112 protein-coding genes, 2 tRNA genes and 1 riboswitch (2 of these 115 running past the window's edge) are annotated in these 113,107 nt (G+C 65.3%); of the genes, 60 read left to right on the top strand and 54 right to left on the bottom strand.

The features are described 5' to 3' along the window. The 12 genes from eno to C450_RS10320 all read right to left on the bottom strand — a co-directional run. Positions 1-588, bottom strand: partial view of a phosphopyruvate hydratase gene (eno, locus tag C450_RS10265; RefSeq protein ID WP_005043253.1) — the 5' portion only. The gene continues 615 nt to the left of window position 1, outside the view; 588 of the gene's 1,203 nt are visible here — the first part of the coding sequence; it begins with the start codon at positions 586-588; the stop codon falls past the left edge of the window. Further along, on the bottom strand, positions 585-761 hold the full coding sequence (locus C450_RS10270; protein ID WP_005043254.1) for a DNA-directed RNA polymerase subunit K: 177 nt from the start codon (positions 759-761) through the stop codon (positions 585-587). Before C450_RS10270 ends, eno begins: the two co-directional genes overlap by 4 nt. Then, positions 761-952, bottom strand: a complete 192-nt coding sequence (locus C450_RS10275; protein WP_005043256.1) for a DNA-directed RNA polymerase subunit N — start codon at positions 950-952, stop codon at positions 761-763. The genes C450_RS10270 and C450_RS10275 overlap by 1 nt, the downstream gene beginning before the upstream one ends. Before the next feature lie 36 nt (positions 953-988). Then, positions 989-1,384, bottom strand: a complete 396-nt coding sequence (locus C450_RS10280) for a 30S ribosomal protein S9 (protein ID WP_005043257.1) — start codon at positions 1,382-1,384, stop codon at positions 989-991. After that, positions 1,378-1,815 (bottom strand): 50S ribosomal protein L13, encoded by a 438-nt coding sequence (locus C450_RS10285; protein ID WP_005043258.1) that lies wholly within the window; start codon positions 1,813-1,815, stop codon positions 1,378-1,380. The genes C450_RS10280 and C450_RS10285 overlap by 7 nt, the downstream gene beginning before the upstream one ends. Next, positions 1,812-2,162: a 50S ribosomal protein L18e gene (locus tag C450_RS10290; RefSeq protein WP_005043259.1), complete on the bottom strand. Its 351-nt coding sequence runs from the start codon at positions 2,160-2,162 to the stop codon at positions 1,812-1,814. Before C450_RS10290 ends, C450_RS10285 begins: the two co-directional genes overlap by 4 nt. Positions 2,163-2,183: 21 nt before the next feature. Continuing rightward, a tRNA-Leu gene (locus C450_RS10295) sits at positions 2,184-2,268 on the bottom strand. A gap of 186 nt (positions 2,269-2,454) precedes the next feature. Continuing rightward, the gene (locus C450_RS10300; RefSeq protein WP_005043260.1) at positions 2,455-3,201 is read right to left on the bottom strand and encodes a DNA-directed RNA polymerase subunit D; all 747 of its coding nucleotides are present in this window, start codon (positions 3,199-3,201) and stop codon (positions 2,455-2,457) included. 3 nt (positions 3,202-3,204) lie between these two features. Then, positions 3,205-3,594 (bottom strand): 30S ribosomal protein S11, encoded by a 390-nt coding sequence (locus C450_RS10305; protein WP_005043261.1) that lies wholly within the window; start codon positions 3,592-3,594, stop codon positions 3,205-3,207. Next, on the bottom strand, positions 3,591-4,118 hold the full coding sequence (locus C450_RS10310; RefSeq protein ID WP_005043263.1) for a 30S ribosomal protein S4: 528 nt from the start codon (positions 4,116-4,118) through the stop codon (positions 3,591-3,593). The genes C450_RS10305 and C450_RS10310 overlap by 4 nt, the downstream gene beginning before the upstream one ends. Then, positions 4,119-4,637, bottom strand: coding sequence for a 30S ribosomal protein S13 (locus C450_RS10315; RefSeq protein WP_005043264.1), 519 nt, complete (start codon positions 4,635-4,637; stop codon positions 4,119-4,121). 16 nt (positions 4,638-4,653) lie between these two features. Then, positions 4,654-4,738, bottom strand: a tRNA-Ser gene (locus C450_RS10320). 250 nt (positions 4,739-4,988) lie between these two features. Between C450_RS10320 and C450_RS10325 the strand changes: the two genes are divergently transcribed. Beyond that, entirely contained in the window at positions 4,989-6,056 is a 1,068-nt protein-coding gene (locus tag C450_RS10325) for an Mrp/NBP35 family ATP-binding protein (RefSeq protein WP_005043266.1), read from the top strand. 341 nt (positions 6,057-6,397) lie between these two features. Here C450_RS10325 and C450_RS10330 read toward each other — a convergent pair whose 3' ends face one another. Continuing rightward, entirely contained in the window at positions 6,398-7,549 is a 1,152-nt protein-coding gene (locus tag C450_RS10330; protein ID WP_005043267.1) for a hypothetical protein, read from the bottom strand. A gap of 80 nt (positions 7,550-7,629) precedes the next feature. Then, positions 7,630-8,475, bottom strand: a complete 846-nt coding sequence (locus C450_RS10335) for an SDR family NAD(P)-dependent oxidoreductase (RefSeq protein ID WP_005043268.1) — start codon at positions 8,473-8,475, stop codon at positions 7,630-7,632. A 229-nt stretch (positions 8,476-8,704) separates the two neighbouring features. Between C450_RS10335 and C450_RS10340 the strand changes: the two genes are divergently transcribed. From C450_RS10340 to C450_RS10350, 3 genes are read left to right on the top strand one after another with little or no spacing between them, the layout of a single operon-like run. Continuing rightward, positions 8,705-10,033, top strand: coding sequence for an ABC transporter substrate-binding protein (locus C450_RS10340; protein WP_049910066.1), 1,329 nt, complete (start codon positions 8,705-8,707; stop codon positions 10,031-10,033). Between the two features lie 10 nt (positions 10,034-10,043). Next, on the top strand, positions 10,044-10,982 hold the full coding sequence (locus C450_RS10345; protein WP_005043270.1) for a carbohydrate ABC transporter permease: 939 nt from the start codon (positions 10,044-10,046) through the stop codon (positions 10,980-10,982). Beyond that, complete coding sequence (locus C450_RS10350) at positions 10,979-11,824, top strand: carbohydrate ABC transporter permease (protein WP_005043271.1); 846 nt, start codon at positions 10,979-10,981, stop codon at positions 11,822-11,824. Before C450_RS10345 ends, C450_RS10350 begins: the two co-directional genes overlap by 4 nt. 27 nt (positions 11,825-11,851) lie before the next feature. Here the strand turns inward: C450_RS10350 and C450_RS10355 are convergent, their stop codons facing one another. Further along, positions 11,852-12,952 carry an ABC transporter ATP-binding protein gene (locus C450_RS10355; protein WP_005043272.1) on the bottom strand — a complete coding sequence of 367 codons (1,101 nt, stop codon included), beginning with the start codon at positions 12,950-12,952 and terminating at the stop codon, positions 11,852-11,854. A 192-nt stretch (positions 12,953-13,144) separates the two neighbouring features. Between C450_RS10355 and C450_RS10360 the strand changes: the two genes are divergently transcribed. Beyond that, positions 13,145-14,146 (top strand): hypothetical protein, encoded by a 1,002-nt coding sequence (locus C450_RS10360; RefSeq protein ID WP_005043273.1) that lies wholly within the window; start codon positions 13,145-13,147, stop codon positions 14,144-14,146. A gap of 65 nt (positions 14,147-14,211) precedes the next feature. Here C450_RS10360 and C450_RS10365 read toward each other — a convergent pair whose 3' ends face one another. From C450_RS10365 to C450_RS10405, 8 genes are all read right to left on the bottom strand, one after another. After that, a complete protein-coding gene (locus C450_RS10365) occupies positions 14,212-15,837 on the bottom strand; it encodes a PKD domain-containing protein (RefSeq protein ID WP_005043274.1) in 1,626 nt (541 codons plus the stop codon). Between the two features lie 157 nt (positions 15,838-15,994). Further along, positions 15,995-17,104, bottom strand: a complete 1,110-nt coding sequence (locus tag C450_RS10370; protein ID WP_169317818.1) for a carbohydrate-binding protein — start codon at positions 17,102-17,104, stop codon at positions 15,995-15,997. Positions 17,105-17,350: 246 nt separating this feature from the next. Then, positions 17,351-19,501, bottom strand: coding sequence for a glycosyl hydrolase family 18 protein (locus tag C450_RS10380; RefSeq protein WP_005043277.1), 2,151 nt, complete (start codon positions 19,499-19,501; stop codon positions 17,351-17,353). 49 nt (positions 19,502-19,550) lie between these two features. Next, positions 19,551-20,990 (bottom strand): PKD domain-containing protein, encoded by a 1,440-nt coding sequence (locus C450_RS10385; RefSeq protein ID WP_005043278.1) that lies wholly within the window; start codon positions 20,988-20,990, stop codon positions 19,551-19,553. Positions 20,991-21,087: 97 nt separating this feature from the next. After that, positions 21,088-23,142 (bottom strand): glycosyl hydrolase family 18 protein, encoded by a 2,055-nt coding sequence (locus C450_RS10390; protein WP_005043279.1) that lies wholly within the window; start codon positions 23,140-23,142, stop codon positions 21,088-21,090. Positions 23,143-23,772: 630 nt separating this feature from the next. Continuing rightward, positions 23,773-24,768 carry a GNAT family N-acetyltransferase gene (locus C450_RS10395; protein ID WP_005043280.1) on the bottom strand — a complete coding sequence of 332 codons (996 nt, stop codon included), beginning with the start codon at positions 24,766-24,768 and terminating at the stop codon, positions 23,773-23,775. A 111-nt stretch (positions 24,769-24,879) separates the two neighbouring features. Beyond that, on the bottom strand, positions 24,880-25,950 hold the full coding sequence (locus C450_RS10400) for a glucose 1-dehydrogenase (protein WP_005043281.1): 1,071 nt from the start codon (positions 25,948-25,950) through the stop codon (positions 24,880-24,882). Positions 25,951-26,284: 334 nt separating this feature from the next. Then, positions 26,285-27,046 carry an IclR family transcriptional regulator gene (locus C450_RS10405; protein WP_005043282.1) on the bottom strand — a complete coding sequence of 254 codons (762 nt, stop codon included), beginning with the start codon at positions 27,044-27,046 and terminating at the stop codon, positions 26,285-26,287. 103 nt (positions 27,047-27,149) lie between these two features. On the opposite strand from C450_RS10405, the gene C450_RS10410 reads away from it, so the two are divergent. From C450_RS10410 to dgoD, 6 genes are all read left to right on the top strand, one after another. After that, on the top strand, positions 27,150-28,343 hold the full coding sequence (locus tag C450_RS10410) for an AGE family epimerase/isomerase (protein WP_049910069.1): 1,194 nt from the start codon (positions 27,150-27,152) through the stop codon (positions 28,341-28,343). A 422-nt stretch (positions 28,344-28,765) separates the two neighbouring features. Further along, the gene (locus C450_RS10415; protein ID WP_005043284.1) at positions 28,766-28,990 is read left to right on the top strand and encodes a hypothetical protein; all 225 of its coding nucleotides are present in this window, start codon (positions 28,766-28,768) and stop codon (positions 28,988-28,990) included. A gap of 36 nt (positions 28,991-29,026) precedes the next feature. Continuing rightward, entirely contained in the window at positions 29,027-30,235 is a 1,209-nt protein-coding gene (locus C450_RS10420; protein WP_005043285.1) for an aminotransferase class V-fold PLP-dependent enzyme, read from the top strand. Between the two features lie 80 nt (positions 30,236-30,315). After that, positions 30,316-31,020 carry a PIG-L deacetylase family protein gene (locus C450_RS10425; RefSeq protein ID WP_005043286.1) on the top strand — a complete coding sequence of 235 codons (705 nt, stop codon included), beginning with the start codon at positions 30,316-30,318 and terminating at the stop codon, positions 31,018-31,020. Between the two features lie 147 nt (positions 31,021-31,167). Continuing rightward, entirely contained in the window at positions 31,168-31,563 is a 396-nt protein-coding gene (locus C450_RS10430; RefSeq protein WP_005043287.1) for a Rid family detoxifying hydrolase, read from the top strand. A gap of 174 nt (positions 31,564-31,737) precedes the next feature. Beyond that, the gene (dgoD, locus tag C450_RS10435) at positions 31,738-32,889 is read left to right on the top strand and encodes a galactonate dehydratase (protein WP_005043288.1); all 1,152 of its coding nucleotides are present in this window, start codon (positions 31,738-31,740) and stop codon (positions 32,887-32,889) included. Between the two features lie 109 nt (positions 32,890-32,998). On the opposite strand, the gene C450_RS10440 is transcribed toward dgoD, so the two are convergent. From C450_RS10440 to C450_RS10450, 3 genes are all read right to left on the bottom strand, one after another. Then, positions 32,999-33,781 (bottom strand): IclR family transcriptional regulator, encoded by a 783-nt coding sequence (locus C450_RS10440; protein ID WP_005043289.1) that lies wholly within the window; start codon positions 33,779-33,781, stop codon positions 32,999-33,001. A 54-nt stretch (positions 33,782-33,835) separates the two neighbouring features. After that, complete coding sequence (locus tag C450_RS10445; RefSeq protein WP_005043291.1) at positions 33,836-34,900, bottom strand: Gfo/Idh/MocA family protein; 1,065 nt, start codon at positions 34,898-34,900, stop codon at positions 33,836-33,838. Between the two features lie 131 nt (positions 34,901-35,031). After that, positions 35,032-35,862, bottom strand: a complete 831-nt coding sequence (locus C450_RS10450) for an IS5 family transposase (RefSeq protein WP_005043292.1) — start codon at positions 35,860-35,862, stop codon at positions 35,032-35,034. Positions 35,863-36,063: 201 nt separating this feature from the next. On the opposite strand from C450_RS10450, the gene C450_RS10455 reads away from it, so the two are divergent. From C450_RS10455 to C450_RS10465, 3 genes are all read left to right on the top strand, one after another. Then, complete coding sequence (locus C450_RS10455) at positions 36,064-37,494, top strand: aldehyde dehydrogenase family protein (protein ID WP_005043293.1); 1,431 nt, start codon at positions 36,064-36,066, stop codon at positions 37,492-37,494. Positions 37,495-37,501: 7 nt separating this feature from the next. After that, complete coding sequence (ppc, locus tag C450_RS10460) at positions 37,502-40,189, top strand: phosphoenolpyruvate carboxylase (RefSeq protein ID WP_005043294.1); 2,688 nt, start codon at positions 37,502-37,504, stop codon at positions 40,187-40,189. Between the two features lie 70 nt (positions 40,190-40,259). Next, positions 40,260-40,991: a sugar phosphate isomerase/epimerase family protein gene (locus tag C450_RS10465; protein WP_005043295.1), complete on the top strand. Its 732-nt coding sequence runs from the start codon at positions 40,260-40,262 to the stop codon at positions 40,989-40,991. Between the two features lie 59 nt (positions 40,992-41,050). Here the strand turns inward: C450_RS10465 and C450_RS10470 are convergent, their stop codons facing one another. Further along, positions 41,051-42,067, bottom strand: coding sequence for an NAD-dependent epimerase/dehydratase family protein (locus C450_RS10470; RefSeq protein WP_049910095.1), 1,017 nt, complete (start codon positions 42,065-42,067; stop codon positions 41,051-41,053). A gap of 139 nt (positions 42,068-42,206) precedes the next feature. Here C450_RS10470 and C450_RS10475 point away from each other — a divergent pair, with 139 nt between their 5' ends. Next, entirely contained in the window at positions 42,207-43,307 is a 1,101-nt protein-coding gene (locus C450_RS10475; protein ID WP_005043297.1) for a Gfo/Idh/MocA family protein, read from the top strand. Between the two features lie 96 nt (positions 43,308-43,403). Then, positions 43,404-44,318, top strand: a complete 915-nt coding sequence (locus tag C450_RS10480; protein ID WP_005043298.1) for a HEAT repeat domain-containing protein — start codon at positions 43,404-43,406, stop codon at positions 44,316-44,318. A 2-nt stretch (positions 44,319-44,320) separates the two neighbouring features. Here C450_RS10480 and C450_RS10485 read toward each other — a convergent pair whose 3' ends face one another. The 6 genes from C450_RS10485 to C450_RS10510 form a co-directional block, all read right to left on the bottom strand. Beyond that, a complete protein-coding gene (locus C450_RS10485; protein ID WP_005043299.1) occupies positions 44,321-44,554 on the bottom strand; it encodes a hypothetical protein in 234 nt (77 codons plus the stop codon). A gap of 70 nt (positions 44,555-44,624) precedes the next feature. Then, positions 44,625-45,698: an oligopeptide/dipeptide ABC transporter ATP-binding protein gene (locus C450_RS10490; protein ID WP_005043300.1), complete on the bottom strand. Its 1,074-nt coding sequence runs from the start codon at positions 45,696-45,698 to the stop codon at positions 44,625-44,627. Then, on the bottom strand, positions 45,688-46,776 hold the full coding sequence (locus C450_RS10495) for an ABC transporter ATP-binding protein (RefSeq protein ID WP_005043301.1): 1,089 nt from the start codon (positions 46,774-46,776) through the stop codon (positions 45,688-45,690). Before C450_RS10495 ends, C450_RS10490 begins: the two co-directional genes overlap by 11 nt. Then, positions 46,776-47,804 carry an ABC transporter permease gene (locus tag C450_RS10500; RefSeq protein WP_005043302.1) on the bottom strand — a complete coding sequence of 343 codons (1,029 nt, stop codon included), beginning with the start codon at positions 47,802-47,804 and terminating at the stop codon, positions 46,776-46,778. The genes C450_RS10495 and C450_RS10500 overlap by 1 nt, the downstream gene beginning before the upstream one ends. Continuing rightward, on the bottom strand, positions 47,791-48,792 hold the full coding sequence (locus C450_RS10505) for an ABC transporter permease (RefSeq protein ID WP_005043303.1): 1,002 nt from the start codon (positions 48,790-48,792) through the stop codon (positions 47,791-47,793). The genes C450_RS10500 and C450_RS10505 overlap by 14 nt, the downstream gene beginning before the upstream one ends. A 157-nt stretch (positions 48,793-48,949) precedes the next feature. Further along, positions 48,950-50,860, bottom strand: coding sequence for an ABC transporter substrate-binding protein (locus tag C450_RS10510; RefSeq protein WP_005043305.1), 1,911 nt, complete (start codon positions 50,858-50,860; stop codon positions 48,950-48,952). 229 nt (positions 50,861-51,089) lie between these two features. Here C450_RS10510 and C450_RS10515 point away from each other — a divergent pair, with 229 nt between their 5' ends. Beyond that, positions 51,090-51,467 (top strand): hypothetical protein, encoded by a 378-nt coding sequence (locus tag C450_RS10515; protein WP_005043306.1) that lies wholly within the window; start codon positions 51,090-51,092, stop codon positions 51,465-51,467. A 74-nt stretch (positions 51,468-51,541) separates the two neighbouring features. Here C450_RS10515 and C450_RS10520 read toward each other — a convergent pair whose 3' ends face one another. Continuing rightward, positions 51,542-51,997, bottom strand: a complete 456-nt coding sequence (locus C450_RS10520; protein WP_005043307.1) for a universal stress protein — start codon at positions 51,995-51,997, stop codon at positions 51,542-51,544. 136 nt (positions 51,998-52,133) lie between these two features. Here C450_RS10520 and C450_RS10525 point away from each other — a divergent pair, with 136 nt between their 5' ends. Continuing rightward, positions 52,134-54,365, top strand: a complete 2,232-nt coding sequence (locus C450_RS10525; RefSeq protein WP_005043309.1) for a glycoside hydrolase family 3 N-terminal domain-containing protein — start codon at positions 52,134-52,136, stop codon at positions 54,363-54,365. Positions 54,366-54,819: 454 nt separating this feature from the next. Beyond that, a complete protein-coding gene (locus C450_RS10530) occupies positions 54,820-55,854 on the top strand; it encodes a tyrosine--tRNA ligase (protein WP_005043310.1) in 1,035 nt (344 codons plus the stop codon). Between the two features lie 12 nt (positions 55,855-55,866). Here C450_RS10530 and C450_RS10535 read toward each other — a convergent pair whose 3' ends face one another. Beyond that, positions 55,867-56,205: a winged helix-turn-helix transcriptional regulator gene (locus C450_RS10535; protein WP_005043311.1), complete on the bottom strand. Its 339-nt coding sequence runs from the start codon at positions 56,203-56,205 to the stop codon at positions 55,867-55,869. A gap of 148 nt (positions 56,206-56,353) precedes the next feature. On the opposite strand from C450_RS10535, the gene C450_RS10540 reads away from it, so the two are divergent. The 4 genes from C450_RS10540 (at position 56,354) to C450_RS10555 (ending at position 58,465) form a co-directional block, all read left to right on the top strand. Beyond that, positions 56,354-56,791 carry a DoxX family protein gene (locus tag C450_RS10540; RefSeq protein WP_085945728.1) on the top strand — a complete coding sequence of 146 codons (438 nt, stop codon included), beginning with the start codon at positions 56,354-56,356 and terminating at the stop codon, positions 56,789-56,791. Positions 56,792-56,979: 188 nt separating this feature from the next. Continuing rightward, positions 56,980-57,351, top strand: coding sequence for a DoxX family protein (locus C450_RS10545; RefSeq protein ID WP_005043314.1), 372 nt, complete (start codon positions 56,980-56,982; stop codon positions 57,349-57,351). 29 nt (positions 57,352-57,380) lie between these two features. Continuing rightward, positions 57,381-57,869 (top strand): VOC family protein, encoded by a 489-nt coding sequence (locus tag C450_RS10550; protein WP_005043316.1) that lies wholly within the window; start codon positions 57,381-57,383, stop codon positions 57,867-57,869. Then, positions 57,866-58,465, top strand: a complete 600-nt coding sequence (locus C450_RS10555) for a flavin reductase family protein (protein WP_005043317.1) — start codon at positions 57,866-57,868, stop codon at positions 58,463-58,465. Before C450_RS10550 ends, C450_RS10555 begins: the two co-directional genes overlap by 4 nt. 531 nt (positions 58,466-58,996) lie before the next feature. On the opposite strand, the gene C450_RS10560 is transcribed toward C450_RS10555, so the two are convergent. Both C450_RS10560 and C450_RS10565 read right to left on the bottom strand, forming a co-directional pair. Further along, complete coding sequence (locus C450_RS10560; RefSeq protein WP_005043319.1) at positions 58,997-59,275, bottom strand: UPF0058 family protein; 279 nt, start codon at positions 59,273-59,275, stop codon at positions 58,997-58,999. Between the two features lie 68 nt (positions 59,276-59,343). Continuing rightward, complete coding sequence (locus tag C450_RS10565) at positions 59,344-59,559, bottom strand: DUF7120 family protein (RefSeq protein ID WP_005043322.1); 216 nt, start codon at positions 59,557-59,559, stop codon at positions 59,344-59,346. A gap of 254 nt (positions 59,560-59,813) precedes the next feature. Between C450_RS10565 and C450_RS10570 the strand changes: the two genes are divergently transcribed. The 5 genes from C450_RS10570 to C450_RS10590 all read left to right on the top strand — a co-directional run bounded on the left by C450_RS10570 (position 59,814) and on the right by C450_RS10590 (position 66,859). Then, positions 59,814-61,262 carry an isochorismate synthase gene (locus tag C450_RS10570; RefSeq protein ID WP_005043325.1) on the top strand — a complete coding sequence of 483 codons (1,449 nt, stop codon included), beginning with the start codon at positions 59,814-59,816 and terminating at the stop codon, positions 61,260-61,262. Further along, on the top strand, positions 61,259-63,082 hold the full coding sequence (gene menD, locus C450_RS10575) for a 2-succinyl-5-enolpyruvyl-6-hydroxy-3-cyclohexene-1-carboxylic-acid synthase (protein ID WP_005043326.1): 1,824 nt from the start codon (positions 61,259-61,261) through the stop codon (positions 63,080-63,082). Before C450_RS10570 ends, menD begins: the two co-directional genes overlap by 4 nt. Positions 63,083-63,477: 395 nt before the next feature. Further along, complete coding sequence (locus C450_RS10580) at positions 63,478-64,404, top strand: 1,4-dihydroxy-2-naphthoyl-CoA synthase (protein WP_005043328.1); 927 nt, start codon at positions 63,478-63,480, stop codon at positions 64,402-64,404. 99 nt (positions 64,405-64,503) lie between these two features. Further along, on the top strand, positions 64,504-65,133 hold the full coding sequence (locus tag C450_RS10585) for a TetR/AcrR family transcriptional regulator (RefSeq protein ID WP_005043330.1): 630 nt from the start codon (positions 64,504-64,506) through the stop codon (positions 65,131-65,133). 571 nt (positions 65,134-65,704) lie between these two features. Continuing rightward, positions 65,705-66,859, top strand: coding sequence for an AI-2E family transporter (locus C450_RS10590; protein ID WP_005043331.1), 1,155 nt, complete (start codon positions 65,705-65,707; stop codon positions 66,857-66,859). A gap of 53 nt (positions 66,860-66,912) precedes the next feature. Here C450_RS10590 and C450_RS10595 read toward each other — a convergent pair whose 3' ends face one another. From C450_RS10595 to C450_RS10605, 3 genes are all read right to left on the bottom strand, one after another. Beyond that, complete coding sequence (locus C450_RS10595) at positions 66,913-67,479, bottom strand: nucleoside deaminase (RefSeq protein ID WP_005043333.1); 567 nt, start codon at positions 67,477-67,479, stop codon at positions 66,913-66,915. Next, positions 67,463-68,803, bottom strand: a complete 1,341-nt coding sequence (locus C450_RS10600) for an OFA family MFS transporter (RefSeq protein WP_049910100.1) — start codon at positions 68,801-68,803, stop codon at positions 67,463-67,465. Before C450_RS10600 ends, C450_RS10595 begins: the two co-directional genes overlap by 17 nt. Positions 68,804-68,905: 102 nt before the next feature. Further along, positions 68,906-70,114, bottom strand: a complete 1,209-nt coding sequence (locus tag C450_RS10605) for an MFS transporter (RefSeq protein WP_005043337.1) — start codon at positions 70,112-70,114, stop codon at positions 68,906-68,908. Positions 70,115-70,267: 153 nt separating this feature from the next. Between C450_RS10605 and C450_RS10610 the strand changes: the two genes are divergently transcribed. From C450_RS10610 to C450_RS10635, 6 genes are all read left to right on the top strand, one after another. Next, complete coding sequence (locus C450_RS10610; protein WP_049910102.1) at positions 70,268-71,212, top strand: 1,4-dihydroxy-2-naphthoate polyprenyltransferase; 945 nt, start codon at positions 70,268-70,270, stop codon at positions 71,210-71,212. Beyond that, positions 71,209-72,249: an o-succinylbenzoate synthase gene (gene menC, locus C450_RS10615; RefSeq protein WP_005043340.1), complete on the top strand. Its 1,041-nt coding sequence runs from the start codon at positions 71,209-71,211 to the stop codon at positions 72,247-72,249. Before C450_RS10610 ends, menC begins: the two co-directional genes overlap by 4 nt. Further along, positions 72,246-73,736: a class I adenylate-forming enzyme family protein gene (locus C450_RS10620; RefSeq protein WP_005043342.1), complete on the top strand. Its 1,491-nt coding sequence runs from the start codon at positions 72,246-72,248 to the stop codon at positions 73,734-73,736. The genes menC and C450_RS10620 overlap by 4 nt, the downstream gene beginning before the upstream one ends. A gap of 256 nt (positions 73,737-73,992) precedes the next feature. Next, complete coding sequence (locus C450_RS10625; RefSeq protein WP_005043344.1) at positions 73,993-74,742, top strand: NRDE family protein; 750 nt, start codon at positions 73,993-73,995, stop codon at positions 74,740-74,742. Positions 74,743-74,766: 24 nt separating this feature from the next. Beyond that, positions 74,767-75,114 (top strand): helix-turn-helix transcriptional regulator, encoded by a 348-nt coding sequence (locus C450_RS10630; protein WP_005043346.1) that lies wholly within the window; start codon positions 74,767-74,769, stop codon positions 75,112-75,114. Between the two features lie 177 nt (positions 75,115-75,291). Further along, positions 75,292-76,299, top strand: a complete 1,008-nt coding sequence (locus C450_RS10635; protein ID WP_005043348.1) for a transcription initiation factor IIB — start codon at positions 75,292-75,294, stop codon at positions 76,297-76,299. Positions 76,300-76,308: 9 nt separating this feature from the next. Here C450_RS10635 and C450_RS10640 read toward each other — a convergent pair whose 3' ends face one another. After that, complete coding sequence (locus tag C450_RS10640; RefSeq protein ID WP_005043350.1) at positions 76,309-77,907, bottom strand: long-chain-fatty-acid--CoA ligase; 1,599 nt, start codon at positions 77,905-77,907, stop codon at positions 76,309-76,311. A gap of 566 nt (positions 77,908-78,473) precedes the next feature. Here C450_RS10640 and C450_RS10645 point away from each other — a divergent pair. The 9 genes from C450_RS10645 (at position 78,474) to C450_RS10685 (ending at position 88,415) form a co-directional block, all read left to right on the top strand. Next, positions 78,474-79,823, top strand: a complete 1,350-nt coding sequence (locus tag C450_RS10645) for a hypothetical protein (protein WP_005043352.1) — start codon at positions 78,474-78,476, stop codon at positions 79,821-79,823. A gap of 57 nt (positions 79,824-79,880) precedes the next feature. Next, positions 79,881-81,596, top strand: coding sequence for a glutamate--tRNA ligase (locus C450_RS10650; protein WP_005043354.1), 1,716 nt, complete (start codon positions 79,881-79,883; stop codon positions 81,594-81,596). Between the two features lie 56 nt (positions 81,597-81,652). Then, positions 81,653-82,084, top strand: a complete 432-nt coding sequence (locus tag C450_RS10655) for a hypothetical protein (protein WP_005043357.1) — start codon at positions 81,653-81,655, stop codon at positions 82,082-82,084. 122 nt (positions 82,085-82,206) lie between these two features. Then, positions 82,207-82,536 (top strand): 4Fe-4S dicluster domain-containing protein, encoded by a 330-nt coding sequence (locus tag C450_RS10660; protein WP_005043359.1) that lies wholly within the window; start codon positions 82,207-82,209, stop codon positions 82,534-82,536. A gap of 118 nt (positions 82,537-82,654) precedes the next feature. Then, positions 82,655-83,527: an electron transfer flavoprotein subunit beta/FixA family protein gene (locus C450_RS10665; protein WP_005043361.1), complete on the top strand. Its 873-nt coding sequence runs from the start codon at positions 82,655-82,657 to the stop codon at positions 83,525-83,527. 3 nt (positions 83,528-83,530) lie between these two features. Beyond that, positions 83,531-85,474 (top strand): electron transfer flavoprotein subunit alpha/FixB family protein, encoded by a 1,944-nt coding sequence (locus C450_RS10670; protein WP_005043364.1) that lies wholly within the window; start codon positions 83,531-83,533, stop codon positions 85,472-85,474. Beyond that, on the top strand, positions 85,467-87,140 hold the full coding sequence (locus C450_RS10675) for an FAD-dependent monooxygenase (RefSeq protein WP_005043366.1): 1,674 nt from the start codon (positions 85,467-85,469) through the stop codon (positions 87,138-87,140). Before C450_RS10670 ends, C450_RS10675 begins: the two co-directional genes overlap by 8 nt. 7 nt (positions 87,141-87,147) lie before the next feature. Next, positions 87,148-87,549 carry a hypothetical protein gene (locus tag C450_RS10680; RefSeq protein WP_337958922.1) on the top strand — a complete coding sequence of 134 codons (402 nt, stop codon included), beginning with the start codon at positions 87,148-87,150 and terminating at the stop codon, positions 87,547-87,549. A 122-nt stretch (positions 87,550-87,671) separates the two neighbouring features. Beyond that, positions 87,672-88,415 carry a GNAT family N-acetyltransferase gene (locus C450_RS10685; RefSeq protein WP_005043370.1) on the top strand — a complete coding sequence of 248 codons (744 nt, stop codon included), beginning with the start codon at positions 87,672-87,674 and terminating at the stop codon, positions 88,413-88,415. 33 nt (positions 88,416-88,448) lie between these two features. On the opposite strand, the gene C450_RS22420 is transcribed toward C450_RS10685, so the two are convergent. Together C450_RS22420 and C450_RS10690 are read right to left on the bottom strand one after the other, a co-directional pair. Next, complete coding sequence (locus C450_RS22420; RefSeq protein WP_005043371.1) at positions 88,449-88,613, bottom strand: hypothetical protein; 165 nt, start codon at positions 88,611-88,613, stop codon at positions 88,449-88,451. 54 nt (positions 88,614-88,667) lie between these two features. Further along, positions 88,668-89,150 carry a DUF456 domain-containing protein gene (locus C450_RS10690; RefSeq protein ID WP_005043373.1) on the bottom strand — a complete coding sequence of 161 codons (483 nt, stop codon included), beginning with the start codon at positions 89,148-89,150 and terminating at the stop codon, positions 88,668-88,670. A 104-nt stretch (positions 89,151-89,254) separates the two neighbouring features. Beyond that, a riboswitch (Fluoride riboswitch) is annotated at positions 89,255-89,322 on the top strand. A gap of 6 nt (positions 89,323-89,328) precedes the next feature. Between C450_RS10690 and C450_RS10695 the strand changes: the two genes are divergently transcribed. Both C450_RS10695 and crcB read left to right on the top strand, forming a co-directional pair. Further along, positions 89,329-89,721, top strand: a complete 393-nt coding sequence (locus C450_RS10695) for a fluoride efflux transporter FluC (RefSeq protein WP_005043374.1) — start codon at positions 89,329-89,331, stop codon at positions 89,719-89,721. Further along, positions 89,718-90,083 carry a fluoride efflux transporter CrcB gene (gene crcB / locus C450_RS10700; RefSeq protein WP_005043376.1) on the top strand — a complete coding sequence of 122 codons (366 nt, stop codon included), beginning with the start codon at positions 89,718-89,720 and terminating at the stop codon, positions 90,081-90,083. The genes C450_RS10695 and crcB overlap by 4 nt, the downstream gene beginning before the upstream one ends. 32 nt (positions 90,084-90,115) lie before the next feature. Here crcB and tmcA read toward each other — a convergent pair whose 3' ends face one another. After that, positions 90,116-92,380, bottom strand: a complete 2,265-nt coding sequence (gene tmcA / locus C450_RS10705) for a tRNA(Met) cytidine acetyltransferase TmcA (RefSeq protein WP_005043377.1) — start codon at positions 92,378-92,380, stop codon at positions 90,116-90,118. Between the two features lie 89 nt (positions 92,381-92,469). Here tmcA and C450_RS10710 point away from each other — a divergent pair, with 89 nt between their 5' ends. Then, positions 92,470-92,826 carry a hypothetical protein gene (locus tag C450_RS10710; RefSeq protein ID WP_005043379.1) on the top strand — a complete coding sequence of 119 codons (357 nt, stop codon included), beginning with the start codon at positions 92,470-92,472 and terminating at the stop codon, positions 92,824-92,826. 254 nt (positions 92,827-93,080) lie between these two features. On the opposite strand, the gene C450_RS10715 is transcribed toward C450_RS10710, so the two are convergent. From C450_RS10715 to C450_RS10725, 3 genes are all read right to left on the bottom strand, one after another. Beyond that, positions 93,081-93,836 (bottom strand): CPBP family intramembrane glutamic endopeptidase, encoded by a 756-nt coding sequence (locus C450_RS10715; RefSeq protein WP_080510294.1) that lies wholly within the window; start codon positions 93,834-93,836, stop codon positions 93,081-93,083. A gap of 147 nt (positions 93,837-93,983) precedes the next feature. Beyond that, positions 93,984-94,241, bottom strand: a complete 258-nt coding sequence (locus C450_RS10720) for a hypothetical protein (RefSeq protein ID WP_005043383.1) — start codon at positions 94,239-94,241, stop codon at positions 93,984-93,986. 258 nt (positions 94,242-94,499) lie between these two features. After that, entirely contained in the window at positions 94,500-94,973 is a 474-nt protein-coding gene (locus C450_RS10725; protein ID WP_005043384.1) for a hypothetical protein, read from the bottom strand. 250 nt (positions 94,974-95,223) lie between these two features. On the opposite strand from C450_RS10725, the gene rpl7ae reads away from it, so the two are divergent. The 6 genes from rpl7ae (at position 95,224) to C450_RS10755 (ending at position 99,840) form a co-directional block, all read left to right on the top strand. Then, on the top strand, positions 95,224-95,586 hold the full coding sequence (rpl7ae, locus tag C450_RS10730; RefSeq protein WP_005043386.1) for a 50S ribosomal protein L7Ae: 363 nt from the start codon (positions 95,224-95,226) through the stop codon (positions 95,584-95,586). A gap of 4 nt (positions 95,587-95,590) precedes the next feature. After that, entirely contained in the window at positions 95,591-95,812 is a 222-nt protein-coding gene (locus tag C450_RS10735) for a 30S ribosomal protein S28e (RefSeq protein ID WP_005043389.1), read from the top strand. Beyond that, positions 95,812-96,339, top strand: coding sequence for a 50S ribosomal protein L24e (locus tag C450_RS10740; protein ID WP_005043390.1), 528 nt, complete (start codon positions 95,812-95,814; stop codon positions 96,337-96,339). The genes C450_RS10735 and C450_RS10740 overlap by 1 nt, the downstream gene beginning before the upstream one ends. Continuing rightward, complete coding sequence (ndk, locus tag C450_RS10745) at positions 96,336-96,818, top strand: nucleoside-diphosphate kinase (protein ID WP_005043391.1); 483 nt, start codon at positions 96,336-96,338, stop codon at positions 96,816-96,818. Before C450_RS10740 ends, ndk begins: the two co-directional genes overlap by 4 nt. Before the next feature lie 305 nt (positions 96,819-97,123). Next, a complete protein-coding gene (locus C450_RS10750) occupies positions 97,124-99,505 on the top strand; it encodes a penicillin acylase family protein (RefSeq protein ID WP_005043392.1) in 2,382 nt (793 codons plus the stop codon). Continuing rightward, on the top strand, positions 99,502-99,840 hold the full coding sequence (locus C450_RS10755) for a hypothetical protein (protein ID WP_005043394.1): 339 nt from the start codon (positions 99,502-99,504) through the stop codon (positions 99,838-99,840). Before C450_RS10750 ends, C450_RS10755 begins: the two co-directional genes overlap by 4 nt. A gap of 6 nt (positions 99,841-99,846) precedes the next feature. Here the strand turns inward: C450_RS10755 and C450_RS10760 are convergent, their stop codons facing one another. Beyond that, positions 99,847-101,259, bottom strand: coding sequence for an MFS transporter (locus tag C450_RS10760; RefSeq protein ID WP_005043396.1), 1,413 nt, complete (start codon positions 101,257-101,259; stop codon positions 99,847-99,849). A 223-nt stretch (positions 101,260-101,482) separates the two neighbouring features. On the opposite strand from C450_RS10760, the gene C450_RS10765 reads away from it, so the two are divergent. Together C450_RS10765 and C450_RS10770 are read left to right on the top strand one after the other, a co-directional pair. Beyond that, positions 101,483-101,710 (top strand): hypothetical protein, encoded by a 228-nt coding sequence (locus C450_RS10765; RefSeq protein WP_005043397.1) that lies wholly within the window; start codon positions 101,483-101,485, stop codon positions 101,708-101,710. A gap of 89 nt (positions 101,711-101,799) precedes the next feature. Beyond that, on the top strand, positions 101,800-102,816 hold the full coding sequence (locus C450_RS10770) for an ornithine cyclodeaminase family protein (protein WP_005043398.1): 1,017 nt from the start codon (positions 101,800-101,802) through the stop codon (positions 102,814-102,816). 27 nt (positions 102,817-102,843) lie between these two features. On the opposite strand, the gene C450_RS10775 is transcribed toward C450_RS10770, so the two are convergent. Next, complete coding sequence (locus C450_RS10775) at positions 102,844-103,893, bottom strand: presenilin family intramembrane aspartyl protease PSH (protein ID WP_005043399.1); 1,050 nt, start codon at positions 103,891-103,893, stop codon at positions 102,844-102,846. Between the two features lie 127 nt (positions 103,894-104,020). Between C450_RS10775 and C450_RS10780 the strand changes: the two genes are divergently transcribed. Then, positions 104,021-104,887 (top strand): YihY/virulence factor BrkB family protein, encoded by an 867-nt coding sequence (locus C450_RS10780; protein WP_005043400.1) that lies wholly within the window; start codon positions 104,021-104,023, stop codon positions 104,885-104,887. Between the two features lie 59 nt (positions 104,888-104,946). On the opposite strand, the gene C450_RS10785 is transcribed toward C450_RS10780, so the two are convergent. Both C450_RS10785 and srp19 read right to left on the bottom strand, forming a co-directional pair. After that, positions 104,947-105,168, bottom strand: coding sequence for an H/ACA ribonucleoprotein complex subunit GAR1 (locus tag C450_RS10785; protein WP_005043401.1), 222 nt, complete (start codon positions 105,166-105,168; stop codon positions 104,947-104,949). Next, positions 105,165-105,443: a signal recognition particle subunit SRP19 gene (srp19, locus tag C450_RS10790; protein ID WP_005043402.1), complete on the bottom strand. Its 279-nt coding sequence runs from the start codon at positions 105,441-105,443 to the stop codon at positions 105,165-105,167. Before srp19 ends, C450_RS10785 begins: the two co-directional genes overlap by 4 nt. Positions 105,444-105,663: 220 nt before the next feature. Here srp19 and C450_RS10795 point away from each other — a divergent pair, with 220 nt between their 5' ends. Genes C450_RS10795 through C450_RS10805 form a run of 3 tightly spaced genes read left to right on the top strand, consistent with a single transcriptional unit; the run spans position 105,664 to position 108,591 of the window. Next, positions 105,664-107,484, top strand: a complete 1,821-nt coding sequence (locus tag C450_RS10795) for a cbb3-type cytochrome c oxidase subunit I (RefSeq protein ID WP_005043403.1) — start codon at positions 105,664-105,666, stop codon at positions 107,482-107,484. Then, positions 107,481-108,074, top strand: coding sequence for a FecR/PupR family sigma factor regulator (locus tag C450_RS10800; RefSeq protein ID WP_005043405.1), 594 nt, complete (start codon positions 107,481-107,483; stop codon positions 108,072-108,074). The genes C450_RS10795 and C450_RS10800 overlap by 4 nt, the downstream gene beginning before the upstream one ends. Beyond that, positions 108,067-108,591, top strand: a complete 525-nt coding sequence (locus C450_RS10805; RefSeq protein ID WP_005043406.1) for a hypothetical protein — start codon at positions 108,067-108,069, stop codon at positions 108,589-108,591. Before C450_RS10800 ends, C450_RS10805 begins: the two co-directional genes overlap by 8 nt. A 24-nt stretch (positions 108,592-108,615) precedes the next feature. On the opposite strand, the gene C450_RS10810 is transcribed toward C450_RS10805, so the two are convergent. Then, entirely contained in the window at positions 108,616-109,155 is a 540-nt protein-coding gene (locus tag C450_RS10810; protein WP_005043407.1) for a DUF6789 family protein, read from the bottom strand. Positions 109,156-109,268: 113 nt separating this feature from the next. On the opposite strand from C450_RS10810, the gene coxB reads away from it, so the two are divergent. Beyond that, positions 109,269-110,090 carry a cytochrome c oxidase subunit II gene (coxB, locus tag C450_RS10815; RefSeq protein WP_049910076.1) on the top strand — a complete coding sequence of 274 codons (822 nt, stop codon included), beginning with the start codon at positions 109,269-109,271 and terminating at the stop codon, positions 110,088-110,090. An 85-nt stretch (positions 110,091-110,175) separates the two neighbouring features. Here the strand turns inward: coxB and C450_RS10820 are convergent, their stop codons facing one another. Next, positions 110,176-111,855, bottom strand: coding sequence for a gamma-glutamyltransferase family protein (locus C450_RS10820; RefSeq protein ID WP_005043409.1), 1,680 nt, complete (start codon positions 111,853-111,855; stop codon positions 110,176-110,178). An 87-nt stretch (positions 111,856-111,942) separates the two neighbouring features. Here C450_RS10820 and C450_RS10825 point away from each other — a divergent pair, with 87 nt between their 5' ends. Continuing rightward, positions 111,943-112,599 carry a DUF1028 domain-containing protein gene (locus C450_RS10825; protein WP_005043410.1) on the top strand — a complete coding sequence of 219 codons (657 nt, stop codon included), beginning with the start codon at positions 111,943-111,945 and terminating at the stop codon, positions 112,597-112,599. Here the strand turns inward: C450_RS10825 and arsN2 are convergent. Then, positions 112,565-113,107: the 3' portion of an arsenic resistance N-acetyltransferase ArsN2 gene (gene arsN2 / locus C450_RS10830; RefSeq protein WP_005043411.1), read on the bottom strand. The gene runs 69 nt beyond the window's last position; the window shows 543 of its 612 coding nt (coding positions 70-612); the start codon falls outside the window, past its right edge — the gene reads right to left on this strand; its stop codon occupies positions 112,565-112,567. The two genes, C450_RS10825 and arsN2, sit on opposite strands and share 35 nt — an antisense overlap.

Genomic DNA, 113,107 nt, shown 5'->3' on the forward strand with positions numbered 1-113,107 from the left:
CTCGTCCCCTTTCGCTGCGGGGACGTCACGCTCGGCGAGGATCTCGCCGACTGCGGCGTGGACCTGTGCGTTCGCGAACACCGCGTCCGCGACGCTGGGTGCGCCCACCGGTGCGGCGAGGAACTCCTGGATGTGGGTCGCCTCATTCGCGTGCTCGCCGCCGCCGATCACGTTGCCGAGCGGCGTCGGGAACTCGTTCCCGCGGAACGCCCCACCCAAATGCTGGTACAGCGGCGCACCGAGTGCGTCGGCCGCGGCGGTTGCAGTAGCCATCGAGATCGCGACTGCACTGTTTGCGCCGATCTCACCGAAGTCGTCGGTGCCGTCGGCTGCACGCAGCGCGGCGTCGACCGAGCGCTGATCGCCGGCGTACACCTGGCCCTCGATCCGCGGGACGGCGTGTTCGCGAGCGCTCGCGATCGCCTCGCTCGCGGGCAGCGATGTCGCCTCGTGCGCGCCGGTGCTCGCGCCGCTCGGTGCGGCCGCCCGACCGAACCCGCCCGATTCGGTGGTGACTTCGGCCTCCACGGTCGGATTCCCGCGCGAGTCGAGCACTCGTCGGAGCCGGACCTCGGTGATCAGCGTCACTGTTTCCCCCGATTGACGGTGAAGGGCAGCACGCCGGCGTCGTACTCTTCGGCCGCGATCAGGATCGGCTCTGTACTATCGGTCCCGACCAACACGGGCGCGCCGTACGCGATCTGGAGCGCCCGTGCGCCGATGATCCGTGCCTTCTCGTACCGATTGTAGCGCTGCGCCATCACTGATAGGGGGCCACGATGTCGACGAGGTCGGAGTGTGACACCAGCATTCGGCGACAGCAGTGCCGGTCCACGCCGAGGTCGTCGAGCACCTCGGCCGGGTCCTCGCCGTCCTCGACCCGAGCCTCGAACGGCTCCCAGTGCTCACCGACGACCTTCCCGCAGGTGAAACACCGCACGGGAACCATCATGGCCGTCGTCCTCCCGAAACTGGTGTCCCGATCATGTTAACGGTAGGACTTCTGGTAGCGCGCCCGTGCACCCGGGCCGCCCCATTTCTTCGATTCGGACTGGCGGACGTCGTTCACGAGCAGCGACCGATCGAACTCCATGTACGCGTCGCGGAGTTCGGCGTCGTTCGCGTGCTCGACGAGTCCGCGCGCGATCGCGGTCCGCACCGCGTCGGCCTGACCGACCGTGCCGCCGCCGCTCACGTCGACCGAAATATCGACGCTCTCGCGGCGCTCTTCGGCGATACGGAACGGCTCGACCATCTTCAGCCGCGCTAGTTCCGGTTCGATCAGTTCGACTGGTTTCGCGTTCACGCGGACGCGGCCCTCGCCTTCCGAGACGGTGGCCCGCGCGATCGCGGTCTTCTTCTTGCCTGAGGTGTTCGTTACCATGTGACGTTGGCTCCGAGGTTCTCGCTCACGTCGCCCAGTTGGACGAACTTGGTGTTCGACAGCCGATTCAGTGATGTTCCCTCCAGAACGTCCGCATCGTCCTCGAAGGGATCACCGACGTAGACACGAAGGCGCTCGAACGCCTCGCGCCCGCGCGGGCGCTTGTACGGGATCATCCCGCGGATCGAGCGCTTCATGATCCGGTCGGGGCGCTTCGGGTAGTACGGCCCGCTGTCCGAGCCGAGCTCGGCGCGGTCCTCGAAGACGCCCATCACGTCGTCGGTCCCGCCCGTGATGACTGCTTCTTCGGCGTTGACCACGGCGACGCGCTCGCCATCGAGGGCGCGTTCGGCGACCTGGCTCGCGACCCGCCCCAGGATGCAGTCCCGGGCGTCGACCACGATATCGGGGTCGAACTCCGCGGCGTTCATCGGATCACCCGGACGTCCGACCCCTCGGGGTTCTGCTCGATGCACTCTTCGAGTGCGAGCGACTCCCCGACCTGGTCGATCTTCGTTTCGGCCGTACCGGAGAAGTCGACTGCCGCCACGGTGACGGGCTTTTCGAGCACGCCGCTGCCCAGGACCTTGCCTGGCACGACGACGGTTTCCTCCTCCTTGGCGTAGCGTTCGATCCGACCGAGGTTGACCTCGGCGTGGGTGCGCCGGGGCTTCTCCAGACGGTCGGCGACCGCCCGCCAGACGGGACTGTCCGACTCGCGGGCCGTCGACTTCAGTTCAGTGATGAGACTCGTGAGCCTCGGATTGGTCTTGCTCATAACTTGTCTCCCAAAAGAGCATGCAGGGAGCAGGATTCGAACCTGCGAACTCCTACGAGACAGCGCCCTGAACGCTGCGCCGTTGACCTGACTTGGCTATCCCTGCACGCGAACTGCACTCGTTTCCGTCCCCACAAACCAGTTTCGATCGACGGCACGTCACTCAGGGGTCGCACGCGTGGCGTCCGCTCGTCGTGCCGACGCGTCCGCGCGATGGAGTCGTGCCGGTGCATGCCTACTGCCGTGACTCGGCGGCGGGCACGCGACCGTCCGTGGTTTGTGGGGCGATACATTACAACTGGACCGCTTCTTTGAGTTCGTTCGCGCGCGTTTCCAGCGAGTCGACTGCCGCCGTCACCAGCTCCTCGACGGTCAGCGAGCCATCGGTCTCGACGTGGAAGACGAACGCGTTCGGCACGTCCTCGACGCTGACCTCCTTGCCGGGATACCGGTTCGTGAGGTCGTTGTCGAACTCTTCGGTGAGGACGAGCTCGTCGTCCTCCTCGATGACGCCTCGCAGGATGTTCGGCTCCTCGTCGGCGAACTCCTCGCGGTCACCGACGACCTCCACCTTCTGAAGGTGGCGGTAGCCGACCGCCACGCCGCCCTGATGTTTGGCGTGGGTCTTCCCGGTGTCGAGCACGGCCTCGGCCTCGGCTTCGAGGCGCTGGTCCTCTTTGAGATCGATGATCGGGACGTTGTCCTCGGCGGGCTCGACGACCGAATCGCTACTGACGAGATCGCCCGAGTACGCTGTGTCGGGGCCCGAAACGTCGATCCCCAGCGTGACGCCCTCGCCCGACTCGAACTCGTTCGGCGGCGCGTTCAAGGGTATCATTCCGAGCCGATGGCCGATCTGCTCGTCGAACATCACCGACGAGTTCTCGACCACGCGCACGGTGTCGATCGACAGGGTGGGAACGTCGGCCACCATCGCCCGCCGGATGCCGTTGGCGAACGCTGGCGTGATCCCTCTGACGAGGAAGCGAGCGTCGCGGTCGTCGCGGTCGATGAACGCGACGTCGTACGCGGCGCTCACTGGTTAGAACCCGCTCGATTTGGGGGCACGCGTGCCGTCGTGCGGGATCGGCGTCACGTCCTCGATCCGGCCGATCTCCAGTCCGGCGCGCGCGAGCGCCCGGATGGTCGCCTGTGCGCCCGGTCCCGGACTCTGCTGGAGGTTCCCGCCGGGGCCGCGGACCTTGACGTGGACGCCCTCGATCCCCTGGGCGAGCACCTCTTCGGCGACGCCTTCGGCCATCTGCATCGCAGCATACGGCGACGCCTCGTCGCGGTTCTGCTTCACGGCGGTCCCGCCGCTCGATTTGGCGAGGGTCTCCGCCCCGGTCTGGTCGGTGATCGTGATGATCGTGTTGTTGAAGGAGGCGTGGACGTGTGCGACCGCCCACCGTTCCTCGTCTTCGGCGCTCATTCTTGTTCCTCCGCTCGTTCGGGATGCAGTTCGTCCGCGATCGGACTCGTCTCGTCGAATCCCACGAGATCCTCCTCGCTCACGTCGACTTTCCGCGAGGGCGTCGTTACCCGCGCGCCGTCGACGACGATGTGTCCATGAGAAACGAACTGACGGGCCTGCTGGACCGTGTTCGCGAGGCCTGTGCGGTAGACGATGGTCTGGAGCCGGCGTTCGAGCACGTCCGTGACTTCGAGGCTCAACACGTCGTCGAGCCCGTCGGTTTCGTCGAGAATGCCGAGCCGTCGGAGCCGCGCGAGGAACGGTTCGCCCTCGCGTTCGGCAGCGTCGACATCGCCCTGAGCGTCGCCGAGTAGTCGTCGCGCCTCGCGGCGGAACCCGCGAAGTTCGGACTGCGCTCTCCACAGCTCCTCTTTGTTCTTCAGGCCGTAGCGCCCGACGAGGTTCGACTCCTCAGAAATGCGCTCGCCCTGGTACGGATGATTCGGCGTCTCGTAGGCCTTGGTGTTGGATCCGAGTGCCATCTATTCGCCCTCCGCTTCCTCTTCCATCTCTTCCTGGATGGCTTCGACGTTCACGCCGATCGTCCCTTCCGAGCGGCCGGTGGACTTGGTGCGCTGGCCACGGACCTTCTGGCCGCGCTCGTGGCGGACGCCCTTGTACGAACTGATCATCTGCATGCGGTTGATGTCCTGCTGACGAGTCAGCGAGAGGTCGTTGCCGACCTCGTGGGTGGTCTCGCCGGTGAAGTAATCGGCCGGGCGGTTGGTGAGCCACGCCGGCACGTCCTCGGCGAACCCTTCGACGTGCTCGATGATCGAATCGACTGCGTCGTCGTCGAGTCGACCGAGCGTCGCCGATCGGTCGACCTCCGCCTCCGCCGCGATGATGCGAGCGGCCCGCCGTCCGACACCGTTCATGCCGGTCAGCGCCCGCTCGACGCTTTTCGTCCCGTCGAGGTCGGTCTGGCCGATTCGGACGAAGTAGCGGATGTCCTCCTCCTCTTCGTCCTCGGCCGGTGTGTCTGGGTCTTCTGCGCTCATATGCTGTGGTTCGGAGCGTCGTGGCTGGGATTCGAACCCAGGAGGCTGTGCGCCACAGAGTTAGCAACCCTGCGCCTTGGGCCAGGCTTGGCTACCACGACCCACGCTGTTAGTCTCGCTCTCTCGAACTCGGGGCCGACCCCCTGCAGTACGTGTTTCGGACTAATTCGACGCGGGTATTTAACCCCAACGAAACCCGGGTCGGGATCGGGAACCGGCGCTGCGGCGGGTGCCCAACCATCCACCGACGCTCCACCAGCGGCCAGCCATCCACCACGCACCGTCGAGCCGCCGTCTTCGATCGATCGGCGGGTTCCCAACCCTTATCGCTCGGGCGGAGCTACCCTGGCCATGAACGAGGACGACGTGCGATCGCTGCTTCGCGGCGTCGAGGACCCCGATCTCGGTGACAATATCGTTTCGCTCGGCCTGGTCAACGACATCGAAATGCGGGAAGGAGTCGCCCACGTCTCGCTCGCGCTCGGCGCGCCCTACTCCCCGAACGAGACCGCGATCGCGGCCGAGGTGCGCGAGGTGCTGAGCGAGGAGGGGATCGAGTGTGAACTCACCGCGAACGTCGACCGGCCGGCCGAGGGAGATGTCCTTCCCGACGTCAAGAACGTCATCGCGGTCGCCTCGGGCAAGGGCGGAGTTGGGAAATCCACTGTCGCCGTGAATCTCGCCGCCGGCCTCTCGCAACTGGGCGCGCGCGTGGGACTGTTCGATGCCGACGTGTACGGCCCGAACGTCCCGCGGATGGTCGACGCCGACGAGCGGCCCCAGGCCACCGCCGAAGAGCAAATCATCCCGCCGGAGAAGTACGGCATGAAGCTGATGAGCATGGACTTTCTGACTGGTGAGGACGATCCCGTGATCTGGCGCGGTCCGATGGTCCACAAGCTCATCACCCAACTGTTCGAGGACGTCGAGTGGGGATCGCTCGATTACATGGTGATCGACCTTCCGCCGGGAACGGGCGACACCCAGCTCACCCTCCTCCAGACCGTGCCGATCGCGGGCGCAGTGATCGTGACCACACCCCAGGAGGTCGCCGTCGACGACGCCAAGAAGGGCCTGGAGATGTTCGGCAAACACGAGACGCCCGTGTTGGGGATCGTCGAGAACATGAGCGGCTTTCGGTGTCCCGACTGCGGCTCCGAGCACGCGCTCTTCGGGGAGGGTGGCGGCGAGGCGTTCGCCGACGAGGTCGAGATGCCGTTCCTCGGCGAACTCCCGCTCGATCCACGCGTCAGGGAAGGTGGCGACGATGGCGCACCGATCGTGCTCGACGACGGCGAGACTGGCGACGCGTTCCGACAGTTCACTGAACGGACCGCGAACAACGTCGGAATCGTCCACCGCCAGCGGCTGAGCAACGGCCGCCAGGGCGAGGAACCGGCACCGGATCCTTCGTCGTAGTACAAAACGACTGATACTCAGAAGTCGTTGTACAAAACTCTGCCCGAAATCTGCTAGAAACTGTGACGGAGTTTTCCTACGTCGCTTGACCCCGTTCAGACACCACAGTTGATTTGACCGGCTTGTTGTGTCTCGATGATGAATACGAATTATTCTGTCTACCTCCTCCCCGAAAGTCCATCTATCGTCGTTCCACGGTCGATCCCATCGCCGTCCGCGAGTGACAGAGCTCAGTCGCGACACAGCCAAGCACGAGCAGGAGCTGGGCTAAATACAACCTTTTCTGTTCAAGAGAGTCTATCCGTAGCGGACCGCTTCGACGTTCGCCGATCCCGTAGCGGCTACCGATACGACTCGGTCGCCGCGTCGATCCAGTCGAGGCTGTGTTCCGGGAGCAGCCCGTCGTTATAAAAGGAGACACGCTCGACGCCGGCGTCGGCGAGGCCGTCCACGACGTCGACGAGCGCCGCTCGGTTCTCGATCGCTGGATGGCCCGCGAGGACGCCGGCGTGAACCGGCGTGTCAGTGAGTGATCGGGCTGTACGAACGCAATCGGTGATCTCTGCTCGATCCGATCCGTATGCGAGGGCTACGTGGTGATCGAGATCGGCCGCGAGTCGGTCGGGATCGGCCCCGTACTTCCACGCGTTCTCCGGTGCGAGGTTCGGGAGGTAGTACCCGAGATCCGCGTTGGCTTCCTGGCGAAGATCGGCGAACACGTCTGCAAGGGTTTCGCAGCGAACCGCCACGTACGACCGGACTGCCTGGTGGTGCATGAGCCAGGCGGCGACGTCGATGTCCGATGAGCGCTTCCCTGCTGCAATGGCGTCGAGGGTCTCGACACACTGCTCCCGCGCTCGCTCGACGTCGACACCGGCGTCGGCCGCGTTCGCTCGACACGCATCACAGAAACAGAGTCCGAACAGGAACTCGCCGAGATCTCCGAGGTCGACGTGGATCTTCTGGTGGTGCCAGCCGAACCCGGTTCCATAGAAGTAATCGAACTGTTCGAGCTCGATCCGTTCGAACGGGGCTCGTGTGTCGAGGTCCGCAACGAGCGTCGTGAGATACCGCTGCACCGCCAGCTTCGACGGACAGAGCCCGAAGACGAGTCGATCCCCGTACGGGTTTTCGATCGCAAGGTCGCGGTTTGCCATCCCGAGCCGTGAGTTGTGACAGCCGACGGTCCACGAGTTGAGTGCGAGCGAGGTGTCGGCGATCCCGTCGACGATCTCGGCCAGCCAATCGTCCTCACTCATCTGCTCGTTCGGTACGGGTTCGAGCCGGCCGTACTCCCCGTCCGGCTGGAAGTACGCACTCGCCTGCGCGAAGAACGTGCTGCGGCCCGGCTGGCGGGGGTGGTACGTCTGGACTGCGTGGTAGTTCGTCGCGAGCGTGATCTCGTCGATCCCGATGCGTTCCAATCGCCTCGCAGCCCGTTCGACACCCTCGTCCACGAGGCTCCACGGGTACGCCCAGATCGCGAACTCCATACTCGACCGACCACCGGGGCGTACATAGATGCTCGGTGTGGTGTCGCCGGAGATCGATCGTCCACTACACCGGAGCCGGGCTACTCCCGTGTCGGTGCCTCGTCCGCATCGTAGACGCGCTCGTGGAACGATTGATCGAGACCGGCGGTGAGACCGCCGTCGACCACGAGGTTCGACCCGGTGACGAACGACGATCGTTCCGATGCGAGAAACAGGGTCGCGTCAGCAACTTCGTCGGGCCGTCCGAACCGGCCGAGCGGGTACTGGTCGAGCCACTCCTCGCGCGCACTCCGCTCGTCGTCCCGATCGCCCACGTCCATCTCGTCAGCACGAGCCTCGGTCTCGATCGTACCGGGAGAAACGACGTTCGCCCGGATGCCGTGTCGACCGTACTGGGCGGCGATCAGCCGACAGAGCGAGAGGATCCCGCCCTTGGCCGCCGTGTAGCCAGTCAAGCCGATACCGGTGAGCGCGTTCGCGGTGCCCATGAACACGATCGAGCCACCGCCGCCGTCGACCATGACCGGCAGCGCCGCCTTGACCGTCCGGAACTGACCTGTGAGATTCACATCCAGGTTCGCCTCGAAGACGTCCTCGTCGATGCGATGGAGAGCATCGTCGTCGATCATCCCGCCGGCGTTCGGCACGAGGACATCGATGCCGCCGAACCGTTCCACGGCCGCCTCGATGAGCGAGTCCACGTCCCCGGAATCGGTGACATCACAGACGACGCCGTGTGCGCGGCCGGGCGTGTCGGCGTCGGTGATCGCGTTGGCGACCGCCTGAATTTCCGTGTTCGAGCGCGAACAGAGGACGAGGTTTGCGCCGGCCTCGGCCAACCGCTCGGCGATCGCTCGGCCGATCCCCGACGATGCGCCGGTGACGACGGCCGTCTCGTTCGAAAGCACGCCTTCGATGTCGGTCATTGGTCGATACCGAGAGCGCCACCCGGCAGAATCTTAACTGTACCGCCGACGGGTCGCGATAGTACTGTTCGTCGACGGCCCGGCACTATCATCGAGTCGAAACGAAACGACTCGGTAGTGCACGCTACTGACGATCGGCCGGACAGATGGTCCGTTCTCCCGCCGACAAACGTTACGCGGGCTACAGTATAACCAAGTTTTATATGCGTGGGTGAGTTTCACAGCCGTGATGTCTGATAGAACAGCGGGTAGAGCCGAACGTAGCATCGACCGGCGGGAGATGCTTGGCGCTCTCGGCGCCGGCGGTGCGGTGGTCATCACTGGCTGCCTCGGTGACATCGGTGGCGGTGGCAACGGTAGTGACGGGAACGGTAGTGGTGGAGGCGATGGCAGCAACTCGCTCCAGTTCCTCACGATGGGTGTCGGCGAGAACATCAAGCAGTTCTTCACGGAGAACAACAAGAAATTCGAGGAGGAAAACGACGTCTCGCTCGAGTTCACGAGCGTGACGTGGGATAACGCCCAGCAGACGGTCAACAACCGCGTCGACGGCGACAAGGCACCGGACGTCGGTCGCTGGCCGGCTCGGTGGATCCCACAGCTCGTAGGCAAGGAGGCGTTGGTCCCGCTCGACGACATGATGGGTGGCGACTTCGGCGGGAAGTTCTACGAGGGAATGGCGGAGGGCTGTAAGTACGAGGGATCGTACTACGGGGCCCCGTGGGCCGCCTCGAACAAGTGTTTCTACTACAACAAGGACGTCTTCGAGTCGGCAGGTCTCGATCCAGAGAACCCCTCGCTCGACACGTGGGACGACATGCTTGCGGCGGCCCAGACGGTCACCGAGAAGACCGACACGCCGGCGCTCGGCCTCGCGGGTGCCGACGCGATCGAGACCGGCTCCCAGTACTACCACTACCACTGGTCGCACGGTGCCGACCTCGTCGACGATGATGGGAAACCCGTGGTCAACTCCGACGCGGGCGTCGAGGCGCTGACGTTCTTCTCGGATCTGCATCTCGAGCACGGCGTGACCCAGTCCTCGCCGCTGTCCTCGACCCGTCAGGACATCCGTCAGCTGTTCGAGGGTGGCGATCTCGGGATGGTGATCGCTCACGTCTACACGGGGATCAACATCGACGATAGCGATACGGACTTCGGCTACGGCATCGTTCAGGTGCCGAAGGGGCCAACAGGCCGCTTCAGCCTGAACACCATCGACGCCGTATCGGTGTTCGCCCAGACGGAGGTCGAGGACGCTGCGAAGGACCTCCTCCGGTTTTACTTCGACGAGGATCGTCATTTCCAGTACGCGAAAAACAAGGGGTTCATGCCCACGATCGAGGCGGTCGGCGAGCGCGATTACTTCCAAGACTCGAAGAACTGGGCTCCGTACATCGAGGCGGGACAGTACGCACGTGCCCGGCCGAAGCTCACGAACTTCAACGAGTTCAACAGCCGGGTGGTCCAGGCGATTCAGGAGGCGCTGGGCGACCAGAAATCGCCGCAGAAGGCGCTCGACGACGCCCAGAGCGATCTCGAAGAACTGACCGGGTGAGGACGATCACATGGGATTCGCCGAAGACTACACCGAACCTACGTCGGATTCGCGTCTCGAACGGGGGCTCGATCACCTCCAGCAGAACAGTCGCGCGTATCTGCTGATCGCGCCGACGATCGTGTTCTTGCTGGCGGTCATCGGCTATCCGATCCTGGAGACGTTCCGGCTGTCGCTGTTCCGCGCTCCCTCCGAGACCAGCATCGAGACGTTCGTCGGTCTCCAGAACTACGTCGAGATTCTCAACAGCGATGTCTTCTATCAGCTACTCTGGCAGACCGGCCGGTGGGTGGTCGTCGGAGTCGCGGCCAAGACGCTGCTCGGCCTCCTCATTGCCGTCCATCTCAACGGCGATATCGCCGGCCGGAAGTTCTTCCGGACTGCCTTCCTCGTCCCGTGGGGGATCCCCTACGCGATTTCGGCGGTGGTGTTCACGTGGATCGAACATCCACAGTACGGCTACTTCAACGCCATCCTGATCAAACTGGGCGTGATCGAGGAAGGGATCGGCATCCTCGGAAGCCCGGAAATCGCGTGGATCGGGACGGTCGCCGCGGACGTCTGGATCGGGACGCCGTTCATGGCGATCATCCTGCTCGCCGGCCTCCAGTCGATCCCGGAGGACCTCTACGAGGCCGCCGCGGTCGACGGGGCCGAGCGGTGGCACCAGTTCCGCCACATCACGCTGCCCCAGCTCAAAGGCGTGATCCTGATCGCCACGTTGCTCTCGACGATCTGGACGTTCGTCTCGTTCGACGTGATCTGGACGATGACCGGCGGTGGGCCGATCGACACGACCCACACCCTCGTGACGTGGATCTACCAGACCGGGCTCGAAAACGGCAATCTCGGGATGGGTGCCGCCTACAGCGTCATCGGCTTTCTCCTCCTGATGGCGTTCGCCGTCGTCTATCTCCGGGTCTACACCAGCGGGGGTGAGGAGCTGTGACGATGGCCGGCCAGGACCGAGGACGACTGCGGAAAGTGCGTCTCTACGGCGTGTTGCTCGTGCTGTTCGGGGTCATGATGTTCCCGTTCTACACGATGTTTTCGAGTACGCTCAAGCCCGAGTCGGGGCTGTTCGCCTCCCCTGCAACCCTCGTCCCGACCGAGCCCACGATCCAGAGCTATCTCGCAGTGTGGGGCCAGACCGACGTGCTGCTCTGGATCGCGAACAGCTTCCTGATCTCGGGCGGGACCGTCGTCCTGACGCTGCTGCTCGCGATCCCGGCCGCGTACTCGTGTGCGCGCAACGACTTCGTGGGCAAGCGGACGTTCCTGCTGGCCGTGCTGGTGGGGCAGATGTTCGCACCGGTGGTGTTGATCGTCGGGCTGTTCGATGTCGTCACCGGCTTCGGGCTGTTCAACAGCTATCTCGCGGTCATCATCCCGGCCGCGGCGTTCACGCTTCCGTTCAACGTCTGGATGCTGTACGGCTACTTCGGGACGATCCCGGTCTCCCTGGAGGAGTCGGCGCGGATCGACGGTGCGAGCCAACTCCAGATCCTGACGAAGATCGTGTTGCCGCTGACGAAGCCGGCGCTCGTCGCCAGCATCACCTACACGTTCCTCTACGCGTGGAATCGCCTGCTGTTCGTACTGACCTTCCTCACCGACGCGGGCAAGTACAACGTCCCACGGGGCGTGTTCTCGATGGTCGGCGCGCTCCAGACCGACTGGCGGATGATGCTCACGGTGTCGGTCATCGGCATCGTCCCTCTCCTGATCCTGTTCGCCTTCCTCGAAGAGTACATCGTCGCTGGGATGACCAGCGGTGCGGTGAAGGACTGATCCACGTCGATCGTCGGCGAGGGCGTTTCAGGCCGTCGTCACCGTCTTCGGTTCGTCGTCGAGCGGGACACGTTCGCCGTCCTCGCCGAAGAAATGCACGTCGGCCGGATCGAAACCGAGCGAGATCGTGCTGCCCGGCTCGGGGTGGTACTCGCTGTCGACGCGTGCGGTGATCTCGCCGCTGCCCTCGGCGGGCTGGAGATAGATGAAGTTGTCAGCTCCCATCGGTTCCACGACATCGACCACGGTATCGATATGGCCGTCACCGGTGGCGATGGCGAGGTCTTCCGGGCGGACACCGAGCGTGTATTCGCCGGCCGGGAGGTCGATCGGAAGGTTCGTCTCGAACCCCGTTCCCGCGAGCGCTACGCCGTCGTCGGTCGGTGTCGCGGTCACGTCGAAGAAGTTCATGCTCGGCGAGCCGATGAAGCCGGCGACGAACTCGTTGTTCGGCCTGTCGTAGCACGTCTTGGGTGCGGCCACTTGCTGGAGTTCGCCGTCGTCGAGGATGGCGATCCGGTCGCCCATCGTCATCGCTTCGGTCTGGTCGTGCGTGACGTAGATCGTCGTCACGCCCAGCTCTTCCTGGATGCGCTGGAGCTCGGTCCGCATCTGGGTTCGCAGCTTCGCGTCGAGATTGCTGAGTGGTTCGTCCATCAGGAACACGTCGGGATCGCGGACGATCGCGCGGCCGAGCGCGACGCGCTGTTGCTGGCCGCCAGAGAGCTGTTTGGGCAACTGATCGAGCAGCTCCGGGATCTCGAGGAGCTCGGCCGCTTCCTCGACACGCGATTCGATCTCGCCGTCGTCGTGCTCGGCGAGGCGGAGCCCGAAGCTCATGTTCTCCCGCACGGTCATGTGGGGGTACAGCGCGTAGTTCTGGAACACCATCGCGATGTCGCGGTCCTGAGGCCGGACGTCGTTGACGACCCGATCCCCGATCTCGATCTCGCCCGCGGTGGCGGTTTCGAGACCGGCGATCATCCGTAGCGTCGTCGACTTGCCGCAGCCCGAGGGGCCGACCATGACGAGGAACTCCCCGTCCTCGACCGCGAGATCGACGTCCTCGACCGCGAGGAGATCGTCGTCGTACACCTTTGCGACCCCCGAGAGATCGACATTACTCATGACAGGTCGTCTCACCCTGCGGAGTTGGGCAGCAAAAAACTATCGGCGGACGAGACTCCCTCGTGACAGTTTGCTTCACTCGGTCGAGCGTCGTTCGTGCTGACGCCTTCACGTTCGTTGGACCGAAACCCCTCGTTCCACCGGGATTGCCGCTACCTCGTGGTTTTTGCCCCTCCCCTCGGTGGGAGTGGTATGGAGACCGGAACGAGCTACTTCGGCGTCCGCGACGTAGATCACGTCACGAGCGATCTCGATCGATTCGCCGACGAGGGTCTCGATGCGATCCTCCACACGTTCAGTGAGCGCGATCGGGAGTATTATACCGGGACGATGGGAGACATCATCGAGGCGAGCCACGACCGTGGGTTCGAGACCTACGTCAATCCGTGGTCGGTCGGCCGGGTGTTCGGTGGCGAAGCGCTCTCGGCGTTCATCGGCAAGCATCCCGATGCGTGCCAGGTGCTCTCGACGGGCGAGCGCATCCCCGCAGCCTGCTTCAACGCGCCCGAGTTCCGGGAGTATATGCGGGGCTGGACTCGTGACGCCGCCGGAATCGGAGCCGACGTGCTGTTCTGGGACGAACCCCACTGGTTCATCGCGAGCTGGCACGAGGAGGAGTACCCCGAGGACGCGTGGGCCTGCCGATGCGAGCACTGCCAGGCCGCCTACGAGGAGGAGTACGGCGAGTCGATGCCTGACGAACAGACCGACCGGGTCACTGCGTTCCGCGAGGACGCCTTACTCGACTTCCTCGACGAGATGATGACGCTCACCCACAAGGAGGGCGCAGAGAACGCGGTCTGTCTCCTGCCGAGCGAAGATGCAGATCACGGGCTCTCCGACTGGGAACGCCTCGCCGCGAACGATGCGCTCGACGTGCTGGCGACCGATCCCTACTGGGCGATCCACGCTCCCGACGAGGCGGGGGAGTTCGTCGGTTACTTCACCGATCTCGTGGAGTCGCTCGCCGAGGAGTACGACAAGCGCAGCCAGATCTGGATCCAGGGGTTCCGGCTCGACGGCAGCGACGCCACCATCGAGGACGTCCACACCGCGACCCGGACCGTCGCCGACAGCGACGTCGACAGCGTGTTCATGTGGGGCTACGACGCCTGCCGGATCATCTCCGATATCGCGTGCGAGGACCCCGAGGCGGTCTGGAACGCGTACATCGACGAGCTTCCGGCGGAGTAACCGTTCGTCGTCGCGCTGCTTGCGAATCGGGATCGACGCTTCAAAAAACGTCCGCCGACGGGCCGCTAGTTCCCGTAGCGATTCTTCATATCGAGCGTGGCGACCAGCTCGGTGTTCTGGTCGATGCTGGACATCTGTTCACGGAACTCGACGTGGCAGGTGTCGAGCATCACGTCGACCAGGTCGGTGAGCGGCCAGTCGTACTGGCCGGGGCCCGTGACGTTGTGGTAGGTCATCGAGAACTTCTGATTGGGGTAGCACGTCCTGTACATGTACGGGTTGTTGTGCTGTGCGATACGGACCCCGTACGCCGAGAGCGGTGCGTCGGTTCCCTGGAACGGACCTGGTTTGTCCGCTGGCGGTAGGTTTACCTCGATGACGTCGCGCTGTGGGTGGCCCACCGAGAAGTTCTTCCGTTGTGCGTTGTCGTAGGAGAACTGATCCAGACCCCGTCCGTCTTTCGACGCACCGACCCACCAGACGACCGCGCCATCGATCAGCAGCGGCACGTTGGTGGTGTTTTCGAATACCAGCGACTGGTCGAAGATCCAGCCATCGCCGTGGAGTTCGGCAGTTCCCTTTAACGGCGCGTTCGCGGTGAATCCACTCCCGAGCGACGCACCCGTGACCGGATGGTTCTTCTTCGTAGTGGCGTCGACGATCGGATTGCCGGCGTTTTCGTACTGGCTGTCGCTGACACCGCTGCTCCAGTCGGACCGCTGGGACTGGTGGTAGACGTCGTCGAACTGTGATCCACTCGGCCACGCGTCCTGCACGAACACCGGTGGATCGTTCGTTGCCGAAACTGGTCCCGTGTCGGCCGTGAGGCCACCATCCCGTCCGCTCCCGTCGTTGAACGGGATCGGTTCGGTCTTCTCGGGCAGCGACGTCAGCCACGGCATGAGCCGCGCGGTGGTCTCCCGTGGCACCCCGTCGGCGGTGAACCGCTTGACCAACCCGAGCCCCCGGCCACCGAGCGCAGCGAGTTGCATCGAACCGTCGTCAGCGTTGTTCTGGATCGCCTTGAGATCCACGCCGTGCTCGCTGGCGTCGGCGGGCAGCTCGTTTTTGAGCAGCCCGGGAACGCCGCCTTCGGTCTCCTTCGGGTAGAAGTCCTTGTCGTACGCCGAGTAGAACTCCGAGAGGGTGGTGTTGGCAGAGACGTTGCCTCCGCCGCTGGTACCGCCGACGCTGACCGTCGTCGATGTGGCGGCGCTCGCACCGGCGTCGTCGGTCACCGTCAGCGTCACGGTGTAGCTCCCGTTCGACGAGTACGCGTGCGTGGCGGTCTTGCCTGTCGCGCTTGCGCCGTCGCCGAAAGTCCACTCGTAGGACGCGATCGAACCGTCCGCATCCGACGAGCCCGATGCGTCGAACGTGACCGACGCACCCGGGTCGGGCGCGGACGGACTCGCCGTGAACGAGGCCGTCGGCCCTCCGTTCACGGGTCCACACGCGCCCTCACGGGTCCAGACGTTTTGGCTGGCGGCGGGTGCGGTGCCTTTGGTCCACCATTCGGCGGTCCAGAGCGCCCCCTCGTGGGTTACCCGATCACCGCCCGAATAGGCGGTCCCCGAGTCGTACGCCGGGACGCCGCTGCAGTCGGCCGCCGCTGCGATTCCACTGAGGCCGTACGCCGCGATGGGTACTGTCGATACCTTCTGGAGCAGGCTTCGTCGTGTGTGTTTCATCGTTGTTTCGTCGTGTCGTCTTTCGTTTCGTGTGCGATCCGGCGGCAAGTGATGGGATCGGGGATCGTCGTGGCGACTTCCTCGGCGAGCCATCGGGAGCCAACCGGGGAAATCGAGGTCGTCCTCGATCCCGTTCGAGCGGCTCAGTCCCCGTCAGTTACCCGAACTGCGTGAAGATGTCCGAGAACTTGCCGTTGGTATCCTTGTTCAGTGCCCACGGCGCGATGCTGTACATGCCCTTTCGCTCGGCGTAATCGACCAGTTGCGTCGCGTCCTGGGTCGATATCTGGCTGAGCAGGGGCGTCACGCCCACCATCGACCAGATCGCGCTCCGGGACTTCCCGGTGTAGACCGTCTCCAGGAAGTCCACAGTACCTTCGAGCGACTGGGAGATCGAACCGAAGTTCTCGTCGCCCTGGAAGTACATCGTCATCGGCTGGACGTAATCGAGGCCGACGCCTTTCTTTTCGGCGTCCTTGATCCACGTCTTGCCACGCGAGTGGCCGTAACTCACGATGCCATCCGCGGTCGCAGAGACCGTGAAGCCGACCGTGACGTTCGGTCGCTCCGCTTTGAGCATCGCCAGCGCCTCGTTGCGCATCCCGTAGAGCGTCTCGGAGCGCTGGTCGGCGTTCTCGTCGTCGATGTCGAGCGTGCTGACGCCGAGCGTGTCGAGGATGTTGGCGTAGGCGTTTTTGAGTTCGGTGGCGCTGCTCGCGTCCCGAGCCACGACACGCCCGTCCGCGCCGCCGATCGAGACTCGCACCTCGACGCCGTTGTTCTGAAGCGCTTGGATCGTGTCGGTCTGTGTCGAGAGTGGCTTCTGGCTGCACGAGCCCGTGTTGCAGCCCGAGAGCCACCCGGCGTTCACCTTGCCGTCGTCCGTGGCGTCGCCGAGGACCGTCAGGTAGACGTGATCGAGGTTCCGGCTCGTCACACCGTCGACCGGATTCATCCACGTACCCGCGTAGAGGGAGTAAATCCCACCGGCGCTCCCGCCACCGCCGCCTCCGCCTCCGCCGCGGCACGTCCCCTCGCGGGTCCAGACGCTCTTGCTTTCGGCGGGCGTGCTCCCACGAGTCCACCACTCGGCGGTCCAGAGTGATCCGTCGTGGACCACCTGATCGCCGCCCGAGTAGGCGGTATCGGCGTTCCACTGTGGCACGCCGCTACAGTCAGTCGCCGCCGAAACGGTTCCGCTCGCGCCGATCGCCAGCGCCGAGAGTCCCGCTGCCTTGCGCAGTACGTTCCGTCGTGTATGGTTCATGGTTCGTGTTCGTGGTGTCGTCTTCCGCATCGTTCGTCGAATGCTGTGCGCCGAGCACACGCCCGTCGCGACGAGTCCGTTGGATCGAAACGCCGCTCGAATCGGCAATCCCGATCCTCGATCGTCCGTCGTTCGTCACGGGTGGTGGCACACCCCGCTGGATCGGCGGGCACGTCGACCGCCGATCGGGCGTGTCGCGTCGTGTGTGGTTCATCGGTGGATCGATCGACGACCGCCGGCCAGCGATCAGATCGTGGCGAGGATCGCGTCGAGCAGCGTCTCGTTCCAGTCCTGGGAGAGCTCCCAGAACATCACGCCCTGCATGCCGCGCTTCTTCGCGAACTTGACCTTCTCCTCGATCGCCTGCTCGTCGTCGTAGCTGATGATCGTGTTCTCGGCTTCGTTGACGAGGTACGGCACCGAGCCGGGCTGGTGACGGTACTTCGTCCATCCACTCGTGTTCTGATAGTTCGCTTCCAGATCGCCGAAGTCGAACGCGCCCGTCGGATCCGCACCCTTTTCGAGCTGGTCGTGCCACGTCCCCTTCGGCAGTCCGCTGTAGCTGCCGTAGAGTTCGGTGCCGTTGAACCCGCGTCCGTAGAACGGCAGCCCGAGCACGAGCTCGTTGTGGGCGGCGGGCTCGGCGGGCGGGTACTTCCACTGGCCGGGCCAGTAGCCCGTCTCGCCGTGATTGCCTGCGTACAGCTTGTCCACGGAGTACTCGACGTAGTACTGAGCGGTGTAGGTCTCGCCGTACTGGGAGTTCTCGGTCGGATGGCCCGAGCCGTACAGCGGCGCGTTCAGTCCGGCGACGTCCATCCACGATCCGGTGAAGTCGTACGCCATGATCATGGTGTAGTCACAGATCTCGCCGATCTTGCCGTGACGGAGCCCACCCGCGTTCCAGTCCGAGCCACCGTTGGCGACCGAGAGGTAGTACTTCTGACCGTCTTCCTTCCCGGCGGCGTCGAGCGCGTCGCGCAGCGCCTGCAGCAGCTTGATGTGGTTCTCGTAGTCCGCGTTGCGACCACACTGGCACTTGCCCTGGGAGCTACCGGGATGCTCCCAGTCGATGTCGACGCCGTCGAGGTCGTACTTCCGGACGATCTCGACGCTCCGGTCGGCGAACGTCTGGCGCTTGCTCTGGCTCGCCGCGATGTCGCTGAACCCCTCCGAGTCGGCCCACCCGCCGATCGAGACCTTCACGCGAGTGTCCGACGCCGGACCCGATTTGAGCTTCTTGAACCGCTTCAGGTTCTTCCGATCCTGTTCGCTCATGATCGTGGGGACGGCCTTCTTCGCGTCGACGCCGAGGAAGGCGTACTGCACGTCCGTGACCTTGCTCCACGGGATGTCCTTGGGGTAGTAGTCGTACTCCGGCGTGGCCTTCCAGCCGGGGTAGTAACCGATGACTTTGAACTCGTCCGAGGGACCGGTCCCGACCGTCACATCGCTCGTGGTGGTCGCACTCGCACCCGCGCCGTCCGTGACGGTCAGCGAGACCGTGTAGGTCCCCTTCGAGCTGTAGGTGTGACTCACAGTCTTCCCCGAGCCCGTCGACCCGTCGCCGAAATCCCATTCGTAGCTGCTGATCGAGCCGTCGGGGTCCGACGAGCCCGACGCGTCGAACGTGGCCGCCTTTCCGGGCGCGGGCATCGATGGATCGACCGCAAACGACGCAGTCGGCACCTCGTTGGGATCGCCCACCGTGAGCGTCGAAGTCGTGGATGCGGTCTTGCCGCCATCGTCGGTCACCGTCAGTTCGACGGTGTACTTCCCGACGGCGTCGTAGGTGTGGCTCGCGGTCTTTCCGGTCCCCGAGGTGCCGTCGCCGAAGGTCCACTCGTAGGACGCGATCGAGCCGTCGTCCGAGGAGCCCGACGCGTCGAACGTGACCGACGCGCCCGGGCCGGGTGCGGATGGACTCACCGTGAACGAGACGATCGGCATTTCGTTGGCGGGCCCGCAGTCGCCCTGTTTGGTCCAGACGTTCTCGCTGGCGGCGGGTGCAGTCCCTTTGGTCCACCATTCGGCGCTCCAAAGTGACCCCTCGTAGGTCACCTGATCGCCGCCCGAGTAGGCAGTGTTCGCATCGTACGCCGAAACGCCGCTGCAGTCAGTGGCGCTCGCCTCACTGCCGGAGCCACCGTTGGCGCTACAGTCGCCCTGTTTGGTCCAGGCGTTCTCACTCGCGGCGGGTGCGGTACCCTTGGTCCACCATTCGGCGGTCCAGAGCGATCCGTCGTAGGTCACCTGATCACCACCCGAATAGGCGGTCCCCGAGTCGTACGCCGGGATGCCGCTGCAGTCGGCCGCCGCTGCGATCCCACTGAGGCCGTATGCCGCGATGGGAACTGTCGATACTTTTCGCAACAGATCGCGTCGTGAATCGTTCATGATTCGTGGTTCGTGTTTTGTGGTTGTCGTGGTTGGTTGGCGAGCGATACTATTTCGAGACGCCGTTGTAGATCCCCGAGAACGCGTAGGGGTTCTGGGAGATCCCGCTACAGGTCGCCGAAACCGAGCCGTCCGCACAGCCGCCGTTGTCCCGATCGAGCGACCAGAACGACACGAGACCGATCCCCTTTTTCTGCACGAACGACGCTACCTCGCGCGCGTCGTCGAGGTGGTGGGTGCCGCCCGCGTTGTTCACCCCGATCATCGGGGTGATGCCCACCATGCTCCAGGCCGCCGCCGACGAGAGGCCGGGGAAGATGGACATGAGATCGTCGTGGGTGCCGTTCGCGGTGTCCTTGACGGTGCTCGCGGTCGGCGCGACCCAGCCGTAGTTCATCGTCATCACGTTGACGAACTCCAGATCGACCCCGTGGCTCTTGGCGTTCTCGACGATGTACGTGCCGTGGCTGGTCAGTCCCGTCGTGCGAGCCCGGAGTGTGTAGGACACCTTCAGATCGGGGTTGGTTTTCTGAAGTTCGGCGAGCGCCTGGTTGCGCCGATCCACGGCGGCCTCGTTGACCGACTCCACGTCGAAGTCGAGGTGAGTCACGCCGTAGGTGTCGATCACCGTCTGGTACTCGGCCTTGATAGCGCCCACGCTCGTGATACTCTGTGCGATCGGCGTGCCGACCGCGCCGCCGAAGGAGATGATCACTGTGCCGCCGGTGTCCTGGTAGGCCTGGATCTCGCTTTTCATGCCTGCCTCGCCGACCAGCATGTCGGGCGCGCCGTCCCACGCCGCGTTCCCGTTGCCGTCCGACAGCACGAACGCCGCCGTCACAGCGTCGTTTCCGGCCTGTTTCGCGTGGTCAACCAGGCTCGTGCCCGGCTGGGTCGTCATGTGCCCGTACGGCGCGAACACGGTCTTGCCGGTCGGCTCGCTGCCGCCACCACCGCCCGCGGTCTCGACCGTGACCGTCGACGAGGACGACGCACTCGCGCCGGCGTCGTCGGTGACCGTCAGCGTGACGGTGTAGTTACCGCTTGACGCGTACGCGTGCGAAACCGTCTGGCCGGTCGCGGTCGCGCCGTCGCCAAACGCCCACTCGTAGGACGTGATCGAGCCGTCCGCATCCGACGAGCCGGCCGCATCGAACGTGACCGACTCGTTGGGCGTCACCGTCGCCGACGAGGTGGTGAACGCGGCGGTGGGAGCCTGATTACCGTTGCCACCACCACCGCTACCGCTACAGTCGCCGACCTTCGTCCAGACGTTCTTGCTCACCGCCGGCTCCCGACCTCTTGTCCACCATTCGGCCTCCCACAGCGCGCCGTCGTGAACGACTCTGTTACCCCCGTTGTAGGTCGCCCCCGACTCCCACTGTGGATAGCTGGCGCAGTCGGCCGCCGAGGCCACGCCACTGGTACCGACCGCCAGCGCCGACAGCCCCGCTACCTTGCGTAGCACGTTTCGTCGTGTCTGTGTCATGGTCGTTGTCTCCTGCCGTCGTGTCGTTTGTCGGGTGATACGTCGTCCATTGGCCGGCCGCCGTCACGCCGACGACGGCAGGCCCGGCCGGGTTCGATTACCTGTTGAGCGTGTTCCAGAGCGTCGTGATGAGTTTCCCGTCCTTGGTGTCCCCACCGATGGCCCACAGCATCGTGCCGCCGTAGCTCGAACTGCTGAGCCACTCCATCTTCTTCCGGATGGATTTCTGAGTCGGATGCGAGATCATCAGCCCCTTGCTCGGGTTGTAGCTCCACGACGAGACCGCCACGTCGTCGTAGTAGGTCGTCCAGTCGCTGCTGCCGAGGTCGACCGGATTGCTCCCGGTCCGCCCGTTGCCGATCAGATCGAACGCCTCCCAGATCCCGCCGAGGTTCGTCCCGCCGTCGCCGAACGTGGGGTACGAACCGTCGCCGCTGGCGTCCTTGCCCTCGCCGGTGTACTCCTGGAACAGCCCGTCGTCCGTCCCGTTCCCGAAGTCACCCTTGGGTGGTTTGACGCCCGACCAGCTCCGCCCGTAGAACGGCACAGCCATGTTGAGCTGGGCCGGATTCCAGCCCTGGGCCTCGTACCAACTGAGCGCGGACGAGGCGTTGAACTCGCTGGGGTTCTTGTTCGGACTGTTGGGATTTGCCTTGAGGGGCGACTGGTGGCCCGTGTACTGGCTGAAGATGCCCCGGTAGTCGAACGTCATCACGCTGGTGTAGTCGAGCAGGTTCGAGAGCTTCCCGTGCTCGAGCCCCTTCACGATCTCTGGGTTCGCGCTCATCGCCGCCGAGAGCACGTAGGGCTCGCTCCGGTTGGGATCGTTGGCCGCGGCCTCGTCGAGTGCGTCCCGAACCGCCTTCACCAGCTTCGTGAACGCCTTCTGATCGCCGGGCTGGGAGACGTTATCGATGTCACACACCGGTGACGCCGAGGTGCAGCCACCTCCGCCGGGGTACTCCCAGTCGAGGTCGATACCGTCGAGACCGTAGCTCTCCACGAGCTCGACGCAGTCTTGAGCGAATATCTTGCGCTTGTCGGGGTCCTGGGCTACGTAGGAGAAGTACTCCGAGTCACCCCACCCGCCCACCGACGCGATGAAGTTGGTGTTGTCGCGCATCTGGGCCTGGGCGCTGAACGCCTTGTCACCGACGTTCTGCCAGTCCTCGACCGCTCCCTGCTTCAGGAAGCTCCCTTCGTTGCCGTTGTGCATGAACCGCGAGCCGTAGAAGTCCTGGCCGCCGTTGGCGTGCAGGAACTCCAGCGACCCGTCCTTCTCGGGACGCAAGAATGCGTACTGCACGTCGGTGACCTTGTCGTACGGGATCATGTCCGGCGTGTACTCGCGCTGGTACTGCGCCCACTGCCGCCAGTACGCGATCACGCGCTTCTTGCCGCTACCGCCGCTGTTCGATTGGACGTTGACCGTCCTCGTGAACGTCGCGCTCGCGCCCGCGTCGTCGGTGACCGTGAGCGTCACCGTGTACTCACCCGCGGAGTTGTAGGTGTGACTCACGGACTGACCGGTAGCGGTCGCGCCGTCACCGAACTTCCACTCGTAGCTGCCGATCGAGCCGTCCGCATCCGACGAACCCGACGCGTCGAACGTGACCGACGTCCCTGGCGTGGGGAACGACTCGGATGCGGTGAACGTAGCGCTCGGCGCGGTGTTGCCGCCACCGCCACCACCGCCACCGCCGCCGCCGCCGGACCCACAGTCGCCCTGTTTGGTCCAGACGTTTTCGCTCGTGGCAGGTGCGGTACCTTTCGTCCACCACTCGGCGCTCCAGAGTGACCCCTCGTAGGTCACCTGATCGCCGCCGGAGTAGGCAGTCCCCGAGTCGTACGCCGAGACGCTGCTGCAGTCCGTGGTCCCGCTGCTTTCGTTCCCTCCACCGCTGGCGGGATCGGTTTTCGTCCACGCGTCCGCGCTCTCGGCCGGTTCGGTACCTTTGGTCCACCACTCCGCCTCCCAGACGGAGCCGTTGTGGGTAACGCGATCTCCGCCGCTGTACGCAGTGCTCGCGTCCCATGCGGGGTACTGCGACTGTGCGGCGACCGTCGCACCTGTGCCGGCAGCCGCGGCGAGCAGCGCCGACGTCGTCCGAAGGATGTTGCGCCTGGTTCGTTCGATTGGTTGTCGTGACATGGTTGTGGTCGATCGAGACGGCGGCATCGGATCGGTCGTCGTCCGATTCACGATCGCCGAACTCGCATCCGGTCCGCTTGCTTGCCCCCGTCATCCTTCGTACACGGCCAGGTAATAAATAGTTTTTCTAGCTATAGAATCAATTTTTTCTTGTCCTATATCTTCGTTCAGCGGTCACAGGACGAACAACTACGGTGGCTCGATTCCGGTTCCGACAGTAGCTCGTGGCGGTCAGTGGTGCTTCCGAAGCTTTACACCGGCGAACCGCACTGATCGTGCGGCCAGTGACCACGAGCACAGACATGCTAACACAGTACGATATACCACCGACTAGTATATAATCGTTTCCATGGATAGATAGATAGTTTATCGCTGTACTGGCTGCATTTTTGAGGGAGAGACGGCCACTGCTGTCACTGCTGTCACTGCTGTGCTTACGGCCGAACGATTGTCGATCGTTGTCGTTTCGATGGAGCGGAGAAGACACCCCCTCTCTCAGCCGTACACCACGGAGAGATACGGTGACTGGTATCGTGTGGTGCCCACCGTCAGCAGTCGCTGCTTCGTGTTCCGAGCATGCGTGTGTAGTGGTTCGCCCCGGGCAGGATACAGTCGAGATGACGTGTGCGATCAGACGGAGTTCGTGCCGGACAGTTCGCGAACGGCGGAATCGTAGGCGATCCACCGCTCGAAACCGAACTGTTCGTAGTAGCCGGGGAGATCGGTCCAGTCGATCACCGCGGCCTCGTAGCCCGCGTCCCGCAGCCGACAGACGATCTCGCTGATCATGTACAGTCCCCACCCGCGACCGCGGTAGTCCGCGTGAACCCCGAGTGGGCCGACACCGCAGTGCGCGTCGGCGAGTCGCCACCCCCAGTTCACGTTCGCGCCGCGATACGCGCCGTCGTGGCGGTTCGAGCGGGCGAAACCGACCACGCCGCCCTCGTACAGCAGCACCCAGTAGTCCTCGGGGCCACCTGGAACCCGACAGATGTTCCCTGCTTCGTAGTGCCATCGACCAGGAAACTGATCGGCGAGGAAGGACTGCAGCGCCGACTCGTGATCGGTCGCCCGTTCGACCCCCAGTCCGGGCCACTCGCGGCCGGTCGCCAGAGCGGCGTCCGGCGGCGTGAATTCGGTGATGGTCCGCTGGAGGTCGTACACGACGTCGTCGGTGTCGATCGCGAACCCGGCCGCCGTCAGCACGTCGCGATACGTCGGATTGGCGGTGTTCGGCACACCCGCGACGAAGTTCTGTGGATCGCCGCCGAAGCGGAGTCGTGCCGCGCCACTCTCGATCGCCGTCTCGCCGATCGTGGTCAGCAGCTCCTCGGCGATCGGTCGACCACGATCGGCATCAGCGTCGAACGCGAACAGCGAGAGCCACGCGGTATCGGTCACGTCGTAGCCGTCGACCGAGCGAGTGAGCCGTTTCAGCACGCCGAACGCGACCAGTTCCTCACCGGCGTATCCTCCATAACACCGGACATCGAGCCCGGAAAACGGCGCGAAAACGTTAGCCGTGAGACGATCGCTGATCCGGAGGTCCGGGTGCTGGTCGTTCCAGAGCGAGATGCCATCGCGGATCGCCGCACGATCCGTGAGTCGCTCGACGGTAGCCGTCATACCACGTCTCCGGCGATCGCTCGTATAACGTTGGTGCTTACGGTACTGTCGCCGAATTTCCGTTCGTGCTTTCCGATCATCCTGTGGGCCACCGAAATTGCGGTCTGCCGTTCAGACCGTGTCGAACTCGACGACGGTCTTGATCGTCTCGTCGCTGGTTTCGAAGGCGGCCGGGGCTGCTGCCGGTTCGTGGACGCCGGTAATGAGATCATCCACGAGCCAGTCGGGAAACGCCGAAAGCGAGTCGATCGCGGCCTCGTAATGGCGCACGTTCGAGTTGACGCTGCCGAACAGGGCCTTGTTCTGGAGCACTATTTCGCGGTGGAATGCACCCCCATCGATCTCGAACGTCCAGTCGTCGGGAATCCCGAGCAGCGCGCCCACACCGTTGGAACGGAGCGCGTGGACGGTTTCGAAGGCGTGTTTCGCATAACCGGTCGCCTCGTACACGAAATCCATCGGTTCGTGGGCGTCGGGGATCGCCGCCACCGGCGTCTCGCGCGAATCGACGTAGGTCGCGCCGAGCCGTTCGATGATGTCGATCGTGGGGTCCGGACGATCCCGCCGTCCCAGACAGTACGTCCGGGAGAAATCCGTCGGTTCACTCGCCAACATTGCGAGGGTCAGCAGTCCGAGCGGGCCGTTCCCGAGCACGAGGCCGGTTTCCGGCGTCCACTCGAACGCCGACCGCGTCGCGTGGGCGTGTTCGAGCGCTTTCTCGGTGTTACTGATCGGTTCGACGAGAAAACCCGATTCGGCGAACGCATCCGGCACCGGAACCAGATATCGTGGTGCGCTCGTGAAGAGCTCGGTCATGTAGCCGTGCGCGCCCACGATCCCGCGCTCGACGTACTGGCCGTCGGGAGCCATATCGGGCTCGCCACGTTCGAAGTACTCGTTGCCATCTTCGCGGGGACGGCGGACCGTCGGGACCACGAGCTGCCCCTCGTCGAGATCGGTGCCGTTCGCGTCCGCCACGACCGCAACCGCCTCGTGGCCGAGGATCTGATACTCGTCGCCGTCGGGGAACCCCCCGTGGTTGCCCTCGATGACCTCGTGATCGGTCCCGTCGATGCCGACCCGCAGCGTCCGAAGCAGCGCTTCCCCCGGCTCGGGCGTCGGCTCGTCGACCTCGATGACCGTGGGTTCGGTTTCGCCCTGCCGGACGACGACGGCCTTCATCCGTCGTCACCGTTCCTCGCACACTCTTGACCCCACACTGCTCGGTACATCGCATGCGTGATACCATCCATCGTGCCCAGTTCCGCGTACCGACAAATAAATCCTCTGACGATGGCGGGATGAACGGATCACGTCCGACTCTCCCATCGAACGGATGCGGAACGTCGTGTTCACCGCGTCTGTTTCGACAGGGTGAACGGGTCCGATGGCGGCTTCCCCGACCACCGCCGCTGCTTCCTCGCTCGACGAACACGTACTTCGTCAACCGGTCCCGTTCACAACTGCCTCGGCGTTTCGGCCGCCTGTCGATCGGTTGTTCACTATGAGTGGACAACTACTCCGCGGCGAGAAAGCGCTTCGTCACCTCGTTGGCCGCGCTCAGGAGAATCCCGGGGATGTCCTCCTCGATACGCTTGCTCGAGAGTCGCTCGGCACTGCCTGCGACGTAGATCGCCACGTTCGGGGTGAGATCGGTGAGCGGTACGGCGACGCTGTTGACGCCCTCGTACTGTTCTTCGCGTTCGATGGCGACGCCACGCTCGCTGACGCGTCGGACGGCGTTCATGAGGTGTTCCACATCGGTGATCGTGTTCTGGGTCCGCGGCGGAAGGCCGAGCTCCGCGACGATCGACTCGGCGTATGAATCCGAGCACTGCGAGAGTATCGCCTTCCCAGGAGCGCTGCAGTGTGGGTGTTTCGAGGTGCCGGCCGCGCTGATCGCGCTATCGCTGCGCGAATCCCAGTAGAGGTCCGCCACGCGACCCCGACTCTCGACCGCGATACCGGCCGTTTCGTCGGTTAGCTCCGCCAATCGTTCGATCTGTGGCTTCGCCGCGGGGTAGAGGTCGGTCCGTGCGAGCGAGTGCTGCCCGAGATCCACCATCCGGGCTCCCAGTGCGTACGTTCCGTCGTCACGCTCCAAATATCCGAGCTCCACGAGCGTGTTGAGATGTTTGTACACGGTGCTTTTCGGCATCTCACACGCAGTTGCCACCTCCGTCACGCCGGCGGTGCCGCCGCGTTCGGCGACCGTCGCCAGCAGCGAAAACGCTGTCCGCACCGCACCGACCGTGTTTGGCGACCCGTTCGATTCCATACCGTGGTTTCTCGTCCGGACGCATAACGTTCACGAAGAGTGGACGGCCGTCCGCGCTTCCCGTCGACCTGGCACTTATCCCTCGGCCGTTCGATCACGACGTATGATAGGCACACACCGTGATCCGGAACGGATCCGTTCCAATCTGTGTCGAGTGCTTCAGTTTTACTGGCCCGACGTCGTGGATCGACGGTTCGGCGGCTACATCGCCCAGCTCGACGAACGCGACGGCCACGTCTACGATGGTCGCTCGAAACACCTCGTCGCGACGTGCCGCGCCATCCACAACTTCGCGATCGGCGTCGCGATCGACGGGCCGACGTACTGTCGTGCGGCCGCCGAGCACGGGCTCCACTTCCTCCGGCACGTCCTGTGGGACGCCGACAACGAGGGGTACGACTGGCTTCTTTCCGGGCGCGAGACGGCCGACGACACGCGCCACTGCTACGGCCACGCGTTCGCCGTCCTCGCGACCGCGCGTGCGGTCGAGGTCGGACTCCCCGATGCGGACGCGGAACTGGAGCGCGCCCTCGGCGTTCTGAACGGCCGCTTCTTCGAACCCGAGTACGGGCTCTACGCGGACGCGGCGACCGGGGACTGGAGCGACTACCAGTCCTACAGGGGACAGAACGCGAACATGCACGCGTGCGAGGCGATGCTCGCGGCGTACGAGGCAACCGGCAACGAGACTCACCTCGATCGTGCCACCACCGTTGCCCGATCGCTCGTTTGCGATCGTGCGGACGAGGCCGGCCGTGTCTGGGAACATTACACCCCGGAGTGGGAGCCCGATTTCGCGTACAACCGCGACGAGCCCGACCACCTGTTTCGTCCGTGGGGGTACCAGCCGGGCCACCACGCCGAATGGGCGAAGCTCCTCTGTCACCTCGCCGAACACCGCGACGACGACTGGCTCGTACCGCGCGCGATGGAGCTGTTCGACACCGCCGTCGAAATCGGTTGGGACGACGACCACGGCGGGTTCCACTACACGGTTGATCGGAGCGGCGAACCGGTCGTGGCCGAGAAGTACGGGTGGGCGCTGGCCGAAGGGATCGGCGCAGCCGCTCGTCTCGCGGTTCACGACGAGACGTATCTCGAGTGGTACGACCGTCTCCAGCGGTGTGCGACCGAGCACGTCGTCAACCCACGGTTCGGGAACTGGTACGAGCGCCTGGACTCCGACTGGAGTCGAGACGGACCGAACCACGGAACTGCGGTCGAACCCGGCTATCATCCGATCGCCAACCACTACGCAGCGATGACCGTGTTCAAGCAGCACGGCGAACTCCGATAGCGAACGGAGCGCTCGATCCGATCGTACACACAGTGTGAACGTACGACGTGCCAACACACAACTGGCCGAGAGCCCTCCGCAGGTCGATATCGTAACGCGAACCCAGAGAGTAACAATGATATAGCTGTTATTTGAGTCGATCATCGACGAACCAGCCGACTTGTTTGTCGCTCAAACGGGTGCGTCTGCTTCGGATCGGAGTGTCGTGGCGCGACACGCACGATCCACGGTTCGAAACGGTACTGTATCGACCGTGTTCCCGTCTCGGCGGTGCTCGTCCACTATCGAGAAACGATCGTTTACGGTAGTCCCTGGTGGATGCCGGAGCTCCTGTGTCGGAGATGTTCGGGGAACCCCTATCTCATGGACGACATCGATCGTGAACGATCGGGGTTCGTGCCATCGACTACCGTTCACCCTGTGTGGACGAACGTGTCGAAACCCGCGTCTACGGGTCGGTCGTTCGCCCCACCGACTGGTTGGAGGGGGAGACGAGATCGAACGAGCCGATCGACGATCGGGACGTAGACGGGATGGGATTGACCTCGGTCACGATGGCGAACGTCTCGTGGGGTGGATTACTGTCGTCGGAGCGCAGCGGCTTTCGGGTCGTTCGGTGCCGACTACCCCAATCACAACGATTATGATTACCGGCAGTATGAGTGTGTACACCGCAATCAACAATGAGTGAGGACGATTCCATCTACCGCGAGCTAGACGTGACGCCCGTCGTGAACGCAGCGGGGACGAAGACCCGCATCGGTGGGAGCCGGATTCGACCTGGCGCGCTCGACGCCATGCGGCGGGCTGCCGACGAGTTCGTCGAGATCGGCGATCTCGAAGCACGAGCCTCAACGGCGATCGCCGACGTCACGGGTGCGGAGGCCGGCTACGTCACCAGCGGGGCCAGCGCGGGACTGTTGCTGTGTGCGGCGGCCGCCATCGTGGGCCGTGACGTCGGCGTGATGAACGCCCTCCCGGACACGGCCGACGTGCCGAGCGAGATCGTCATGCCCCGCACTCACCGGACGGGCTACGACCACGCGTTCCGGACCGCTGGCGCGACGATCGTCGACGTCGGGACCAACGATCGCCACCTCGGTACTGGCGCAACCGACGTCGAGCCGTGGCAGCTCGATCGCGCGATCACCGACGAAACCGTCGCCGTCGGCTACATGCAGAAATCCTACACTCAGCCGTCGCTGTCGTCGGTCGTCGCGGTCGCCCACGAGAACGACGTCCCGGTGATCGTCGACGCCGCAGCGGAGGTCCCGCCGCGCGAGAACCTCTCGGCGTTCGTGGAGACGGGTGCGGACATGGTGGTGTTCAGCGGTGGCAAGGGGATCCGTGGCCCCCAAACTACTGGATTCGTCGCGGGCAAGCGCGAGTACGTCGCGTCGATCGCGGCCCAGCACCTCGACATGCACGTCGCGAACGATCTCTGGGATCCGCCAACCGACCTCATCGACCGGGAACGGCTCGACGGCGTGCCGCGTCAGGGAATCGGCCGACCGCTGAAGGTCGGGAAGGAAGAGCTCGTCGGCGCGATCCGCGCACTCGAACTGTTCGTCGCGGAGGATCACGGCCAGCTCGAAGCGGGGTGGATCGATCTCGCCGAGGCGATGGCGGAGCGACTCGCCGAGACCGGGCTCGGTGTGCATGTGACGAGCCCCAACGGCACCAGCGTCGCCCCGGAGATCGTCGTCGACGTCGAGGCGACCGGTATCGGGACGAACGCCACGGAACTCGCACGCACGCTCCGCGACGAAGATCCTCGGGTGTACGTCGGCACCGACGATCTCCCTGACGGCGAAATCGTCGTGAATCCGATGTGTCTCGATCAGAACGAGGCCGAGTACGTGATCGATCGCATCGTCGCGAACGTCGAGTAGCGTCAATCCACGATCGAAACCCATTCTCCCAACGCTTCGTCGATCACAAACTATTTGGTGCCGGTTTCCGCATTCACTGTATGCACGTGGTAGCAGTTGTCGCCCATCCAGACGATGCCGACATCTTCTGTGGTGGAACGCTCGCGAAACACGCAGCCCGCGGCGACCGGGTATCGATCGCCCACATGACCCGCGGCGAGTACGGCGGTCTCGGGACCGATACTGAGGCGGAGATCGCCGACGCCCGCGAGAAGGAGGCTCGCGCGTCCGGCGAGGTGCTCGGGGCCGACGCGGTGGAGTTCCTCGGGTTCGAGGACGGACGTATCACTTACTCGCTCGACAACCGACTGCGGATCGTCGACGCGCTCCGACGGTACGATCCCGACGTGGTTCTCACGCATTTCCGCGACGATATGCATCCCGATCATCGAGCCACCTCCCGGCTGGTGACGGACGCGTACTACATGGCGTCGCTCCCGCTCGCCGAAACCGACCACGAACCGTGTGATCCGGACAACGTCTACTACTTCGGGAAACCCACTGCCGAGTTCGAGCCATCGACGTTCGTCGACATCAGCGAGCACATCGATCGGAAGCTCAGAGCGATCGAACAGCACGAATCCCAGATCGCCTTCCTCGCCGAACACGGCGGGATCGACGCCGAGTTCGACAACCTCCTCGACGGGATCTACGCCGAGGGGGTCGTGCTCGGCAAACGGACCGGCGTCGGGAGCGCCGAAGGGTTCGCCCCGCTCCACGAGCGTGCGCGCGAGTATCTCGGGTGAACTGCCGGCCATCTCACGCCTGTGTGAACCGCCGGCTATCTCGCCTCCGTGCGAGCCACCGGTCATCGATCGTGCCGCCACGGATCGGTAGCGTTTTGGGACGTGTCGCTGGTAGAGTATCCACTGTCGCATCGCGACAGACCCACCATGCACGAACTCGAAACCGACGACGCACCGGCAAGTATCGGCCCGTTCTCGCAGGGAATCGTCGAGGGCGACACGATCTACGTTTCGGGACAGGGACCAGTCGATCCCGACACCGGCGACGTGATCGAAGGGTCGCCCGGTGAACAGACCAGACGCACGCTCGAAAACGTCGACGCGGTCCTGCGGGCTGCGGACGCCAGCCTCGACGACATCGTGAAGACGACGGTCTATCTCAAGGACATGCGCTACTACGACGAGGTCAACGACGTCTACGGCGAGCTCCTCTCGGAGCCGTATCCCGCGCGCAGCGCGTTCGAAGTGGTGAAACTCCCCGTCGATATCGACGTCGAGATCGAAGCGATGGCAGCGGTCCCCGAAACCGGCGGTCCTGACTGACGACGGGGATCGCCACGCACGCCGCTGCGGTTCGCGCTACTGTGAGACTGTGCTACCGCCGAACCCGTTCGGCTGAACGCACCTCCTTCCGGACGCTAGGGCGGACTCGATGGCCGTCGCAGCGATGTCGGTCGAACACCGTAGCATTAAGACACTATGGGCAGACCATCCCGTATGCAAATCACCGGTTACGAACTGTACGAAGTCCCGCCGCGCTGGCTCTTCCTCAAGATCGAGACGAGCACGGGGCTGGTGGGGTGGGGCGAGCCGATCGTCGAGGGGCGCGCGAAGACGGTACGAACGGCGGTCGAGGAACTGCTCGACAGCTACCTCGTCGGCAAGGACCCGCTCCGCATCGAGGACCACTGGCAGGCGATGTACCGCGGCGGGTTCTACCGTGGTGGCCCGATCTTGATGAGCGCGATCGCGGGCGTCGACCAGGCGCTCTGGGACATCAAGGGTCGTCACTACGAGGCTCCGGTCTACGATCTGCTCGGTGGCAAGAGCCGGGAGAGGATTCGGGTGTACAAGTGGATCGGCGGGGATCGACCGGGTGACGTCGCAAGCGAGGCGACCCGGCTCGCGGAGGCCGGCTACACCGCCTTGAAGATGGACGCAACCAACCAGACCCGCCACGTCGAGGGGCGCGAGGTGCTAGAGGGGATCGTCTCGCGGATCGAGCACGTTCGGAGCGAGGTCGACGACGCGGTGGACATGGCGGTCGACTGTCGCGGTCGGGTCTCGAAGTCGATGGCGAAGACGTTGACCCGCCGGCTGACCGAGTTCGACCTGCTGTTCGTCGAGGAGCCGGTGTTGCCGGAGAACCTCGAATACCTCCCCGTGATCGCGAACCAGTCGGGCACTCCGCTCGCCGCGGGCGAACGGCTCTACTCGCGGTGGGACTACCAGCCGGTGTTCGAGGACGGCGCGATCGACGTGATCCAACCCGACGTCTCCCACGCTGGCGGCATCTCCGAGATGCGTCGACTGGCGAGCGCCGCCGAGACCCACGATGTCGCGGTCGCGCCCAACTGCCCGCTCGGGCCGATCGCGCTCGCGTCCTCGCTCCAGGTCGTGACCCACGCCCCGAACTTCCTCGTTCAGGATCACGGGTTCGACGTCCATTCGGACGCGCGGGGGCCCGCCCACGAGTACCTCGCGGGAGAGTCGCCGTTCGTGTTCGACGACGGCTATCTCGACACGCTCGACGGCCCTGGACTGGGTATCGAGATCGACGAGTCGGTGGTCGCGGAGAAATCCGCGATGGAGACCGACTGGCACAACCCCATCTGGCGGCACGAGGACGGCAGCATCGCCGACTGGTGACCGCGAGGATCGTGTCGGAGTTGGTACGGACTTACTGGATCACTGACATCCTCACCGAGCGTTCCGCTGATCGGTCCTGGTGAACGGGTTCGCCATCGACCGCGTGGCGTCACTCAACCCAGCCGCGGTAGGCGGTGTTGATCTCGATGACGCCGGCGACGTTCTGGAGAGCCTGGGGGAACTCCTCCTCAAAGATTTCGTCCGAGATGTTCGCGGTGGAACTGCTCACGCTGAGCGCGCCGAGGAGGCCCCCGGCGTCGGTGACGAGGGGGGTCGAAACACACCGGACGCCCTCGAACTGTTCGTTATCGTCAAACGCGATCCCCCGGGAACGGACGTCGGCTATCTCCGCGCGCAGGGTCGCCGGGTCCACGATGGTGTTTCGGGTGTGTCGCGTCAGCTCTCCTCGTTCGAGGAACCCATCGAGGGACGAGTCGTCAAGGGCGGCGAGCATCGCCTTCCCCGCGGCGGTGCTATGGAGATCCTCGCGCGTGCCGAGCGTGGTTGGGATCTCCTCGGGAGGGCGTTCCGAGGACTGATACAGCGTGACGGCGTACCCGTTGCGCTCGACGACGAGTCGGGCGGTCTCGCCGGTGGTGGCCGCGAGCCTGTCGACGCCTTCCTTTCCGGACTGAAACACCGCCTCGCGCTCGCGGGCCGCGCCGCCATACGAGAGCGGCCGGAGGCCGAGGCGGTAGGTTCCATCGACCTGCTGGACGAACCCGTGTCGCCGGAGGGTCGTCAAGTAGTGATGGACGGTGGCCTTCGAGAGACCGACCGCCTCGCCCAACTCCGTGACCCCTGCGGTCTCCCGAGCGAGGAGTTCGTCGAGGATGCGAACCGCGTTGTCGACCGAGTTGATCGTCTTCGCGCCGTCGGCGTCCGGGGTCATGTCGGGGGTTGTGCGTGTCGATATAAATATCCGGCCCTCGTCGCGGGTCGTGATTCACTCGCTTTCGGCATAGATACAGTCGACGACGTGCTGGACGGCGAGCGCCTGTTCGGTGGTGTTCATCGATGGTGGAGCGTCCTCGGTGATCGCCGTCGTGAACGCGCGCAACTGCTCTCGGTACGGATCGTTCGAGTTCACCGTGACGGAAGCGTCGAGGTAGTGATCCATGCCGCCCGTGTTTGCGCCGTAAAATCGGAGGCTCTGGTCGACCTCGGCCATACCGTTGAGGCGATCGGTGATGTCGAGTACCGCGCCACCCTCGGTGCCGTAGAGCTGGTATCTGTGGACCGACTCGGCGTTGGCCGCCCACGCGACTTCGAGCGTTGCGGTGGTCCCGTCCTCGTAGGTCAAAAATCCCGACGCCGAGTCCTCGACGTCGAACATGTTCGCGTCGGCGTCCTCGCCCCACATGTCGAGGTAGGCGTAGGATTCGCGGTGGCCGAAGTCCTGACGCGTCGTGGCGGCGACGTCGTCGATCACCGGCGCGTCGAGAAAGTGGTCGAGGAGGTCGATCAAGTGAATGCCGATATCGATCACCGCGCCGCCGCCGGCGATCTCCGAGGAGGTGTACCACGACCCGCGACCCGGCACCCCACGCCGCCGGATGTACGCCGCCTGAACGTGCCTGATCTCTCCGAGGTATCCCTCGTCGATGTACCACTTGAGGACCTTACAGACGTTCAAAAATCGGTTTTGGAAGCCGACCATGCAGAGACAGTCCGTTTCGCGCGCGATCTCGGCGATCCGTTCGGCGCTTTCGAGGGTGTGAGCCAGTGGCTTCTCGACAAACACGTCGAACCCGCGCTCCATCGCTGCCGTGGCGACCGGCTCGTGGAATTTGTTCGGTGTCGTGACGAGAACGCCATCGAGGTCGCGTTCGAAGAGTTCGGCGGGGCGTTCGAACACCCCGGTACCGACGCGGCGCTCGAACTCCTTGCGGGCGTCCGGGCTCGCGTCCGAACCGTAGACGGTGTGGCCGAACTCGGTGAGGATTTCCGCCCGGAGGAGACCGTAGGTCCCGAGCCCCGCGACCCCGATTTCGAGCGTGTCCTCGGTCATAGCTGAACCTCCGGAGCGAGCGTAATACGGGTTTCGACCATCGAGGTTCGAAAATTGTTTGCCAATATCAAACGAACTGGAAGGGCTTCACACTCACACGGCTCTATTGAATCCGCAGAGGGCAACGGGATTCACGGTTTGAGGGCTAGTTCGAGGTTGTAGACCGCGGCGGTGAGCGTGATCTCGCGGAACTGGCGGTACCATGCTCGCGCTCGGACGGCGGAGCCGTACGAGCGCTTGATCACCGAGTTCACGGTCTCACAGATCGACCGCTGGTTGTAGAGTTCGTCCTCGATCCGCGCGTTGTGTGCGTGATCGTACGGCGCGAAGACACGGTGTTTGATCAGTGGACGCACGTCTTCGGCATGCAACTCCTCGCGGAAGCTCATATCATCGTATCCCTTGTCGGCGGCCAGACTGAGCAGGTCGCCTGCGTTCCGCAGGGCGACCTGCGGGCCAACGTTCGTTCCGTTGGGCCACTTCGCACTACAGTGAACGTCGATAACCGCGCCCTGCGCGGTATCGACGAGAAACGTGGCCTGAACGGTCTGTACATCTCGCTCACACCGCTTGAGATAGTGACTCGATGCTTCTCTGCGGTCGAAGTAGGTGGCATCGATGGCGGCGTGACCGGACTGGTCGAGCAGCTCCGACGAGAGTCGGAGCAGCTCTCGCCAGACAGTCATCGGCGCTCGATCAAGGGACCTGCACAGCGCAGATGGACCAAGGAACTCGCCGCGCTCGAGGACGAGCGCGGCTCGTACGCGTTCCATCTCTTCAGCCCAATCGAGGACTTCGACGAGTGTCGCGTCCATGTGTTCGCGGAGAAAGTGCAAGACGGCGTGCTTCCAGCCGGCAACTCCGTTGCCGGCGGGATGGCTGATCTGCATCAGCGCTGCATCAGTAAGTTTTCGTGCGATCGAGACAGCCTGTTTGACGAAGCGGAAGAGAATCTTCTGCACAAAGACTCCTCTTCCGCTTCGTCTCAATCGTTCTGACGACTCACCCCGACGCCGTCGGCGGATTCAATAGAGCCCACTCACACAGACACACCCGTCATGACATCTCGATTCAAAAAAAACGTCGCGGCGGGTCAGTCGATTGCCACGGCATTTATTCGGTCCAAAGTAAATCTTTTACCGATTCGACCCCAACCATCGTGCATGGCTACCACATCAACGGCGCACGACGAACGGGCCTACATCGACGGGCAGTGGGAGAGCGGCGACGGCGTCATCGAAGTAAATGATCTCGCCGAGGGTGGCGTATTCGCCCGAATCACCGCAACGAGCCCGCTCCAGGCCGAAGCAGCGCTCGATGCGGCAGAGGGTGCACAGCCATCGATGGCCGCCTCGACGATTCCCGAGCGGGTGGCGTGGCTCGAAGCCATCGCCGCAGGCCTGCGCGACCGGAAGGACGAACTCGCAGACGTGATCGTTCGCGAGGCGGGCAAGCCGATCGCGAGCGCGCGCGGCGAGGTCGAGTCGGCCGCCGAGCGATTCGAGCGCGCGGTCGAGGAGGCCCGAGGGCTAAAGGGCGAGTTCCGGCCGGGGACGACCGCCGGGCACGAGGGTTGGGAGGCGATCACCAAGCCCGAACCCCGCGGAACCGTGCTCTGCATCACGCCGTACAACTACCCGCTTTCGACGACCGCGCTCCAGGTCGCGCCCGCGCTCGCGGCCGGCAACAGCGTCGTGCTCAAACCTGCGAGCAAAACCCCCGTGAGCGCCGCGATCCTGACCGACGTCATCGCTGCGACCGACGTTCCGGCAGGCGGGTTCAACTTCGTTCCGGGGCACGCGAGCACGATCGGCGACGTGCTCGCTGGTTCGGATCAGATCGATGCGATCGCGATGACCGGCTCGTCGGGCGCAGGCGAACACGTCGCCCGCCAGAGTGGGATCGTGAACCTCCACATGGAGCTCGGGGGCAACGCGCCCGCCGTGGTCTTTCCCGACGCCGACCTCGATGCAGCCGCCGCGGCGTGTGCGAAAGGCGGGCTCAAGTACGCCGGCCAGCGGTGTTCGGCGGTCAGCCGCGTGCTGGTCCACGAGTCGATCCACGACGATCTCGTCGAGCGGATCGAGAGCGAGATGGACGCCTACCCCACCGGCGATCTGTTCGAGGAGGAAACGGCTCTCGGACCGCTCATCAGCGACGAGCAGGCTGACTGGGTCGAGGAGCTCGTCACCGACGCCACCGATCGGGGTGGCGAGATCGTTCGCGGCGGCGGGCGCGACGGCCAGTTCGTCGAGCCGACGCTGCTCGGCGGGGTTCCCGAGACCGCACGCCTCGTCACCGAGGAGCAGTTCGGCCCCGTGATCCCGGTGACGACGTTCGCCGACGAGGACCACGCCATCGAGATCGCCAACGGCACCGACCTCGCACTCGACGGCTGCGTCTTTACGACTGAGTACGACCGCGCGCTCCGGGTTGCCGAACGGATCGACGCCGGCGCAGTCCGGATCAACGGCGCGCCCTCCCACGGTCTCGGCGACATCCCGTTCGGCGGGAACGAGGACTCGGGGATCGGGCGCGAGGGCATCGGGACGAGTATCGAAGGGTTCATTCGATACAAGAGTATCGTGCTCTAACAACACGATGACGCTACACAATCGCACGGTTGAGCGGGACGTTCGGGAACTCGGCGCGCTGGTTGGCGAGGTGCTCGAAACACAGACCTCGACCGACGCGTTCGAGACGGTCGAAGAGCTCCGTACCACCGCCATCGACTACCGCAACGGCGAGATCGACTCGCGCAACGGCCTCGATCGCACACTGGGCGGCCTCGAACCCGAGACCGCCGTCACGGTCGCGCGCGCGTTCACGACCTATTTCGAGATGGTGAACCTCGCCGAGGAACGCGAGCGGGTCCGAGCCATCCGGACCGCCTCCCAAGAGGGATCGCTCGCCGACAGTTTGAGCGCCGCCGTCGAGAGTCTCGCCGACCGCGATCCCGAGGTCGTCGAGCGGATCCTTGGCGACGTGCTGATCGAGCCGACCTTCACTGCTCACCCCACGGAGGCCCACCGCAAGACGGTGAAAGCGAAACTCCGGACCATCGCCGACCACCTCGTCGCACTCGACGAGCGCCGGTTGACCGACACCGAGTGCGCACAGCTCGAGGCCGCACTCGAAGCCCAGGTCACGAGCCTCTGGGGCACCCGCCAGATCCGCGAGCGCCAGCCCGAACCGCTCGATGAGGCGCGAAACGTCCACTGGTATCTCGAGAACACTCTCTTCGATACGACTGGCGAGGTCTACCGCGAGATCGAGGACACGCTCGGGGCGGAGTTCGACGATATCGGAGTGCCCAAACTCTTCGAATTCCGATCGTGGGCCGGCAGCGACCGCGACGGCAACCCCTACGTCACCCCCGAGGTGACGAGCGAGACCCTCGCGCGACAGCGCCGCAGTGTTCTGGAGAAGTATCAGGAAGCGCTCGCCGATCTGTCGAGCGTGCTCGCCCACGACGCCGACCGGCTCGACACGGGCGAGGCGTTCGACGATCGGCTCGCCGCGAACCGCAAGCGCTTCCCCACGCTCGCCGATCAGGCCCGCGAGCGCTACCCCGACGAACCCTACCGTCAGCACCTCCGACTGATGGGCGAGCGTCTCGAACGCATCGGCGACGTCCGCCCGAACGGGTACGACGAGGTGGCCGAGTTCACCGCCGATCTCGACGCGCTGGCGACGAGCCTCCAGGCGAACGGCGGTGAGCGGATCGCCGCGGTCCACGTCGACCCGCTCGAACGCCAGGCCCACACATTTGGATTCTGCCTCGCGGGTCTCGACCTCCGGGATCACCAGGAAAAACACACCGAGGCGATCACTGCGGCACTCGGCCGCGAGGACATCGCCTATGAATCGCTCGACGAGGACGAGCGCGTCGAACTCCTGACCGAGGCCATCCTCCAGGACGCGCCGCTGATCGACGTCACCGATCGCGAGGGATTGTTCGACCCCGCTGCACGCGTGCTCGAACGGTTCGACCGGCTGAACGACTGGCAGCGCGAGTACGGCGCGGACGCCATCGACACCTACTGCATCTCGATGGCGGAGAAGCCGAGTCACGTGCTCGAAGTCCTGTTCCTCGCCGATCAGGCGGGCGCGGTCGAGCTCCCCGAATATTGTGGAATCGATGTCGTGCCGCTGCTCGAAACCGAGGCCGCCCTCGACGGCGCGCGCGAGATCATGGAGACGCTGTTCGACAACGAGGCGTACGGCCAGGCGCTCGCCGCGCGCGGCAACCTCCAGGAAGTGATGTTGGGCTACTCCGACTCGAACAAGGAGAACGGCTTCTTCGCGGCGAACTGGGACCTCTACCGCAACCAGCGCCGACTCGCCGACATCGTGGACGATCACGATGTCGACCTCCGGCTGTTCCACGGCCGTGGTGGCTCGATCTCGCGGGGTGGCGGCCCGATGAACGAGGCGCTGCTTGCGCTGCCGAACGAGACCGTCACCGGCCAGGTCAAGTTCACCGAGCAGGGCGAGGCGATCGCGGAGAAGTACGCCAACCCACGCATCGCCGAGCGCAATCTCGAACAGATGCTGAACGCCCAGATTCGCGCACGGGCGCAGGCGCTCGATCAGCCCAAAGACGACGTGCCGGAGGAGTGGCTCGACGCGGCCGCGACGATCGCCGACGCGGCGCGGACGGCGTATCAGGACCTGCTCACCATGGATGGGTTCGTCTCGTACTTCGAGCAGGCCACGCCCATCACGGTGATCGAGGAGCTCAACATGGGCTCGCGGCCGGCGTCGCGGTCGGGCGAGCGCACCGTTGAGGACCTCCGGGCGATTCCGTGGGTGTTCTCGTGGACCCAGTCGCGGTGCATTCTGCCTGGCTGGTACGGCCTCGGGGCGGGGATCGAGGCCTACCTCGACGAGGGCGGTTCGACGGACACGCTCCAGGCGATGTACGACGACTGGGCCTTTTTCCGGACGACGATCGACAACGCCGCGCTCGCGCTCGCGCGCACCGACATGGAGATCGCGGGTGAGTACGCCGCGGTCGCCGACGACGACCTCGAAGCACGCTTTTTCCCGGTGTTCGAGGCGGAGTACGAGCGGGCCGCCGACCTCGCCACGACCATCGGCGACCGTGACGACCTCGTGAACCGTGGGTGGCTCCGCGAGAGCCTCCGTCGCCGGAACCCCTACGTCGACCCGCTGAACGTGCTCCAGACCCACCTGTTGGATCGTGAGCACCGGACCGAGACCGAAAAGCGGGCACTGCGCCTGACGGTCAAGGGGATCGCCGCCGGCATGAAGAACACCGGGTAGCTCGGTTCCGTCGCTTCACTAACTGACCATCGGGAGAAACCGTTTTACCGCCGACCCGAGATGCAGGACTATGGCACGATCAGCCATCCAACTGTACACGCTGCGCGCGCTCGACGAACCGCTCGACGAACTGCTCGCCCGAGTCCGTGACGCGGGGTTCGAGGGCGTGGAGTACGCCAACCGGATCGGCGATGCGGACGCCGACGCCGTCCGGACCGCGCTCGACGAGACGGGCCTCGAATCGGTCGCGGCCCACGTCGGGATCGACGAGATCGAGGACGATCCGGAGGCCACCATCGAATTCTACCGATCGCTCGGCTGTGACCACCTCGTGGTGCCGTGGCTCGATCCCGAATGCTTCGAGACCGAGAGTGACATCGAGGCAACCGCGGATCGGCTGTTGAGGGTGGCCGAGACGGTCGACGACCACGACATGGCGCTGTCCTATCACAACCACGACCACGAGTTCGCCGCGGTGAACGGCCGGCCGGCGTTCGAGCACCTCGCGGAAGCCACCCGAGAACCGCTCGGCTTCGAACTCGACTGCGGGTGGACCGCGGCCGCGGGTGTGGACCCGACCGCCGTCCTCGATCGGTGGGGTGACCGAGTGTCGCTCGTCCACATCTCCGACGCCGACGAGACGCGGTCGTCCGTGGAGGTCGGCGACGGCGTGCTCGACGTGGAAGCCTGTGCGGCAGCAGTTCGGGCGCACGACGTCGAGTGGGCGATCTACGAGCACGACGATCCCGACGATCAGATGGCGTCGGTCGCCCACGGTGCGGACGTGCTGGAACGGTTCTGAGGGTCTTGCGGTGGGCTCTCGGTCGAGTGACTGAGTAATCGAACGACTCGACGTGGCACTTAAGAGCCGTCGAGCGCGTCGACGAACGACGCCTCGGCGTCGCGCCACGCCGCAACCACCCGATCGTACTCGGGGTCGTTCTCGGCGTCGTCGATCCGGTCGTGCTCGTCGAGCCAATCGACGGTGCGACGGACGCCTTCCTCCCAGCCGATGGTCTGCTCGAACCCGAGATCACGGCGGGCTTTCGACGTATCGAACACCGTGCTGAACCGGAAATGATCCTCGAGACCGCCGGTCCGGTCGGGAACGGCTGCGGTGAGCGCGTCAGTCGGAACGTGGACGAGATCGGGGGCGGGCGCGTCGAGCGCATCGGCCGCGCGGCGGTGGTACTGGTTCCACGTCATCGGCCGTTCGCACGTCACGTGGTAGGCTTCGCCGATCGCCGCTCGGTTGTCGAGCGCCCCGACGAACGCGTTCGCGACGTCGTCGCGGTGACACGGCCCCCAGATCGACGTGCCGTCGCCGTGGACCACGATCGGTTTTCCCTCCCGAAGCCGGTCGATGTAGGCGGTGCCGTCGCCGAGCGTGTGGATCAGCGTTCCACCTTCACCGTAGGTGTGCCACGGCCGGAGCACCGTCACCGGAAATCCGCGGGCGCTGTGGGCTTCGAACAGCCGGTCCTCGCAGGCGGCCTTGTCGGCTCCGTACTCGCTGACCGCGGGACTGCGTGCCGCCGACTCGACGATCGGCATGTCCGCAACGGGTCGATGGTAGACGTCGATCGTGCTGCAGAAGACGTACTGCTCGATTTCGCCCTCGAACGCACGGATCGCGGATTCGACGTCCGCCGGCTCGAAGGCCACCATGTCGATCACGCAGTCGACGTCGAGATCCGCCATCTGTTCTTCGAAGCGGTCGTAGTCGGTTCGGTCGCCGGTGACGTGCGCGACGCCTTGCGGGAGGTCGGCGTCGGTGCGGCCACGGTTGTACACCGTCACGTCGTGCCCGACGTCGACGAGCTGGCGCGTGATTCCCGTGCTGATCAACCCCGTGCCGCCGATGACAAGGATGTGCACGTATCGACCTCGATCGTGGTCCGGATAAACGTCTCGGCGATCTCGGGATCGCATCCGTCGATGTCGATCGCCGGCCCACATCGCCTGCATCGATCGAACGAAAGCACTATGTCACTAGTCCTCGCTGTCTGCAAACGAAATGAATCAGTACACGGTCGCCATCGTCGGTACTGGCCCAGACCCGCGAAACCCCACTGTCGAAGGGTTCGCGATGGGGTATCGACACGCCGAGGCGTATCGGAACAACGAGAACTGCCGGCTCGTCGCCTGCGCCGACCTCGTTCCCGAGAACGCTCGGGCGTTCGCCGATGAGTTCGGTGTCGACGAGGACGGTATCTACGCGGACTACGAGGACATGCTCGCCGCGGTCGAACCCGACGTCGTCAGCGTCGCCGTGCCACCCGCGATCCACGAGCAGGTCGTCGTGGACTGTGCGCAGAGCGGTGTCGTCGACGCCGTCCACTGTGAGAAACCGATGGCACTGACGTGGCCGAGCGCCGAGCGGATGGTCCAGGCCTGCTGGCGGCGCGACGTCCAGCTCACGTTCAACCGCCAGCGTCGGTTCGGCCGACCGTTCACCGAGGCCGACCGGCTGCTCGACGCTGGTGAGATCGGCGCACTCCGGCGGATCGAGATCGGGTGGGGCGACTTCTTCGACACCGGCGCACACACCGTCGATCTCGCGGGGATGTTCAACGACGACCGACCGGCCGAGTGGGTCATCGCCCAGCTCGACTACCGCGAGGAGGACGTCCGGTTCGGCGCACACCAGGAAAACCAGATGTTCGCCCAGTGGCGCTACGACAACGGCATCCACGGGGTGCTCTCGACCGGCCCTGGCGCGTCGCTGACCGACGCCGCGATCGTGCTTCGAGGGACCGACGGGACGCTCCGGATCGACGTCGACGACGGTCCAATGCTCGAACTCAAACAGGATGGCCGGCGGGAGGCGATCGACGTCGGCGGCGAGACGATGCACGGTACGGCCGACGACGGCGATCGGTTCGGCTCGCGGTTCCACGACCGTTCGATCGGCGACGCGATCGACGCGCTCCGGAGCGACGAGGAGTCACAGCTCGCCGGCCGGATCGGCCTCAACACTGCCGAAATCCTCTTCGGCGGCTACGAGTCGGTCCGCCAACGAGGACGGGTCGACCTCCCACTCGATGTCGACGACAGTCCGCTCGAAGCGATGGTGGAATCGGGTGCACTCTCGCCGACGCTCGACGACGCGGAATAGGACCGTCGCGGCACGGGCTATCCACCAGCCGTCGAATCGTCGTATCGACGCCACCGACCGTTACGCATATGTCTCTCGCCGCCGCCGTTCGTGGCAATGACACACGCAACCGCGGACGACGTTCGAGAGCTCGATCCCGACGAAATCACGCCAGCCGACATCGACATCGAACGCGTTCGAGCTGGACTCACCGACGAGGAGAACCTCGTTCGGACCCACGCCGCCAAAATCGCTGGCGCGCTCGCGGACCAGGATCCCGACGTGGTGGTTCCCGTGGTGCCGACGCTTCTCGATCGGCTCGCGGAGGATCACTCGGTCGTCCTGAAAGAGAGCCTCACGGCGCTCGCTCTCGTCGCCGACGAACGGCCCGCCGAACTCACCGACGGAGTGCCAGCCCTCGTCGATCTACTCGATCACGACCTCCCGCTAGTGCGGACGTTCGCCGCACGCGTCGTCCGTCCGCTCGCGGCCGAGCACCCCGAGTGGTTCGCGACCGAACTCGACGACCTCCTCGCGACGCTCGACAGCGAGATCACGAATCTCGTCGAGGGGCTCGAAGAGCCACCGATGGGCGGCCTCTCGACGTTCGAGCAGTACCGTGCCATCGGCGAGGAGGGACGGAAGCGACAGCTCGCTGCGCGGGCGGTCGCGGCGAACGTCGTCGTGGCGGTCGCCGAGGCCGACAGCGGTGCGCTGGTCGAACACGTCCCGGCGGTCGTCGATCTCCTCGACAGCGACGATACCCTCTTGGTCACGACGAGCGCCGACGTGATCGCGAGCGTCGCCGAGGACTATCCCGAGGCTGTGAGTGACGCGACCGACCCACTGTGTGCGTGTCTCGACACCCACGACGGTGCCGTGAGAGCGAACGCCGTCACCGCACTCGGATACATCGGCGACGATAGCGCAGTCGGTCCGCTCCGGGAGGTCGCGAACGACGCCGAAGCCGACGAGGATCTCCGTGCGCTCGCCGCCGAAACCGCCGACTGGCTCGCTCGCGACGCCGCTTGAGATCAGGGCTCGCGCTGGCGACGCGCGGCGTACCAGTACGTCCCGATCGCGGTCACCCCCAATCCCACGATCAGGATGAGATTGACGTACGCGATCGCTCGCGACTCGGTGCCGGGCTGCCCGAACGCAAACGTGATCGCACTCAGCAGCATCATCAACACCAAAAACGCCCAGAGCAATCGGAAGTACTCCCGTGATTCGTAAACCAGCGTCCAGAACTCGTCACGCCACGACATGTTCGCCGTATCGACGCGCCGTCGCAAAGAAGCTTCGCCCGCAGGTCGACTGAGAACGACTCGAAGAAGATCAGTCGGTGAGTTCCGGACTATCCCAGTATTCGTGATCCTCGTCCTCGCGGAAGCACGCTACTCGCTGGCCGTCGTGCTGGTAGTCCGGCGGCGATGCCTGCCAACAGGCCTCGCGGGCCTCCGGACACCGGGTGTGGAACCGACAGCCCGACGGCGGGTTCACCGGATCCGGGATGTCGATCTTCCGCATCGGCGGCTCGCCCGCCTCTCGGAGCGAGAGATCCGGCGTCGCCCACCGTAACACGTTGGTGTATGGGTGGTGTGGGTCGTTCACCATGTCCTCGGCGGGACCGATCTCGGCGAGCTCGCCGAGGTACATCACACCGATCTTGCCGTCGCCGTGTTGGGTGAAGTACCGTGCGTTCGAGAGGTCGTGGCTGATGAACACGTAGGAGGTGTCGAACTCCTCTTGGAGATCGAGCATGAGATCCATCATCTCCACCCGCAGCGAGACGTCGAGTGCACTGATCGCCTCGTCGGCGAGGATCACGTCGGGGTTCATGAGGAGTGCGCGACACAGCGCGACGCGCTGTTTCTCCCCGCCCGAGAGCTCGTGGGGGTACCGATCGGCGAAATCGGAGGCCGGTGTCATCCCGACGTGTTCGAGGAGCCCGTAGATGCGCTCGCGGCGCTCCCCGCGGCTGAGGTCCGCACCCGTCAGCCGGAGCGGCTCCGAGAGGATCGAGACCAGGCGACGGTTCGGATTGAGCGAACTCCCGGGATCCTGGTGGATGATCTGGAGTGACTGGCGGATCTCGTCCCACGTGATGTCGGCGTCGCTGTTGCCGTCTCGAACGTCCCAGATGTCGTGACCACGATATTTCACGCTACCGCCGGTCGGGCGCTGGAGCCCGATCGAGGTCTTGCCGAGCGTGGTCTTCCCACAGCCCGACTCGCCGACCAGCGAGAGCACGTCGCGCTCTTCGAGATCGAAGCTCACGCCGTCGACAGCCCGCACGGTTTCCGTCTCGTCACCGAAATCGAGCAGACCGGGTCGGTTCTCGAAGTGGACCTCCACGTCGGACAGCGAGAGCACTGGCTCCGAGCCCGCAGTGTCGTCGTTACTGCTCATCGGCAGCACCCCCTCCAGTCGCCGCGGTGTCTCCGAGCGAGTCGGCGTAGTTCAGCGGGATCTCCTCAATCGCCTCCTCCCAGTGGAAACACGCCGCGCCGTGTCCTTCTGTAACCTCGTGGTATCCAGGGACCTCCTCGCGACACTGCTCGGTCGCGAGCGGACACCGCGGATGGTACGCACAGCCGCTCGGGAGGTTGATCGGGGCCGGACTCTTCCCGTCGATCGGTCGCATCTCTTCGAGTGGTGCGTCGAGGTTCGGCGTCGAGTTCAAGAGTGCACGCGTGTAGGGATGACCAGCGTCCGTGATCATCTCGCGCGTATCGGCGATCTCGACCAGCTTGAACGCGTACATCACCGCGAGCCGGTCGGCGAGCGCCGCGACCAGCGGCAGGTCGTGGGTGATGAACACCATCGTGAGATCGTACTTCTCGCGCAGATCTCCCAGCAGTTGCAGGATCGAGCGCTGCATCAGGAGATCGAGCGCGGCGGTCGGCTCGTCCATCACCAGCAGGTCGGGATCGAGCACGAGCGAGAGCGCGATCAGCGCGCGCTGAGTCATCCCACCCGAGAGTTCGTGAGGGTACGAGTCGAGCACGCGATCGGGATCGAGGTAGAGATCCGAGAGGAGCTCGCGCGCTCGCTCCATCCCCGCTCCCTTCTCGGCGTCGTGGGCGTCGAGCGTCTCTACGAAGTGGCCACGGATCTTCATCGTGGGGTTGAACGAGCTCATCGCGCCCTGGAACACCATCGAGATCTCCTCCCACCGCATCGAGCGGAGCTCCGACTGGGAGAGTTCGAGGACGTCGGTTTCGGTCCCGTCGCTCGATCGGTGGACGATCTCGCCCGAGAGGAGTCCGGGGTTCGGCACCGCATCGAGCATCGCCGACGCGAGCATCGACTTCCCCGAACCGCTCTCGCCGACGATACCGAGGACCTCGCCCCGTTCGATCTCGAGCGAGACACCGTCGAGCACGTACGATTCACCGTCGTCGTAAGTCACCGACGCGTCGTTCATCCGGATGATCGGATCGGACGCACCGATGGCATCGTGTTGTTGGGTTCGTTCCATCGACATCAGGTCATCACCTCGTTGCTTGCGGTCGTTTCGTCCTCGTTACTCGTGGTTGATTCGGACCCGCCCGCAAGCCGCGTCCGGACTCGGGGGTTGAACACCCGGTCGAGCCCCTGGGACAGCAGGATGAGCGCCAGCGCGATCCCCATGATCGCGAGCATCGGGACGATCAGCTGGTAGAGCGCGCCGGTGCCGACGAGCGCTCCAGCCTGCTTGTAGGCGTTGTTGAGCTGGAGTCCCCAGTTCGCCACCGAGGTCGGGAGGATCCCGAGGTAGTACAGCCCGACCGAAGTGAACACGACATAGCGGGCGGCGTTCGCGAAGTTCACCAACACGTACGGCATCAGGTTCGGGATGATGTCCTTGAACAGGATCCGCGGCGTGCTCGCACCCATCGTCCGCGAGGCTTCGACGTAGGAGTTCTCCCGGAGCGTGAGCACCTGCGACCGAATTGCCCGTGCGAGCCCTGCCCAGTAGTTGATCGTGATCAGAATGCCGATAACTGCAGGATTTGTCGGACTGAACACCACCGCGAGCACCATCACCAGCGGAAGACCGGGGATCGACATCATCACGTCCGAAAACGAGGTCAGTCCTCGATCGACGATGCCGCCCTTGTAGCCGGCGACGGTCCCGATCAGGACGGCAACGCCGGTGGCGAACACCCCGCCGGTGGCGATCATGATCAGCATGGAGGGTGTGGCGTGGATCACCATCGCGAGGATGTCCTCACCCGATGCAGTCGATCCGAGCGGTGCGCTCCACACCTCGAACGGGCGGAGGCCTCGGGTGGCCTGGTTCGACGTCGGCACTCGGTAGAACCACGCGCCAACGGTCGCCATCAGGACGTACACCATGAGAATGGCCCCGCCGATCTTGGTTCGCCGGTCGTTCCACGCGACGAGACCTGGCTTGTAGATGAACTCCTCGTAGAAGTCACGAAGGCGTTCGCCCCACGTGACCTCGACGTCCGAGCTGGTCGTCTCGAAGGAGAACTCGCCGCTGACGGATTCGGATTCAGTAGGTTTCACTGGACTCACCCGATTTGATCCGCGGATCGATCTTGCCGTACGTGAGATCGGCGATGTACACCGAGAGCACCAGCGCGATCGTGATGACGAGGAAGATCCCCATCATCAGCGGGTAGTCCCGGTTTTCGAGCGCCTGGAACAGGTAGTAACCGATGCCGGGGTAGGTGAACACCTCTTCGAGAATCGGCGAGCCACCGAAGTAAAACCCGATCAGCGTGAGGAACCCGGTGTACATCGGGAGGATGGCGTTTCGCGCGACGTATCGCGTCGAAATACGTCGGTCGGAGAGACCACGCAGCCGGGCGACCCGGACGTAGTCCTCACCGAGCACCGAGATGGAGTTACCCCGCATCGCGAGCGCCTGGAGCCCCGCGCCAGTGATGACCAGCGAGGCGATCGGCAGGGCGGCGTGGCGGAGTGCGTCAACGATGAACTTGACGGAAAGACCAGCCTCGACCCCGGGACTCGTCCGATATCGGGCCGGCAGGATCTGGAACTTGTACGAGAAGAGCACGACGAGGCCGATCGCAAGCACGTAGAACGGCATCGACCCGAGGAGGATCGAGACGCTGCTCGATGCCACGTCGAACGTGGAACCTTCTCGGTAGGCCATGACCGCCCCCCAGACGATGGCGATGGCGAAGATGAGGACCACCGACGTGATCATGATGAACATCGTCCACGGAAGCGCGTCGCCGATGATAGAGGCGACCGAATTGGGGTTCGTGATCGACTGGCCGAGATCGCCCTGCAAGAGCGACGTGACGTAATCGAAGTACTGGACGTACAACGGCTGATCCGGTTGGACGTTCTGGTAGTTCTCGATGAGGGCGTTGATTCGCGAGGCCGAGTAGCCCTGTCGGCTCAACTCCGCGCGGAGTTGTACCAGCGGCCCACCGGGGAGCAGCCGGATCATGCCGAAAGTGAGCGTGATGACGAGCCATACTGTCAACAGTGCACGTATCGTCCGTTCGACGTAGTAGTTCATGGATTAAGTCGTGTGTGGTGGTTTCGTGTCCTCGATCGTCGACACCCGTTCGGGTGCCGAACTCGGCGTACGGTCTAGTATAGGTCTTTCCATGACCATGTGTAACGCGATACAGCTAATCCGCAATATGAATTGTGGTCGGTCGCTGGTAGCCGGCTTAGTTGCCAGCGTACTGCATCTCGCCTTGTCGGGGGAGCCACGTGTTGGCCCACCGAACCTGTGAGATTTCAGCCCCTTCCTCGGGGATGTTCCACTCGTTGCCGCCAGTGAGGAACGTCTGTTCGAGCTTCTCCATCACCGGGATCATCGGTAGGTCCTGATTGGCAACCCACGCCTGCTCGACGGTGATCTCGTTGATCGTGGACTCCTCGGTGGCCTGGGAGAGTTCGCCGATTCGGTCGGACGGATTGACCGTCATTTCGCCCGACCCTCCTCGCGCAGGGACGGTGATGTCGGCGTTCGAGCCACCTCGTTCCTGGTTGGACGCGGGGTAGTTGTAGCCGTAGCCCCGATCGTTGTAGACCAACTGATGGCGCAGCGAGAAGTAGGGGTACGCTCCGGACGGCGCGCCGTCGAGCCACCCACCTGCAGTGAGTACGAAGTCACCGTTCGGCCACGTGCTCCCGAGCAGCGTGCCGAACTGGCGTGCGTCGATGGCGCTCTCGAAGCCGAACGAAGCGAGCTGGTCGGCGACGGTCTGGGCGGCAGTGTTCCAGTCACTCCACCCCGCAGGCACCATGACCGGAAGACTGACCGTGTTGCCCTCGGAATCCTGCCACGTACCGCCTGATTTCGAGTAGCCGGCCTCTTCGAGAACCTGCGTGGCCTTCTCTGTCTGTGAACTGTCCATCCCATAGCTCTCGAAGTCATCCATCGCGTCACCGAGATACTGTTCGAGGGTGTCGGGTGTGATCCCGGTCGGGATCGGCGTCGGCTGCTTCGAGGGTTTCGAGACGTTGTTGACGGCTTGCTGTCGGTTGATGACGTACTGGATCGCCTGCCGAACGGCGCGGTCGCCGGCGTGCCGATGGTTGTGGTTCGGAACCAGTCCGAAGCCGAACGCCGATGGCGTCTGGACCTGCTGGATCGCGTCGGGCATCTGATTCACGATCCGTGGCGGGGTGAACAGGGTGAACACCGAATCGATCTGCTGGTTGATCAGCGCCTGTTGGGCCGCCTGGTTCCCGTCGAGGAACCGGCAGGCGTACTCGCTGAAGTTGATGTTCCCCGAGTCCGGATGATCGTCGCGTCGTTCGAGGAGTATTTGCTGTTGACTGGTGCCACCAAGCGACCACGGGCCACTGGCGATCGGATCGGTCCACGTGAACTCCTGGAGGCTCCTGAGTCCTTCTTCCTCGTTCTGGTTGATCTGTTCGACGAACTTGCCGAAGACGCTTTTCGGCTGGTTGACCCAGTTCCCGCTCAGTACCTGGAACTGAACGATCTGCTGGTTGACTTCCGAACCGAAGTTCATCCGGACAGTGCTGTCGTCGACCGCTTCGATGGATTCGGTGTAGTCCGCGAACCCGAGGCCAAGACTCAACCCGAGTCGAAGTTGGGTGACGATGTCGGCCGACGTCACGTCGTCGCCGTTCGACCACGTGAGACCGTCGCGGATCGTCATCTCGAACGTGTCGCCGCCGTAGTTCCACTCCGAGATGGCGTACGGCACGAACTCGCTCTGCGCGAAATTGTACTTGGCGAAGTGGTCGAACAGTAGATCGTCCGAAATCTGTGCGAGACCCGACGTGTTACTGGAGTTCCACTGGATGTTCGACGGCTGCTGATTGGTGTAGGTGAGATGCTGCGTGTCGTACACTTGGCCGCCGCCACCTCCACCGCTTTCGTTGCCGCTGCCGCCACCGCTCCCACTGCTGCCACCCTCGGATCCGTTGCTTCCGTTGCCACCACTGCCACCGCCGCCACCGCCGCCACCACCACCACTGTCGTTGTTGCTTCCGTCGCCGCCAGAACAACCTGCAAGTGCGGCGGCACCGGAGATGCCGGAAATCTCGATGAACCGGCGTCGGCTCACTATGTCGCTGTAACTATTGGCGTCGTCTGCCATGGTCCATCCTCACTCGGGGTATCATTCACAATAAGCGTTGTGGTGAAATCTATCATATAGCCCCGTCGATTACCGGCAAAGATTGCGTCGACTGCTCGGAAAATCGCCTGATTCCGGCACCCAATCATCGTGGGGATACAGGTGGTACCGATCGGAACACGGACTGTGAATTTGTTCGCTTCCGACAATCGGACGAGGGTTTTATTACTGTCATCCCAAACAAGGGGGCATGAAACGGTACGAGACAGACGTTCAGGATGACGTGCTCTACATCGAGACCGACGACGACTGGCTCGAAATCGGATCGATGGCCGACATCCGTCGTCTCGTCGGCGGGGCGACGTATACCCTCGAATACGACGAACGACAGCGCGCCGTCGGGTGGCTCGACACCGATTCCGACGGGACGCTCAGCTTCGAGGTCGACGAGACGGTCGCAGGAATGGATTTCGAGCGGGAGTTCGTCGCTACCCTCGAAGCGATCGACCGCGACGAGACCGACGTCAAGGGGGTTCCCCGCCGCGCAGCCGTGTTTGCGGACCTCATGACGTCGATCTGGGACGCGAAAGGCTCCCTCGACCGTACGGCGGAATCGGATTCCGTCTGACGCGAGCGGCGTTCGGGACGAACGATCGAGCGTTGGAACAGATCAACTGTGAACCACGAGGATCCCTTTTCGTTTCAGCCGGTGTTCAGCGTGACGTACCCATCGAAGTCGAGCACGATTCGCTGGGCGACGTCGCCGAACAGCGCTTTGCCGGCGGGCGAGCGATGACGGCCGAGGACGAAGACGTGATCGCAGTCGTGATCGGCTACGGTGTCGAGGACGGCGGTGGCGATATCGTCCTCGTCGGTCGCTTTGGCGACGATATCGACACCGACGTTCTCGGGGAGGACGTCGCGTGCCATCTCCTGGAGGTCGTTCGCAGCGGCGTCGAGGACGGCTCGACTGTCGTAGCTGACGTTCTCGACCGAACCGATCGACGCGAGCGTCTCGGCGTCGGTCTCGTACTCCGCCTCGGTCATCAATCGGAGGAGGACGAGTTCGGCGTTCGCCCCGTTCGCGTGCTCCCCGGCCTCCCGAAGGAGTGCCCGGTGTTCGTCGGTTCGCTCGGCAACGACTAGTCCACGTTCCATGTTCGAGCCACTCACGGCTCTCGTTGATAAAGCCACTGGGGCGATGACCCGACACCGAACGGTGCCATCAGGGACCGATTTCGGGACGACGGAACATCGCCGGAACGTTTTTACTTATTTGAGTGAATTTCGGGCCATGGGTTCGAACGACGCGAACGTCCCGTACCGTCAGTCGGAGCAATCCACGTCGGTGCGTGTCGACGACCTTCTCGATCGGATGAACACGGCCGAAAAGGCCGGCCAGCTCGTCGGAACGTGGTGTGGACAGCTCCGTCACGAAAACGACAGCGAGGACGCGAAGGCCGCGATCCGCGACCACCACATCGGCGTCGCCGCGCCGTTCGGCTGGGCCGGTGCGCTGTGTACGGGGATCGAGGAGACGGTCGAGACGGTCAACGACCTCCAGCGGTTCGCGATGGAGGAAACCGACTTGGGGATCCCGCTCCTGTTGAACGTCGACGCGGTCCACGGAAACGCGTACGTCGCCGGCGCGACGGTGTTCCCGAACGCGCTCGGGACGGGGGCGACGTGGGACACCGCAACCGCCGAAACCGTCGCGGGAATCACGGCGACCGAGGTGCGCCGAATGGGCGCTCACCAGAACTACTCGCCGACCTGTGACGTGGGCCGTGATCCGCGGTGGGGCCGGATCTTCGAGACGTTCGGCGAGAGTCCGCGGCTGTGTGCCGACCTGGCCGCGGCGAAAGTGCGCGGCTACCAGAGCGACGGGATCGATCACGGGGATTCGGTCATCGCCACCGCCAAACACTTCCCGGCGTACAGCGAGCCCGAGCGCGGTGAGGACGCCTCGCCGGTCGACGTCTCGGCGTACAAGCTCCGGAACACCTTCCTCCCCGGCTTCGAGGCGGCGCTCGACGCGGGTGTCGAATCGGTGATGCCATCGTACAACTCGATCAACGGCGAACCCGTTCACGGCTCCGAGTCGTTTCTCAGCGATCTCCTCCGTGACGACCTCGGGTTCGAGGGCCACGTCGTCTCGGACTGGAACGGCGTCCGCCACCTCGCCGACGACCACCGGACGGCCACAGACCAGCGTGACGGCGTGCGCCAGTCCCACGCCGCCGGGCTCGATATCGCCTCCGTGGGCCACGTCGAGCACGCCGACCACCTCGTCGACCTGGTCGAAACGGGCGAGATCGACGAAGAGCGACTCGACGAGAGCGTTCGTCGGATCCTTCGCGTGAAGTTCGAGATGGGGCTGTTCGAGGATCCGTTCGTCGACGCGGACGCAGCCCACGAGACCCTCGGCAGCGCCGACCACCGGCAGATCGCGCGCGAGGCCGCCCGCGACAGCATGACCCTGCTGAAAAACGACGGGCTCCTTCCGCTCGACGGGGACAAGGACGTGTTCGTCGGGGGGCCGAACGCCGACGACATCGTCCACCAGCTCGGCGGCTGGAGCGTTCCCCAGTCCGCGGGCGTGCCTGGCGATACGGTACTCGACGCCATCGAAGACCAAAGCGAGGGAAGCGTGACTTACGAGCAAGGGGCGACACTGAACGAGAACCGCGATATCGACGCCGCAGTAGAGAAAGCAGCGGCGGCCGACGTGGCGGTGCTCGCACTCGGCGAGGGGTGGTATCTCCACGAGTTCGGGCCGTCCGCGCAGGCGGGTGTCGAGACTGGTTCGTGGCCGACACGCTCGGATCTCCATCTCTCGGACGCTCAGCGTGACCTGGTGCGACGAGTCCACGACACCGGCACGCCGGTCGTCGGTGTTCTCGTGACTGGTCGGCCGCTAATTGTCGACTGGATGGCCCAGAACGTCCCATCGATCCTCATGGCGTACTACCCCGGAACCGAGGGCGGCACCGCGATCGCCGAGACCCTGTTCGGCGACAACGACCCCAGCGGACGACTCCCGGTCTCGATCCCGCGCTCGATGGGCGACCTGCCGCAGCACCACGACCACCTCGCACATCCCACTCCCATCGGCGACGACGAGCATCCCGACTCCTACGATCCACTCTATCCGTTCGGTCACGGACTGAGCTACACCGAGTTCGCGGTCGACGATCTCCGGGTTCGATCGGACGACATTGGCCCGGCGGACGACGTGGACGTGACGGTGACGGTCTCGAACACCGGCGACCGGCGCGGCACCGAAACGGTTCAGGTCTTCGCCACCCAGGAGACGAGTTCGCGCGTTCGCCCGCGGCGCTTTCTGGTGGGGTTCGAGCGCGTCGATCTCGACGCCAGCGAGTCGGCGGATGTACGCCTCTCGATCCCTGTGACCAACTTCGGGTTCCACAAACCGGGTGAAGGACACGTCATCGAAAGCGGCAGGTACCGTGTCCTGGTGAACGATCTCGAGTCGTCGTTCGAGATTCGTCCCGACGAGAAGTGAGGCCGATCGCGGCCGGAGAATCAGGATAATTATAAGTAATTTCACTATGCTCGTCAACCACTCATCGAAAGCGACTGATCGCTTTAGAGAGCAATATATTAGTTTGTATCTTTTTGAAGAGCAGATTTGCCGATTGGATCGTGAAGCCAAGACTCTGAGGCGACAGGGAAGCAACTAAAGTCGATGAAGTGTGGAAGTTCCCTCAGCGAATATTCAATTTTATTTGTCGAACGTGGTGGAGGGAGACATGGAGCCAGAAATCGGCTATAAGTGGATATTGCGTGCAAAAAACGTATTTCTACGATCGGTCTCGGTGTTCCCGACGGCATCTTCTCACAGTCGATTTTTGAGTTTTCAGTTCTAAAGTATAGTGTATAGTGTGTCTATCGGTGCCGTTGGTTACTACCGGGGATCGAAGGGAATCGCTTAACCGCACTCACGGGGCAGAGAGCGTATGGACCACGCGGAGCGAAAGCGGCTCGTGGCGCGGAACACGGCCGAGGTCGTCACCAACGAGGAGCTCGACGGACTGCTGGCCGACGACGATCCCACGGTGTACATCGGCTACGCGCCGACCGGCGAGATGCATATCGGTCACTTCACCACGATCCGCAAGCTCGCCGACTTCCTCCGCGCCGATCTCGACGTCACGGTGCTGATCGCGGACCTCCACGCCCACCTCGACGACGAGAAGAGCCCGTTCGACCTGCTCGACGCCCGCTCTGCGTACTACCGCGAGGCGATCGAGGGGATGGTTGAGGCCGCTGGGGCTGACCCCGACGACATCGAGTTCGTCCGCGGACGCGAGTTCGAACTCGATGCGGACTACTCGCTCGAACTCCTTCGAATGGCGGCCGACACCACGATCTCGCGGGTCCAACGCGCCGGCAGCGAGGTGGTTCGCCAGGCGGAGAACCCCAACCTCGGCGGGCTGCTCTACCCGCTGATGCAGACTCTCGATGTCGACGCGCTCGACGCCGACATCGCCTACGGCGGGATCGACCAGCGCGGCATCTACATGCTCAGCCGTGAACTGTTCGACGACCGCGGCGAGGACCCGCCAATCTGTGTGTTCGCCCCGCTGCTTTCCGGTCTCGCGGGTGGGAAGATGAGCGCTTCCGACGAGCAATCAAAGGTCAACCTCACCGACGATCCCGACACCGTGGTCGAGAAACTCCAAGGGGCGTACTGCCCGCAGGGCGAGGTCGAGGACAACGGCGTGCTCGAGTACGTCGAATACCTCGTCTTCCCGATCCTCGACGAGCGTGGGGAGGCCTTTCGCATCGAGCGCCCCGAGGAGTACGGCGGCGATCTCGTCTACGAGAGCTACGACGACCTCGAAGCGGACTTCGTGAGCGAGGAGCTCCACCCCCAGGACCTCAAAAACGCTGCCGCCGAATCCATCTCGTCGGCTATCGATCCGATCCGCCAGCGCTTCGCCGATCGGCCCGACCTGCTGGCCGACGCGTACCCCGAGAACTACGACTGATCGGAGTCCTGGCTACGAGCGACCCGCGCCATTGAGCCACTCGTCGGCCCACGCCTCGATCTCGTCGAAAACGGGACACAGCGCCTCGCCCTTCTCGGTGAGTCGATAATACGTGGCGATCGGGGCGTCCTCTTCGATCCGGCGATGCACGAGGTCCGCCGTCTGGAGATCATCGAGCACCCGCGAGAGGGTGCGTGAGCTCGCGTCGGTCGAGCGCTTGAGCTCGTTGAACCGCTTCTCGCCGTCTTGGAGGTCGTGGAGGACCACTAGACGCCACTGCGACCCGATCTGGTCGAGCGAATCCACGACGGCGCACGCCTCCTCGCCGTGGCGTGATTGCTGGGATGACATCGGTGATACCTGATTACATACGTGTCCGCGAGAGAATATATAAGTTCGGATTCCAACTAGGTAACGTTGTGATACCGACTTGCGGATACTCCGACGACACCCGGAATCGTTCGACGATCGATCGGCCGGTCTCCACGGGAAATCATCCGTGATCGCGCTCCAGGCTGGCATTTTCGATGCGTCGGGCGCTGGAATCGTCTTCCTGGTCGCGCGGCTCCTGTTCGGTGGCGTGCTCGCGTTCATGGGTATGAACCACTTCATGAACGCCGACCAGATGGTTCCCTACGCGGACGCGAAGGGCATCCCGGCCGCAAGTCTGCTGGTTCCGTTCAGCGGCGGCCAGCTGCTCTTCGGCGGCCTCGCAATCGTCTTCGGGATCTATCCCGTGCTCGGGGGAGGCGCGATCGCCGTGTTCCTCCCGATCGCGGCGGTCATGATGCACGATTTCTGGGCGGTTTCCGAGGAGGAACAGCAGTCAGAGCTGACCGACTTCCTCAAGAACGTCGCCATGACCGGCGGGGCGCTGGCCTTCCTCGCGGCCGGCGGCGTCGACTGGCCGTTCGCGCTCGGCATCGGCGCGTTCTGATCGCGGTTTTGCCCCGTGGAAACGGATCGAGATAATCGGTGCGATGGCATCGATGTCACCTCGTTACATCGGCGTCCGGGAAGTGATATACGTGCCCGACGCTAACCCGGTATCGAAGTGATACCGACTACTACTCTCCGACGACGCATCGCGAATCGATCGCCGGCTCACGGGACGGTGAGTGTCTGATGGGACGACTCTCGACACTCGGGCGCGCGCTGTTCGGCGGCGTACTCGCGTTCACCGCGATCGACAACCTCCGGGACATCGACGGGATGGCCGCGTACGCCGAGTCGAACGGCGTGCCCGCGGCCGACCGACTCGTGCCGCTTTCGAGCGGCATGTTGCTGGCCGGCAGTCTCGGGGTCGTCCTCGGTCGTGCCCCGCGGCTGTCCGCCGGCGCGATCGCGGCGTTTCTCGTCGGCGTGACGCCCACGATGCACGACTTCTGGAACCGGGAGGACGGGGAGCGCGAACAGCAGGTGATCCACTTCCTGAAGAACACCGCGCTGCTCGGCGGTGCGCTCTTTTTCCTCTCGCGCGGTCCCGCCGACGAATAGCTCGCGAAGCCACCCCGAATTTTCGATTTATGCCAGACACACCACCCACCACCGGCCTGCACCACGTGACGAACATCTGTACCGACATGGAACGGACGAAGGAGTTCTACGAGGAGGTGCTCGGGTTCCATACCGTCAAAATGACCGAGAACTACGACGACCCAGGAACACCGCACTACTACTTCTCGCTGACGCCCGAGGGCGAACCCGGGATGACGGTGACGTACTTCGAGTACCCGAACTCGCAGGGCCAGCCCGGTCCGGGGGCGTCCCACCACTTCGCCATCGGGGTCGAGAACGAGGAGACCCTTCGAGAGTGGCGCGAGCACCTGATGGACCACGACGTTCGCGTGTCGCGCGTTCGTGACCGCACCTATTTCAAGAGCATCTACTTCAACGATCCCGACGGGCTGGTGTTCGAGATCGCCACGCATGGCCCGGGGTTCACCGTCGACGAGGCTGAACCGGGCAGCGAGAAGATCGACTCGCCGGACGAGCGGGGCGGCCCAACAGCGTGACCCGCATCGATCCCGACGAGCTCGACGGCTCGCTGTACCGTACGCTCGCGGGCGCGGTGATCCCGCGGCCGATCGCGTGGGTGAGCTCGCTCTCCCCGGAAGGCGTCGAGAACCTCGCGCCGTACTCGTTTTTCAACGTCGTCAGTACGTCGCCGCCGGTCGTGATGTTCGCGCCGACCGATCGATCGAATCAGCCCGAGGGCCTCTCGGATACGGCGCGTAACGCGCTCGACACCGAGGAGTTCGTCGTCAACGTCGTCACCGAGCCGCTCGCCGAGGCGATGAACGTCACGAGCGCGACGCTTCCACCGGAGGAAAGCGAGTTCGATCACGCAAGTCTCGAACGGACAGCCTCCGAAACGGTCGCGCCGCCGCGGGTCGCCGTGGCCGAGGTCGCGTTCGAGTGCGAGCTCTACGAGTCGATCGACGTCGGCTCGAACACGATGGTGCTCGGCGAAGTCGTCTCAGTCTATCTCGACGAGGACGTGACGACCGACGGCAAGCTCGACGTGGAGAAACTCGACGCGATCGGCCGGCTTTCCGGGAGTTACTACTGCCGGACCGACGGCCGCTTTCGGATGGAGCGCCCGGAGTAGGCGATGCGCTGCGGTTGCTGTGTGGTTGTGGTGGCGGTGCGGTAGCGGGCCTGGCGTCCTGACGAGCGCAGCGAATCGAGGCTCAGGAGAGCTTCGCTCTCCTGGCGTCTCGTGTGAGTGAAACGAGCACGAGGCTTGTCGGAGGTTTCTCTGACAGCGGATGAAGGGCGAGGCCGCTCCGCGGCCGAGGGCTTCGGCGGTGCTGTGCGGTTTGCAGTCGCGGTGCGGTCGCTGAAAGCGTCGTATCCGCGCGAGCGGCGCGAGGTGCGAGCGGAGTGAGCACCTCGATGCGAACGGCGAGCGAAGCGAGCGCGGTTCGCCGCGAACGAGTGCCGGAGTTCCCGCGAGCCGAAGGCGAGCGGAGCACGGAAGAGCTTGCTCTTCCGGAGGAACGAGTGAGCGGGTGTTTTTAGTCCACCGGAAGACTCGCTTCGCTCGTCTTCCGAGCCTTCGTTCGCCTCCGGCTCACGAAGACAGGTTTTACTCCGGAGGGTCGCCTACGACGACCCTCCGGAGTAAAAAGTGGGGTTGTTAGAGCTTCTGTTCGGTGTCGTCGGCGAGCTCGCGCATCCGTTTGCCGATCCGACCGGCGTCGGAGAACTCGTCCTCGCTCATCCCCTCCGCGAGGGCGTTGCCGAGGACGAACACGGCGTGTTTGTGTTCACTTTTCGACTTGTGGACGTCGTCGGGAGAGATGTCGAGTTCGGCGTACTCGTCGAACAGTCCGGGATCGACCTCCTCGCGGTCCTGAACGTACTCGGTGATCAGCACCATCTGCTCGTGGAGTTCGAGCAGTTCGTCTTTGTGCATTACCCGTCTGTACGATTGGGCTCGGTTTAATCGTTGTCCCAAGCGTGGTCACGTACCCCACTCGGAGTTCAGAAGACGTACTCGTCCTCGTGACCCATCATACCGTCGTCTTCGAGGCCCGGTTCCTCGTCCTCGTCCGTGGGCCCACTCGTCTGATACGCGCGCATACCGGCCGAAATCAGCTCTTCGATGGCTTCCTCGCGGTTGAGGAATTCTCCCTCCTCGACCATCCGAGCGATCCGCATTTCGAGCTGTTCCGGGATCGTGATCTCTACCTTGGGCATCGGAGCAATCGTGCTTCGACAGAAGGGTATTTAACTCTGACGGGAACATCGGTTCGCTTGTGTGAAAAAACACCGATCGAAACGGAAACATTCGTTACTGTTTCCGTAGACCGATCGATGGCTCGTTTCGTCGGAGCGATCCGTGAGAAATTCGGCGACGGCGGATCGAACTGCACATCGGTCGTCGGCCGGCACCGAAGCGACGTGTTCTCACAGGGTGACGCGGCAATTACACCAACTCGTCGGTCGGCGTCGTGCTGACTTTCGTGATCGTTCGATCGATACGCGACGAGATGGCGAAAACCGGGCGAGAGCGGTGGAAGGACACGCTCAAGGGCTTGCCACCCGAACGTCCGGTAATGGAACAGGCAGGGAACGAAGGCCGACCGACGAACGTCGCGGGCGGGCGGTTGGTAAGCCGCACGCGGGAGGTTTCCGATCTGTCCTTTTCAGCATTTCTCGCCAGCCAGTCGGCACCGCGCGTGTCGTGGGCGACACCCGATGGGTTCGAACTGGTCGGCGGCGACGCGGCGGCCACGCTCACGGCCACCGGGCCCGACCGATTCGACACGCTCCGTGAAGACGCGGCGGCGCTGTTCGCCGACAGCGACACCGACGGACCACCTGCCGCACGCCCGCGGGCCATCGGCGGGCTCGCGTTCGACCCGTCGCACGAACCCGCTCCGCCGTGGACCGGGTTCCCTGGGGCTTTGTTCGTCGTCCCGCGGGTCCAACTCACTCGAGCCGACGATCGGACGTGGCTGACCGTCACGGCAGCCGGGCCGGACCTCGATCCAGCGACGGTCACGGCCGATCTCGATGCCGCTCACGACGCGATCACCGATCTGCCGATGATGCGCCCGAGCGGCGGCGGGCCGGGAGTCACCGCCACTCGACGGACTGCCTCGAAGGACGAGTGGACCGACGGCGTCGCGGCAGTCGTCGAGCGGATTCAGGCGGGCGACCTCCGGAAGGTCGTGCTCGCAACCGCCCTCGACGTCGACCTCGCCTCGTCGATCGACGTGCCAGGCACCCTCGAACGCCTCCGACGGACCTATCCGGAGTGCTATCGGTTCCTCGTCCAACCCACGGCCGAGTCCGGGTTTTTCGGTCCGCCGCCAGAGCGCCTCGTGAAGATCACGGGTCAGGCGGTCGAAACCGAGGCGCTTGCGGGATCGGTCGCGCGCGGCGACACGCCCGAAGCGGACGCCGAACTCGCGCGCTCGCTCGAAACCAGCGAGAAGATCCGCCACGAACAGGGGGTCGTGGTCGACGCCATCCGCGAACGGCTCGCGCCGCTCGGCGAGGTTCGGGTCGGCGAGCGCGGCGTTCGGAAGCTCGCGAACATCCAACACCTCCGGACACCGATCACCGCGACCCTCGACGACGATACACACGTTCTCGACGTCGTCGAGGCGCTTCACCCGACGCCCGCGGTCGGCGGGCTGCCGCCCGAGCGCGCGCGTGAGGTCATCCACGAGACCGAACCGTTCGATCGCGGGTGGTACGCCGCCCCGATGGGATGGTTCGACGCCGCGGGCGACGGCGAGTTCGCGGTCGGGATCCGATCGGCGGTCGCCGGTGGCCGCCACGCCCGACTCTACGCCGGTAACGGCATCGTCGCCGACTCCGATCCCGACGAGGAGTGGGCCGAACTCGGGCCGAAGTTCCGGCCCGTGCTCGACGAACTCGAACGCGAATGACTGGGGACGAGCGCGACTCCAGCAATTATTCGAACTGGCCGAACCGCAACACGCTCTGGGCCGAGACGTTCGTCGACGAACTCGCGAAGGGAGAGGTTTCGGCGGTCTGTATCGCGCCGGGCAGCCGCTCGACGCCGCTCACCGTGGCGTTCGCCGACCACCCCGAAATTCGAATCTTTTCCCACCTCGACGAGCGCTCGGCGGCCTTCTTCGCACTCGGGCGGGCGAAACGTACCGGCGAGGTCACCCCCGTGCTCTCGACCTCGGGGACTGCGACCGCGAACTTCCACCCCGCGGTGATCGAGGCGAACCAGGCGCGCGTCCCGCTGCTCGTGCTGACCGCCGACCGGCCGCCCGAGCTCCGCGACAGCGGCGCGAATCAAACCATCGACCAGGAGAAGCTGTACGGGTCGGCGGTCCGGTTTTATCGTGATCTCCCCGAACCCGCGGCCGACGGCCGAAAGCTCCGCTCGCTCCGGGTCGACGCTGCCCGCGCACTCGCGGCCAGCACTGGGACGCCGTCCGGTCCCGTGCATCTCAATTTCCCGCTCCGGAAGCCGCTCGAACCCATCCCCGTGTCGGGCGACGTGCCGGACGGGTTCGAGGACGACGAACCGCTCGCCGCGACGGGCCGTGACGGACCGTTCGTCCGGACCGAATCCGGCCGAGCCGAACTCGACGATCACAGCATAGAACGGGTTCGTGAGGGGCTCGCAACCGAGCGCGGCCTCGTCGTCGCCGGGCCGAGCACGACGCTCGACCCATCGGCGGTTGCCGCACTCGCGAGCGCGACCGGCTTTCCAGTGCTCGCGGACCCGCTCTCGGGGCTCCGATATGGTCCCCATCTCACCGAGCTCGACGTTCCCGTGTGTGGCGGCTACGACTCGTATCTCGACGCGCGCACGGTCGACGACTGGCCTGCTCCCGAAGTCGTCCTCCGGGTCGGCGCGTCGCCCACCTCGAAGGCCCTCAGAAACTACCTCCGCGACGCGGTACGGGGGTCGGGAACACGTCAGTTCGTCGTCGACCCGGCGGGCGAGTGGCGCGAGGCCACCTTCACGGCGAGCGATCTCGTGATCGCCGATCCGAACAGACTCGCGCGCAAGCTCGCGGAGCGGGCGGAGCGGGCGGAGCGGACCGACTCGTCTGCGAGCGAGGCGTGGCGCGAGCGATTTCGGACGGCCGAGACAGACTATTGGAACGCAGTTGAGGCTGCACACGACGACCAGTTCTTCGAAGGCACGATTCCGGGAGACGTGATCGCGAACGCACCCGACCCCGCAACGGTGTTCGTCTCGAACTCGATGACCGTACGCGACGCCGACCGGTTCGGGCGGCCCCGCGACGCCGGCCTCACCGTGCTCGGCAATCGGGGGGCGAGCGGGATCGACGGGATCGTGTCGTCGGGACTCGGCGTGGGGAGCACGACCGACGACCCGCTCGTGCTCGTGGTGGGTGATCTCGCCTACTACCACGACATGAACGGCCTGCTCGCGCTCTCGCGCTGCGGGGTCGACGCTACGATCGTCGTCGTCAACAACGACGGCGGCGGGATCTTCCGGATGCTCCCGATCGCCGAGTTCGATCCTCCCTTCACCGAGCAGTTCGAGACCCCACACGGTCTCGATTTCGCGCCGACAGCCGATATCTACGGCTTCGAGTTCGTCCGAGTCGACGAACGCGATGCGTTTCGGGACGCCTACCAGGCATCGCTCGAAAGCGCCGGCAGCCAGATCATCGAGGTCGAGTTCGATACTGGGACGAGCCACGAGTTCCGCGAGACGGTCCACGAGCGGGCGTGCGACGCGATCGACGAGTGAGGTCCGGTGGTGACTCTCGACAACTCTTCCCCGGGAGCCGCTGGACCGACGACCGATAGGCCTTCGGTCGCGCGGTACTACCGGCTGGCATGAGCGTTCTCAGCAGGCTCTTCGGGGCGAACTGGCGGTGCGGGTCGTGCGGGAAGGAGTACTACCGGAACCCGTCGACGTGCGGGAACTGCAACGGGACCGTTTTCGAACGAGCCTGATCCGGTTTCGGGCTCGTGGGTGAGGACCGGGGAGCCGCGCGGCCCGCGGCAGCGATCCGGCCCGACGCGGCGCTGCTGCCGGGCCGTCCTTGGGGAAGTACAAGCGCGCCCACTCCGGTTTCACGTACCGCTACCGACGGCCGCCGAACGACCAACCTTTTTCGGCTGTCGGCTCGGACGAGACGCATGGTTTCGGCCCTGTTCGATCCTGAGAAGTGGGAACCGATCGCCGAATTCGATTTCACGGACATCACCTACCACCGCGCCACCGAGTCCGGCACCGTCCGGATCGCCTTCGACCGACCCGCGGTCCGGAACGCCTTCCGGCCGGGAACGGTGGACGAACTCTACGACGCGCTCGATCACGCGAAACGCCAGACGGACGTGGGCTGTGTTCTCCTCACGGGGAACGGGCCGTCGCCGAAGGACGGCGGCTGGGCGTTCTGTTCGGGCGGCGATCAGTCGGTCCGTGGTGGATCTGGCTATGAGTACGGCGACAGTGACGGCAGTGACGGAACCGAAGACGAGCGTGAGTCGAACGACGACGACCAACCGAAGACGGGTCGGCTCCACATCCTCGAAGTCCAGCGGCTGATCCGCCACATTCCGAAGCCCGTGGTCTGCGTGGTGCCGGGCTGGGCGGTCGGTGGCGGCCACTCTCTCCACGTGGTCTGTGACCTCACGATCGCCTCCGCCGAGCACGCGAAGTTCCTCCAGACCGATCCCGACGTGGCGAGCTTCGACGGCGGGTTCGGCTCCGCGTATCTCGCGAAACAGATCGGACAGAAAAAGGCCCGTGAGGTGTTCTTCCTCGGGAAGACCTACGACGCCGACGAGGCCACCGAGATGGGGATGGTCAACGAAGCGGTGCCGCATGACGAACTCGAATCGACGGCGCTTTCGTGGGCTGAGACGATCAACGGCAAGTCGCCGACCGCGATCCGGATGCTGAAATACGGGTTCAACGCCGCCGACGATGGGATGGTCGGTCAGCAGGTCTTCGCGGGCGAGGCCACCCGACTCGCGTACATGACCGACGAAGCCCAGGAGGGACGCGAGGCGTTCATGGAAGGGCGGGAACCGGATTTCTCGGACGTTCCCTGGCATTACTGATCGCGTGAAACGGCTGATTCTGACGTCTCAGGCCCCGAGCAGGCAAGTGCTGCTCCTCGTAGCCAAGCCTGATGTCCGTGGAACGCCACGGTGCGGGCGATGAGCACTTCGGGGACCGATCGTGAGGCGGTCGATACCGGCGAGGAGATCATGGTTGCGACGTATCGCGCGCTCAGTAAACACGGCTACGCGAACCTCACGATGCAGGCGATCGCCGACGAGTTCGAGAAGACCAAGGCCGTCATCCACTATCACTTCGACACGAAGGACGACTTGCTCGTCGCCTTTCTCGATTACCTCCTCGATCGCTTCACCGAACGGCTCGCCGTCGGCGAGGACGCCGACCCGAACGACCGCCTCGACGCGCTCGTCGACGAGCTGTTGCTCGGGCTTGGCGACGACGACGAAGCGACCCGGAGCAACCACGAGTTCCACGCGGCGCTGCTCGAACTCCGGTCGCAGGCCCCGCACAACGACGCGTACCGCGCACAGCTCACCACGAACTACGAGCTCCTGGTGGACATGCTGACGGCAGTCATCGACGACGGTATCGAGCAGGGCGTCTTCCACGACGTCGACGCCGAGCAGACGGCAACGCTCGTGCTCGCGACCATGCTCGGCGGCCGCGTCCATCACGTCACGCTCGACCACGAGAACATGGCCGTCGAAGTGCGCGACGCCCTCGAAGCACAGGTACTCCGTGATCTCCGCGTCCCGGAGAGGACGTAAGGCTGTTACTTTCTCTCAAATCACGGATGGCTGGAGCACTCATCAAACACTGACTGACTGGTTAGTTAAAAAGGTAGCATGGACTAGCGACGGACGAACGAAGCGGTGGCGTCCGGTCGTTCCGATCGTCTCGATCGGCTCGCAGCAGGAGGCAACGGCGGCCGCGGTGACGAGCGGCAAAACGACAGGCAGCGCGACGACGTGGCTCGGTCGTGGGGTGTTCGCGTTTCGGCGGGAAGTTTGTGAACGTGGGGCTGTTCGATCTCGATAGACGTCATCCTCGCGCTCGCGGGTGATCTCGCCGCGCCCTTTGCGGCCAGTGCCGCGGCGGCCGCCCTCGGCGCGGTACTCGTCTACACCCAGGTCGAGGAGACGGTCACGTTCGATCAGGATCCAACAGCCGCTCCGGAAGCGATCGGCGAGGGTTCGGCGACCGGCGCGTCCGCCGACGACTGAGCCCGAGATTCGCCGTACCGGAACGGCGGGTGCGCTATCGTCGTGGTATCGCGACCACCGCTACATCGCTCGGAACGGCCCCGCAGTTTAGTATCCCTCCGGCTGGAATGCGGGTATGAACCTCGAACGAGGGGTGTTCGTCGCGGCGATCCTGGGTCTCGGGACGCTTTCGCTGTTGTTGGTCCTCCCGTTGCTCCAGTACGTCCTGCTCGCGGTGTTGTTGGGCTACGTTCTCCACCCGGTCCACGAGCGACTCGCACCGCGGATCGGGTCACGACTCTCTGCGGGCGGGCTCGTCGCCGGCACGGCGCTCGTGGTCTTGCTGCCGATCGGCGCAGTGATCGCCGTTGCGGCGAACCAGGCCGTCCAGGTGCTGACGGCCCTCCGGACCGGCCGGTTGGGGATCGACACGATCGAACGCTTCCTCCGCGAACAGGTCGGCGTCACGATCGATATCGGTGGCGCGATCGGCAGCACACTCACACCCGACGCGGTGCTCGGCGTGGTCGAGGGGCAGAGCGGTGCGGCGCTGTTCGGTCGTGCGGCGAGTCTGTTCGGCGGCCTCTCGAACGTGGTCATCGGCCTCACCGTGCTGGTGTTCCTCTCGTACTACCTCCTCACCGACGGTGTAGGGTTCGTTCGGTGGCTTCGGGACGTCGCCCCGGTCCCCGGGGACGACTGGGATGAACTCGTGGCACGCGTCGACCGCCTGCTCTGGGCGGTGATCGTCGGCAACGTCGCCGTGGCGACCGTCCAGGGCGTGCTCACCGGTATCGGGTTCGTTGTGGTCGGCTTCCCGAACACCGTCTTCTGGACGGTCGTCACCGTCGTGCTCGGACTTCTGCCGCTGATCGGTGCGTCGATCGTCTGGCTCCCCGCATCGATCTACCTGTTCGTCCTCGGTCGACCTCTCGCCGCCGTCGTGCTGTTCGTCTACGGAGCCACGCTCGTGAGCATCGCCGACAACTACCTCCGGCCGATGATCGGCGGTCGCGAGGCGGGTCTCAACCCCGGCCTGTTCGTCCTCGGCATCTCCGGCGGACTGTTCGTGTTCGGCTTCCTTGGTGTGTTCTTCGGCCCGGTCGTGCTGGGAACGTTGAAAGTCCTCGTCGAACTGTTCGCTCGGGATGGTACCACCCCGGACGCCTCCGAATCGTCCGATCGCCGTAGGCCGAGGCTCGGCCGACCGATGCTGGATCGCATGAGCGTTGGCTCGGCAACCGGCGTCGACACGCCGACGACGATCGACGACGACCAGCGCGCCAGTTGAACCACGACGACGGCCGCCGGCAGCCGCCGGCTGTCGGCAGCGGTCGGGATTCGTCAGTCGGACTCGTGGTGGATCCGTCGTCCTTCGTCGTTCAGGACGGGGCCGACGACGTCGGTAACGCCGTCGAGGATCGTCGCCGACCGGACCGACGGCTCGTTGCCGCCGAAGTCGGGGAGCTCGTCGCCACCGACGCTGTAAACCACCCGGCCGAGCTCCGCGGTACGCATCCCGCCGGCGCACATCGGACATGGCTCCGTGCTAGTGTACATCGCCATCCCTGCGCGTTCGTCTGGATCGAACTCCCGACACGCGCGATACGCGAGGTTGAGTTCGGGATGACGACGGACGTCGTCCTCGGTGAGTACGCGATTCGAGTCGACCATCACGACCGTATCGTCACGGACCAGCACCGAGCCATACGGGCGGTCGCCACGGTCCGTGGCCTCGCGGGCGAGTTCGAACGCCCGTCGCATGTGCGACTCGTGATCGAAGTCGTCGAAGTTCGAATCGCTCACGACCGTTCGTCGTCCGGTGGCTCGAATAACCCGTCGGCCGACATCGACCGCGATCGAGAGAACACCTCCAGTTCGATCCAGGCGACTCTCAGCTGGCCGCCGCATCGTCGGGCGGGCGCAACACGATCGCGCCGAGGCTGGCACAGATCGCCAGCGCCCCGCCGACGAGGAACGCCACCGACCAGTCGGTCGCGGCGACGAGCCAGCCCACGGCGGTGCCGCCGAACACGCCGCCGATCATCTTCGCGGAGTAGAGCACCGCGTAGTTCGTCGAGGAGTGTTCGTGACCGTAGTAATCGGCCACGAGGCTCGGGAACAGCGTGTACTGGGTGCCCTCGAAGAACGCGGCGACGGCGACCGCACCGAGAAAGCCGACGGACGTTCCGACCGCACCCATCCCGACGAGCGCGAACAGCCCGATCCCACAGAGCGCGAACGCCACCATCATCGATCGTTTCCGTCCGAGTCGATCCGAGATGCCGCCAACGCTCAGCCGCCCCACTCCGTCGGCGATCGGGAGCAGCGTCGCCGATGCCGTCGCGATCACCGCCGACAGGCCGACGTTCTCCGCGAACGGGATCAGGTTCGCCGCGAGCATGAGGTTCGCGCCGGAGATGCCGACGAACATCGCGTACAGCAGCCAGAACTGCCACGTCCCGACGACCTCCCGCCAGGTGTACTGGCGAGTACCGGATGCCGTGCCGTCCGTCGTGGCATCCGAACCGTCGTCCGTCCCCGAGTGCGCGCTCGTTCCGCCGTCGGCCTCCGTTTCCGCGCCGTCGGTCGCCGTGTCCGCGTCGCCGGACGCCGCCGACCTCTCGTCGCCGTTCACGAAGTCGGCTGGCGGATCACGGAGCACGAGCGCCCCGACGACGACTCCGACGGCGATCAGCAGGCCGATGTTCTGCAAGACCCCCGAGAACGCGTCGATCGTCGCGTTCGCCCGGACGTAGGGAACGAACAGCGCGCTCCCGGCGGCGAAGGCCATCGTCCCCGCACCGGTCGTGAGGCCGCGCCGGTCGGGGAACCACTTGACGGCGGTGTTGACCGCGACGGTGTAGACGATCCCGACGCCGATCGCGCCGAGGATGTAGAGGAGGTAGACGTGCCAGAGCTGGGTCGCGTGGGCGAGCCCGACGTAGCCACCGCCGGCGAGCACGCCCGCGAGCACCGTCAGGCCGCGTGGCCCGTGGCGATCGCGGACCCACCCCACCGGAAACTGCGATCCCGACTGGAAGACGACGTACAGCGTGAACACGAGCCCGAGCGCCGGCAGGGAGATGCCGAGGTCGTTTGCGAGCGGCCCCCGTATCGACGACCAGACGTACTGATAGGGGCTCACGAGCGCCATCATCACCACCGCGGCGGCGATCTGCCACCATCGTGAGAACCCGAGGATCTCGCGTGCGCGCTCGGCGTGGGTGCTCATCGATCTACCGACCACCGGACTCGGCTCGTACCCATCGTGCATCCGTCGGTGACCCGGGGCAAAAAAGAGATGCCGAATCGATCCGGTGGGTGGGTTAGTGACTCACTCACTCGGTTCGGGCGCACGCCACGCGAGGACGATCCCGAGCACCGAAACGACACCCGCGAGCAGGAACGCCGGTTGGTAGCCCACCCTGTCGATAATCCGGCCGGCGGCGATCGGGGCGACGAACGCGCCGAACAGCCCGACGCTCGTCAGCAGCGAGACCGCCGTGGTCCGCACCTCGGCGGCGACGACCTCGGCCACGTACGAGAACAGCAGACCGATGGCAAGCTGGACCGCAAAGCCGCTGACGACCAGCACCACGACGAGCACCGCGACCCGCGACACCACGGCGAACGCGACGACGGCGGGAGTCGCGACGACGAAAGCGGCCACGGCCACGGGGCGGCGACGACGGTCGAACACCCGATCCGAGAGCGCTCCACTGCTCGATCGCGAGACGACCCCGATCGCCGGGAAGAGCGCGGTCAGCACCCCACCCACCGCTAGCGGAACCCCGAACTGCTCGACCATGAAGCTCGGCAGCCACGTGTTGAGAAAGAGGTACAGCGAGTACGCGAGAAAACAGCAGGCACAGAGCGTCCACACAGCGGTATCGGTGAACAGGCGAACGAAACCGTCGCGGTCGGGGCTGTCCGTCTCGACATCGATCGATCGCCCGCGGGTCGCCAGCAGGAAGACGCCGAGGCCGACGACGGCGATCGCCGCGAACGCGGGCAAGATTGCGGGCCAGCCGAACGGCCGCGCGAGCAGCGGGCTCCCGAACTGGCCGAGCGCGAACCCGACCGGTGCGCTCGCGGTGAAGATCCCGACCGCAGTCGCGCGGATTTCGGGATCAACGGCGCGACCGACGGTGTTCGCGCCAGCGTTCCAGAAGAGGACGTACGCGATCCCGCCGAGCACGCGCGAGACGAGCAGCCACCAGTACGCGCCGGCCGCCGCCGCGAACCAGCCCCAGACGCCCGCCACGAGCAGTGCGATCCCACCGACCGTCATCGCCCGGCGCACCGAAACCCGATCGAGCGCGATCCCGACCGGAACGCTGGCGACGACAGCGGTCGCGTACATCACGCTCATCAGCCAGCCAGCCGCGCTCGCGTCGATCCCCATCGACGATCGAACCAGCGGCAGGACGCTCGCGGGTGCGATCTCGTAGGCTGCCGCGGCGGTCGAGAGCAGGAAGAAACCGACGACGAGCCCGACCGTCTCGTATCGCGACCGGCGATCAGAAGCCTCTGCGTAGCTCACGCCGGTGGTTCCCGGGGTGGCTACAAACCTCTTCGTCTTCGTGTCGTTACTATCCTCCGCCCCGTGTCGATCCTTCCACTCACTCCGTGTCGACGATCCGGGCTACCCCGTGAAACCGCAGTCACTATGCGACGGGAGGCCGATTTTCCGACAATGAGTACGCAGGAGGTTTCACGGCGGCAAGCGTGGGTGATGGCCGCTCGTCCACAGACGCTGCCGGCGGCCGCCGCGCCGGTGGTCGTCGGCACCGGACTCGCCGTCGGGACGGGTGCGTTCGCCCCGCTGCCCGCGCTCGCGGCGCTGATCGGCGCGCTCCTCATCCAGATCGGGACGAACTTCGCCAACGACTACTACGACGCCAAATCGGGCGTCGACTCCGACGACCGCGAGGGGTTTACCAGGGTTACTCAGTCCGGCCTCATCGCCCCCGCTGAGGTCCGGTGGGCGATGATCGGCACCTTCGCGCTCTCGATCCTCGTCGGCACCTACCTCGTGTGGGTCGGCGGCCTCCCGATCGTCGTGATCGGTCTCGCAAGCGTCGCCGCCGGAATCCTCTACGCTGGCGGCCCCTACCCGCTCGGTTCCTATGGACTGGGCGACCTGTTCGTGTTCGTCTTCTTCGGTCTGGTTGCCGTCACTGGCACCTACTACGTCCAGGCAGCCGCCACGGCCCCGCCTTTCCCGCTCCGTCCCCCACTCGGAACGCTGCCGGTCGCAGCCGTCGTCGCCAGCCTCCCGGCCGCGGCGCTCTCGACGAACATCCTCGTCGTCAACAACGTCCGTGATCTCGAAACCGACCGGGCAGCCGGCAAGCGCTCGCTCGCGGTCCTGATCGGCTACCGGTGGAGCCGGGTCGAGTTCCTCCTTTTGACGGGGATGGCATACGCCGTCCCGATCGTCTTCTGGCTCGCCGAGGACAGTCCCCTGGCGCTCGCCCCGCTACTCACGCTTCCCTACGCCGCGCGGATCGCTCGTACTGTCTTGACCAGAGCCGAGGGCACGGCGCTCAACCCCGCGCTCGAACGCGTGGGGAAGCTGCTCGCGGCCCACTCCGCCCTGTTCGCCCTCGGCCTCGCGATCCCGGGAGTGCTCGCATGAGGATCGAGCAGTTCTCGCTCGCGCTCGCCACGCCGCTCACGACCGCCCACGGCACCATCGACTCTCGCGAGGGGTTTCTGGTGTTCGTCGACGTGGACGGCACCCGCGGGATCGGCGAAGCGACCCCGTTGCCAGGCTGGACGGAATCGCTCGAAGCTTGCCGGGACGCACTCGATCGCGCTGGGCGAGCGGCCGAGACCGACGGTTGGGACGCGGCGTTCACGACACTCACCAACGCCGACGAGCCGGCGGCCCGCCATGGTCTCGCGCTCGCGCTCTGCGATGCGCGCTCACGGGCGGCCGATGTCCCGCTGTACCGCCATTTCGGTGGCGAACACACGAAACGAGTTCCCGCGAACGCGACCATCGGCGACGGCGGGGTCGAGGAGACCGTCGTTGAGGCCACCGAAGCGATCGAACAGGGGTTCTCGACGCTCAAGATCAAGGTCGGTGCGCGCGAGGTCGCCGCAGACATCGCCCGTATCGACGCCGTTCGGAACGCGGTCGGCGACAATGTCACGCTCCGCGCCGACGCGAACGGCGCGTGGAGTCGCGAAGAAGCCCGGACCGCGCTCGACGCGTTCGTCGATCTCGATGTCGCGTTCGTCGAACAGCCGCTCGCCGCGGACGATCTCGCGGGCCACGCCGCGCTCCGTGGTGGGTCGGTCGGGATCGCGCTCGACGAGGCGCTCGCTGAGCACGCCGTCGAAACGGTCCTGGCTGCGGATGCGGCGGACGTGCTCGTCGTGAAACCGATGGTGCTTGGCGGGCCGGATCGCGCGAGGGAGGCCGCACTGCGCGCTCGCGAGGCCGGCCTCGACGCGGTGGTCACGACCACGATCGATGGCGCGCTCGCGCGGACGGGGGCGGTCCACGTCGCCGCGAGTCTTTCCAACCCGCCCGCTTGTGGCCTCGCGACCGCCGACCGGCTCGCCGAGGATCTGGTTCCCGACCCCGCGCCGATCGCGGGCGGCGAGGTGTGTGTCCCGCAGGCCCCTGGAAACGCTCCGGACCCTGATCTCTCGGAAGAACGATGAACGACGTTCTCGCCCATCGCACCCGCGCGACGCCCGACGCGACCGCGCTGATCGACGCTGGCAGCAGACAGGAGTGGAGTTACGCGGAGCTCGATGCGGCGGTCGATCGGACTGCGGGCCACCTCGTGGGACTGGGGATCGAGCCGGGCGACCACCTCGGCTGCCTCCTCGACACCCACCCCGCCGCCGTCCGGCTGCTCCACGCCGCGCTGCGGCTCGGCTGCGTGCTCGTCCCGTTGAACACCCGGCTGGCTCCGAACGAGCTTGAAGACCGAATCGAACGGGCCGATCTCGCAGCCCTGATCTGTGGGGCCGACACCGAAGCGAGTGCGGTCGGGGTGAGCGAGGTTCCGGTCGCCTCCGTCGATGCCACGGAACACGCGGCCGTCACAGCGCTCGCCGATGTCGAGACGGTCGAGTTCGAGCCGGCGACGTGGTCCCGCGACGATCCGTGTCTCATGCTCGCCACCTCCGGCACCACCGGCCGGCCGAAGCTCGTCGTGCTCACGATCGGGAACCTGATCGCGAGCGCGGTCGCCTCGGCGTTCCGGCTCGGCGTCCTCCCCGGCGATCGGTGGCTGAGCCCGCTATCGGTCTACCACATGGGGGGGCTCGCGCCGATCGTGCGCTCCGCGCTCTACGGAACTGCAGTCGTGCTCGTCGACGATGACGGAACGGGGTTCGACGCCGCGAGGGCTCGCCACGCGCTCGTCGAGTACGACTGCACGGGCGTGTCGCTCGTCCCGACCATGCTCCGACGGCTGCTCGACGCCGGCGACCTCCCCGACTCGTTCCGATTTGTCCTCCTCGGCGGTGCGCCAGCGTCGACGGATCTCATCGAGCGATGTGCGCGCCGAACGGTTCCTGTGCATCCGACCTACGGCATGACCGAGACGGCCTCCCAGGTCGCCACCGCTCGTCCCGAGACGGCGTTCGCCCACTCGGGTACTGTCGGCCAGGCGCTCGTCGGGACCGACCTCACCGTGATCGATGCTGCGGGAGAGCGCGTCGATCGCGGCGAGACGGGCGAATTCGTCGTCTCGGGGCCGACGGTGTTCGCGGGCTACTACGACGATCCCGACGCCACCGCGGCGGCGTTTTCCGAGCACGGCTTCCACACCGGCGACGTCGGCCACCGCGACGCCGAGGGCCGGCTGTGGGTCACGGGCCGACTCGACGAACGGATCGTCACCGGCGGGGAGAACGTCGATCCCGAAGCGGTCGCAAGCGCGCTTCGCGCCCATCCAGCCGTGGACAGCGCAGCAGTCGTGGGTCTCGACGATCCCGAGTGGGGTGAGCGCGTCGGTGCGCTCGTCGTCAGGGAGAAGGACCTCGACGCCGCGACGCTACGGACTCACTGCCGAGAGCGCCTCGCTGGTTTCGAGATTCCACGCACGATCGGGTTCGTCGATTCGCTCCCCCGGACGGCCTCCGGTACCGTCGAGCGCGATGCAGTTCGGGAAATCCTCCGTGAACGGGGCGATTGACCGACGAAACGCGAACGGAACGGAGAAATGGGATACCGTCGGCGAGCTCCGCGGACCACGGGTCACAAATAACCGCACTACACCACACACCTCCCCAACCGATTCCTTCACTCGCGCTTCGCGCTCGCTCAGTCATCCCTCGCACGAGTCGCGCGCCGATGGCGCGCTCTCGCGCGCCACCCGCACCGTCATCCGCAGCAACACGGCACGCCGTCGCACCAGCGGCGTTTAGGTTCCCCATCGCCAATGGGAGTCCATGTGTACGCTCGTCGTCGCCTGGCAGGTCTTCGCCGACCACCCCGTGGTCGTGGCGGCCAACCGCGACGAGGCGCTCGATCGGCCCTCCGAACCGCCCGCGGTGATCGGCGAGGGTCCGGGTGTGATCGCGCCACGCGACGCCGACGCCGGCGGGACGTGGATCGGGTACAACGAACATGGAATCTTCGTCGCGATCACCAACCGCTGGACCGACGCCGACCTCGCTGGCGAGCGCTCGCGCGGCCTACTGGTTCGTGACGTGCTCGACTGTGAGTCCGCCGAGGACGCCGCCCGACTCGCCGAACGCGCCGTCGAGGACGACGAGTACGAGGGGTTCAATCTCCTCGTCGCGGACGCGAACGCCGCCGTGCTCCTCGAATGGGACGGCGGGCTTCGGACGACGACCCTCGATCCGGGCGTCCACGTCGTGATGAACGTCGGCGCGATCGGGCGCGTCACGATCCCGGCGTCGTGGCCCGAACGCGGCGAACAGCAGGCTGCGAACGGACGGCAGGTCCGCGAGACGCTCCAGCCCGAACCAGGCGAGGGTGCTCGGGAGTGGCGCGACCGGGCCGCCGACGTGCTCGGCGATCACGACTATGGGGTGTGCGTCCACCACGAGGAGTTCGACTTCGGCACCCGGTCGTCGTCGCTGCTCACGATCGATGCCGACGGCACCGGAGAGTACCAGTACGCCGACGGGCCGCCGTGCCGAACGGAGTTCGAGCCGGTCGAAAGCCAACTTTAACCCACCCCCGTTCGTTGAGAGACCATGAGCACGGCAGCCGAAGGCGACCTCTCGGAGGACGAACGCGCCGGTCTCGAACTCGTCCGCACGACCGGGGGCATCCATCAGAGCGAGTTCTGGAAAGAACTCGACGTGAGTTCGCGCAAGGGGAGCCGGATCGCCGAATCACTGGAGGAACGCGGTCTCGTCCAGCGCGAGGACACCGTCTACGAGGGCCACAACACCTACTACATCGCTCCCGCCGCGCGCGACCTCGATTTCTCCCTGCTGATGGCGGGCAACAACCTCTCGCCGCTGGTCGGGGAGGAGGACGTCGAACCCGAGAGCGACGCCTTCTCCCAGTGGATCATGCAGCTCGCGTACGAGGGCTGACACACCTGACTCTACCGCACTGGTGGCCGTTTTCAGCCGATTCAGGGCCTGAAACACCGATCCTCCCGCGGATCTTGGCCGAGGGTTTAAACGGCTTCGGACCCTACTTACTGGTGTAGCAATCCCTGCATAGCCGCTGTAATCACCCATTCGAGCACCCGCTCACCCGTAGTCATCTTGGAAGGAAACACAACCCGAACCCGCACGCACGAACCGAACGAACACACCGACGAGCAATCGCGCGAACGCACCGCGGACGAGACCGAACGAGTCTGTCCCGAGTGTGGCGGTCGACTCGTGAACGACGCCGAACACGGCGAGACCACCTGCGCCGAGTGTGGTCTCGTCGTCGACGAGAACGAGATCGATCACGGCCCCGAGTGGCGCGCCTTCGACTCGGCCGAGCGCGACAGGAAAAAGCGCACCGGCGCGCCCACGACGAAGCTGATGCACGACGAGGGCCTGTCGAGCCAGATCGGCTGGCAGAACAGGGACGCCAACGGCAACGCGCTGAGTGCGCGCAAGCGCCAGCGGATGCAGCGCCTGCGCACGTGGGACGAGCGCTTTCGGACCCGGAACTCGAAGGAGCGCAACCTCAAACAGGCGCTCGGCGAGATCGAGCGCATGGGGAGCGCACTCGGCGTCCCGAAGGACGTCCGTGAGACCGCGAGCGTCATCTACCGCCGCGCGCTCGCGGAGGACCTCCTGCCTGGCCGCTCGATCGAGGGCGTCTCGACTGCGGCGCTCTACGCCGCGATCCGCCAGATGGGGCTCCCCCGGAGCGTCGAGGACGTCGCTGCGGTCACGCGCGTCGACGAGATGGAGTTCAAGCGCGCCTACCGCTACATCAATCAGGAGCTCGGCCTCGAAATCGGTCCGCCGGACCCCCAGCAGTACGTTTCGCGGTTCGCCTCCGATCTCGATGTGAACGACGAAACCGAGCGACGCGCCCGTGATCTGCTGCGGACGGCCCAGGAACAGGCCGCCCACAGCGGCAAGAGTCCCGTCGGGCTCGCTGGCGCTGCGCTCTACGCCGCCGGACTCCTCACCAACCGAGAGCTCACCCAGAACGAGGTCAGCGAAGTCGCTGGGGTGAGCAACGTGACGATCCGGAACCGGTACCACGAACTCCTCGAAATCGAGAGCGATACCGACGCCGCGAGTCCGTCCACGGCGACCGCCTAAACGGGCGGCTCAGCCCTGGCCGACGAGCCGATCCTCGTCTTCCCAGAAGTCCTGGCGGAGCTGGTACTTCTGGACTTTTCCCGTCGCAGTCTCGGGGAGATCCTCGACGAACTCGACCTTTTTCGGGACTTTGAATCGGGCAAGATGGTCGCCAGCGAACTCTCGGACAGCGTCGCTCGTCAGATCCGCGTCCGCCTTCTGGACGACGAGCGCGGTCACCGCCTCGCCCCACTCGTCGCTCGGCGTCGGGATCACGGCAGCCTTGGAAATGTCGGGATGGTCGTAGAGCACGTCCTCGACCGCGATCGACGAGACGTTCTCGCCCCCGGAGATGATGATGTCTTTCTCTCGGTCCTGAATCGACACCATCCCGTCCTCGTCGATCGTGGCGAGGTCGCCAGTGTGGAAATAACCTGTGAGCTTGGCGTTGAACGCCTCCTCGGTGATCTCGGGTTTGTTGAGGTAGCGATCCATCACCTGGTTGCCCGCGACCACGATCTCGCCGAGGGTGTCGCCGTCGTCCGGGACGTCGTTGCCGTCGTCGTCGACCACGCGAACGTCGGTGGCGATCATCTCCGCACCCTGGTTGATCTTGAGATCCCGGCCGCGCTCGGCGAGGCGCCGCGGCGAGTTCGACGTGGTGATCATCGGCGCGGTCTCGGTCAGTCCGTAGAGGTGGATGATCCGCCACCCGATCTCGTCCTCCACAGTCTGGAGGGTCGCGGTCGCGGGCGCGCTGCCGGCGGTCGAAATCCGAACGTCACGATCACCCATCGTCACGATGTCGGGGTTGTCCTCGTAGTGGGCGATGAGCCGGTTCAACACCGTGGGCGCGCCGGAGAGATACGACACGTCGTGCTCGCGGACTCGCCGGAGCGTTCCCTCGGGTTCGAACGTCCGCTGGCAGACGTGCGTGCCGCCCATCCCCGTGATGGCGTAGGTGTGCCCCCACCCGTTGCAGTGGAACATCGGCAGCGTCCAGAGATAGGTGTCGTCGTCCGCGACCTCCATGTGCTGGTTCAACACGAGCGCGTGCCAGTGCTCGGTCCGGTGGGTCCTGACGACGCCCTTCGGATCGCCGGTCGTGCCCGATGTGTAGTTCACCGAGGCGTCGTCATCCTCCGCGATGTCGGGTCGCTCCGGCGTGTCGGTCGAGGCCCCGGCGAGCCACGCCTCGTAATCGGTCCAGTCGCCCTCGATGTCGTCGGCCTCGTAGCCCACGAACGCCTCGGCCGGCACCGAGTCGCGGACCGCTTCGACGTTCTCGGCGTAGTCGTAGTCCGCGATCACGACCCCTGCCTCGGAGTCGTTGAGGATGTACTCGAAATCGTCGGGCGTGAGGAGGTAGTTCATCGGCACGAACACGCCGCCGATCTGGTTCACGCCGTAGAGGGTTTCGAGGAAGTAGTGGGTGTTCGGCGAGAGCAGCGCCACACGGTCGCCCTGTTCGACACCCATCTCCAGAAGGGCGTTCGAGACCTGGTTCACCCGATCGGCGAACTCGGCGTACGTATATTCGGTTCCGTCGTGGGCGACGACGCCAACGACGTCGTCGTAGCACTCAACGGCGCGGTCGAGGAAATCGGTGGTCAGCATCTCCACCTTCATGAACGATCGGTGGTTTCGGGGGCCGGGACTAAGCCCTTTCGGACCCCCCACTTTTTCGAGAGGGCCGGAAGGAGCAAGCGAAGCGAGCGACTGAGGTCCCTCTCGAAAACCTGTTCTGCCGAGTGAGCGGCGAACCGCGCTCGCTTTGCTCACGGCTCGTACCTCGTCGTTCGCATCGAGGTGCTCACTCCGTTCGCACCTCGCGCCGCTCGCGCGGATACGACGCTTACCGCGACTGCAAACCGCACAGCACCGCCGAAGCCCTCGCTCGTTTCACTCGCTCACGGGTCGTTCCTCCCCGTTCGCGCGTTCGGCGGTGCTCACTCCGTTCGCACCGCCCGACGCTCGCCCTTCATCCGCTGTCAGAGAGATCTCCGACAAGCCTCGTGCTCGTTTCACTCACACGAGACGCCAGGAGAGCGTTGCTCTCCTGAGCCTCGATTCGCTGCGCTCATCGAGACACCAGGCCCGCACCGCCACCACACCGCTTCCAGACTACGGCCCGTCAACGGCACACGCTTCCCACCAGCCGGGGTTTTTGTCGACACTGGCCGTTGGTTTCGCCAATGGATCACACCAGACGGCGCGCGCTCGCGGCCATCGCCACGGGGTCGGTGCTCGCCGGCTGTGGCAGCCAGTCCGAATCGACCGCGACGACCGATCGGATGACGTCGAACGCAACACAGCGAAGGCGAACACGGACCGCTCGTCCGCTCGAAACGGCCGGTGATCGAGCGTTCGGCTACACGTACGTCCGCCCCAGCGGCAATCGATTCGTCGCTGGACGGGGAGCCCTCCCCGACACCGAGCCGGTGGAGATCGGCCTCGGCGAGACGCCACAGTGGCTCGTCGCTCTCCCGCTCGCCACCGGAAGCCTCTGGGCCGTCGTGGGAGAGCGCGGCCAGGCGGAGGCGTTCGTCGTCCGCGACGGCAACGCCACACCGACGCCGATCACACCCGAACGCCTTCCGCCGGAGACACCGCCGCTATTGACTGTCATCGAGGGGAACGCGCGTCTCGTCACCGGTCCACAGAACGCCTCGAATCTGAGCCAGCCGCTCGTACTCGACGACGGACGGCGACTCTCCGTCCTCCAGAACGGCGACGTCGTGCTCACCGGGAAGTCGGGAACCGAACGGGCGCGCGTGACGATCGACGCGCTCCCCGACGCCCGCCCCGTCCGCGCGGGCGGGCGCGTCGCGGTGCTCGCCGGCCGAACCACCCGGTACGACCACGGGGTGCTCGGCGACGGGATCGAAGCCGAGCGGTGCGTCCTCCTCGATCCAGATGACCTCGCGATCACGGAGCGGATCGAACCCGCTGGCGTCGTCGAGGGTACCGCGCCGATACTCGCCTCACTCACCGGGGACGACGACAGCGAGGTGATCGTCACCGTTGGCGACGCCGAACGCGGCGCGCGAGTCGTCGCGTTCGATACCGATGGATCGCGACTTGCCGCCGGCCAGGCGTTCGACAGCGGCTATCACTGGCGGCACCAGCTCGCGGTCGCACCGTTCGCGGTCGACGGCGTCCCCGAACTCGCGGCCGTCGAGACGCCCCACGTCGGCGGCACAGTCAGGTTCTACCGGCGGGAGGGCGAGGCACTGCGAGTCGTCGGCTCCGTGTCGGGCTACGCCTCGCACACCATCGGCTCGCGCGTTCTCGACGGGGCGGTCGCCGGTGATTTCGATAGTGACGGCCGGCCCGAGCTGCTCGTCCCGGACGACTCGCGGACCCACCTCGGAGCCGTCCGGCGGACCGAGGACGGCGCGCGAGAGGAATGGGAACTGCCGATCGGCGGCACGCTCACGACCAACGTCACGGGGACCAGGATCGCCGACGGCGGCGTCGCGGTCGGCGTCGCGGTCGGCGTCGGTCACGCCGATGGCGTACGGATCTGGCAGTCGCCGGCCTGAGTTGGTGACCGATCCCGATCCGGGTAGTTTTCACCGAGCGCCGCCGTGGCCCCGGTAATGAACGACGAACTCCGCGAGCGGATCGAACACGAAGCCGAGAAGCACGCCCTGCTCAATGCGGTCAAACACGGGAGCGAAGCCGATGTCGGGGCGGTCGTCGGGCCCCTAATGGGCGAGAATCCGGAGTTCAGGGAACACGGTGACGAGGTACCGGGCGTCGTCGCCCCGGTCGTCGAACGGGTGAACGAACTCGACACCGAGGGCCGCGAGAAGCGCCTCGACGTCGTCGCCCCGGATCTGCTCGCCGAACTCGAAAGCGAGGACGAGGCCGACGACCACGCACTACCGGACCTGCCGAACGTCGACGAGGACATGGACGTTCGGATGCGCCTCGCACCCAACCCCAACGGCCCGTGGCACATCGGCCACGCGCGCATGCCCGCCGTCGTCGGTCGGTACAAGGAACGCTACGACGGCTGGATGCTCTGCCGGTTCGACGACACCGATCCCGAGACCAAGCGCCCCGATCTCGAAGCCTACGACGCGATCCTCGACGCGATCGAGTATCTGGGATTCGAGCCCGACGAGGTGGTGCGCGCCTCCGACCGGATGGAGACGTACTACGAACACGCGCGCGCGCTGATCGACCACGGCGGCGCGTACACCTGCTCGTGTCCCGCCGAGGAGTTCTCCGACCTGAAGAACGACGGCGAGGCGTGTCCGCACCGCGACAAAGATCCCGAGACGACCCGCGAAGAGTTCGAAGCGATGGTCGACGGCGAATACTCGGCGGGCGAGATGGTGCTCCGTGTCCGGACCGACATCGAGCACAAGAACCCCGCACTCCGGGACTGGGTCGCCTTCCGGATGATCGACACACCCCACCCCCGCGAGGAAGCCAGCGAGTACCGGTGCTGGCCCCTGCTGGACTTCCAGTCGGGGATCGACGACCACCTGTTCGGAATCACCCACGTCATCCGCGGGATCGACCTTCAGGATTCGGCGAAGCGCCAAGGATTCCTCTACGACTACTTCGACTGGGAGTATCCTGAAGTCACCCACTGGGGTCACGTCCAGCTCGACGCCTACGACATCAAAATGAGTACCTCGACGATCAAGGAGCACATCGAGGCGGGCGATCTCGACGGCTGGGACGACCCGCGCGCACCAACCATCGCGAGCCTCCGACGACGCGGGATTCGCGGCGGAGCCATCACCGACGCGATGAGCGAACTCGGAACCTCGACGTCCAATGTGGACCTCGCGATGAGTTCGATCTACGCTGCGAACCGCGACCGCATCGACGACGAAACCGACCGTGCCTTTCTCGTCCGGGACGGCGTCGCAAAGACCGTCATCGGCGGTCCCGAAACCGGCACTCCCCCTGTGCATCCGAACCACGAGGACCGTGGCGTCCGCGAGATTCCGGCCGAGGGTGGGGTACTCGTCGAGCCCGACGACGTGCCGCCGAACGGAAAGCGGGTCTGGCTCAAAGGCTACGGCCCCGTGCGCCACACCCGCGATGCCTTCGAGTTCACCGGCGAGGGGATCGAGATCGTCCGAGAGGAGGACGTTCCGGTGGTTCACTGGGTCCCGGCCGAGGACAACCGCCCGCTCCGCCTGCGGACGCCCGACGGCGATGTCGAAGGACATGCAGAACCCGGGATCGACGACTACGCGTCCGGCGAGATGGTCCAGTTCGAACGAATCGGCTTCGCACGGATCGACGCCCACGCCGACGGTCGGACGGTCGCGTACTTCGCGCATCCGTAGAGTTCGATTCGTTGGCCCAACGCTTTTGCCGCCTGCGGCCCCTACGACCGGCGATCATGACTGGAGCAGAACTCACGGAGTACGTCGAGGGTATCGTTCACGAGGACACCCAGGTCGGCGAACACGGACTCGACCTGACGGTTGCGGGGATTCAGGTCGTCGAGAAACCGGGCCGTGTAGACTTCGGCGGCGGTGAACTCGAAGCCGCGACGACCACACCACACGAAACCACGCAGCGAAATCCCGACGACGACTACGAGTGGTGGGAGCTCGACGCGGGCCAGTACCTCGTCCGATTCAACGAATGGGTGGACGCCAACGAACCGCTCGTGTGCCAGACGCGCGAGGCGGTCCGGGATCGGGGCGCGTTCCACCCCACGCTGTTCGTCCGGGAGCTCGAACGCGCTCCGCTGTCGGTTCCGACGGGTGGTATCCGACTCAAGGAAAACGCGCGGGTGTCGACGCTGTTTTGCTTCCCCCGTTCGTAGCGAGTTCCAAGCCGACCCGGAATCGCGGACGGTGATCGATCGTCACCCGCACGTCGATCCCGTCGACGGGCGATCGCTCGGTCCAAAGCTTAAGTAGACTCCTGTCGTGACCTTCGGTACCGATGGCCATCGATCCCGAATTCGAACAGAACCGCGAGATCGTCGACGAACACGAGGGCCACGACGTCTGGGGGCCGGTCGAGGAACCCGACGAGCTGGGGATCCACGGCACCCACGTCGCGGTCGACTTCGACCTCTGCATCGCCGACGGGGCGTGTCTGGAGGACTGCCCCGTGGACGTCTTCGAGTGGGTCGACTCACCCGACCACCCCGAGAGCGAGATCAAGGCCGACCCAGCAGAAGAAGCCCAGTGCATCGACTGTATGCTCTGTGTCGACGTCTGTCCCGTCGACGCGATCGACGTCGACGCGGGTCGGGCAGGCCGTACCTAAGGGGCAATCGTTCCCGGCGGACCGACGACGAGTACCGGCAAGAATCTACGACAGACCAACACGGTAATAGTCGGCGAGAGGCTATGCCAGAGAGAGCCACCCGGGAGTATCCATACCAATGCACTCAGTCGTTCTGACGAAAGGCGTACCGGATTTCCGCGAGGGACAGGTCGCGTTCGACGAGGACGGACATCTCGAACGTGGAAACACTCCGACAGTGATGAACCCCAACGACAAGCACGCGCTGCGGACCGCCCTCCAGACCAAGGTCCGTCACGGGGGCCAACTCAGCGTGATGAGCATGGGGCCGCCTGGCTACGGCGACGTGCTCCGGGAGGCGATGGAAATGGTCTATGCCGACGACCTCTACCTCCTCTCGGACCGCGAGCTCGCCGCCTCTGACACGTGGGCGACCGCGATCACGCTCGCGACCGGGTTGCAGAAACTCGACGAGCAGCCCGATCTGGTGTTCGCGGGGTTCAAAACCGCCGACGGCGAGACCGGCCACACCGGCCCGCAAGCGTGCTGGTGTCTCGACTGGCCGATCATCACGCACGTCGTCGCGCTCGATGTCGACGAGGACGACAATACTGTTCGAGCGAAACGTCTCGTCGAGGGCGACATCGAAGAGATCGAAACCGTCGAGGCCCCGATGCCCGCGTTCATCGTCGCCGATCCCGAGTTCGAGCCCACCTACCGCAAGGCCTCGCATCGACTCACGCTCAAGGACCTCCAGGCGGAGACCGAAGCGCGTGCGGAAGACCACGAGGAGCACCTGACGACGTGGGATCACGCGGACCTGAATCTCGACCCGGACTACATCGGCCTCGACGGGTCGCCAACTATCGTTTCGTCCGTGGACCCGATCCCGAAAGCGCCAGCAGAACGCGAGGCCACGATGGTCGATCCCGACGACGGAGAGGGAATGAGCGAGGTGCTTGAGGCGATGGAACCGTTCGCCGACGGGCGATCGGAGGCGGCGGGTGACTGATTCATGAGTGAGACTACCGACCCCGGTGAGCACACGGTCGAACAGCTTCAGGACGAACTGGCCGCAATCGACAGCCCCCGCGAACTCGAAGGGATGCTCGACGCCGAGAAGGACGGCCAGCAGCGAAAGACCGCCCAAGAAGCGATCCGCGCGCGGATGCGCGAGGTCGGGCCCGCCGAGGGCGATGCCGTGGAGGACGGCACCGAGACCGAAGGCGAGTATCGCGAGTCCGCCGACGAGGTCGAGGGTGACACCGAAGCGGACGGCGAGACGGGTAACGCCGATAATCTCGCGCTCGACCCCGCGGAGTACGACATCGCGGAGTTCGGCCCCGCGATCAAGGGCGTCGAGGATCCCGACGAGCTCGAAGCCATCCTCGCGGCCGAGGAGAGCGGCGGGGACCGCGACAACCTGAAGACGCTGATCGAGAGCCGGATCGACAAAGTCACCGAGGACGCCGAAGAGGCGGAGGGTGACATCGACCCGAGCGACCTTTCGACCGCGGAGCTCGGCAACGCGCTTCAGGGGATCGACGACGAGGAGCGCCTGCGGGAGGTCCTCGATGCCGAGCAGGCCGGCGAGAATCGGAGCGCGGCGACGAACCTCATCCAGAACCGGATCGACTCGGTCCAAGAGGAGGAAGCGCCCGAGGAGATCGAGGTCGTGCCGCCCGAGGAGAAACACCCCGATCTCGATCACCCGACGGCGGACAAGCAGTACGTCAAGGCCATCGAGGACGGTGACTATCGCGACATGTGGGTCTACTGTGAGACCCAGGCGGGCGAACTGATCGACGTCTCGAAGGAGATGCTCGGGAAAGCCCGCGAGCTGATGGACACCTACAACGACGACTACGAAACCGACGAACGGGTCGTGGCGGTGCTGATCGGCAGCGATGTCGAGAAACACGTCGAAGACGTGATCGCCTACGGCGCTGACGTGGTGGTCCACCACGAGGACAAGCGGCTGGAACGGTTCCAGCACAAGCCCTACACCGAGCTGTTCTGTGACATGGCGCGGTGGGGCGGCGATCCGACTGCCGAGAAAGGGCCGGAAGAAGCGGACTGGCGCGAGTACGACGAACCACGCTACACGGTGTTCCCGGCGACTAACAACGGACGGGATCTCTCGGCACTGGTCCAGGGTGAACTCGACTCGGGACTCGCCTCGGACTGCTCAGACCTCTACATCGAGGAGTCGATGATCTCGAACCCCGTGAAGACCGGGCGACCGGGCACGAAAAAGGAGTTCGAGCGGGTGTTGCACATGAAGCGCCCCGACTTCTCCGGGTTCGAGTACTCGACCATCCTCTGTCTCGACAACCCCACTCGGGAGTTCCATCCCCAGGGCGCGTCAGTGATCCCCGGGAGCTTCGATCTCCCTGAACCCGACCACGACCGCGAGGGCGAAGTGGTCGACCACGACCTCGATCTGGAGGAGGACTGGCTCCGGGTCTCGGTCACCGACCACGATCAGTTAGACGAGGGCGTGGACCTCACCGGCCACGATGTGGTGGTGGCAATGGGTCGGGGGATCGGCGACGACCCCACGAAAGGCATGGAGATCGGGATCGACCTCGCCGACGCGTTCGGAGATGCCGGACTCGGCGTCTCACGTGGGATCGTGACGGGCTCGTACGAGTTCGCGGGCCACGTCGAGCGCTACACCGCCGAAGAACGCCAGATCGGCGAGACCGGCCAGGTCGTCGAACCCGACCTCTACATCGCCGCCGGAATCTCCGGAGCAGTGCAGCACAAGGTCGGAATGGATGAGTCCGAGACGATTATCGCGGTGAACACCGATCCCGACGCGCGCATCCGGGACTTCTCGGATTTCTTCGTCGAGGGCGACCTCTTCGAGGTGCTGCCCGAACTCACGGCGGCGCTCGAATCGGGCGAACTAGATATCGGAGCGATTGCGGCGGACGGAGGGGAAACCGATGACTGAGGACTACGAGCACTACGAGGCGGTGGTGGTGGGCGCAGGACCAGGCGGCGCGGCGGCGGCCGCGACGCTCGCGCGCAACGGCGTCGAAACAGTAGTACTGGAACGCGGCGTCGACGCCGGCTCGAAGAACGTGACTGGAGGGTTGATCTACGCCGAGGAATCCGCTCCGTACACGATCGACGGGATCTTCCCGGGCTTCCGCGAGCACGCGACCGAACGACCAGTAACGGACTACTACATCCACAACATCGCTGGCGAGCAGGTTCGAACCTTCGACATCACGGATGGACACGAACAGGACACCGAGTGGGCCGACGCCGTGCTCCGCCGAAAAATGGACTCGTGGATGGCCGAGCAGGTCCACGAGATCACCCGCGAGGCCGGCGGCGGGCTCCTGACGGAGGTGAAGGTCGACGGCCTCCTTCGAGAGGACGGTGAGATCGTCGGGGTGACGTGCGAGGAGCTCGACCCCATCAAAGCCGATTTCGTCGTCGCTGCGGACGGCGTGAACTCCGAACTCGCGCGCGAGGCGGGGCTGATGGACTGGGAGGAGCCCGAGGAGTGGTTCCAGGGCGTGAAAGCGGTGGTCGACATGCCCGGCGACGCGATCAACGAGCGGTTCGGGATCGCCGAGGACGAGGGCGAGGCCCACCTGTTCTCGGGCGATCTCTACGACGGCGTTCGGGGCGGCGGGTTCCTCTACACGAATCAGGACTCGCTGTGCATCGGAAACGTGTTCCACCTCGACAGCATCGTGGAGGAGGAAGCCGAGGTTCAGGACCTGCTCGACGCACTTCTCACCCATCCGGTGCTCGCACAGTGGCTCGGCGACGACTACGACGAGCGGGAGTATTCAGCGAAGCTCGTCCCCGACTCGAAGAAGGCCGCGAACCCCTCGCCCCACAAGGGCCGGCTGGTGCTCGTCGGCGACGCGGGTGGCCAGATGCAGGCCCAGGGGCCGATCATCAAGGGGATGAACCACGCCGTGACTGCGGGCGCGCTGGCGGCGGAGGCGTTCGTAGAAGCACGTTCCCGAGGAAAGCCCGACTCGGCGGGCGAGCGTTACGAGCGCCGGCTCCACGACGAGGGCGTGATGGCGAAGCTCCGGCCCACCAGATACGAGGTGGCGAGCGCGCTCGGCGAGAACGACACTGCGACTGAACTCGCCGAACGCGCGCTCGACTCGTCGGTCGGCCGGCTCGGCGTCCGAATGGCCGATCGTGCCGGGCTGCTCGAAAAGGCGTACAGCTCGCCGTATCTCGCAACGATGATGCCCGACACGAAGACGCCCTACGTCACGCTGCCTACCATCATCGGCGAGGAACTCGGCGCGAAGGTCGAAGCCGAGTCCACCGTCGAGCTGCCGAGCCTCGAAGAACGCATCGGCGACCTGACCTACGACACCGACGTGGGCAACCCCCACATCGTGGTCGAGGACAACTCCTTCGAGGCCAGCGGTGCGGCCGTCACGGCCTGCCCGGTGAGCGCGATGGACTACGGCGGCGGATGTTACCGCGACGAGACGGTCCAAGCCAATGGCGACGAGAAACGCGTCGTGAGCCTCGATACCCAGCCCTGCGTCGAGTGCGGGACCTGCGCCATCGTCGCCGACACCCAGTGGGAACACCCCCGTGGCGGCAAGGGTGTCGAGTTCAGGGAAGGCTGATGGGACGGTGCTCGGCACTGGCGCGGGCCGATACTCGCCACCGATGACGTCGGGCTACGCCGACCGGATCGCGGGGTTCGTCGAGCAGGCAGAACGCGATCGTCGGGAGTTCGACCCCCCGTCGGACCCGCCGGACGAGGAGCTCGCGATGACGTTTCTCCGGGAAGGACTCGGCCCACTCGTGGCACTGTATCTCGAAGCAAGAACCGCCGAGTGGGACGTCGAATTCTCGGCCGCGGAACTCGAACAGTTCCACCGGGCGACGAACGCCTGGCTCGCGCTCTATGCACAGTGTTACGGCGTCGAGATGGAGCCCGATGTCACGGTTCGGCGCGCGGCCGAACTGCTTCTCGACACCGACAACATCCGGGACACTGCCCAGTTGCTGACACGGATTCCGTCGCGCTGACGGCCCGAAGACGACCCCGACTCCGCTGACTCCGCTGACTCCGACGACACACCGACACCGACGACGATCCGCATCGAAAACCGACACAAATAGTTAAGTAGCGTGTAGTGGTATCGATTCGCATGCAAGTGTCGGAGGCGTTCGAGTTCACCCACGAGGATCGAAAGAGCATCTACCAGTACATCGAGGATGCCGACGATCCGGTCGAGGCCACCGAGGTCCGGGACGCGCTCGGGCTCGATCCCAGCGGGTTCAGACACCACGTCGCGATCCTGAAACGCGACGGGCTCGTCCACGAGTTCGCCGGGATGGTCGAGGCGGCGTTCGAGGGCAGCGACGCGGCCGACGAGGAGACGTTCGATCAGGAGGGCGTGGAGTACACCATCCGACCCGCGATCGAGACCGATCGGTCGGGACTCGTAGGTGTGATCCGCCAGGTCGCCGGCGAGAAGACCTACACCGTCGCGGAGAGCGTCGCGGATGTCGTCGACCACGAGGAGGCCCTCGTCCGGGAGAACGAGGTCCGCTCGCGGATGTTCTTCGTCGCTACGGTGGGCGACGAGGTGGTGGGATGGATCCACCTCGACGCTCCCGAACTCGAAAAGCTCTCGCATACCGCCGAACTCACGCTCGGCGTGTTGGAGGAGTACCAAGACCACGGAATCGGCGGCCGGTTGCTCGATCGCGGTCTCGGCTGGGCGGAGCAAAACAGCTACGAGAAGATCTACAACTCGATCCCCTCGACCAACGAGGACGCGATCGCGTTCTTCGAGGCTCACGGCGGCGAGGTCGAGGCCACCCGCGAGGACCACTACAAGATCGGCGAGGAGTACATCGACGAGGTGATGCTGGCGCTACGGCCGTAGTCGGCCATCCGAATCGATCGAGAGAAAGGACCGTCAGCGCCACTCCTCGACCGCGCCCTCAAGCGGCTCCGCGACGACGCCCTCCTGCTGGACCAGCGCGCGGGCGTGGGCCGTACAGACCTCTCGATTCGCGTCCCACGGGACGTGAAGCCGCACCGCCGCCGGTTCCTCGCACTCCGCCTCGGCGCACGTCGTCATGGGCGACGTACGCGGTGCGTCGTTACAACCGTTGTGCCGTGTCCGCCCATCGACTCAGAGGAAGTGGACGAGCAACATCGTCACGAGCATCGTCACGGTCAGGAGCGCTTGGACCACCGTCGAAGCGAGCATCCCGACGGCGGCATAGATCGCGGTTCGGAGGCTCTGTTCGGGATCTTGATGGCGGTAGAACTCGACGGCGAACACCGTTCCCATGACGCCGACGATGACGCCGAGCGGGCCGACGACGAAGAAGAGGACGACGCCGACGATCGCCGCGAGGAGCGTCGTGACCGTCGACGCGCCGCCCGCCGCGGCCGAGACCGCGCCGGCGAAGTAGTCGGCGATCACACCGACGAGACCCACGAGCACCAAGACGACGAGCAGGATCGGGCCTGGTTCGGCGTACCCGGACTGCCACCAGTAGAGCAGCACGCCGGCGATCGACAGCAACGCCCCCGGGAGTAGCGGGACGACGCTGCCAGCGACACCGACAACGAGGAGCGCGAGCGCGACGATCGCGAGGAGTTCGACCATGCGGGATCGTGGATGGCGTGCAGGTTAGTCACACCGGTGTCGACTCGGCATCGACCGTGGTGCGAACGATTTCGCAGCGTCGATATACCGTCGCCCCAGAGAGGATGGTATCGGGCGATGGAGTCCGCCTGCCCCAACCGCTGGTTGCCCAGCTGATGACTCCTTTTCGGAGACAGCCATGTCGGGAACCCATCCGCTTCGAACGCTCGAATCGATCGTACTGGTCGGCATCGGCGGGTTTGCGGGCTCGAACCTCCGGTATCTCGTCGCGCGCGTGATCCCCGGACCCGGTGGAACGCTCGCCGTCAACGTCGTCGGGAGCTTCGTGCTCGGGTTCGTGCTCTACGAGGCAGTCTACGCCGGCGTGCTCGCCGAGCGGACGCGTGTCGTCGTCGCCACCGGCTTTCTCTCCTCGCTGACGACCTACAGCACGTTCGCACTCCAGACCACGCTGCTCGCCGAGCCGATGTGGATGATTGCGAACGTGCTCGTCACCTACACGCTCGGATTCGCCGGAGTGCTCGCGGGCCGCAGCCTCGCCCGGCGCGTCGACGGAGGGACTGGCGAGTGATCCCACTCGATCCAGCCTACCTCGTCGGCACCGGCGGAGCGCTCGGGGCGCTCTGTCGGACCTACGTGAGCCAGCGCGTCGACAGCGAGACCTACCCTTTCGGAACGCTCGCGGTCAACGTTCTCGGGAGTTTCGTACTCGGCCTCGTGACGTTCGCCGGCGCGAGCGAGGAGATCCTCCTCTTTCTTGGAACTGGCGCGTGCGGGTCGTTCACGACCTTTTCGTCGTTCTCGTTCGAGACGGTTCGGCTCGTGGAACAGGGTGAGTCGGCCGCGGCGGCGGCGAACGGTGCCGTGAATCTCGCCGGTTCGCTGGCAGCGATCGGCGTCGCGTGGCTCGCGGTGCGAGTCGTCCTCGGGTAACCCTCAGAGCGGTGGACCGACGAGCCGGAGTATCAGTCGTAGCGATCGCGCTCCTCGTGGGCCGCGTCGCCGCCGTACCGATCGACGAGCGGCCGATAGGCGTCACCGAGCGCACGGAGGCACTCGCGGGTCGAGACGTAGTCGAGGTCGTCCGCCACGGGTTCGACCGAGCGGCCCTGGAGAATTCGGGCGACGAGCAGGCGTTCTTCACGAGCTGAGAGCTGGTCGCTCTTGGGATCGGTGAGATGGACGATCGCGAGCTGGCGGAAGGCGTCGGGATCGATGGCGGCGAGCCCCGGACCGCAGGCCGCGGCCGCGATCGTGCGCCACTCGTGGGCTGAGAGATCGAGCGGCGCGACGACCGGGCTGGCATCCATTACTGTGCGGACGACATCGGGATCGAGATCGGCGAGTGAGTCGGTCAGCAGGCCGCCGATGCGTTCGACGAACCACCGAGTGTGGCGGTCGCGAAGATCGCGGCCAGGCTCCGAGAGCGGCGCGAGCATCAGTGCGGAGTGTTCACCGCTGCGGTCGTTGCGGGTGATCGCGAGATGGGCGGGATCGAACCCGTTGCGATCCCAGAATCGAACGAGGTCGGGCGTCGCGCCGTACCCGACCCCGAGCCAGTCGATTTCTCCGCTTTCGTTCGCTGCGTGGATTTCATCGAGCAGTCGCGAGCCCAGTCCCCGGGATCGCGCGGCGGGATGGGTGGCGATCCGGAGCACGCGCTCGCCGATCGTGACGCCCGCTTCGGGGTCTCGGCACTGGCTCGTGAGCACGTCCGGGAGGAGGTGGCCCTCGATCCGATTTCCCTCGTACACCGATCGCCGGAGATCGGCTGGGAGATCGCCCTCACGGGCGAGTAGCGCGACCGACACCACGTGGCCATCGTGACACAGCACGTGGATGGTGACGTTCGGCGCGTCGAGCAGCCGCGCGAGGTCGTTCGGCTCCGTTCGGTAGTGTGCCGCGACGAGGAGTCCGAACGCCTCCCGAAGTCGCACCTCGTCCGCGAGCAACTCGTCGGCCGAGAGGCGTTCGTGAGTCACGGTCTCGGGCGTGGCGTCGGTGACCAGCGGTGCGACGGGCGGGCGTGCATCGAGCAAGATTGCGCGAAAGAGCCAGACCTCGATCGGATCGCCGGCGGCGTACCGGATCGGGTCGTCGAGGCGCTGCTCGGTCACGTCGAACGCACTTTCGGCGAGTCGGTCCCGAAACCGGACCGCAAACCCGCGACCCGCTCCCTCGTAGCCGTGGACGGTCGTGACGAACGCGATTGCCGAGGCGTCGAGAAACGCCGCGAGTCGGTCGACGGGCAGCGCGGCGGCCTCGTCGACGATGGCGACGTCCGACGCAGCGAGCGCTTCGTCTTCGACCGCGGCCGCCGGCTCCGCGAACCGCACCCGTCCGCCGCCAGCGGCATCGAGTCGGTGGGGGTTCTCGTCGCGGTCCGCGTCGGCAAGCACGTCGAGCGTCGCGAGGAGTTCGCGCGCCCGGGCGAACACCGCGGCGGCGCTCCGGTAGCCTGGCGCGGTCACGAGCACGTCCTTGCCCTCGACAGCCAGCGCGCCCGCGGCGAGGCCGGCGGCACTCGACTTCCCGCGGCCGCGGTCGGCCTCGACGACGAGTGCCTGTTCCGGCTCGCGCAGCCGTTCGAAGGCGCGGAGAGCGTCGGCCTGGTCGGCCGTGAGGCAGGAATCGTAGGCCGCCTGTGGGAACGTGTGGTCGTCCGGTCGCGCTGGCGGCCGCTGTGCCGTCGCCATCGATGGATCGGTACGGCCGTCACGCTCGACGGTTCCGGAATCGACGTCAACGATAGCGATCCCAGGGTGAGCGCGGAGCGTCTCGACCAGTCGAGTCCGGAACCGTCCGCCGACAGCCTTGACGTCGAACGGCGGGACGGCGAGCGTCTCGTCGAAGCCGTCTCGGCGAGCGGGCCACGCATCGAGCGGCGGCGTACAGAGCACGACCAGCCCGCTGCCGTCGACCGCGCCGACCGTGCGTCCGAGCGCGTTCGGCCGGCACTCGTCGTGACAGTCGAGCACGACCGCCGTTCGAGTTGTTCCGAGAAGCGCGTCGGCGCGTTTCGGCGTGATCCGCTCGTAGTCACGGAAATCCCCGCTGAATGCGCTCTCCGTCGCGACCACTGTTGTCTCCGACTGAGGAATCCTCGCGCCGTCGAGAGCGTCGGTCGCCGCCGTATAGCACGCCTCGCGCTCGCCCGCGAGCACGAGCAGCCGTCGCTCGTTCGCGCGGCGGGCCTCGTCGCGGAGCCGGCCCGCGAGGTCGGCGATCATGACGGATTACGGCGACGGGACGGTATGGGAACGTCGATTTCGGCCGCGATGGACGCCACGAACCCTCGACCACCGACAGAATTTATGTCATGGGTCACGAACGCGGTGACAGGATGGACGACCGCGACGGCTCCACCACGACACCGCTCGATCGACTTCGGAGCCGGTTCGGTGACTCCAACGGCTCCACCGACGATGACGACTCGTCAGAGGAGTCGGCGTGGCAGCGGTACGCGGCAGTGCTCCAGATGCTCTTCGTGGTGGGTGCGGCGTTCGGTGGCGCGATCGTGAGCTTCGCCTCGACCACGATCGATCGGACGGCGAATCTTGCACAGGAGAGCGGCCCCGCACTGCTCGACACCCTCTGGCCAGTCCTCGTCGGTGTCACGCTGCTCGCAGTCGTGATCTGTGTGGTCGTCGTCGGACTCGGGATGCGGAACGTGTAGCGATCTACGACAGGGAATATCGGGGCGATCCATGGTTTTGCGTGAATCCTCCCCAGCAGTTGGGAGACCGGCTTCTGCACACATCACCCACATGCGTATTCCGCCAGACTTCCAGCCCCTCGTGAAGTTATACCGTAGTTTCTAGCCGCGACGGTTCATGCATCACTACCATCACAATCGACCGAATCAGGTGTTCGATGGACGAGTTCGGGCCAAGGACTTCTCCACCACGCACTACCGGTAGAGTTCCACACTCACATCACAGATCCAACATACGCGAGAAGAAACAGAGTCGAGTCGTAAATACCGTGAATAAGTATCGGAACCGTGAGATTACCAGTCCGTTCGTAGGCGTAGGCAAACACGAACGAGACGACGATGAGCAGTCCGACGTGTGCAACGATAGACGTTGCCGACCCGGTATAGTTGAGAACATGTACTCCCCCGAAAAGCAGGCTTGCACCGACAATCGACGGCACGGCACCCACCGTCTCACGGAGCCGTCCCTGAATGACACCACGGAACAGAAACTCCTCGGCCGGCGCAACGATGAAGATGGTGATAAGCCCGAACGCCAGCACCGTCGGCAGCCCAAGTGCGGTGACTCCCCCGAACGCACCACTAGCCTCAGTGGGGAACAGGGCACCGATCACGACGTTTCCACCGAGCGCGAGCACAAGTGCAAGGACGGTACCGATGACGATCTGCCTGTAGTTGGCCGCCGTCAGCGTGTGGGCCGAGACTTGGAAGCCGTAGCGACGAACGTACCAGTAGGCGGTGAGCGCCATCGCTCCCTGCGTCGTCAGCGTTGAGAACAGGAACAGTCCGACGGTCAAACCGCTGTTGAACGAAAGTTCGACGCCAACGACGGCGAGTAGTTCTATTCCAACGAGGAACAGCACAGTTCCAAGAAGTAAGGCGAGCGCAGCCAATCCGGCTACGACCACGAGTGCTCGACCGACGCCTTCAAAGCCGAAGGAACTTCGGCGTTGCTTAGTAGTTATAGACATGGGTAGTAGAATAGTTCCGTAACAGCTTATACCTTTCTAGCAAAACCAAAAATCAAAATTCCGCGACTGCCACAAATATCGGAAGAGCAGAAGTACCTCTCCCATGAGTACAGAACTCGTTCCGCGCGCCGATCCGGCGACTGCCGGCTACGACTCGGAGGACGCCCCGACCGCGTCAGAGATCGCCTGGAGGTCGGCCTTTCTGAACGTGGAGTCGTCTGCCGCCTCCAGCGACTCCGCGACGCCGATCTGTGCCCGGATGAGTCGGCGCATCCGCGTCGTCGACGGTCGCCCCGACTCGTCGACCTCGAGCGCCACACAGATCGCCTGTAGCTCCTCCTTCGTGAACGACGCCTCGAACTCCCGTTCGAAGCGACCCGTCGCCGCTCGAATCGCGTTCCGCACCNGTGAACGACGCCTCGAACTCCCGTTCGAAGCGACCCGTCGCCGCTCGAATCGCGTTCCGCACCTCGTGGACGGTCACACTCATGAGTCTCTACTCTCCTGTCGTCACCCTCAAGCTTCCTACTCGGTAGCACCGAGCGTTGCAGAAGATGCGGATCGGATGTGATCGCTGACCAGTGCTGGACTCCTGTTCTAAATCTTGCACGCCGGTTTCAACAGGTAGCCAATCCGTGGCAGTAGAAAGTACGAGGACTTCGGCTACTCTCGATAGCTATCGGTTTCGTGCTCTATTGGGTTTCTCCGTGACCCGTTGCGTGACCGAGCGTACAGTAGCGCCGTGTCGGTGAAGCGGTAGGCGAACAGCCCGCCCAGAAAGGCCGATTGAGCGAGTACCGATGAGACACCGATAACAGCCAGGAGCGCGAATCCTGCTCCCACTCCCGCGATCGCGACGACGAGTGCAACGAGGAGACGTCGGATGAACGCCGAATTCCGATACGCCGCTCCGACGGCTCGGCCGCGTTCGGTTCGCCGAAGCCAGTACGTGACACCGATTGCGAACGACCCGCCGAGAACGCCCGCCACAGCAAACGTCAGATACGTGACGGTGTTGGGAACGTACTCGTGAACAGTCAATCCCATCACAACGACCCAGAGGACGGCGAACATCCCGTCCCGTTTGAGTCGTGTTTCGATCGGTAGCTCCGGAAGCCCGTTGGCAAACCGATCCATAGCCGCTCATGATGGTTTCAGAATATAAAATTCTGGCCACCAGCGTCCCCGTGCGCTCGGCTCGCACGCCGTGAGCGGTTGAAAGCGTTTTTATGCAGGCCTCCGCTACCCCGCGCTACAACCCGTGCGGGGTTGATGACGCTCCCAGCCTCACAGGACTCTCAGGCCGCCGGCGGGGCGGCCAGTCGGGATCGACGTGATCTCGGCGAGGGCGGGGGACGAAGAGCCTACGCACGGGAGGAACCAACCAATGTCAGTATACGTCACCTATGACGTCCCGGCGGATCTCGAGGACGACGCCATCGAGGCGCTCGAAGTCGCCCGGGACACCGGCACGGTAAAGAAAGGGACCAACGAGACGACCAAGGCTGTCGAGCGCGACAGCGCCGCACTCGTCTACATCGCCGAGGACGTGAGTCCCGAAGAGATCGTGATGCATCTGCCAGAGCTCGCCGACGAGAAGGAGATTCCCTTCGTGTTCGTCGAGACCCAGGACGACGTCGGCCACGCAGCGGGTCTCGAGGTCGGCAGCGCCGCGGCGGCGATCGTCGACGCGGGCGACGCCGACGAGCAGGTAGAGGACATCACGAGCAAGGTCGAGGACCTCCGATAGGACGATGAGCGCAGAAGAGGAGTCCGACTCCACGCCCGCCGAAGTCATCGAGGTCGTCGGCAAGACCGGGATGCACGGCGAGGCGATGCAGGTCAAATGCCGCATTCAGGGCGGCGAGAACCGGGGACGAATCATCACACGGAACTGTCTCGGCCCCGTCCGCGAGGGCGACGTGCTCCAGCTCAGGGAGACCGCCCGCGAGGCCGACGCCATCGGGGGTCGCTGATGGTTCGCACGCGTTCGTGTGATTACTGCGGTACGGACATCGAGCCCGGCACTGGGACGATGTTCGTCCACGTCGACGGGCGCGTCGTGCACTACTGCTCGTCGAAGTGTGAGAACAACGCCGACCTCGGCCGAGCCGCACGCGATCTCGAATGGACCGCCGAGGGCCAGCGGATGGCGGGCAACGAGGCCGGCACGGCCGACGAGGTCGAGCAGGTCGCAGCCGAGCCGGACGAAGACGAGACCGACACCGTTGCCGACGAGGTCGACACGGTCCCGGGCGAGACCGAGGCCGAAGCGGTCGCGGCGGCGACGGGCGACGCTGGCTCGCGATCAAGCGAGTCGGCGGGCGACGCCGGCGGAGCCGATACCGAGGAACTCGACGAGATCGAGGGCCGGCCGGCCGGCGGTCGCGAGGACGAGGACAAGACGTCCCCCGCAGCCGACGCCGACGAGGCCGAAGCGACCGTCGATAACGAGGAGACGGTGCGCGATACCGACGACAGCGACGAGGAAACGGACGAATGAGTCATCACGACGAGCGGACGTTCGTGATGGCGAAACCCGACGCCGTCCAGCGTGGGCAGATCGGCGAGATCGTTTCCCGGCTCGAAGGGAAAGGGCTCACGATGGTCGGCGGGAAGTTCATGCAGATCGACGAGGAGCTCGCCCACGAGCATTACGGCGAGCACGAGGGCAAGCCGTTCTTCGAGGGTCTCGTCGATTTCATCACCTCCGGTCCCGTGTTCGCGATGGTCTGGGAGGGCGCTGACGCCACGCGCCAGGTCCGTCGACTGATGGGCGCGACCGACGCTCAGGAAGCCCAGCCCGGAACGATCCGTGGCGATCTCGGCAACGATCTGGGTCACAACCTGATCCACGGCTCCGATCACGAGGACGAAGGGGCCAACGAGCGCGAGATCGAGCTGTTCTTCGACGAAAGCGAACTCGTCGACTGGGAGCACGACACTGCGACCTGGGTCTACGAGGACGCCGCCGACCACTGACGGTACTGCCGAGCAGCACGGCCGATCGGCTTTCTCGGTGTCGCTGACGACTACAACCGATTTGTTCGAGATAAGTCACGCTACACTCGAAACCGCAAGCCACACCCTCCCCAACCGATTCCTTCGCTGCGTTCGCTTCGCTCACTCCGCTCAGTCATCCCTCGCACGAGTCGCGCGTCTTCGACGCGCTCCCGCGCGCCACCGCAGTCGAAGAGCGACGTTCAACCATTAGCGCCTGAATCAAACCACCGGCCGGTTCATTTCCGTTTTCGCAGGTTTATGGCACACGCCATGTAGTGACACGCATGGACAGCGATCTCACGCGGCGTGCGCTCGTGGGGGCGATCCTCGCGGGCGGCGTCGGGGCGAGCACGTTCTCGCCGGTCAGAGGGTATCTCGAACGGTTCGCGCCGCTCTCGGGATCGGCGTGGGACGCGACCGATCAGCCGGACTCCCGCACGATCGAGAGTCCCTACGGCGCGGCCGAGGTGCGCTACGACGAGTACGGCGTGCCGAACGTCACGGGCGAGAGCGAGGAAGCGCTCTACTACGCGGTCGGCTACGCTCAGGCTCGCGATCGGGCCTTCCAGCTGGATCTCCAGCGCCGACAGATGCGCGGCGAACTGTCGGCAGTCGTCGGCGAGCAGACCCTCGACTCCGACGAGTTCCGCACGAAGATGGATTTCGCGAGCGCAGCGCAGGTAACGTGGGACTCGCTCGCGGACTCCCGGACCGGTGCGCTCACCGAAGCCTACGCGGCGGGCGTCAACGAGATCATGGCGAACGATCCGTCAGCACTCGAATTTTCCTTACTGGAGTACGAGCCCGACCCGTGGACCCCGGTCGACACGATTCTGATGCAAAAGCAGATCGCGTGGACGCTCACAGGGAGCTTCCGGACGCTCCGGACGGCGCTCGTGGCCGACCGGCTCGGTGAGGAGATCGCCGAGGAACTCTACCCATCGCGGCTTGACCACGACTCGCCGATCATCCGCGATGGGGGGACCGACCAGGCGAGCCAGCAGCGGTCGGGTGCGAAGCACGAGTCGTCGACGCACTCCGTCGACCCAGCGCTCGCCGATTGGTTGAGTCAGTTCGAGTCCCCATCGGGGATCGGCTCGAACAGCTGGGTCGTCTCGGGCGAGCACACCGCGAGCGGCGCGCCGATCGTGGCGAACGATCCCCATTTGAGTCTGATGAGTCCTCCAGTATGGTACGAGATGAACCTCAGTCCCCCAGGGACGAACGTTCGCGGCGTGACTTTTCCGGGGGTGCCGTTCGTGGTCATCGGGGAGAACGACGCCGGCGCGTGGGGCTTTACCAACACCGGCGCGGACGTGATCGACTTCTACCGGTACGACACGCGCGAGGGCGAGTACCGATACGAGGGCGAGTGGCGCGAGTTCGAGACCGACCAGCGGACGATCGAGGTCGACGGCGGCGAGGACAGGAACGTTACTGTGAGAAAAACCGTCCACGGCCCGGTGATCGAGCGTGAGGGAGCGCGCGTCGGGGTCGCGTGGACCGGCCACACCGCGGAGTCGACCCCCCAGGCGATCTACGAGTTCAGCCGGAGCGAGGGGGTCGACGACATCGTGGACGCCACGGAGAACTTCGACGTGCCGACCCAGAACCTCGTGTACACCGACCACGACGGCAACACGCTCTACTATGTCACCGGGAAGATCCCGATCCGCACCATCGACGGCGAGGAAGTTTCCGGAGATCGGATCTTCGATGGCTCCGCCGGTGAAGGCGAATGGGAAGGGTTCACGCCGTTCGGCACCTCCTCGTGGGAGGGGTTCGTTCCCTTCGAGGAGAAGCCACACGTGACGAACCCCGACTACCTCGGCACGGCGAACCAGCGAGTGGTGAACGATCCCGAGCATTACATCGCCGAGGCGTACTCCGATCCGTACCGTGGCATTCGGATCTACGACCGGCTCGACCGGCGGGCGCAATCGGACGACCCGATCGACCCCCAGTTCATGAAGGATCTCCAGCATGATACGCTCGATCTGCGCGCCGAGGCGCTCGTGCCGTTGCTCGTCGAGGTGGCGCGCACAGCGGACGACACGACCGAAATCAGACGGTACGTCGACGCGCTCGACGAGTGGGATCACCGGATGGAACGCGACTCGCTCGCGGCGCTGGTGTTCGTGCGGTGGTTCGACGAGTATCGTGAGCGGGTTTTCGGTCCCGTTTTCGACGAGCACGACCTCGACGCGTCGTACTACCCCAACGATTGGGTGCTCCAGCATCTCGGTCCCAACAGCCGGTGGTTCGAGGGACGCTCGCGCGCCGAAGTCATGCTCGACGGGCTCGACGCGGCGATCGAGGACATCGAGAACGCCGAGTACGACACCTACGGCGGGTACAACACCACCGACGCGATGACCCATCCGCTCGGGCTCGCGTTCCTCGGCTATCCCGACCTTCCCACGGACGGCTCGCGCGCGACGGTGAACAACTACGCCGTCGAGAACCCCACGGGGAGCAGCTGGCGGATGGTCTGTTCGATGGACGGCCCGTCGTCGGCCGTGATTCCTGGGGGCAATTCGAGCTCGTACTTCTCTGACCACTACGACGACCAGCTCGAACTGTGGGCCGACACCGAGTACAAGTCAATGAGTCGGGAGCTCCGAGGCGAGTCGACGCTCACCTTCGAACCGGAGGACGAGCAGTGAGCCTCGCAAATCGGTGGCAGGCGTTCCGGTCGGTTGAGGGCTGGCGGTGGGCGACGATGGTCGCCGCCATCGGTGTGGGGCTCGTCGCGGCGTGGTTTCATTGGCTCGGGCTGTTCCTCGGCGGCGCGCTCGTGGGGCTCGCGTCGGCCACGCGTGGCCGTGCGCTACTCGCCGGGTTCGGGTTCGGGGTGCTCGTCGTGTCGATCTTCGTGGTGACGCTGTTCGTCGGCGGCGACCTGACGCAGTACCTCGCGATGGGCCAGATCGTTGCGATCAGCCTCGCCCTCCCACCCGTGGCGGCGGCGTTCGCGGCGCTCTCGCGGTGGTTGGTGTAGCGTCGATCAGGCCGTCGTGAGTGACCCCTCGGTGCGGACGAGCACTGCCACGCCCAGCAGTGCCGCGAGCGCGCCGAACCCGGCGAGCACCGCGAACAACGCTGCCGGCGAGAGCGCGGTCAGGATCGCGCCGGCGATGGTCCCGCCGAGCGCGCCGACGCCGAACACGCCGAGGTAGGTGTAGCCGTAGGAGATTCCACGCGCCTCGGGCGGGCTGAACTCCGCGATCGCGGCCTGGTACAGCGGCTGGACGAAAAACAGGAAAAACCCGAGCGCGGCCCCGACGATCAAGAGCGGAACGATCCCAGCCCGGGCTACCGGCAGGAAGAGGACGGCGAGCACAGCGAGCACGCCGTAGCCGCCGGCGATCCCCGCCGCAGGACGTATGTGATCGGTGAGTCGTCCGCCGACGTACTGGCCGAGCACGCCCACCATCAGCAGGCCGGCGTAGAAGTACCGTTCCGGCTGGAGTTCGGTACCGGCGACCGCCACGGGTTCGAACTCGGGGAACGACGAGAGGATCTCGGGCAGGAAGGTGAGCACGCCGCGGTAGTAGAGCCCGGAGAGCATCGCCACCCCGAAGACGAGGACGAACACGCCCGCGAAGAGTGCTTTCGAGCTGGCGACGAACTCCCCGAACGACCTGACCCCGCCAGTCCGCTCGCGCTCACCGCTGTCGGACTCGCTTCGCTCGGCCGACGAGGATCGAGAAGCTTCGCTTCTCTCACCACTGTCGGATCGCTCCGCGCTCCGACGAGATTCGCGCTCGCTTCGCTCGCGCTCACCGCCGTCAGCAGCCGCGTTCTCGACACCGTCTTCGGTCGCACCGACCGCCGCGGTCTCGTCGATATCGGCCCGGAGGGCGAACAGTCCCGCGATCAGAGCGGGGATTGCGAGCAGGCCGGCTACGGTCCGCCAGCCGAACGCCAGCAGCGCGATCGTGGTGGCAAGCGGCCCGAGCGCGATCCCGAGGTTGCCGGCCATCCCGTGGTAGGCGAACGCGCTCCCACGCTCGTGGACGCCCTTGCTGATCAGCGCGAGCCCCGAGGGATGATAGACGCTCGCCGCCGCGCCCCAGCAGACCAGCGCGAGCGCGATCACGACGACGCCGGGCGCGAGCCCGAGGAGGAGAAAGGAGCCTCCCATCCCGAACAGACAGAGCGCGATCAGGGGCCGCGAGCCGTACGTGTCGGCGAGCACCCCCGCCAGCAGCGCGCCGAGCCCGAACAGCGCGTAGCCCACCGACACCACGACGCCGAGCGTGGCCGCGTTGACCGGGAACGTCGCGGAAAGCACTGAGATGGTGTCGAACTCCACGAGCCAGACCGACACGAGGATCGGGATCGAGAGCTCGTAGGTGTGGACCATCGCGTGCGCACCCATCACGAGGCCGACGATCGCACGGTCGTTCCCGTTCACACCCCTACTGCCCCGACGATCGATTTCAACCCGTCGGTCGGGGCAACTCGTGACCTCACGCTTGCTCTACCCTGTCCCATCGGTGACGATGACGGAACCGATCCCGGAACGCTGCCCTATAACTTATGAAAAACTTCTTTGTAGAACGCGCTGCTCCTACAGAGGACCAACCGCCCACCTATGGAGAACACTTATGTGTCTCACGCCCATACGATGATATACAATGGCTCAGTACTACGATTACGTTCTCGGTCTCATCCCGCTCGCACTCGGCGGTATCACCGCGCTACTCGCCGCTGTCGGCGTCTCGATCACGGTCGCCGTCCCGCTCGCAGCAACTGTCGCGGTCGCGCTGATCGGCCACGGGATGTTCGTCCGGGCCCCGGGTGCCGAGCCGGCTCCCGCACCCGCGCCACGGCCCAACGCCCCTTCGTTCGAGTCCGCCGACTGAAGCGTTCTCTTCTCGTTTTCGTTCTTTTACCGTTCTCTCGTCCATCCGAGCCACCAGCCATAAGCCGTCGCTCCGCCGAAGAACACACAATGACGCCGGCCACTGAACCCGACGAGGCGCTGTTTCTCACGAGCGAGGAGTGTGCGGGGCTTGCGACGCCTGCGGAGTACGTCGCGGCGGTCCGCGAGGGCTACCGCCAGCGGGGCCACGGTGCGCCAGCAGCTCCGCGGACGACGCTCAGAAACGACGATCCGCCGGGGATGCTGACGGGCTACTCCGCCATCCTGCCCGAGACGGGTGCGATGGGCGGGTACACCTACGCCGCCGGGTTCGGCGATCACGACGCCCGGTTCATGCTGCCGCTGTTCGATGCCGACTCGGGCGCGCCGCTCGCGCTGCTCGACGGCGCGAGCCTCAACCCCTTCAAAACCGGGGCGGCGGGTGCGGTGGGGATCGACGCGCTCGCGCGCGAGGACGCGACGACGCTCGCGGTGATCGGCAGCGGCGCGCAGGCCCGCGGTCAGCTCCGGGCGGCGGCCACAGTCAGAGCGTTCGACACCGTGAACGTCTACTCGCCGACTGCCGACCACCGCGAGTCCTTCGCCGCGACGATGAACGAACGCCTCGATCCTGCGGTGGCTGCGGTCGCCTCCAGCGCCGCCGCAGTCGAGGACGCCGACGTGGTCATCACTGCGACGAACAGTTCAGAGCCGGTTTTCGATGGCGACCTCCTCGAAGCCGGCGCGCACGTCACCGCGATGGGCCAGTACCACCCCGAGAGACACGAACTCGATGCGACGACCATCGAGCGCGCGACGTACGTCCCCGACCTCCGCGAGCGCGTCACTCAGGACGCGGGCTCGTTCATCCACGCGGTCGAGGAGGGTGTCGTGACCGAGGACGCGATTCACGCGGAACTCGGCGAGGTGGTCGCTGGCGAGGCTCCGGGCCGGGAGACCGACGAAGAGATCACGGTGTTCGATTCGGGTGGGACGGGCATCGAGACCGTCGCCGCCGCCCACCTGCTCTACGAGACCGCGCGCGAGAAGGGACTCGGCTCCCCGATCGAGTTCGCGCCGGCGAGCCAGGCGCTGACTGGCGAATGATGGAGTGACGACGACCGCCAAAACCGCTCAGACGTACGGCCCGAGACCGAGCGCGCGCACCAGCGGAATCCCGGCTGCGAGCGCGCCGAGCAGGTAGCCACCGACCGCGCCGCCATTGAGAAGTGGAAGACCGGCGTGTGCGCGACCCTTCATGACGAACCAGAGCAGCGCCACCAGCCCGCAGAGCGTCCCGATCATCGCCGTGAGCGCAGGGAGGGTGAGCGCGAACCCGGCGACGAGCGGCGATGCGGGGGCGAACACCGCAGCGCTCGCCACCATCACGCCCGGCATCACCGCGTCGCCGAGCCCGACGAAGAGGGCGTCGCGCTCGTCGAAACCGGGCCGGTCGGCCGCGTCGTCACCGTCGCTGTCGGCATCGGCTGGCTCGTCGGCGGCTGCGTCGTCGCCCCCGTCCGCTTCGACAGCCGGTTGGTCCGGCCCCTCCGAAGTCGAGGGACTGTCGTTGAGAAACGAGTACGAGAGCGTGAGCGGGATCACCAGCACGACCGGGAGTTTGAGATCCATCACGCCGTCGGCGAGCGCGAGCATGTGCTCGGTGCCGTACACCGAGATGGCGTCGTAGACCGCGAGCGCGACGAGGAGCACGATCGCGGGGAGGAGACCGAAACTGATCCCGAAGAGCGCTGCCGCGCCCGCCCCCATCACGATCCCGGCGGCGTCGATGACGTACCACTCCGGATGGACGAGGAGGGCGATCACGAGCAGGCCAGCCGCGGCGAGCGCGAGCGGCGAGGTCGCGATCCCGGCGATCGACCAGCCGAGGGGCGCGGGCAGCAGCACCGAGAAGACGTACAGCGAAACGAACCCGCTTGCGAGGACCACGAACCCCCGGAGCACCCAGTCCGCGCCGACTTTGATCGTTCCGAGCATCGCCGCGGTGGCGACGAGGATCGCACCGATGTAGATCACGCTGTTCGCCGGGTTCGAGGGGTTCTCGACCGCCCGGTAGCCCGCCGATTCGAACGGGCCGACGAGCGCGAGCGCACCCATTTGAACCGCCAGAAAGATCGCGACCGTGGCCGCGCCGGCTACGACGACCCGCCTGCGCTGGTGCATGACTGTGTCTCTGCCGGCGTACCCTTTGGGGTTTCGCTGCTGTCTCGTGGCTACCGAAGCGTGAAAACCGCGACAATACGAAGAGTTAGGGTTTCACACACCGTTCGTTTCCGAGAGGATCGAATCCGTGAACGTCCGCTCGTCCCGGCCGGCGCGGCTCGCTCGGGCGACGATCGCCGAGGTCCGCGAGAACCACCTCACCTTCATGGCGGGCAGCCTCGCGTTCTACGCGTTCGTTTCGCTGGTGCCGCTGTTCGTGCTGGCGTTCGTCGCGGCGTCGGTCGTCGGCGGCGAGGCGTTCGCGACCCGGATCACCGACCTGCTCGAATCGACGCTGACCGAGAGTGCGCGCGATCTCCTTGCGGACGTGCTGACCGACTCGTCGGGACAGACCGGCGCGTCCGCGATCGGGCTCGTGACGCTACTGTGGAGTGGATTAAAGCTGTTCCGCGGGCTCGACATCGCGTTCGACGCGGTCTACGGCGTGCGGCGGCCGAAATCGTTGCTCGCTCAGCTCCGGGACGGCGCGATCGTTCTCCTCGGGGTGGGGCTCGCGGTCGGTGTGATCGTTGTCACCGGCGCGGCGTTCGCGCTCTTTCCCACGATCCCGTACGTCGAGGATTTCCATCCGCTGCTCCTCGTCGTCGGGCTCTCGCTGACCTTTCTGCCGCTGTATTACTTCCTGCCGGACGTCGACGTCTCGATGGTCGAAGTGCTGCCGGGAACGGTGCTCGCCGCGCTCGGCTGGACCGTCACCGAGTTCGCCTTCCAGTTCTACGTCGCCTACGCCGGCCAGTACGCCGCCTACGGCGTGATCGGTGGCGTCCTTCTCGTGCTGATCTGGCTCTACTACAGCGCCCTCGTACTCCTGCTGGGGGCCGTCGTGAACGTCGTTTTCGCTGGTCGCTCCACCCACCTCGGCGACGAGCGTGCGCCGCTCGATGACTCTCGCTCCGCCGACACCACTCCGGACGGCGGGCGGTGGCGGTGGTAAGAGAAGCGAAGCGAAGCGAGCGCGAACGAAGTGAGACAGAATTCGATCGCTCGTCGCCGTTACTCGGCGTAGAGCCGGCTGCCGAGCAGTAGTGTCGGTTCGTTCCGCGGGTCGACCGCGAGATACGGCCGTTCGACCGGGCCGAACACGTCGACCACCCGACCCACCGTCGAGAGCTCTTGATCGCTGAGTTCGGTCCCGATGTCGGGATGTGCCTCGTCGGGACAGCGGACGATCGCGAGTCCCTGGGCGACCCGCACGACCTCACCCGCGCGTTTCATTCCCGGAGGACGGCGACGTACGCCGCGACCGCCTGGAGGAGGTCGGACTTGCCGGCGTCGTCGGCGTTCTCGATCACGACCCGCCCGCGCGGCTCGTACTCGCGCGGGTAGGTCTTCTCGCGTTCGATCACCACGTCGTACCCGACCTGGCCGGCGGCGCGCGCGATCTCGTCGACGGTCGGCTCCGGGACGGCCGCCGATCGGGACACCCGTCGCCCCTCGCTCCGGCTCAACTCCCGATCCAGGTAGGCGGGCCAGATGACGTTCTCGACCATACAGCCGCCTTCTTCGGGCGCGGCGTAACGTCTTCGGTCCGGCGTGCGGCGTGGTGACTCCCGGAAAGCGGTCGGGCCGTCCGCTGATTATTTGTCGATCGCCTCCGATGTCCGTGTATGAACAGTGCCGCGTCCATCGGGAGCCTCGCCGCGGCGATGCTTGCGGTAGCAGGCGAAACAGTCCCGCCCTCGCTCTGCACCACCACCGACGCCATCAACCATGTCTGAGGTGATCGTCGGCGTCGCTGCGGTCGGGCTCGTCCTTGCCGTACTCGCGTGGCGGATCCACGCGAACCGCAAAACAGCGCCGCCCGAGCCGCCACAGCCCGACGGCGGGTATCTCCCCGAAAACCCGACCACCGAGACCGGCGCAGAGACCGAGGCCAAGTCGGCGGGTATCACGCGCTGGTTGACCACTGTGGATCACAAGGACATCGGGATCATGTACATCGTGTTCGGGGCGATCGCGGGGCTGTGGGGAGGCACCGACGCGATGATGATCCGGACTGAACTCCTGACGCCCGCGGCCGACCTCTGGACCGAGGGCACGTACAACGCTCTCTTCACCACTCACGGGCTCACGATGTTGATCCTGTTCGTCACACCCGTGTTCTTCGGGATGGCGAACTACTTCCTGCCCATCCTGATCGGGGCCGACGACCTCTCCTTCCCCCGGCTCAACGCACTGAGCTTCTGGCTCCTCCCGCCGGCGTTGCTCCTCATCCGCGGCGGGCTCGTGGTGAACCTCTTCGCGAAGTTCCTCGGCGTCTGGGTGCCGGTCGATGCGATCGACTTTCTCTTCGAGATCAAACCTCCCGAGATCGGGTGGTACATGTACGCGCCGCTGTCGCTCCAGTCGGGCAACCCACAGGTCGACTTCCTCCTGCTCGGGCTCCATTTGAGTGGGATCTCGACCGTCCTCGCCTCGATCAACTTCATCATCACCGTGTTCGCCGAGCGCGACGAGGAGGTCTCGTGGGCCGATGTCGACCTGTTCACGTGGACGCTGGTCACGACCGCCGGGATCGCGCTGCTCGCGTTCTCGCTGCTCGGGGCCGCGCTCGTGATGCTGTTGCTCGATCGGAACTTCGGGACGACGTTTTTCGCGCTCGAAGGCGGTGGTCCGATCCTCTGGCAGCATATCTTCTGGTTCTGGGGCCACCCGGAGGTGTATATCATCGTTCTTCCGGGGTTCGGGCTGATGAGCACGATACTGCCGAAGTTCGCGGGACGGACGCTGTTCGGCCGGAAGTACGTGATCTACTCGACGTTCGCGATCGGCGTGCTTTCGTTCGGCGTGTGGGCTCACCACATGTTCTCGACCGGGATCGACCCACGGATCAGAGCGAGCTTCATGGCGGTCTCGCTCGCGATCGCGATCCCGAGCGCGATCAAGGAGTTCAACTGGATCACCACGATCTGGAAGGGGCGGGTCAGGCTGACTGCGCCGATGATCTTCTGTATCGGCGGGCTGAGCACGTTCGTGATCGGCGGCATCACGGGCGTGTTCCTCGCTTCCATACCGGTGGATCTGCTGTACCACGACACCTACTACGTCGTGGGTCACTTCCACATGATCCTGATGGGGATCATCCCGTTCATGATGATGGCGGCGAGCTACTACTGGTTCCCGATCCTCACCGAACGGATGTACGACCAGCCGCTCGCCCGCTTCCAGGCCGTGTTGATGGTGGTCGGCGTGATCGTGACCTTCGGCGCGATGTTGATCACCGGCGCGCTTGGACTGCCGCGGCGGTACGCGAGCTACCCCGCGGAGTTCGCGCCGCTGATGGAGATCACGACGATCGGGGCGTACGTCATCGGGATCAGCGTCCTGCTGTGGCTGTGGAACATGCTCAAGTCGTACTTCTGGGGTTCGCGGATCACCGACGCCGACGTCTGGGATCTGAAGGAAGTCGGCCAGTTCACCCGCGAGTGGCAGCACTTCGAGGAACAGCTCCGCGAGCGCTACGCGGCGGATGGCTCCGGTGAGCGCGAGCGTCGTCGGGCCATGCCCGACGGTAGTAGGGGAGACGAATGAACGGCGACGACGAACTGGAGGGCAGCGACGAGCAGGACTTTCGTGAGCATTTCGCGCCGGTCGCACGGAGCATTCGACGAACGGTCACGAGCCGGACGATCCAGGTCTACGCGGTCTCGTTCGTCGGGATCGTGATCCTCTCTGCGAGCATCGGTCCCGCCGTCGTCGGTGCGTACGCCACCGTTCAGGAGGACTACGGGCTGTGTAGCGATCCCGATCTCGAAGTCTCGTCGGCGGACGACACCGCCGAACTCACGGCTGGCAACGACGTTCCCGAGTTCGTCCGCCTCGATTACGACGAGCTATCGACCGCCGAACAGCGTGCCTTCCGGGCGGCGCTCGCCTCCGCGAACGGCGTGAAGCCGATCGAGGGAGATGTCGAGCATCGCTCGGCGTTCCGCGACGGGGCGCTCGTCACCTATCAGGGAGAAAACCACTACGCGGTGATCGGGTCGCGCAACGACTGTGTCACGGACTCGTTCAACCTCCCGCTGTCGATCGCAGGGCTGGTGGTGGGATCGGGACTGGTGATCGCGCCGGGCGTGTGGCGGCTCCGCGGAAACGGGGCCGAGGAGGCCGTCGATGAGTGAGTACGAACTCCACCGGCCGCGGTTTTCGGCCACGACACGGAACAACTGGGAGTTCCCGTCGGAAGCGGGCGTCGACACCGACGATCTCCCGGCGGTCGCCGATCGGTTCCTCCTCTCGAAATCGGGGTTCGACGATCCCGACTCCTTCGACGACCTCGCGCTGCCGGTGGTCACCGAACGGGGCGAGCTCAGCTACAACGCGCTCTGGGCCGCAAAGCGCGGGCCGTACGGTGTCGAGGGGATTCCGGATCTCGACGCCGAGACCAGGGCGGACGCCGAGGCGTTGATCGACGAGATCGGCCACGAGCAGTTCGAGGGGTTCGACGACGTCACGCTGCCCGCTGCCTCGTGGCGGCAGTCCAAGCCAGGGTCCGAGGCGATCACGCCCACGCTCGAATCGACCGACGACAGCGGGGTTTTCGGTGTCGGTCGCGTGACACCGTCCGCGGCGCGTGCTGCCGTCGGTCTCGTCTTTCTCACCGTGGTATCGATCGCCATCGAGTGGTTTCGCGAGTGAGATCTCGCGAGCGCCAGGGCCGCTTCACTGGAACGTCGTTCCGACGAAGGCGACGTCGACGCGGGGATCGGCGTACTCGAAAACCAGCCCGAGCACGAGTCCGTAGAGACACTGGCCGACGAACGTGAGCACGACGAAGAGGAGGAGATCGATGCCGGTCTGGCCCGAATAGAACGCGATCGAAAAGCCGGCCCAGCCGATGGCCGCGAAGGTGATCCCGCTGACCGCCATCCGCCAGCCAGGAAGGTAGTGATGGAGCGCAGCGAACAGAAACGGCCACGTCGTCATCCCGCCGCCGACGAAGATGAGATAGCCAACCAGTGGGTTGCCCTCGCCCACGATCGGGTCGCCGATCCCGGCGAGTCCCGCGAGCTCGCCGAACTGGGCGGGCTCGAACGCGCCGAGGACGATCGCGAGATAGAGAACGACCGAGAACGCGAGCGTGCCGAGACCGCCGGCGATTCCGCCGACCATTCCGCCGACGACGATCCGTCTGAGGTCCGCGAGCGCTGCGGATTCGGGTTGGCCCGTCACCCGTTCGATGAGGGGCCCAGCGTTGACCATACCGCTCGTTCGACCCCCAGGCGCAAAAAGACACCCACCACGGTCGTCCTGCGTTCTCGGTACCGGCAGCCGCTGACAGTAGATACTTGTGCGTGCCCGGCGAGTATCGAACAATGGGACGGAGGCGCGCGAAAGTAGGGGGCGTGCTCGCCGCTGCACTGTTCGTGGTCGCCGTCGAACCGGCCGCGGCCCAGTCGATCAACCGGGCGCTGATCCAGAACCTGAATCGACAGCTGCTGTACGTCGCCGCGCCGATCGCGATCCTGGTCGAGACCATCCTCTTCTATGCGGTCTGGAAACATCGCAACAACCGGGACCCCTCGCCGACCAGAGAGAACCGATCGCTCGAGATCACGTGGACCATCGCGACCGCGATCATCCTGCTGTTCGTCGGGTTCGCGTCGTACAACGTCCTGTTGAGCCCGTACATCTCGCCGACCCTCGGCGACGCCGAGATCCAGACGAACGCCTCCGAACAAGCCCTCCAGGGAGCGGCCGTGCCGGACGATCCGGATGCGGTCGAGGTCGAAGTGGTCGCGTACCGCTGGGGCTGGGAGTTCGTCTATCCCGAGGCGAACGTCACCACCGATAACACTACGGTCGTGCCGGCGAACACCGACATCTACTACCATCTCACCGCTCGTGAGGTGATCCACGCGTTCCACGCACCCGAACTCGGGCTGAAACAGGACGCGATCCCGGGTGAGTACAACACCATCCGGACGAGCGTCGGCGAGACCGGCGAGTACCGGGTCTACTGCTCGGAGTTCTGCGGTGCGGGCCACTCCCGGATGTACGCGAACCTCACGGTCGTGAGCCAGGACCGGTATCAGGATTGGCTCGACGAGCAGCGAGCCGGGAACGCCACCGGATCGACCAACATGACGAATGCTTCGTCGACGAACGGCTCCGCAGCCCGGCGCGCACCGGCCTGAGTCGGAACGACGGTCGGTCTTCCACCATGACGCGATAACGAGGTCCTCGACAACGGCGGGACCATGACGCGACCTGCCGCCACCGTCAGAACCCGGCCACAGTCCCGTCCTTTCGGGGTTCGGTCGCGCCCGAGAGCACTCCGTCGTGATTTCTGGCGATCTGCGCGCCGCCGAACAGCGATGGCGCGAGCACCCGGACGTCGTGGCCCATCCGGGTGAGCTTCGTCGCGAGAGCGCCGTCGATCCGCCCCTCGACCGCGAGCGAGCCGTCCTCGCGGTAGCGCCACCGTGAGCGGTCGAGGGCGGCCTGGAGCGGGAGGTCGTTATCGACAAGGTTCGAGATGACCTGGACGTGGCCCTGTGGCTGCATGTACCCGCCCATCACGCCGAAGGCCGCCCAGTCGTCTTCCTGTTCGTCGGGCGCGAGATCGACAATGCCGGGGATCAGCGTGTGGAACGGCCGCTTTTTGGGTTCGAGGCTGTTCGGGTGGTCGGGATCGAGCGAGAACGACGCGCCGCGGTTCTGGAGTGCGATCCCGGTGTCACCTGCCACGAGACCGGAACCGAACCCCGCAAATCGGGAGTTGATGAACGAGACCACGTTGCCCGCGTCGTCGGCGACGCAAAGGAGGACGGTATCCGCGTCCTCGGCGCGCGCGTCGGGAACACCGAAGCTCACGTCGCTCGCGGCTCCATCGATGTCCGACGCGCGCCGCCGCGCCCACTCTCGGGAGGCGAGCGGCGGCACGTCCTCGTAGGCGGGATCGGTGATATAGCGGTGGCCGTCGTGGAACGCCCGTTTGGTGGCCTCAGCGAAGTAGTGGACGCGCTCTGGCGAGTCGAGGGGGTACTCGTCCGCACCGACTTCGGCGGCGACGGTGAGCGCTTCGAGCGCGATCAGCCCCTGGTTGTTCGGGGGGAGTTCGTACACCTCGGCCCCGTTGTACCGTGTCGAGACGGGATCGGGGAACTCGGGTTCGAAGGTCACGAGATCGTCGACGGTGAGAAAGCCACCCTTCGACTGGACTTCGTTCACGATTTGCTCGCCGATTGCGCCGTCGTACACCACGTCAGCACCCTGCTCGGCGATCTTCCGGAGGCTCTCGCCGAGGCGGGGCAGGTGTATCCGTTCGCCGACGCCAGGAGCCTCGCCGTCCTTCAGGTAGGCGTCGGCGGCGTTCGCGTCGGTGAACAGCTCTTCGGCCGCCTGCCAGTGGCTGGCGATGACCTCCGAGACGGGGTAGCCTTCGATCGCGTACCGGATCGCGGGCTGGAGGGCCTCACCGAGCGAGCGGCGGCCGTGGCGCTCGACGGTCGCCTCCCATCCCCGCGCGGTGCCAGGGACGGTGACGGCATGAGGACCGAGAAACGGCATTTCGATCTCGTCGGTAGCGTGGCTGCCGTCGACCGCGTAGCCGCGCTCGCTGGGGTACCAGTCGTCGGCGGCGTCGTGTTCGCGGACCGAGGCGCGGACGTTCTCGATCGTCGCGTCGGCGGGCGCGCCGCCACAGGCCCGCATCGCGCCGGTCTCGCCGTCGGCGGTTCGGTAGAGCGCGAACGCGTCGCCGCCCAACCCGGTGCTCGTCGGCTCGACCACGTTGAGCGCGGCGGCGGTGGCGACGGCGGCGTCGAACGCGTTGCCGCCATCACGGAGGATCTCGACGCCGGCTTCGGCGGCGAGCGGCTGGCTGGTGGCGACGACGCCGCGATCGGCGTAGACGGTCGATCGGCGCGACGTGAATCGATCGAGGTCGGGTTCGGACATACAATGACTTGTGTTGACACCGGCCTAAAGGGCCCACCGAACTCATCCGGGGAAGGCGTTATCGGCTACCACATCGTCGAACCGGGCATGACGTTCTCGATCTGCGTCCGCGAGACGACCGACGCGGGAACCACCTTCGGAGTCGGGGTTGCGACCGACGCACCGGCGGTCGGCGCGCTGGCACCTTGCGTCAGCCACGACGGCGTCATCGCAACACAGAGCTTCGTCAACGTCCGGCTGGGCCGGCGCGGCGTCGCGCTGCTGCCCGATCTCGCTGTCGACGACGCGCTCGACGGCCTGTTGGCCCGCGACGATCACGCCGACCTTCGCCAGGTCCACGGCCTCGACGCACACGGCAACGCCCACGCCGTCTCCGGTGAGGGATGTGAGGGATGGTTTGGCCACCAGATCCACGCCAAACGCGGCGTCACCGTCGCCGGAAACATGCTCGTCGGCGGGGACACCCTCGACGCGCTCGTCGAGACGTTCACCGAGCGGGATTCCGACGATGACGTGGTCGATCGGCTGATCGACGCGCTCGCGGCGGGCAAGGCAGCCGGCGGGGACAAGCGTGGCCACACCTCCGCCGCGGTCGCGGTGAAGGCCCCCGAAACCACGGCGTATCACGATCTCCGGGTCGACGCCCACGACGAACCGATCGCGGAGCTCCGGCGGGTGTACGAAACGACAAAGGCGGCCAGCGACGGGTTCAGCGAGTCCTCGAAAGACCGAATTTTCGACTGACGACGCTCCGTGATGCGGCCGAGGCCGCCAGCCCTCCTTTTTGCACGAAAAGCGACACGCCGAAGCGTCCTTGAAACATCATTTCCTCAGTTCGTAACACGGGGAGACGGAAGCTCCCCTTCTCAGGAGGTTCTTGCAGGAACTTCCGCATACAGGTGGCTGTGGCAGGACAAAGCTCGCCAAACTCGGTCGTCGCCTGAATCGTCGGCGGAGCAGCGGATCGCTCGATTTCGGCGTAGCCACGGTCGGCGAAGAAGTCAGCCGCCGTCGTCGTAAGGAGAAACAGCGCCTCCACGCCATCGGCCGAAGCACGCTCCTCTAGTGCGTCGCACAGCGCTGTTCCGAACCCGTTGCCGCGGGCCGATCGTTCGACGACGACCGATCGCAGAAGCTGCTCCGCTTCGTCCCCTTCGATGCCGGCGATACCGACTGGATCACCCCCTTCATATCCGAGATAGAAACAGTCGGGCTTCGACCGGATGTTCCGGGACGGGAGATCGTTGCGCTC

The organism is Halococcus salifodinae DSM 8989, from assembly GCF_000336935.1.
GTDB classification, from domain to species: Archaea; Halobacteriota; Halobacteria; order Halobacteriales; family Halococcaceae; genus Halococcus; species Halococcus salifodinae.

Excerpts from the sequence above, each read along its gene's own strand:
- menC (WP_005043340.1), top strand. The coding sequence starts at position 71,209 with ATGAGGATCGAGCAGTTCTCGCTCGCGCTCGCCACGCCGCTCACGACC.
- C450_RS10685 (WP_005043370.1), top strand. The coding sequence starts at position 87,672 with ATGCAAGTGTCGGAGGCGTTCGAGTTCACCCACGAGGATCGAAAGAGC.
- C450_RS10315 (WP_005043264.1), bottom strand. The coding sequence starts at position 4,637 with ATGAGCGCAGAAGACCCAGACACACCGGCCGAGGACGAAGAGGAGGAG.
- C450_RS10405 (WP_005043282.1), bottom strand. The coding sequence starts at position 27,046 with ATGGAATCGAACGGGTCGCCAAACACGGTCGGTGCGGTGCGGACAGCG.
- C450_RS10770 (WP_005043398.1), top strand. The coding sequence starts at position 101,800 with ATGACGCCGGCCACTGAACCCGACGAGGCGCTGTTTCTCACGAGCGAG.
- C450_RS10525 (WP_005043309.1), top strand. The coding sequence starts at position 52,134 with ATGGGTTCGAACGACGCGAACGTCCCGTACCGTCAGTCGGAGCAATCC.
- C450_RS10360 (WP_005043273.1), top strand. The coding sequence starts at position 13,145 with ATGGAGACCGGAACGAGCTACTTCGGCGTCCGCGACGTAGATCACGTC.
- C450_RS10495 (WP_005043301.1), bottom strand. The coding sequence starts at position 46,776 with ATGTCGATGGAACGAACCCAACAACACGATGCCATCGGTGCGTCCGAT.
- C450_RS10765 (WP_005043397.1), top strand. The coding sequence starts at position 101,483 with ATGGCTCAGTACTACGATTACGTTCTCGGTCTCATCCCGCTCGCACTC.
- C450_RS10465 (WP_005043295.1), top strand. The coding sequence starts at position 40,260 with ATGGCACGATCAGCCATCCAACTGTACACGCTGCGCGCGCTCGACGAA.
- C450_RS10430 (WP_005043287.1), top strand. The coding sequence starts at position 31,168 with ATGCACGAACTCGAAACCGACGACGCACCGGCAAGTATCGGCCCGTTC.
- C450_RS10775 (WP_005043399.1), bottom strand. The coding sequence starts at position 103,893 with ATGCACCAGCGCAGGCGGGTCGTCGTAGCCGGCGCGGCCACGGTCGCG.
- rpl7ae (WP_005043386.1), top strand. The coding sequence starts at position 95,224 with ATGTCAGTATACGTCACCTATGACGTCCCGGCGGATCTCGAGGACGAC.
- C450_RS10690 (WP_005043373.1), bottom strand. The coding sequence starts at position 89,150 with ATGGTCGAACTCCTCGCGATCGTCGCGCTCGCGCTCCTCGTTGTCGGT.
- C450_RS10440 (WP_005043289.1), bottom strand. The coding sequence starts at position 33,781 with ATGACCCCGGACGCCGACGGCGCGAAGACGATCAACTCGGTCGACAAC.
- C450_RS10380 (WP_005043277.1), bottom strand. The coding sequence starts at position 19,501 with ATGAACGATTCACGACGCGATCTGTTGCGAAAAGTATCGACAGTTCCC.
- C450_RS22420 (WP_005043371.1), bottom strand. The coding sequence starts at position 88,613 with ATGACGACGTGCGCCGAGGCGGAGTGCGAGGAACCGGCGGCGGTGCGG.
- C450_RS10800 (WP_005043405.1), top strand. The coding sequence starts at position 107,481 with ATGAACGGCGACGACGAACTGGAGGGCAGCGACGAGCAGGACTTTCGT.
- C450_RS10640 (WP_005043350.1), bottom strand. The coding sequence starts at position 77,907 with ATGAAGGTGGAGATGCTGACCACCGATTTCCTCGACCGCGCCGTTGAG.
- C450_RS10660 (WP_005043359.1), top strand. The coding sequence starts at position 82,207 with ATGGCCATCGATCCCGAATTCGAACAGAACCGCGAGATCGTCGACGAA.
- C450_RS10585 (WP_005043330.1), top strand. The coding sequence starts at position 64,504 with ATGAGCACTTCGGGGACCGATCGTGAGGCGGTCGATACCGGCGAGGAG.
- C450_RS10710 (WP_005043379.1), top strand. The coding sequence starts at position 92,470 with ATGGGTCACGAACGCGGTGACAGGATGGACGACCGCGACGGCTCCACC.
- C450_RS10735 (WP_005043389.1), top strand. The coding sequence starts at position 95,591 with ATGAGCGCAGAAGAGGAGTCCGACTCCACGCCCGCCGAAGTCATCGAG.
- C450_RS10485 (WP_005043299.1), bottom strand. The coding sequence starts at position 44,554 with ATGTCGTGGCGTGACGAGTTCTGGACGCTGGTTTACGAATCACGGGAG.
- coxB (WP_049910076.1), top strand. The coding sequence starts at position 109,269 with ATGGGACGGAGGCGCGCGAAAGTAGGGGGCGTGCTCGCCGCTGCACTG.
- C450_RS10535 (WP_005043311.1), bottom strand. The coding sequence starts at position 56,205 with ATGTCATCCCAGCAATCACGCCACGGCGAGGAGGCGTGCGCCGTCGTG.
- C450_RS10385 (WP_005043278.1), bottom strand. The coding sequence starts at position 20,990 with ATGACACAGACACGACGAAACGTGCTACGCAAGGTAGCGGGGCTGTCG.
- C450_RS10595 (WP_005043333.1), bottom strand. The coding sequence starts at position 67,479 with ATGCGGCGGCCAGCTGAGAGTCGCCTGGATCGAACTGGAGGTGTTCTC.
- C450_RS10645 (WP_005043352.1), top strand. The coding sequence starts at position 78,474 with ATGGATCACACCAGACGGCGCGCGCTCGCGGCCATCGCCACGGGGTCG.
- C450_RS10445 (WP_005043291.1), bottom strand. The coding sequence starts at position 34,900 with ATGACCGAGGACACGCTCGAAATCGGGGTCGCGGGGCTCGGGACCTAC.
- C450_RS10425 (WP_005043286.1), top strand. The coding sequence starts at position 30,316 with ATGCACGTGGTAGCAGTTGTCGCCCATCCAGACGATGCCGACATCTTC.
- C450_RS10400 (WP_005043281.1), bottom strand. The coding sequence starts at position 25,950 with ATGAAGGCCGTCGTCGTCCGGCAGGGCGAAACCGAACCCACGGTCATC.
- C450_RS10610 (WP_049910102.1), top strand. The coding sequence starts at position 70,268 with ATGAGTACGCAGGAGGTTTCACGGCGGCAAGCGTGGGTGATGGCCGCT.
- C450_RS10550 (WP_005043316.1), top strand. The coding sequence starts at position 57,381 with ATGCCAGACACACCACCCACCACCGGCCTGCACCACGTGACGAACATC.
- C450_RS10725 (WP_005043384.1), bottom strand. The coding sequence starts at position 94,973 with ATGGATCGGTTTGCCAACGGGCTTCCGGAGCTACCGATCGAAACACGA.
- C450_RS10820 (WP_005043409.1), bottom strand. The coding sequence starts at position 111,855 with ATGTCCGAACCCGACCTCGATCGATTCACGTCGCGCCGATCGACCGTC.
- C450_RS10395 (WP_005043280.1), bottom strand. The coding sequence starts at position 24,768 with ATGACGGCTACCGTCGAGCGACTCACGGATCGTGCGGCGATCCGCGAT.
- C450_RS10280 (WP_005043257.1), bottom strand. The coding sequence starts at position 1,384 with ATGGTAACGAACACCTCAGGCAAGAAGAAGACCGCGATCGCGCGGGCC.
- C450_RS10565 (WP_005043322.1), bottom strand. The coding sequence starts at position 59,559 with ATGCCCAAGGTAGAGATCACGATCCCGGAACAGCTCGAAATGCGGATC.
- ndk (WP_005043391.1), top strand. The coding sequence starts at position 96,336 with ATGAGTCATCACGACGAGCGGACGTTCGTGATGGCGAAACCCGACGCC.
- C450_RS10290 (WP_005043259.1), bottom strand. The coding sequence starts at position 2,162 with ATGAGCAAGACCAATCCGAGGCTCACGAGTCTCATCACTGAACTGAAG.
- C450_RS10740 (WP_005043390.1), top strand. The coding sequence starts at position 95,812 with ATGGTTCGCACGCGTTCGTGTGATTACTGCGGTACGGACATCGAGCCC.
- C450_RS10600 (WP_049910100.1), bottom strand. The coding sequence starts at position 68,803 with ATGAGCACCCACGCCGAGCGCGCACGCGAGATCCTCGGGTTCTCACGA.
- C450_RS10390 (WP_005043279.1), bottom strand. The coding sequence starts at position 23,142 with ATGTCACGACAACCAATCGAACGAACCAGGCGCAACATCCTTCGGACG.
- C450_RS10630 (WP_005043346.1), top strand. The coding sequence starts at position 74,767 with ATGAGCACGGCAGCCGAAGGCGACCTCTCGGAGGACGAACGCGCCGGT.
- C450_RS10325 (WP_005043266.1), top strand. The coding sequence starts at position 4,989 with ATGAACGAGGACGACGTGCGATCGCTGCTTCGCGGCGTCGAGGACCCC.
- C450_RS10715 (WP_080510294.1), bottom strand. The coding sequence starts at position 93,836 with ATGTCTATAACTACTAAGCAACGCCGAAGTTCCTTCGGCTTTGAAGGC.
- C450_RS10275 (WP_005043256.1), bottom strand. The coding sequence starts at position 952 with ATGATGGTTCCCGTGCGGTGTTTCACCTGCGGGAAGGTCGTCGGTGAG.
- C450_RS10670 (WP_005043364.1), top strand. The coding sequence starts at position 83,531 with ATGAGTGAGACTACCGACCCCGGTGAGCACACGGTCGAACAGCTTCAG.
- C450_RS10785 (WP_005043401.1), bottom strand. The coding sequence starts at position 105,168 with ATGAAACGCGCGGGTGAGGTCGTGCGGGTCGCCCAGGGACTCGCGATC.
- C450_RS10365 (WP_005043274.1), bottom strand. The coding sequence starts at position 15,837 with ATGAAACACACACGACGAAGCCTGCTCCAGAAGGTATCGACAGTACCC.
- C450_RS10650 (WP_005043354.1), top strand. The coding sequence starts at position 79,881 with ATGAACGACGAACTCCGCGAGCGGATCGAACACGAAGCCGAGAAGCAC.
- C450_RS10505 (WP_005043303.1), bottom strand. The coding sequence starts at position 48,792 with ATGAACTACTACGTCGAACGGACGATACGTGCACTGTTGACAGTATGG.
- C450_RS10560 (WP_005043319.1), bottom strand. The coding sequence starts at position 59,275 with ATGCACAAAGACGAACTGCTCGAACTCCACGAGCAGATGGTGCTGATC.
- C450_RS10285 (WP_005043258.1), bottom strand. The coding sequence starts at position 1,815 with ATGAACGCCGCGGAGTTCGACCCCGATATCGTGGTCGACGCCCGGGAC.
- C450_RS10675 (WP_005043366.1), top strand. The coding sequence starts at position 85,467 with ATGACTGAGGACTACGAGCACTACGAGGCGGTGGTGGTGGGCGCAGGA.
- C450_RS10530 (WP_005043310.1), top strand. The coding sequence starts at position 54,820 with ATGGACCACGCGGAGCGAAAGCGGCTCGTGGCGCGGAACACGGCCGAG.
- tmcA (WP_005043377.1), bottom strand. The coding sequence starts at position 92,380 with ATGATCGCCGACCTCGCGGGCCGGCTCCGCGACGAGGCCCGCCGCGCG.
- C450_RS10305 (WP_005043261.1), bottom strand. The coding sequence starts at position 3,594 with ATGAGCGCCGAAGACGAGGAACGGTGGGCGGTCGCACACGTCCACGCC.
- C450_RS10355 (WP_005043272.1), bottom strand. The coding sequence starts at position 12,952 with ATGAGTAATGTCGATCTCTCGGGGGTCGCAAAGGTGTACGACGACGAT.
- C450_RS10580 (WP_005043328.1), top strand. The coding sequence starts at position 63,478 with ATGGTTTCGGCCCTGTTCGATCCTGAGAAGTGGGAACCGATCGCCGAA.
- C450_RS10510 (WP_005043305.1), bottom strand. The coding sequence starts at position 50,860 with ATGGCAGACGACGCCAATAGTTACAGCGACATAGTGAGCCGACGCCGG.
- C450_RS10490 (WP_005043300.1), bottom strand. The coding sequence starts at position 45,698 with ATGAGCAGTAACGACGACACTGCGGGCTCGGAGCCAGTGCTCTCGCTG.
- ppc (WP_005043294.1), top strand. The coding sequence starts at position 37,502 with ATGACGCTACACAATCGCACGGTTGAGCGGGACGTTCGGGAACTCGGC.
- C450_RS10310 (WP_005043263.1), bottom strand. The coding sequence starts at position 4,118 with ATGGCACTCGGATCCAACACCAAGGCCTACGAGACGCCGAATCATCCG.
- C450_RS10695 (WP_005043374.1), top strand. The coding sequence starts at position 89,329 with ATGTCGGGAACCCATCCGCTTCGAACGCTCGAATCGATCGTACTGGTC.
- C450_RS10270 (WP_005043254.1), bottom strand. The coding sequence starts at position 761 with ATGGCGCAGCGCTACAATCGGTACGAGAAGGCACGGATCATCGGCGCA.
- C450_RS10370 (WP_169317818.1), bottom strand. The coding sequence starts at position 17,104 with ATGAACCATACACGACGGAACGTACTGCGCAAGGCAGCGGGACTCTCG.
- menD (WP_005043326.1), top strand. The coding sequence starts at position 61,259 with ATGACTGGGGACGAGCGCGACTCCAGCAATTATTCGAACTGGCCGAAC.
- C450_RS10335 (WP_005043268.1), bottom strand. The coding sequence starts at position 8,475 with ATGACCGACATCGAAGGCGTGCTTTCGAACGAGACGGCCGTCGTCACC.
- C450_RS10520 (WP_005043307.1), bottom strand. The coding sequence starts at position 51,997 with ATGGAACGTGGACTAGTCGTTGCCGAGCGAACCGACGAACACCGGGCA.
- C450_RS10590 (WP_005043331.1), top strand. The coding sequence starts at position 65,705 with ATGAACCTCGAACGAGGGGTGTTCGTCGCGGCGATCCTGGGTCTCGGG.
- C450_RS10420 (WP_005043285.1), top strand. The coding sequence starts at position 29,027 with ATGAGTGAGGACGATTCCATCTACCGCGAGCTAGACGTGACGCCCGTC.
- C450_RS10805 (WP_005043406.1), top strand. The coding sequence starts at position 108,067 with ATGAGTGAGTACGAACTCCACCGGCCGCGGTTTTCGGCCACGACACGG.
- C450_RS10750 (WP_005043392.1), top strand. The coding sequence starts at position 97,124 with ATGGACAGCGATCTCACGCGGCGTGCGCTCGTGGGGGCGATCCTCGCG.
- dgoD (WP_005043288.1), top strand. The coding sequence starts at position 31,738 with ATGCAAATCACCGGTTACGAACTGTACGAAGTCCCGCCGCGCTGGCTC.
- C450_RS10455 (WP_005043293.1), top strand. The coding sequence starts at position 36,064 with ATGGCTACCACATCAACGGCGCACGACGAACGGGCCTACATCGACGGG.
- C450_RS10655 (WP_005043357.1), top strand. The coding sequence starts at position 81,653 with ATGACTGGAGCAGAACTCACGGAGTACGTCGAGGGTATCGTTCACGAG.
- C450_RS10330 (WP_005043267.1), bottom strand. The coding sequence starts at position 7,549 with ATGGAGTTCGCGATCTGGGCGTACCCGTGGAGCCTCGTGGACGAGGGT.
- C450_RS10665 (WP_005043361.1), top strand. The coding sequence starts at position 82,655 with ATGCACTCAGTCGTTCTGACGAAAGGCGTACCGGATTTCCGCGAGGGA.
- C450_RS10515 (WP_005043306.1), top strand. The coding sequence starts at position 51,090 with ATGAAACGGTACGAGACAGACGTTCAGGATGACGTGCTCTACATCGAG.
- C450_RS10625 (WP_005043344.1), top strand. The coding sequence starts at position 73,993 with ATGTGTACGCTCGTCGTCGCCTGGCAGGTCTTCGCCGACCACCCCGTG.
- C450_RS10480 (WP_005043298.1), top strand. The coding sequence starts at position 43,404 with ATGACACACGCAACCGCGGACGACGTTCGAGAGCTCGATCCCGACGAA.
- C450_RS10810 (WP_005043407.1), bottom strand. The coding sequence starts at position 109,155 with ATGGTCAACGCTGGGCCCCTCATCGAACGGGTGACGGGCCAACCCGAA.
- C450_RS10545 (WP_005043314.1), top strand. The coding sequence starts at position 56,980 with ATGGGACGACTCTCGACACTCGGGCGCGCGCTGTTCGGCGGCGTACTC.
- C450_RS10620 (WP_005043342.1), top strand. The coding sequence starts at position 72,246 with ATGAACGACGTTCTCGCCCATCGCACCCGCGCGACGCCCGACGCGACC.
- C450_RS10795 (WP_005043403.1), top strand. The coding sequence starts at position 105,664 with ATGTCTGAGGTGATCGTCGGCGTCGCTGCGGTCGGGCTCGTCCTTGCC.
- C450_RS10340 (WP_049910066.1), top strand. The coding sequence starts at position 8,705 with ATGTCTGATAGAACAGCGGGTAGAGCCGAACGTAGCATCGACCGGCGG.
- C450_RS10475 (WP_005043297.1), top strand. The coding sequence starts at position 42,207 with ATGAATCAGTACACGGTCGCCATCGTCGGTACTGGCCCAGACCCGCGA.
- C450_RS10345 (WP_005043270.1), top strand. The coding sequence starts at position 10,044 with ATGGGATTCGCCGAAGACTACACCGAACCTACGTCGGATTCGCGTCTC.
- C450_RS10825 (WP_005043410.1), top strand. The coding sequence starts at position 111,943 with ATGACGTTCTCGATCTGCGTCCGCGAGACGACCGACGCGGGAACCACC.
- srp19 (WP_005043402.1), bottom strand. The coding sequence starts at position 105,443 with ATGGTCGAGAACGTCATCTGGCCCGCCTACCTGGATCGGGAGTTGAGC.
- C450_RS10410 (WP_049910069.1), top strand. The coding sequence starts at position 27,150 with ATGATAGGCACACACCGTGATCCGGAACGGATCCGTTCCAATCTGTGT.